Genomic DNA, 115343 nt, shown 5'->3' with positions numbered 1-115343 from the left:
AATGTGTTGTGTACTAAGGAAACATATTGCCAAATATTGGCAAGTACTGAAAGAACAACATACCGATTATTACAAGTACGATCGTTTTAAGTACTGCAGTTACAAGGAAACTCTTGATTTTTAGACTGCGTTCAATTAATCGTTCTACCGCGAGATAACAAATAACTGCAATAAGTAGTAATATTGCAAATCCTATGATTGGACCCATTCCAAGAATCACCTCTAATTGATTAGAGTTGACCGCAAGTAGTTAAAATTTGCAGCCTATAGATCATGATATCAAAAAATGGGTTAAATTGGGAAATTATGCATTTAACACAGTACTTATGTTGTTAAGCGCCTACAGTAGGTAACCGATAGCAACGTGCCTGCTACCCTCATATAAATTGAATTTGCTTCCTGGGGCTAATAATTCAAAAGGTGCTTCCTCAGAAAAGAATGAGAAATCTGCAATGGTAGTTAGATCAGTACCAATCTCGGAATGCCAGATGATATCAGCGCTCCAAGTATCACCAGTTTTATCTTTAGTTTCAAACTCGACAATTGGACAGTAACGAAAACCGAAGCCCAGAGGAGTAGTACGTCCACCTTGTTCAGCAGTTAGCCATTTAATTTTTGCTTTAACAACCTTCTTCATATGGATCACCCCAAGCTCAAAGTATTTCCAGATAGAGGAAGGCTAACTTAACAAAACGGTAATTCTGGTAAGTTACCCAGTAATGTGTTCATCTTCAACATCGACAATTGGGTTGCCTGAAACTTCGTAAACCGCCAAAAAATCTATCAGTAGGAGCTTGATCTCGTCAAGGTTTCGGTTTTTACGAACAATCTCATACTCTACATATACTGTCTGTAACCCTAAATCACATTTTAAGAGTTTAAATGGTTTAATAAACCGATTCTCGCCATATGTCCAGTTGGACAGAAAAGAAGGCAAGACCAACTCGTCTTCTTTCTTAAGTGGGTTTTGGAAAGTCAGTAGTAGTGAATATCTAGTTCCCTTTTTAAGCTCAAATAGGGTAGCAGGATAGTACTGTTCAACACCTATCCAATTCGTATCTTGATTTTGGCCAGACATTCGGATCAACTCCAGTAAAGGTATATATTTTGGCCTAAGGTGGCAATTACGTAAAGGCAATATGAAGTGGCAGAATGGAACGAAATTACCATGTTCCAAACTGCCATTTGATTTGTCTTCCAATATGATTTGTTATCACACGATAAATCAAGGAGAAGCCTACAAAAAACAGCTTGTCGACCGATCAAAAGTGGTAGAGGAAAAAGGAGAAAAAAGCGAAGGCATTTGGGATCTCAACCAAGCCGGGAACGGAAAAGGCGGAACACGTATTTAGCGGACAACCCTGATTTTTCATCCCCGAGACGGCTGCTTTTGGCCGCGGTTCCGCCTTTGGAGTGGGAGGCGGCCAGGGATGGCCCCCAGCAAAGATCCCAACCCGCCTGAGCGTTTTCTCCTTTTTCCTCATCTCCACTACAGATCGATGACAGCAAAATGAAAAGGCACCTTACGGCATCTTTTTAAGCTCATACCAAGCAATACCGGGCCTAGAAGCAGGATACCCGTGCTCAGCCCGATACCGCTTGCGCTCCGCAGTAAAGTCAAACCAATTCTTCTCAGATTCCGGATGATTGGCGTGATGAACGATACAGCGAAAGCAGTCCTCCAGACAAGGGTCCTCCCAATAGCCCAGCATCAACTCATAGCGATTGATCAAATCGGCGCCATCCTCATTTTTAATTTCCTCCAGCGAATAGAAACCGAGGGAGACTACCCCTTCAGCCACTCTGGGACCAATCGAGGGGATGGTTTGAAATTCCGCCAGCGCCCGCAAGTATCTCGCTCTTTCTTGCGATACCTGCAGGGTTTTCGCAAGCTCCTCCGCTTCTAGTGCAGGAATCTGTCTCAAGGTAAGCTTGGCCGCCCGCAATTGCTTTCTTTCTTCGGGAGTCAATGGGAGTTTGGGTGAAGTCGTTGCCATGAAGGAATTCCCCTTTGCATTTAGTACAAGTCAAACATATTGATCTCATATCCAAGCGTTTTCAGATAGGTAAAAAGCTGTCCGCGATGATGCTGGGCATGGGTGGTGATCTCGATCAGCCACTTCGCCTGGGCAACGCCGTGGTCAGGAAGGTAAAAGGGAGTGGTTTTCTTGTGCAAAAAATCTTCCTCGCTCAAGTTTTCCATATACGCCCTCAAAGCCAGCAATCCCTGCTGCATGCGATCGAGCAAAACTTCCGGATCATGTTCCTGGTCAAAAGTCGCTTCAAGAGCCCGAACGTCGTCCTGATTTGTCTCTTGAAGGATCAGCAGATCTACAGCCGGAATGGCGACGAGGTGGGAAACGAGCTCGCGTATCGTGCGCATGTTTTCACGCGGCTTGAATTCCCAATCCTGCGGAGAAATCTTCCGGACCAAACCTGCGGTAGTACGAACGATCAGCTCCAATTCCTCAAACAGCAAATCTTTCAGTTCCTTCGTTGCTTCCATGAACAATCACTCCATTTCGTTTGATTAGGGGCTTTGCCTGTCTTAACTCTAGCGTATAATAGTGACAGCTATTGTCATAATCACGATGAAAAAGGTGCGGATGCTTGCCATGTCCAAGTCCAAACGACTGATGGAGCTGATGATGACCGTCAATCGGATGCGCAAATTTACGGTCAAAGAGCTTGCCAATCAATTCGATGTCTCGCCCCGGACGATCCTGCGGGATTTGCAGGAGCTAAGCGAACTGGGGGTCCCCTTGTATTCGGAGGTAGGGCCTCACGGGGGCTATCAGGTGTTGAAGGAAAGAATTCTTCCCCCCATCGCGTTCACGGAGGAAGAGGCAGTCGCCATGTTTTTTGCCAGCCATTCCTTGCGCCACTACCCATCGCTTCCATTTGAGACAGAATCCAGCTCTGCGCTGAATAAATTTTACTACTACATGCCGGGCGACGTCAGAGACCGCATCGATCAGATGAAGAACCGCGTGGACTTTTTCGCCCCGACCCGACAGAAGGAATCACAGCACCTGTCCCTGCTTCTCGAAGCGGCTATTTTCCAGCAAGTAATCCGTATGCAGTACCCCGCGATGGGGAGTCCTGCCGCCTGATCCAGCCGGTCGGCATCTACGCCAGCAACGGGTTTTGGTACTGTCCCGCCTATTGCTTTTTGCGCGAGGACTTTCGATTGTTTCGCTGTGATCGCATGGATGCGGTCGAGATCGCAGAAGACGCGAGTCCATTGGACCATCGGCATATTCATTTGGGGAACTGGGAATCGTTTAGCAAACGGCAGCGAAAGGATGTCCTCTTTTACGTGGAGCTGACCAAAATCGGCGTCCAGCGCTGCGAAGCCGAACTATGGCCCGCCCACGCCCCCCGTGTTCATCTTCATCCTGATGGCAGCGGCTGGATGGAGCAGGAAGTTCCGGAAAGTGAGATCTCGTATTTTGCCCACTTTTTTCTCAGCTTGGGAAAAGAAGCGACTGTAATAAAGCCGCAGGCGCTGATAGACGAGATGAAGCAGATCCTCCGGGAGGTCTTGGCTAAATACGAATAATCGAATCCCGTAGCGCAGAATTGGGTGGACAGCGGGAAAACCAAACAGCCCCTTCCGACATAGAGTAGAGGGAAGCCAATGAAGAGGAGGGGCCCAATGAGCGGGGATATTATTGGTGATCTGCTGGGCAAGCTAAGCCAGCGGACCGGGCGGGAATGGACGCTTTCCGACATCATGAAGCTTGCCGAAAAGATGCCGAAGGACGGAAAAAATATCGATTCGGTTCTCAGCGAATTGTCAAATATGGGGCTGGATGTACCGGAGGAAACCAAGGAAAGAGTAAAGAACCAAATGCAAAGCGGCAAGAAACTCTCACTGGATGAACTGGGCAAAATGCTTCCAAGAGACGTAAAAGGAAAGAGCGGCAAAAAAAGCAGTGTATCGCGAGCGAACGGGAAAAGCAGCCATTTGTCGCTGGCCCAGAGGGTGAAAAAGCTCTCGAGTGGAAGAAAGAAAAAACGGTAAAACCTGATTTCGATAGGCATGGATTCAGTCGCGATTTGCTGCCAGGCAATCGCGGCTTTGTCTGTTTTTGCCTCCTTGACGTTTCTGAGGAGATTCTTGATAAAAGCGTACAATTATGATTTAATAATAGAGGAATGTTCGTGTTTTATTCGGTTCACCATTTCTTTTTATAAATGTCAGGAGGTCCTAACTGTGAGTGTCAAAAAAGCGTTAATCAGCGTATCGGACAAAACTGGATTGATTCCATTCGCCCGTCGTCTGGCTGCTGCCGGAGTGGAAATCATCTCCACGGGAGGTACGGCTGCACTCCTGAAAGAAGCGGGTGTGCCCGTAATCGGAATATCCGAAGTGACCGGCTTTCCGGAAATCCTGGACGGACGCGTCAAAACGCTTCATCCCAACATCCACAGCGGTCTTCTGGCCGTGCGCGACAACGAAGCTCATCAAAAGCAACTGGAAGAGCTGAACATCGAAACCATCGATCTGGTCGTCGTCAATCTCTATCCATTCAAACAGACAATTGCCAAGCCGGACGTAACCTTCGCTGAAGCAATCGAAAATATCGATATCGGCGGACCGACGATGCTGCGCTCTGCGGCGAAAAATCATGCCTTCGTGACCGTTGTTGTCGATACCGATGATTACGAACAGGTTATGGCAGAGATTGAGGCAGGGCAGGATACTACGCTGGAGACGCGCCGTCGTTTGGCAGCCAAGGTATTCCGTCATACCGCAGCTTATGACGCCCTAATCTCCCGCTATCTGAGCGAGCAGGTGGGAGAACTGCTTCCCGAAAGCTATACCGTCACCTATGAAAAAGCACAAGATTTGCGTTACGGGGAGAATCCGCATCAGCGCGCAGCTTTTTACCGCACTCCGCTGGCTGCAGGGGCAAGCATCGCCTATGCCGAGCAATTGCACGGAAAAGAGCTCTCCTACAACAATATCAATGACGCTGACGCTGCCTTGGCCATCGTGCGTGAATTCGATCAGCCAGCTGTCGTCGCCATCAAACACTCCAATCCATGCGGTGTCGGGATTGGCGCGGATATTCGGGAAGCCTATCAAAAGGCATACGAAGCAGATCCAGTCTCTATTTTCGGAGGCATCGTCGCGGCGAATCGCAGCATTGACCGCGATACAGCCCTGATGTTGAAAGAGACCTTCCTCGAAATTATTCTCGCTCCTGATTTTACCGAAGAGGCTTTGGCGGTGCTGATGGAGAAGAAGAACTTACGTCTGTTGCGCATTCCGACTCTGAACCAGCCGGAACCAAATACAGACAACCTGTTCCGCATCGCTCCAGTGGCAGGAGGTGCCCTGGTGCAGGATTACGATTTGAAGCAATTGCAGGATGAGGAAATTCGCGTAGTCACGGAGCGTCAACCGACTGCGGAGGAATTGGCGCAGTTGAAATTTGCCTGGAAGGTCGTCAAGCATGTGAAGTCCAATGCGATCGTGCTGGCAAAAGGAAACATGACCATCGGCGTAGGTGCGGGTCAAATGAACCGCGTCGGGGCCGCCAAAATCGCCATTGAGCAGGCAGGAGCGAACGCTCAGGGATCTGTTCTCGCATCGGATGCGTTCTTCCCAATGCCTGATACAGTAGAGGCAGCCGCACAGGCAGGAGTAAAAGCCATCATTCAGCCGGGCGGATCGGTTCGTGACCAGGAATCCATCGATGCCTGCAATCGTTTCGGCATTACCATGATTTTTACCGGCACACGCCATTTCAAACACTAGAAGAGAGCGCGGAACCTCTAACACAGGAGGAAAGAACATGAATGTTTTGATCGTCGGCAGTGGAGGACGCGAGCACACCATTGCCTGGAAGCTGCTGCAAAGCCCTCGGGTGGAAAAGGTGTACTGCGCACCGGGGAATGGAGGAACGGCCCAGATCGCAACCAATGCGCCCATCGACGTCCATGACTTTGCCGCTCTGGCCCAGTTTGTCAAAGACGAAGGCATCGATCTGACTGTTGTCGGCCCGGAGGATCCTCTGCTCGGCGGCATCGTCGATTTTTTCCAGGAGCGCAATCTGCCCATCTTCGGACCAAGCTCCCATGCGGCCAAGATTGAAGGCAGCAAATCCTTTGCCAAAAGCCTGATGAAACGCTACAACATCCCGACAGCTGCTTATGAATCCTTCCTGGACTACGAATCGGCCATTGCCTACGTTCGCGAGCAAGGCGCTCCGATTGTCGTCAAGGCAGATGGCTTGGCGGCGGGAAAAGGCGTCGTTGTAGCCGAGACGTTGGAAGAAGCGGAAGAGGCTCTGCACCAGATCATGCAGGAGAACATCTTCGGCCACGCCGGAGCCCGCGTAGTCATCGAGGAATGCATGCGCGGAGAGGAATTGTCTCTGCTGTCTTTCGTAGATGGGGAGACTGTCAAGCCAATGATCACCTCCCAGGATCACAAGCGTGTCTTCAATGATGATCAGGGGCCCAATACGGGCGGCATGGGGACGTATGCACCGGTCCCGCAGATGTCTGCCGAGCTCGTGAACGAGATCGTGGAGACGGTTGTGAAGCCGATGGCAAAAGGAATGGCGGCAGACGGCATTCCGTTCAAGGGAGTTCTGTATACCGGCCTGATGATTACTTCCGAGGGACCGAAAGTCGTCGAGTTCAACGCCCGTTTTGGCGACCCGGAAACACAGGTCATCCTGCCCTTGCTGGAGACCGACCTGCTGGAGATTTTCCTCGCGACGGTCAGCGGAGAGCTGGCTTCGCTCGATGTCACCTGGAAAAAGGAAAGCGCAGTCTGCGTCGTCATGGCTGCTCCCGGCTATCCTGGCGAATATCCGAAGGGTGCGCCGATCCATGGCCTGGAGCAGGTCGAGGAGCCTGTCACGGTGTTCCACGCAGGCACCAAGGCTGTGCCTGAGGGCATCGTCACCAGCGGCGGCCGCGTACTTGGCGTCACCAGCACCGGAGAGAATTTGGAAAAGGCACGTGAAGCAGCATACGCAGTTGCCCGCAAGATTTCATTCGAGGGAGCCCACTATCGTACGGACATCGCAGCCCGTGCCATACGCAACGGGGAATAATCCGCATAATAGCCCTGACAGCCAGTCGTCGGTTGTCAGGGTTTTTGCATTCCTTTTTCCCTTGCAAACAGCGTGTGGATGGAGTATATTCAAAATAAATTGGTCAACCAACCAAAAAAGAAGGGATCAACTGTGAAGCAGGATAAAAAGCAAAAAATCGTCGAAGCGGCCTCCAAATTGTTTGCCGAGAAGGGATATGAAAAAGCCTCTATCAAGGAGATCGCCAAAGAAGCTGGCATTACGTCCGGACTGGTCCATTATTACTTCCAAAACAAGGAGGAGGTTTTGTCCGATGTGGTGCTGGAAGCCTCTCATCAATACACCCGCGATATGCAAGCCTTGAAGCAAGCCGTTCCCGAGGGACAGCTCGCCGAGTCAGCCATGCAAGCAACGAAAGAACGGGTACAGAAGCATCCAGACTGGTATCGGCTTCGCTATGAGCTATTTGCCATCGGCCTGCGCAACCCTCATTTTGCTGAGAAAGTAAATCAGATTATCGACAACGGACAAAGCGGCATTTCCCACTTATTGACACCGATGATGCCGAATGCCGAGGAGGAGGATGTCGCTGCCGTCGCTGCCATTCTGCTCGCTTGCTTTGACGGGTTGGCCTTGCAGAAGATGTTGAATCCAGACTTTGATATCGATCGGGCCTACCTCGTTTTGGAAAAGATGGCCAGCTCCCTTCAAGAATCAGAGTGACACGAAAAAATGGTCCTTCCAGAGAAGAAAAGGGAGGCTATTTTTTCAATAGAAATTGGTTGGTTGACCAACTTAGGAAATTAAGGAGGAAGATGGATGCTTTCGATCATCGGACTTGCGCTTGATAGCTTATGTCTGGCACTCATTTTAGGGGGAGGAATCATCTTGGCGGCGTGTGTTCGCCCAGTCTTGCTGCGGATCTCGACGGCAAGCGGCAATCCGGAACTGATCACCACCGTGGAACATCTGTCGATCCAGTCCTGGAATCGCTACAATCTGTATGCTATGGGAGGAAGCGTCGGTCTCTTTCTGCTGGATATGGTTCGCCTCTTGGCAGGCTTGCCCCTCTCCTACTGGCATTTTGCCGCGAGCCTTCTCATGATTCTGGCCTTCACGAGGAAATTGGTTATGGACAGGCAATTGAGCAAGCGTCTGCAAAGCGGCGCAGAAGCGGCAGTCAAGAGTGCACAGCAGCGGGCCGGTCATCGGGAGGTTGAATGGCTCACCAAAATCATTCTGCTGCTCGCTCTCTTGGCTCTGTTCGTCTCTCATATGCCTGAAAACAAAGAAGCCTTGCACCTGACTGAGTTTCAGGTGACAAGGCTTCTGTTCATCAAGCTGCCACTTGCTGTTCTTTGGCGGCTTTTTTTCCTTTTACATAAGAAATGAAGTAAATGACTAAAAATAACAGCATGAACACGGCTGACCAACGATACATGGCGCTGTAACTGGAGTAGGTTACGATAGCGCCCAGCAGCAGGGAACCGATCCCGATCCCAAGGTCGATCGTGCTCAAAAAGACTGCATTGGCCATTCCGCGTTGTTCGGGCTCCACGACCTTCACCATCCAGGCCTGGATCGCGGGTTGGAGAAATCCGTATCCCATCCCATAAAAAGCGGCTGAGGTGAAGAGAAGAAAGTTATTATTCGTGAAGGAGAGAATCATCAGGCCGATGAACACAAACAAGGCTCCCAGCGGCAGGACGGCCATATGCCCCTTCCGGTCGAACAGCTTGCCAGACAGCGGCCGAACCAGAACGATGGCGATTGCGTTGCAGAAAAAGTACCAGCTGACGTTGGCGAGATTTGCCTCTCTTCCATACAAAACCAAAAAGCTCATCAATCCGCCGTAAGTGATGGCTACGATGGTGTTCAAAATCGTTGGAAGCAAAATCTTGCGGTCAAAATAGCGTCTCATCCCACGTATCTGCTGATCCGGACTGGCGGGAGCAGGTTTCGGCTGTGTTTTGGTGCCAAACAGCAGCGGGAGGGAGATGACAACCATCCCGATCGCAGCAAATACCATGGTGGAAAAACCGAATTCGCCGAGCAGGGTAATTCCCGCGATGGGCCCAAGGGCCAAAGCAAGACTGACAGACAACCCGAAATACCCCATTCCTTCGCCGATTCGTTTGGGGGGAACCGCATTGGATACCAAGGTGGCAAAAGTCGTGCTGCCCAATCCAAACCCGATTCCGAACAGGGCCCGCAGGAAGATCAACAGGGCGATGGTGGCGCTGAAATAGTAGCCGAGCATCGCGAGGCTGGCGATGAGAAGCCCTATTGCGGCGAGCAGCTTGCTGCTTTTGGTTTTGATCGCTTCCCCGGTGTACATGCGGGACAGAATCGCACAAATATTAAACAGGGTAATCACGAGAGAAGCTACGAAATCATTGGCATGATAGGCCTCCTTGACGTAAGCAGGCAAGGTGGTCGCCTGCATTTGCACTGTCGAGAACAGGAGCAAATTGCTTATCGTGATCAGGATAAAATCCTTCGTCCACAGCTGTTCTTGTTTTTCTTCATTCAAAATGGTCACTCCTATTCGATTGTATGTCTATCGATGTTGGCGATACAGTGCATCGCTATTTGCTTCAGCCATTCCAGCTGCTCGGGCTCGATTCCCTCAAATACCTGCTCAAGGGCTTTATTTTCTACGGGGATGGCCTGCTCCATCAACTCGCGTCCTTTGGCTGTAACGCTGATCAAAAAGGCCCGGCGGTCATTTTGACACATCTTTTTTTCGACCAACCCCTTGCGGCCGAGGACGTCCAGAATGCGGGTAATGGTAGGCTGGTCCTTGGAGGTGCGCAGGGCGAGCTCCTTTTGGTTGATGCCGTCGCTTTTGCACAATTGAAACAGAATGGCATATTGCTCGATCGTGATGTCAAAAGGACGAAGCTGGACAGAGGTGTGCTGCACCATTCTGCGGTACATGTTGCCAATGTAAAAGCCCATGGACTCGTCACGGGTTTTATCCGTCAATTCAAGTTCTCCTTTGCCTGTATATTTACTTGCTATGACAATTATATGTGGAGCAATTAAATTTGAAAAGAAAAAAACCACCAGCTTCTACTGGCGGTATCTGCCTTTTTTGCGGCTGATGGTAAAACCAGCGTAGATCAAGGCAATAATGACGGCTGCGATCATCGCGATATCAAAAAGATTGTGTGACAACCATTCATACAGAGCTGGTCCAACTAACAAAGGTATCGCCCCCTAAGAGTAGGTAGGGTATCGATGTTCATCATGGCTGTAATGGTCAGAGCGATTTTTTCGATCAGTCCCGGCTACGGCCGACTTCGCATCCGACGATTCATTGACGAAGTCACGAACCGCTTCTTCTATTTTTCGGTCTTCAGCAGTGAGTTCCGGTTCACGATGCGTCATTTGGGCAGCCGTCGTTTCATTTACATTGCTCTCTGTGCGGTTCGAGCCGCCTGTCACCTGATTCATGACAGCCTGAATACTTGATTTCTTAATTCTGTCCATCAAATTGCCGCTTTCGCCTTTTTCTCCAGTGGAGTTCATCCCTATCGCTGCGTACATAGGGCAAAAGCGGGTTACACCCTCTGCCACCTTCATCGCGGACAAGGACATCAAGAGCCAGGGAGTACGGTGAGGTCGTTTGCTCATTCTGCCCACACCATAGGCAAGCCCCAGTAATCCAGCCGTTATACGAATCATCGCGTCTGTAGTACCCACGTTTCTGCGCATGTTTGGTCTGCCTCCTGTAATATGCCTGTTATATAGCCTAGTCTTTGTTGGGACCAAGGGATGCAGACATGGTAATTGTTTCAAGGGAAGGAAGTTGTGGAAAGGGATTGTCCTATTTGTGGCGAAAGCAATAGGAGATGAACGACTATTCAGAACATACAGATGACAGCGGAGGAGTGATCGGGCATGCGTGTAAGAAAGATTACAGATGAGGCGCATCTTCAATTGATACGAGTCTCGCGAAGGAAAGTGCCCGCCACCATGTGGATCAGGGGAGCGCAAGTCCTGAACGTATATACAAAAGAATGGCTGGCTCTGCATGTCTGTCTCGCGGGGGAGCGGATCGCTTACGTCGGGGAGCAGGAGCCACTTGCAGATGAACATACGGAGATAATCGAGGCGCAAGGGAAATTCCTGGTTCCAGGCTATATCGAACCGCATGCACATCCTTTTCAGTGGTACAATCCGTACACCTTGGCTGATTTTGCCTTGCAGCGCGGAACGACGATGCTGGTCTCAGACACGATGATGCTGATGAATTTGCCGATGGAGCAGGTGGATCACATGCTGTCCTCCCTCTCCGCGCACCCGGTGAAATCGTTTTTCTGGGCGCGACTGGACCCGCAGACGGGAAAACCTCACCCGCATTATACAAAGCAAGGCTTGGCGCGCATGCTGGAGCATCCTCTGGTGATCCAGGGAGGAGAACTGACGGACTGGCATGGCGTGCTGGCCGAATCGGAAGAGATCCTGTTTGGCTTGAAGCATGCGGGTGATCTGGGAAAACGAATGGAAGGCCACCATCCCGGGGCGTCGGTCGAGACGTTGAACACGGCTGCCGCCGCGGGAGTTACCGCATGCCATGAAGGGATTCGTGCTCAAGACCTGTTGCATCGCTTGCGCTTGGGCATGTATGCGACGCTCCGTCATTCCTCCATTCGCCCTGATTTGCCGGATTTGGTCCGCGGGTGGAAGGAACTGGGGCTGCCGTGGTCGCCGCGAATGATGCTGACCTCGGACGGAAGCACACCGCCGCTGTATCGTCACGGGTTGATGGATTATACCATTCGTCTTGCCATCGAAGCGGGGATGCCGCCAATCGAAGCCTATGTAATGGCGACGCTGAATCCTGCTGTTTACTACGGTATCGATGGGGAAGTAGGAGGGATTGCTCCAGGCAGGATCGCCGATCTGCTGCTGCTCTCTGCAGAGGATGAGCCGACACCAGAGCTGGTGATCGCGAATGGCCGACGCGCAGCGGAGAACGGCACTTTGTTGATCCCGACTGTAACGCCTGACTGGGAAATGTATACCTTTCCGCCAGTGGACATTCTTGATCAGCAAACAAAGGCAGAGTGGTTTTCGATCCGGCAGGAAGCGAAAGAGACACCTGTCATCGAGATGCCAAGCGCGGTGATTACCCGATTGCGGATGCAGTCATTTCCGACCGATGAAAAGGGCATGATCTCGCTTGGGCATGATCCGAGTCTCGCTATGATCGTGGCGATCGATCCTGTCGGGAAACGGAAGACACAGGCGGTTCTGTCGGGCTTCGGTCATCATCTGGAGGGCTTGGCCAGCACGTACACGGCTTCCGGAGAGTGGCTCGTGATCGGGCGGGACCAGCAGGCAATGGTCAAAGCGTTGGACAGGGTTCGGGAGATGGGCGGGGGCGTTGTGCTCATCGATAAGGGAAAAATCGTCTGGGAATGCCCCTTGCCGCTTGCAGGCAAATTCTCACCTGCTCCGATGGAAGAAATCATCTGTCGGGCGGAGGAGCTGATCGATCTGCTGCGCGAGAAAGGGCATGAGCATCTCGATCCGATCTATTCGATGCTGTTCTTCTCCTCTACGCATCTTCCCTACGCCAGATTGACAGCAGAGGGGATCGTAGACGTAAAGACAGGCAGAATCGTACATTCCTCTCTTCCTCTTGAATAGGGATTGTGACGCTTTAGTATTGCAAAGCATTGATATATTCATTTGAGTTCAATTGATCATTTTAGGAGAGTTGATGTATCGAACGAATATGTGATTGGAAAATATATTTTTTCTCTTGTAAATTTTCTAATTTATTTTACAATAAAGAATAACCAAGCTATATCTACCTTAAGTCCTATTAAAGAAGATAGAAAAAAACCCGCAACTTGATTTGCAGAGGAGATCGTTGAGAGTTTTTAGGTGAACAAAAGGGGGATTCAATTTCACAAGAAAACACTCACAGCTCAGACGTTTATCTGCGGCTAGGCAGCGAATCTTGCCTATTCAGGTTACGCCGGGAAAAAGCCGAATCATTCACATGATGGACCCATTCACCCCAGAATTCACGTAGCGACAGGCCTCATCCAGCTAGGGGCGGCACGAGAGTGTTCGCCCCTCCTTCATGGAGCTTCAGAGTCTGGGCCGGGAATTGTCGGGCAGTTCTGAAATGTGGCCATCGGAGCAGCAGAATCGAACGACAAGTTTACAAAGGAATGAGGGATGGGAAAGCATGCTGCTTAGCATTTTGCCTCAAGTGTTGGTAGACGGTTTGACACTCGGTTTTATGTACGCTGTCGTTGCGCTAGGCTATACGATGGTGTACGGGATTTTGGAATTTATCAACTTTGCTCATGGAGAAATTTTCATGGTTGGTGCCTTTGTGGGGACAGAGGTGCTGTTGATTACAGACGCGATCGGTGCGTTGGAGGGCATGAATCCATACGTTGCCCTATTCATGACGCTCATCATCACGATGATATTGACCGGAGCGTTGGGTGTGGGGATAGAACGGCTTGCCTATCGGCCGCTTCGAGGGGCTCCGCGACTGGTCCCTTTGATTTCAGCCATTGGGGTCTCCTTTTTGCTGCAGGACGTTGTGCGTTTTACCGAAGCGATTGCACGTAATGAATTTTACCTGAATACGCCCGTATTGTTTTCGGGAACCGTTTCTGTTTTTGGCATCGCGACCATTCCGATTAAAGGCTTGGTAGTCATCATTCTGGCCATTGTTTTGATGATTGCATTGACGCTGTTTATTGGCAAGACAAAATGGGGAATCGCCATGCGTGCTGTAGCCCTGGATCCAAGTACGGCCTCGCTGATGACCATAAACGTTGACAAGGTAATTATGCTTACATTTTTGATCGGCTCCAGCCTTGGTGGGGCTACCGGGGTATTGTTTGCCCAGAATTACGGAACCATTGATCCGTACATCGGTTTTATTCTCGGCATGAAGGCATTTACTGCTGCAGTATTGGGCGGAATCGGCAACCTGCGCGGCGCGATGGTAGGCGGCGTCTTGCTCGGGATGCTGGAGTCCCTCGCAGGAGCGTATATGGGACCTTTGACCAACCAGGCGTTTGGCGCCGAGTACAAAGACGTGTTTGCGTTCAGTATTCTAATCCTCGTGCTTCTCTTCAAGCCGGAAGGGCTGTTTGGCGAAGCTGTGAAAGAGAAAGTGTAGGTGAATCTCATGGCAAACCTGGTCTGGAAATCATTCAAAGGAATTCCGCTCTATGTAACGTTGATCTGGATCGCGGTATTTTCCCTATTATTGCACTTTTTGGATAAATCAGTTCTCTCGTTTCTCGGTATTCTTTCATCGATTGTCCTGCTGTATTTTACGAATACGAGCAACAAGATCAAACTTGCCATCGGGGCCTTGGTGCTGATCGTGATCATCCCGCTGGTGGCTGGAGAAAACCGCTATTATATGGAAGTGGCATCACAGGTTGGGATTTACGTAGCGATGGCGCTGGGACTGAACATCGTCGTCGGATTCGCGGGATTGCTGGACCTGGGCTACGTAGCCTTCTTTGCGGCAGGGGCGTATGCGTACGCAATTTTCTCGACATCGCAGGCGAACGAATTTATCGCCGGCAATCTGTTTCCCTTGTCCGGGGACTGGTTCTGGCCTTTCCTCATCGTGGGACTGATCGTCGCCGCCATATTCGGCATCTTATTGGGGCTTCCGGTCTTGCGGGTAAAGGGAGACTACCTGGCAATCGTAACACTTGGGTTTGGCGAAATCATCCGCATTGTCTTCAACAACCTGGATAAGCCGATCAACATTACCAACGGGCCGCAGGGCATCACGCCGATCCCGGCACCGGAGCTGTTTGGCATCAAGATGGGGACGCCGTTTTACTTTTATTTTATAGTGCTGTTTATCATCGCCTTCATCGTCCTGGCGAACATCCGCTTTGAACATTCCCGGCTGGGCAGAGCTTGGATCGCGATCCGCGAAGACGAGTTGGCAGCGCAGTCGATGGGAATCTCGCTTTTGAATACCAAGCTGGCTGCTTTCGCGACCGGAGCATCCTTCGCAGGGGTAGTCGGAGTCATTTTTGCAGCCAAGCAAACCTTTATTGACCCTACTTCGTTTACGCTGATGGAGTCGATCGGGATTCTCGTCATGGTCATTCTCGGTGGAAGCGGTAGCATACCTGGAGTAATCCTCGGCGCTGCTTTTGTCACACTCTTGCAGGTACAGCTTTTGAAGGAATTCTCCAACTTCCTGCATTCCTTGCAGCAATCCGGCATCATCAACCTGCCCAACCAGTTGGACCCTTCCAAATTCCAGCGTCTGGTGTTCGGGATCATGCTGATCTTCGTGGCCTTGTATCGTCCCAACGGCTTGATTCCGGCAAAAAGGAAAACCAACGATCTCGGTGCGATCAAATCAAGTCCGTTTAGCAGTGGCAAATTGGGAATTTTGAGCAAGCTTTCTCAATCGTCATCTACTAAACAATCGTAGCGAAGAGGGAGGGAGCCAACATGGCAATATTGGAAGCAGTGGGATTGACCAAGCGTTTTGGCGGTCTCGTCGCCAATCAGGACGTGACGATCAAGATTGAAAAAGGAAGCATCACAGCCGTGATCGGTCCAAATGGGGCGGGCAAGACTACCTTTTTTAATATGATTACGGGTTTTTACGAGCCGGACGAAGGGGAAATTTTGCTGGCAGGCAAGAGCATCAAGGGACTTCGCCCTGATCAGATCGCGACGAGGGGAATTACCCGGACCTTTCAAAATATTCGTCTGTTCAAACAGATGACTGCTTTGGAAAATGTCATGGTCGGGACGCATAGCCGTTTGTCGGCAGGGCTTCTCGGGATTCTGTTCAACACCAAGCGCATTCGCGAAGAAGAAGAGAAGGCACGTGTCGAGGCCTATCAGCTGCTGGAATATGTAGGAATTGAGCATATCGCCAACGAAGCGGCGGGCAGCCTGCCGTACGGATTGCAGCGCAGGCTGGAAATCGCTCGTGCGCTGGCAACCAATCCGCAGATTATCCTGCTCGATGAGCCCGCAGCGGGAATGAACCCGCGGGAAACGGTAGAGATGACCGAGTTTATCCGCCTCCTGAAAAAAGAATTGGATCTGACCATCATCCTGATCGAGCATGACATGAAGCTGGTCATGGGCTTGAGTGAATACATTCACGTGCTGGACTACGGACGCAAGATCGCCGAGGGGACACCAGAGCAAATCCGCAACAACCCCAGCGTCATCGAGGCGTACCTTGGAAAAAGCGCTACGGAAGTGTCCTAGGAGGAGGCAAGGATATGGCATTGTTGGAACTGCAAAACGTTCATACCTTTTACGGCGGTATCCACGCGCTCAAAGGCCTGTCGATCAGCGTCAATCCAGGCGAGGTCGTCACCCTGATCGGTTCGAATGGGGCGGGCAAGTCTACCACGCTGAAGACGATTTGCGGACAGACGCGGGCGCGTGAAGGAAAGATCATTTTTGACGGAAAAGACATCACCCAGATGAAAACGCATGACATTGCTATGTTGGGGATCGCTCACGTTCCAGAAGGACGACGCATTTTTCCCAAGCTGACGGTGCAGGAAAATCTCGAAATGGGCGCTTTCTTTACGAAGGATAAACATTTGATTCAGGAAGGGATCGAACGCGCCTTCCAATACTTCCCGCGGCTCAAAGAGCGGATCAGCCAAAAAGGCGGAACGATGTCCGGCGGGGAGCAGCAGATGCTGGCGATCGCCCGCGGTCTGATGATGAAGCCCAAAATCCTCATGCTGGATGAACCGTCGATGGGGCTGGCGCCGATTCTGGTAGAACAGATTTTTGAAATCGTCACGGAGCTGAATCGTGAAGGAACGACTATTCTCCTGGTGGAGCAAAACGCCAACCAGGCCCTGTCCGTAGCCCATCGCGGCTACGTCATCCAGACGGGGGAGATCATTCTCAAGGACGATGCGAAGACCTTGCTCGCCAACCCGCAGGTGCGGGAAGCGTATCTGGCGTAACGCCAAACCCAGTGCCCTTAGGTACTGGGTTTTGTCGTGTCGGAATGTAACTGTAGTGGGGAGAAGCATGTTTCCGATCTACGCTCAATCCGGACTAAAACACGGATTCAAGGTAATTTTCAATGATTCAGGAAACGGGGCAGATTTGCGCAACTTTCCATTACATGGTGGTGTATAAGAAGTAAAGGACGGTTAGAGTGAAGAGTGAGAAACTTTTAAGGAGTGCACAATTGTGAGGTTGTATTCTAAAGGGATTAAAATGATGATTGGTGTGATTTTTATCGTTTGTGTAGTGGGAGGTACACTGGCATTCCAAAGCACATTTGCTAAAAGCTCGAATAATCAAAGCCCCAAGAATCCTCCTCATTATCCAGAAAATGAAATTGGACAGACTTACGGTTCTGCTGAAGAAACAACTTCTGTTGAAATGCTACCTGACTTAATCCATGTAGGAAGTGTGAATGGCATTGCAGGATATTTGCTGAAAAAAGATTATCTTAGTGAACTTGTACATGACGCACCACTGTATGATGTTAATGGGAAAACCATAATTGGTTCTTTTCATATTGGCGCTAAGAATATGAGCTATCCTAAAAATAAAAACGGACAGACATACGGTTCTGCCACAGATGCTCCTTCTCCGGATACGGAACCTGAATTAATCCGTGCAATAGGTGTGGATGGTACTACAGGATACGTGCTGAAAAAAGACTTAGACGGTGAGCGTCCAAAATCACCCGAGGAAGCCATTGCGATACAGAACAGTAGATCACCAGGAGGTCGTGATATTCCGCTATATGACGTTGATGGTGAAACCGTAATTGGTGTGTTTCATGTTGGAGAAGGAAAATAATATAAAATGTGATTGAGTGTTATGCTCCCTAAACGCGAAACGAGCCTTAAAAGCGATGCTAGAGGCTCGTTTTTCTTTTACAGGGCTCTCCACTTTCTGGAGGGCATATACTAATTAGTATCAATGTGGTATCCAATGTTTGTTACCAACTCGAATTCACCGAGAACAGTTTCTAGCCGAGGAAAAGGGGAAAAAAGCGAAAGGTATTTGGGATCTTGACCCAGTCGCAATGGAAAAGGCGGAACCCGCATTTAGCGGACAACCCTGAATCACTTCTTGAAGACGGCTGCTTTTGGCCGCGGTTCCGCCTTTGGAATGGAGACGGCCAGCGCCAGCCCCCAGCGAAGATTCCAACCCACCTGTAGCGTTTTCCTCTTTTCCTCTCCTCCACTGCAGCTGGTGGACTACCGTAAAAAAGGACGGGGGTTCCCGCATTTTCTAATTGCAGTCGTGCAAGCCTTCTTCTGCTATCATAGGAATCATAAAAAGACGAGTCGGAGGGGAGGAGAGAGGATGCCGGACATTAGCCCCTATCTGGTGGACGGGAGTGAGCCGCTTTATTTGCAATTGTATCGTTATTTTTGCCTGGAGATCCGGGAACAGCGATTGCCTTCGGGGACGCGGCTTCCGTCTGTACGTACGTTGAGCGGCTTTTTGCAGGTAAGCAAAACGACAGTGGAGAGCGCCTATCATCAATTGCTTGCGGAAGGATACATCGAGAGCAGGGAGCGAAGCGGCTTTTATGTCGTAGATGCCGCCTGGGACGGGCCAATGCTTCAGAAAAGAAGAAGTGAGCCGGATCATCCCCTTCCTGCAGTTGTCCCGGTCCAGTACAATTTTCACCAGGCAAGCATTGATCCTGACCATTTTCCGTTTGCTTTGTGGAAAAAGTATAGCAACCAGTGCATGCGGGAGCAGAACAAGGAGCTTCTGCGATACGGGGACAGGCAAGGCGAGCCTGAATTGCGCCTGGAGCTGGCCCGGTACTTGCGTCAGGCGCGGGGAGTGCAGGCCTCCCCGGAGCAAATCGTCATCGGTGCGGGTACGCAGGTGATGATCACCTTGCTGGGGTGTCTGTTTGGTCTGAGCGGACAGGCTGTCGCGATGGAGGAGCCTGGCTATCAGGGGGTGCGAAAGGTATTTCTCAACCTGGGGTTTGACGTGAAGCCGATCCCATTGGAAGCAGAGGGCATCCACATAGAAAAGCTGCGGGAAAGCGGAGCGGGACTGGTCTACATCACGCCATCCCATCAGGACCCGACCGGCATCGTGATGCCTTACGCCAAGCGGCTCAGGCTGCTGCAATGGGCGGCACAGACAGAGGGCTACATCATCGAGGACGATTATGACGGGGAGTTTCGCTATCACGGCAGACCCATCCCATCTCTTAAAGGGCTGGATGCTGCCGGGCGGGTGATTTATATGGGGACATTCTCCAAGTCACTCCTTCCGGCGATACGGATCAGCTACATGGTGCTGCCTCCCAGCCTGTTGGCTCTCTACCACGAGCATTTGGCGGAATACGACCAGACTGCATCGCGTATTCATCAGCAGACGCTGGCCTTATTTATGAAAACGGGGGATTGGGAGCGGCATATTCGCAAAATGAGGACATTGTACAAGAAAAAGCACGATGCTCTTCTTCGCTTGCTGCAGGAGGAGATGGGAGAGGCGATCCGCATCACGGGACAGGATGCAGGCATCTCTGTCATGGTAGAGGTGCGCAGCCGTTGTGATGCGCAAACCTTGACGGAACTGGCTGCCGCGGCGGGGATCCGCGTCTATCCTACCGATCACAAGTGGATGAGGCCAAAAGATGATTACTTTCCCAGCTTTCAGTTCGGCTTCGGCGGGCAGACGATCGAAGAGATGGAGGCGGGAATTCGATTGCTGGGTGAGGTGTGGCGTCCAACTTTGTTATCAGCGGATAAGGGGAAAGGAAGACAGAGATGAGCAACATGAGTGGGTCTTTTGCATTGTTTGTTTCAGGCATGCGTCAGATTATTCCGGTAGCTGCGGCCGGCATCATTGATGGGATTGTATTCGGATTATTGGCGAGGCAGGCGGGACTGGGGGTGACGGAAGCGGTCCTCTTTTCCTTGCTGGTCAATGCGGGCTCCTCCCAGTTCGCAGCGGTCGGTTTGATCTCGCAGGGGATCGTTGGCTGGCCGATCCTGCTTTCGACCGCTTTGTTAAACGCGCGCCAGCTATTATACGGACTGTCGCTCGGACCGCGTTTTCAGGGAACACCTGCCTGGAAGCTGTCGCTTATGGCAGGAACGCTCAATGATGAGACATTTGCCTTGAAGGCCACGTATTTGGATGCGGGGGGAAAGCCCAGCTTGTCGTTTTTCGCAGGGGCAAGCGTCGTGGACTATGTCATCTGGAACGCAAGCACATTCGCAGGCGCGTGGTTCGGTGCGGCGTTTACCCAGACGGAGGCTTACGGGCTTGATTTTGCTTTTATCGCGACGTTTTTGGGCTTTCTCGCCGTCAATCTGCTCACCTCCTTCCATGTGAAGGTAGCTGCGTGCACGGCTGCCGCGGCGTGCATTGGGTATGCGCTGGGCGGGGGTACCGCAGCTGTGATTGTCGGGACCTTGACGGCGATTGTGATGGGAGCGGTGAGCGATGAACGATAACATCATTTGGATTATTTTGCTAATGGCGCTGATCACGTACCTGACGCGGTTCCCGATGCTCTTGATCAGCTCGCGCTGGGAGATTCCGGACTGGTTGCGGAGGGGCTTGGCGATGGTGCCGGTAGGTGTCTTCAGCTCCATGACAATTCCGCCGATTCTCTTTCACATGCGCGAGGGAGCATGGAGCCCGGAATACATCGTCGCAGGTACGGTGTCGCTTGCGGTCGGTCTGTGGAGAAAGCAGATCGTATGGGCATTGGTGGCCGGGGTTGTCGTCATTGCCTTGTATCGGCATGCCGTCGGAATGATATGATGGATGTGGATAAATTTTCCGTTTGAGAGGAGACATGGGGATGATGTCGAGCATTTTTCTCATCACGGGCATTATGGCTTCAGGAAAGTCAACGATTGCCCAGCTGCTTGCTGAACGCATGGAGAAGAGCGTCCATGTTCGCGGTGATGTTTTCCGCAAGATGATTGTCCATGGCGAGGAAGCCATGTCAGCCAACCCTACCGAAGAAGCTATCCAACAACTTCGGCTGCGATACAAACTGGCTGCCCAAGCGTCAGATGCGTACGCAAAACAGGGCTTTCAGGTAGTGCTGCAGGATGTCATCATCGGCCCGATGCTGCAGGATGTAATAGAGATGATTGAACATCGCCCGCTTTACGTCATTGTTCTTTCTCCTCGGGCCGACGTAGTGGCCAAAAGGGAGGCTGCCCGACAGAAAAAAGGGTACGGCGCGATTGATATTGCGATGCTCGAAGCGGTTTTGCATAATGAGACGCCACGAATCGGCATGTGGCTGGATACATCGGAGCTTACTCCAGAGGAGACGGTGGATGAAATCTTGCGAAGAGCGAGTGACGAAGCACGCATATGGTGATGAGCCAGCGGGAAAAGGAGGGGTGTTTTCGCAGATGCGAGCAACCCCTCCTTCTGTTTTGGCGTCCAATCAAGCCCGATGTCCCAACTCCATAGACATCTCCCGCACTGTTTCCAGCACCTCTTGCAGGATGTTATCGAGCTGGGGCTCGACGCGGTCAGACGGTCCGACGACACTGATCGAGGCGGCGACCTGATCAGACGAGTCGAAGATCGGTGCTGCCACGCCGGTTACCCCGACATTGCGGCGATTGGAACTGATTTCGTAGCCGCGCTCCCGGATCATCTGCAGATTTTGCTTGATCTCTTCTGCGGATTGATAGGAATGCGGCGTATATGTTTTCAACCTCTCAGACAAAATCTCATCCTGAAACGGCTCTGGTTGATAAGCTAGCAAGACACGTGCTGCCGAAGTGGAGTAGAGGGGAAAACGACGGAATGACTCGACGGTAAAACGGATGGGATGGGGCGAATCTACTTTTGCTACATAGATCGCATCCCTGCCGTCCCGCACACAGAGCACCACCAACTCGCTGGTCCGCGATAAAAGCCGATTGATATACGGCATGGAAAAATCCACAATATCATGGTTTTTCAGCACTTTTGTGCCAAGTTCCAGGAGGGTGTAGCCAAGCGTGTACTGCTTGGTTTTTTCATTTTTCCGGATAAAACCTTCTGATTCCAGGGTGGTGAGCAGCTTGTGCACCGCTCCCTTGGACAGTTCAAGCTTTTTGCTTAACTCGGTCACGCCCAGCTCCTTGGGAGAATCCAGAAAGATTTTCAATAGTTTGCATCCATTTCGGACAGAGGAGAGAACTTCCATGCACACGTCTCCTTCTTAAGTACATTGACCTCATCGTATCACATTCAGGGAAGTCGTACTTTACGTTTTTTTCTAAACAATCTTGAATTGTCAGTCTACTTATGGTAGTGTAACACTATCGTTCTCGAATAGCAAACATCGTTCTCTATTCGTGAACAAATAAAGAATATCGGGGGTTGAACTCAGATGAAGAAGAAGGCTTTAACCGTACTATCAATTTTTGCTTTGACAGGTTCCTTATTGGCGGGATGTGGATCGTCCACGACACAGCCGCAAACTTCCGAGCCTGCTCCGACACCAGCGCCGGCCGAGACGCCTGCTGCCGAAAAACAGGTGGAATTGGAAGACAGCCTGATTGTGTCCGGGAATGGCGCAACGGTAGAAAAGCTGATGAAAGACGAGATCTTCAAGAAGTTTAACGAGAAGTACCCGAATGTAAAATTGACTTATGTATCCGGTGTTTCTACTGAAATCGTAGCAAAAGTGAAAGCGCAACAAAACGCACCACAAATTGATATCGCTATCATTGAGGGCGGAGAGCAAGAAAAAGGACGCCTCGAAGGACTGTGGGAGCCGCTCAAAGAAGAAGAGATCCCGAACATGAAAAACATTTCCCAGGACCTAGCAGTGAAAGACAACAGCGGTGCGACCGTCAACTTCACTCCGATGGGAATCTCCTATAATACCGAAATCGTGAAAGAGAAAAATCTGCCGGTGCCAACTTCCTGGAATGACCTGGCGAAACCAGAGATGAAAGGCAACATCACCATGACAGACGTAGCGAGCAATTTCGGCCGCTCTGCGATGATCATGATGGCGTATGCCAACGGCGGTTCCGAGAAGGATATCGAAGCAGGATTTGAAAAAATGGGCACCATCGCGGGCTACATGCCGACATTTGCCAAGAGTGCGGCACAGCTGCAGCAAAACCTGCAAAATAAAACAGCTGCATACACCACATGGACCATGGCGCGCAGCTTGACGCAAAAAGACGCAGGTCTGCCGATCGAATTCGTATTCCCGCAAGAAGGCGGAAACCTGGTACCGACCATCGCTTCCCTGGTGAAAAACGCGAAGCATCCAGAAGCAGCAAAAGCTTTCATCGACTTCTTGCTGACAGACGAAGTGCAAACCATGTATGCGACCAAGCTCTACTACAATCCGTCCACAAACGTAGCGCTGCCTGAAGAAGTAGCGAAATCCCTGGAATTTGACCGCTCCAAAGTCGTTGCCTTTGACTATCAAGTGATCAGCGACCAAATGGCAGCATGGCTGGATCGCTTTAACCGGGAAATCGCACCAAAAACAGGAAAGTAGGTGTCCTTTTTGGCAAAGGTATATGACGTCGAACTACGCAACATCATGAAAAAATTCCAAAACAATGTCGTGGTTCAGGACTTCAACCTGCAGGTAGAGCAAGGTGAGTTCGTCTCTTTTCTCGGCCCGTCTGGCTGTGGAAAAACAACGACGCTAAACATGATCGCTGGTTTTCTGGAACCGGACGGCGGTGATTTGTTGATCAAGGGACAGCGGATGAACGGTGTCCCCCCTTACAAACGGGAGTTGGGGATGGTTTTCCAGACCTACTCCCTGTTCCCCCACATGACTGTCGCGGAAAACATCGCGTACGGCTTGAAGCTGAGAAAAGTAAACAAAGCGGAGATGAAGGAGCGGGTCGACCGCGTCCTTTCTCTCGTCAAGCTGCCGAATGTAGCCGACCGCTATCCGAAGCAGCTCTCCGGCGGACAACGCCAGCGGATTGCGATCGCCCGCGCTCTGGTGATCGAGCCTTCCCTCCTGCTTTTGGATGAGCCGCTGAGCAACCTGGATGCCAAATTGCGCGAAGAGCTGCGTGATGAGCTGAAGCGTCTCCACCATGAGATCGGGGTCACGACCATCTTCGTCACGCATGACCAGGAAGAAGCGTTGTCTTTGTCTGATCGCATCGTCGTGCTGAACCACGGTTTTGTCGAGCAGATCGGGACACCGCTGGAAATCTACAATGAACCTGCATCTGAATTCGTGCATACCTTCATCGGCAAAACGAACCGTCTGGAAGGGGAGGTCGTCGAGGTGAACGGCGATCGCCTGACTGTACGGACAAATGAAGGGCTGCTGATTCACGCAGCGAAGCAAACTCGCAAATTTGCACCGAATCAAAAAGTCATCGCATTCGTGCGGCCGGAGAAAATCCAATTGTCCGCGACGGAGTCCAACGAAGCAGAAAACAATGTGAAGGGCGAGCTGCAAATCGCGTCCTTCCTGGGCTCTTATACCGAATGCGAGGTAAAAGTGGGCGGAAACACCTTGTCCGTGAAAGTGCAAAAGCTGATCGACAAAGCTACAGAGCAAGAAGCAGCAAAAGGCATTGTCTGCTATTGGAAAGCAGAAGATGTGCTGATCATGCCGACGGAGAGGGGATGACGTATGAGCAGACGTCTTTCCGTTACGCTGTTGACGGCACCTGCTTTGATCGTACTTCTGGGAGTGTTTGTGATTCCCATGCTGTTGATGCTGCTGCTTAGCTTTCAGGATGCGCAGCAAGCCTTTTCGCTGGAGAATTACGCGCTCTTTTTCCAGGATACCTTCTATCTGGAAATTCTCTGGCGGACGATTCGCGTGAGTCTGTGGACTGTACTCGCCACCTTGCTGCTGGGATATCCGGTAGCGATGTTCATGGCGCAGGCGACTGGCAAAATGCGCGGGATTGTCACGATGTGCATCCTGGCACCGCACCTGATCAGTGTAGTCATCCGCAACTTCGGCTGGGTGGTCGTTCTCGGGGAGAAGGGCTGGATCAACGAAACGCTGATCGCGCTGGGAATGATCGAGACGCCTTTGCGCCTGTTGTACAACGAATTGGGAGTAGTCATCGGTCTTACAGACTCTTTTATCGCCTATATGGTACTGGCTTTGGCTACCAGCCTGTACTCGATCGATCCTTCTTTGAACAAAGCAGCATCGATTCTGGGTGCCTCGCGTGCCCGCACCTTCTTTTCGGTGACGCTGCCGCTTAGTCTTCCTGGCATCGTGGCTGGGACGACCTTGGTGTTCAGCTTGTCGATGAGTGCGTTTGTGACGCCTGCCCTGATGGGGGGAACCTCTGTCAAAGTGATTCCGGTTCTGGCGTATGAGCAAATCATGTCGACCCTGAACTGGCCGCTGGGTGCAGCCTTGGCCTTCCTGCTTTTGGGAAGCACCATTGTCTTGGTGAGCCTGTATACGAAGCTGATCGAAAACAAGAGGTACAAAGAGGTGTTTGCGTCATGAAAAAGATCAATGTGCTCGGGCTCATCACCTTCATTATCATCATTTTGGTCAACCTGCCGTTTTTGGTCATTATTCCAAGCTCGTTTACAGCCGCCGGGTATCTGGCTTTTCCTCCGGAAGGATTTTCCTGGAAATGGTATTCGATGATTCTGGACAGACCGGAATTTATTGATTCCTTCTGGACGAGCATCAAGCTGGCGACCTTGTCTGCCATATTGGCGACCGTATTGGGTACCTTGGCAGCGTTCGCCTTGTCCAAATACAAGTTTCGCGGGAGCGGGTTTATCAACGCGCTGATGCTGTCGCCGTTGACCGTCCCCTCGCTGATTATCGGGATTTCCGCATTGCTGTTCTTTACGCGCATCGGGATAGCCGGGACGTTCACGGGTCTTTTGCTCGCACATATCCTGATTTCGATTCCGTACGTGGTTCGTCTGGTCTTGACCGGGCTGAGCTCGTTTGACTACACGCTGGAGAAGGCCGGGTATATGCTCGGTGCCCATCCGTTCCGCGTGTTCTGGGACATTACGCTGCCGCTCGTGCGTCCGGCGATTGCCTCGGGGATGATCTTCTCCTTCCTGACTTCGTTTGACAATGTGACCGTTTCGTTGTTCCTGGTGGCACCGGATACGACGACATTGCCATTGGCGATCTTTAGTTACATGCAGGAGACACTTGACCCGCTGGTTGCATCGATCTCATCGGTCGTTATTCTGCTAAGTCTCGTGTTCATCATCTTGTTGGAAAAAGTGTACGGACTGGAGCGCCTGTTCGGACTTAATTCTCAATCACATTAAGGAAGAGGCAATATGTCAATGCACACGTATATGGAAACAAACATGCAACACTTTCTCCAACTACTGGAAACCTCGGTGAACATGGATTCCCCGTCCAAGAACAAGCGACTGGGAGATGTGATGGCGCAGTGGTTTGCACAGCAGTTCGAAGCACTGACCGGGGGCAAGGCAGAATTGGTGGCCAATCCCACCTATGGCGATCAGGTTCGCTGCACCGTGGGAGACGGCGACAAGCAGATTCTCATCATCGGTCATTACGATACGGTGTGGCCGGAAGGAGAAGCTGCTCGCCGCCCATTCAGCGTGCAAGATGGCAAGGCGTACGGTCCTGGTGTGTACGATATGAAGGCGGGTGTCTTGCAGGCGATGTTTGCGCTGCGGGGATTGGTGCAGCTCAACCGCTTGCCTGCAGACAAGAAAATCGTCTTGATCCTCAGCAGTGATGAGGAGATCGGCAGCCCGACATCACGCGAACTGGTGGAGCAGGAAGCGAGGCGTTCGATGGCGAGCTTCGTATTGGAGCCGCCGAGTGAACCGCTTGGCGCCCTGAAGACCTGGCGCAAGGGGAGCGGACATTTTACCCTGCGCGCACATGGGGTCTCCTCCCATGCCGGTGTAGATCATCAGAATGGCGTCTCAGCTATTGAAGAGCTGTCGCGGCAGATCCAATTCGTGCATTCCTTGACGGACTACGAAAAAGGAACGACGCTCAACGTGGGTCTGGTCAAAGGCGGGATCGGCTCCAATGTGGTGGCGGATTATGCGGAGGCTGAGGTGGACGTGCGCTTCATGACCATCGCAGAGGCCAACCGCATCGAGCAAGTTGTCCGCGCGCTACAACCGCAGCTCGCCGGAGCGAACATCCAGGTATCGGGCGGCATTCGCCGTCCGCCGATGGAGCGGACAGAGGAGACCGACCGACTGTTTTCACTCGCACAGGCCATCAGCCGCGACGAACTGGGCTTTCCCCTGAAAGAGTCGGGAACCGGCGGTGTAAGCGACGGGAATTTTGCCGCTGCATGCGGCAGCCCGACTTTGGATGGCTTGGGAGCGAGAGGCGGCTTCGCCCACTCCCCGGACGAGTTCGTGGAGTTGTCGGAAGTGCCGATCCGCACAGCACTGCTGGCGCGATTGATCGAGGAAGTATAGGAGTTAGCAGTACATCGAAATACGAGAACCGCGCCTGTCTGATGATGAGCAGTCACATCGGGCGGGTGCTTTTTTTATGGGGCATGGCCAAGGCGACTTGCGAAATGAGCAAGAGTTATACCTTGCATTGCAAGACTAATGGCGTTATACTGGATGAAGTATCATGTAATGCAAGGGAATGCTTGTCATCGTTACCCTTGTAATGCAAGGTATTGGGGAGGTGAAAGAGAATTTGTCGACAACACAGATGCTGAAAGGAATTCTCGATGGTTGTTTACTGGCGATTATCAAGGATAAAGAAGTATACGGTTACGAGTTGGCAGAAAAACTGGAAAGCTACGGATTTCATTCTTTCAGCGAGGGGACGATTTATCCATTGCTGATGCGAATGCAAAAAGAAGAATTGGTTACGACAACTCTGAAAAAATCAACGGCGGGGCCAAGAAGGAAGTACTATTCCCTTACACCGAAGGGCGAGGCAGAGTTAGAAATGTTTATCGAGAGATGGAATTATTTGCAGACCAATGTAAACAGGGTGTTGCGCCATGAATCGGATTCAGAACACCTAAAAGGAGATGAGACGGATGAATAGTGAGTTGAAGCTGTCGGATAAAAGCAGGGAATTCCTGGACCATTTGCGCGTATACTTATTCTCCAGCGGAAAACATTCGGATGAAATCGAAGAAATCGTGGAGGAATTGGAAGTTCATTTATTCGAAGCAGAAAAAAACGGCAAGCCGATTGAAAAAATCATTGGAAAATCACCGAAGGAATATATGGAGATGGTCTCCAATGAAATGGCCACCGACTATCGATCATGGATCAAAACAATTAGCCTCATCGTTTTCGGGTCATTTTCATTTACGATTTTCTCGGACTTAATGAAGGGAAATCTCTCCTATTCTGTCCTGGAAATCGTCGGACATCTTGTTATCGGCGCTGTATTTATTGCTGCTATTGCAACGGGGTTCAAATATATATCTGCAACGAATCTATCGATCAAAAAACAAGGATTGCTCGTAACAGCGATCATGATCCTGCCCATCGCTTTGTTTGTAGGGCTGATCTACGCTAATCGAGCCATCGATACTCCCGTGATTCATTTTGGCACTACGGCAAGTATGATCATCGGAGGAATTACGGCACTCTTTATCATCGGCGCGTCCTTTTGGGCAAAAACATGGATTCTGCTCATCGTCGTAGCATTGTTGACACTGCCCGATTTTCTTCTGGGTCTGACTCCATTGACACACGAAGCTCAGCTGATGATAAGTCCGTGGATTACCTTCGGGGGAATTGGCCTTTACCTCTGGTTATCGCTAAGCTGGTCGAGGAAAAACGGGAAATAAGCAAATAGATTGGAAACGGGGGACTACCGTATTGAGAAGTGAACAAGAAATGATGAATATCCTGCTTGATGTTGCGAGGAATGACGATAGAATCCGATTGGTAACGTTGGAAGGGTCGCGTACAAACAAACATATTCCCCCAGATACCTTCCAGGACTATGACATTTCATACTTTGTAACAGATATGGATTCTTTCAAGGAGAATGATCAATGGCTTGACATCTTTGGGAATCGTGTGATGATGCAAAAACCCGAGGATATGGAGCTTTTTCCGTCCGAGCTAGGGAATTGGTTTTCCTATTTAATGCTATTTGAGGATGGAAGTAAAGTAGATCTAACCCTGATTCCAATTCGTGAAGTAGAGGATTACTTTACCAAGAGCGACGGCTTAGTTAAGGTCTTGCTCGATAAGGATGCTCTCATGAAAGAGGAAGTGATAGCGGATGATCGTCAATATTGGATCAAAAAGCCAACTGCAAGAGAATTCGATGATTGTTGCAATGAATTCTGGATGGTTTCCACGTACGTAGTAAAAGGGCTAGCCAGAAAAGAAATCCTTTTTGCGATTGATCATTTACACGAGATTGCGAGACCGAATGTATTGAGAATGATGACTTGGCAAATTGGATCCGAGCAAGGCTTCACTTTTAGTGTGGGGAAAAACTATAAATTTATCGATCGGTACCTACCAAAGGAAGATTGGGAGAAACTCCTCTCAACGTATTCTTAGAGTGGGTATGAGGAAATGTGGCAGTCTTTATTCACCTGTTATGAGTTATTTAGAAAATACTCTAAAGCTGTGTCAACAAGTCTCGGATTTAAGTACCCGGATTACGATGAAGCCATTACGAAGTATACAGAAAATATTTACAGCTCATTGTGAAACGACCAGAGCTGGTCGAGGAAAAAGGAGAAAAAAGCGAGGGCATTTGGGATCTTCACCAAGCCGGGAACGGAAAAGGCGGAACACTCTCTTAGCGGCCAACCTTGAATAACTTCTTCGAAGCGGCTGCTTTTGGCCGCGGTTCCGCCTTTGAAGTGGGAGGCGGCCAGTGAAGGCCCCCCTGCAAAGATCCCAACCCGCCTGAGCGTTTTCTCCTTTTTCCTCCCCACCACTGCAGCCTGAACCACACCCATCCAAAAAGCAGACAGTTTCACAATCGGAAACTCCGATGGAAAATGCTACAATTCCTATGTGGACAAAACCAAGAAACAGGAAAGGACGGAGACGACATGAAATATCATCGTTTGGGAAACAGCGGCCTGCATGTGTCCGCTTTGGGAATCGGGACCAACTCATTCGGAGGACGTGCGGATGAGGCCACCTCGACGGCAATCATTGACGCAGCATTGGACGGCGGCATCAACTTTATCGACACCGCCAATATTTATACAGGCACAGAATCCGAGCGCATCATCGGAAAAGCGCTGGAAGGACGCAGACATGACGTCGTGCTGGCTACCAAAGCTGGCCTGGTAAAGGGAGAGGGAGTCAATGAGCGCGGCTCCTCCCGCTATCATCTGCAAAAGGAACTGGAAGGAAGCCTGAAACGTCTGCGGACCGACTATGTCGACCTCTACCAGATCCATACCTTTGATCCAAACACCCCGCTGGAAGAGACATTGCGAGCATTGGATGACATGGTACGCTCGGGGAAGGTACGTTATATCGGAGCCTCCAACTACTTCGCCTGGGAAGTGATGAAGGCGCTCGGAATCAGCGAACTGAAAGGCCTGAACCGCTTCGTCTCCCTGCAGGTCAGCTACTCTTTGGCCGACCGTACGCCGGAGCGTGAGATGATTCCGCTCTGCCTCGATCAAGGACTGGGTATTATCCCTTACTATCCATTGGCAGGAGGTATTTTGACAGGCAAGTACACCTCAGCGGATCAAGGCCCGGCAGGCTCCAGGCTGGAGAAAGAGCCGCGCTTTGCGAGATTCCTGGGCCAAGACAAGATTCAGCTGGGTCAACAGGTTGCCGAGCTGGCAAAAGAGCTGGGGATGGCGCCGAGCGTGCTCTCCATCGCCTGGCTGATGAACAAGCCTGCCGTCTCCACTGTCATCGTCGGGGCTTCACGCGTTGAGCAGCTTGCTGCCAACCTGGAGAGTGCATCTGTGGAGCTGGACAGCGCTACCATGAATCGCTTGGACGAGTGGGGGGAGCCGTATCGCCTGGGTGAACCGTTCGGGTTTTTCCGCCTGAGCTGATTCTTGCCACGAAAAAGACCCTCACCAGCACGGAAACGATGACTCACTTGCCGGTCACTGTTCCGTGGGGAGGGTCCTTTTTTTTCAGGCTTTACTCAGCAGCCATGCTGCTTTCCTTGAGGATGACGTCATGCGCGCCGCCTTCGACCAGGCTGGTCGCGGAGATGACCGTAATTCTCGCTTTTTGCTGCAATTCCGGAATGGAGAGCGAGCCGCAGTTGCACATGGTCGATTTCACTTTGTTCAGCGTACGATCCAGGTTTTCGCGCAGAGAACCTGCGTAAGGCACGTAGGAGTCGACCCCTTCTTCAAAGACAAGGCTTTGCTTGCCGCCGGTGTCATAACGCTGCCAGTTGCGCGCGCGGTTGGAGCCTTCACCCCAGTATTCTTTCACGAAGTTGTTTCCGATCTTCACTTTTTTAGTCGGGCTCTCATCGAAGCGGGCGAAGTAACGGCCCAGCATGACGAAATCCGCGCCCATCGCCAGAGCGAGCGTCACGTGATAATCATGCACGATTCCGCCGTCGGAGCAGATCGGGATGTAGATGCCAGTCTCTTTGAAATACTCGTCGCGAGCCTGCGCCACTTCGATGACAGCAGAGGCTTGTCCGCGTCCGATTCCTTTTTGCTCGCGCGTGATGCAGATCGAACCGCCGCCGATCCCTACTTTGATGAAATCTGCGCCAGCATCTACGAGGTAGCGGAAGCCTTCCTTGTCTACTACGTTTCCTGCACCGATCGGCACATTGAAATTGGCTTTTACGTATTCAACCGTTTCTTTTTGCCACTCGCTGAAGCCGTCTGAAGAGTCGATGACGAGGATGTCGACACCTGCTTCGACCAGCGCGGGAACGCGTTCCTTGTAGTCCTTGGTGTTGATCCCTGCTCCGACGATGTAGCTCTTGTTGGCGTCCAAAAGAGAGAGCGGATTGTTTTTGCGAGAGTCATAGTCTTTGCGGAAGACCAGGAACTCGAGATTTTGATTTTCGTCAACGATCGGCAGACAATTCAATTTGTGCTCCCAGATGAGGTCGTTGGCTTCCGACAGAGTCGTGCCGGACTTGGCATAGATCAGGGAGGAGAATGGTGTCATGATGTCGCTCACTTTTTTATCCAGCGAGTCGCGGCTGATGCGGTAGTCGCGACCTGTCACGATGCCGAGAAGCTTGCCCTTGGCGGTGCCGTCTTCGGTGACTGCACAGGTGGAGTGGCCGGTCTGTTCTTTCAATGCCAGAATATCTTTGAGAGTTTGGTCCGGGGTCAGATTGGATTTGCTGACGACGAAGCCTGCTTTGTACGCTTTGACCTTGCGCACCATGGTTGCCTGGCTCTCTACGGATTGGGAACCAAAAATAAAGGAAATACCGCCACATCGAGCCAGAGCTACCGCCATATGATGGTCGGATACTGCTTGCATGACTGCTGATGAGAACGGTATGTTGAGGGAGATCGCCGGTTTTTCCCCTTTTTTAAACTTAGTAATCGGGGTGGACAAATCTACATTTGCCGGATTGCATTCCTTGGTTGTCAGATTGGGCAGCAGCAAATACTCATTAAAGGTGCGGGATGGTTCAGTGTAAAAAGTAGCCAAAATTCTCTCCTCCTGATAAGTGTAAGTTACCATTTTCTCTACGAATCGGGTTGTCCAAGCTGCGCCAAAAAGCATGGCCCAGCCAAGTGTTCTCATCATGGTAACGTTGATGGGGAGAGACGTCAATAGGGAAATACAGAATGGAGTGATTTTCATGATGGTTTGGGAAAAAGGGGGCGGACTGGATGGATGGCTTGGCAAAATTTCACGGGAAGAGGCTTACATTTTGCATGGGAATCTATGTGTTCGACCTGACCGTTCGTTGACACTTGTAGATCGCGCTGAAGGTGAAAGCGGTTTGGTGATCGGTTCCTATCTAAAGGGAATGCCGTTTCACGCGTTTACCATTCATGTAGACGAGGAGATAGAATGCTATGAAGTTCGGGAGATGCTGGAGCGTGTGCGTGTCGAAGTAGGCATCTCTTCGCCTCCGCACTCAACGAAAGCGGTCTTTACTGTAGCCGAGCGCCATCTGCCAAAGCTGCTCATCCCGCATGTCCAGTCGAAGCGGACAATGCTTTTGAAAAAATGGACGCAGAAGGACCAACTTCTCCCACAAGGAAACTCTCGTCCGGTCACGAGAGACGACATAGAAGCGATGAGAGGCCTGGCGAGGCAAATCGGGATGGTCAGTTTTCGCGCCGATGAGCTGCTCGGCATGCCGCATCTCGGGATCTTTGACGGCGCGGAGCCGATTGCACTGGCGGGATTCCATATCTATTCAGAAGATTACGTGGAGATTGGAAACATCGGCGTAGCTCCAGCCTGTCAAGGAAGGGGCCTGGGGGCGCAGATTACCTCTGATATTTGCCGGATCGCAGCCGCGAAATCTGCCAATGTCTACTTATGTGTGTTTGCCGACAATCTGCCAGCGAGACGAATCTATGAAAAGCTCGGCTTTCAGACGGTCGAGCGGTATACGTTTGTCGATTTTCTCTTTTAAGAGAAGGGCTTGCGCCTAGCCAGAAGAAAGAACGAAATTCGCAATTCCGATACATACAAGAAGTCCGAGAAAAAAGATAAATCCATATCCGATCAGCAACAGCAATTTTTCAAAATCTTGATTCATGCCTGTTCCTCCCTGACCTTTTGGATCGATAAGGCTTGGGAATAGAATACCAAAAAATGGATGCTGCAACAATAGGAGCAAAGTCATGCTGGCTGCCCGGTAACGCTAGACGCGAACGCCGTTTTCTGCTGCTCGTTGAACCAAAACGTGCGCAGGTTGTCGTGTCTTGACCGTGATCTGGAGGTGAAGATCAGCCCGGTGTCCGTTGATCTCTACTCTGTTGCCGAAGGTGTTGTTTAATAGGGAGAGGATGTGCTGATGCTTTTTACGGTATGTGTTGCGCAAACTCCGGATATGGCGATACCAATGTCCCTGTTCGATAAAGTGCTGCATCGCCCACTGTTCAATGCGGGATGGAGCGTGAAGGAAATGCGGCATGGATCTCTCTGGTCGTGACGCTTGGGCTGTATCCTTTCTAAACAAAGAAGCCCTTTTTCCTGCTATGGAAAAGAGGCTTCTTTCGTGAATCAAAATATATCCGCTATTCACTTGGCTTGACCGGAATCGTCATCGTAAAGCAAGGCCCCTCCGCCGCATTTGCGGCAACAATCGTGCCGTCATGCGCCTCGAAGACCGCTCTGGCAATGGCAAGACCCAGGCCGTGCTTGCCCGATTTGCCTTTGCGGAACCGCTGGAACAACTGCGGCAGAAGCGCTTCTTCGATCGGCGGCCCGTCATTGCAGATGGAGATGATCACCTGCTGGCCTTCTTGCTTGCCAGTGATGACCAATCGGCTCTTGGCGTAGCGAAGCTGATTTTCCAGAAGGTTGACGAAAGCGGTGCTCAACTGCTCGCCGTCCCCCTCGATGACCAGGGAGGCGGGGAGGTCCAGCTTCCATTCGATCTGCGGGTTCAGGACGGACAAGCGCAGCTTCAAGAGCTGGAACATCTCGCTCAGATCAACCCGTCCCAGCTGCATCATCTGAGCGACGGACTCGATCTTGGTCAGGTAGAGAAGCTGTCCGACGACTTTTTCCAGCCGTTTGCTCTCCTCCATGATGATCGTCAGCCCTTTTTCCGCCTGCGGTCCCTGGAAGACGCCTTCGATCAGTCCCTGCGTGTAGCCCTGGATCGCCATGATCGGCGTCTTTAGCTCATGAGAGATGTTCTGGATAAAGTGGCGCTGCGATTCATCGTACTCTTTCAACTGGTTTTTCATCGAGTCAAAGGAACGGGCCAATTGTCCGATCTCGTCGCCGCGGTCCATCGTCAGCGGAATATCAAACTGGCGGCGGGCGATCTTTTTGCACAGCTCTTCCAGACTACGCAGCGGCTTGCTCAAATACCCGCTGAACCAGATGGCCAAGACCCAGCTAAACACCAGCAGCAGGCTGAATACCAGCAGGAACTGGCGGGTCAGGATGGCGTTGATCTGGTTGAGCTCCTGCTCTTTGGAGAAAAGCACTATATAATAAGGAAAACCGTGGTAGTCCATTTTTTTGCTGACGAAAAGGTAGCTTTCGTCCCGGCGCTCCAACGACCCGTGCCGTATCTTGCCGGATGGGTGCGATGCGGCCTCGCGAAACAGATCCATGCTGTCCTCATAGGAGATGCGGCCGCTAGTCCGACTGCCGAGGTGACGGCCGTCCGTAGAATAGACGATCATGTCGAACGAATACTCATAGCGCGAAAGCAGAAGCTGCAAAAAGTAGGGAGCCGTCGCGGGCACGGTGAGCAGTTCGTTCTTTTCATTGAACGTAATATGCTCGGACAAAGTGTACAGTTCATCCTCCAGGAGCGCGTAGGTGTTGTTCACCAGGTATTGCTTCACAGCCAAGGGATAGCCAAAACCAAGCCCCAGCCCCAAAATCGAGGTCAGCGCCATAAACAGGATCAGGATTTGCCGGGAGATCGGCAGGTTTTTTAGACGAAATCTACTCATGCGCGCGTCAGGCGATAGCCGAAGCCATAGACGGTCTCCAGCGGGAACTTGCTCATTTTCTTGCGGATTCGTTTGACCAGATCATCGACCGCCCGATCCGAACCGATATAGTCATCTCCCCAGATGGAGGTGAGAATCTGCTCGCGATTTAGGGCCAAGCCCAGATTGTGCAAAAAGTAGATGATCAGCTCAAATTCCTTCGTAGTCAAGTCGATCAGTTCCTCGCCTTCCTTCACCTGCCGTCCTTTTTCGGAAATCAGATAAGGACCGATCTGCACCCAATCCTGAAACGTCTGCGACGGAGCGGGGACATGAACGGCCTTTTCATAGGTGCGCTGCAGCAGCTTTTTCGCCCGGATCACCAGCTCCCGTGGGAGAAAAGGCTTCGCCAGGTAGTCATCGCTGCCCAGCTCCAAACCAATGATTTTATCTACATCTTGATCGCGTGCCGAAATAAAAATGATCGGGACGTCTGATTTTTGACGGATCAACCGCAGCAGCTCGTAGCCGTCGATGTCCGGCATCATGATGTCCAGAATCCAGAGATGCGGCTGCTGTTCGCCTTCCAATACAGAGACGACTTCAGTCCCGTTCGAAAAAGCCCTCACCTGCAACCCCGCGCTCTCCAGGTAGGATTGCAAGAGCTCCAGGAGGTTGGTCTCATCGTCCACGAGATAGACGAGGTAGGGAGTTTCCATGATGTATCCCTCGCTTTGCATCACTCTTTTCTTCCATTGTAGCATAGCAAAAAATGCGATGTGTGAAAGAGCCGTATGAGAATCGTGGAAAACATGTGGAAGGCAGGATTCGCTTTTGCAAAAAGCGAAAAGAAAAGAGAACTCAGGAAGGAGCGATTCCATGCAACGAAACATCAAAACCTCTCTCGTACTACTTTCGCTGCTGCTGCTCTCAGCTTGCAACTCACAGCCGGTGGTAGAACCAAAGCCGGCACCCGAGCAGCCGCCCGCTCCGATCGTAGAAGCACCTGCCAAGCAAGAACCGACCTATCCCTATACGTCTCCATTGACCGGACTCGGCACCAATCAGCCGCCAGAACAGCGCCCGATCATGGTGATGATCAACAATGCGCCCCCGGCCCGGCCCCAAACGGGCTTGAACCAGGCGGACATCATTTACGAGGTATTGGCAGAGGGAGAGATGACCCGTTTCCTAAGCATTTTCCAAAGCCAAAAACCGGATGTCATCGGTCCTGTACGCAGCATCCGCCCGTATTTTATCCAATTGGGTGTCGGCTACGATGCCATGCTGGTCCATGCGGGAGGCAGTCCAGATGCCTTGAAAACCTTGACCAGATCGGATTACAGCCACCTCGACGAAATTCCCAACGGCAGGTATTTCTGGCGGGAGCAATTCCGCAAAGCGCCGCATAATCTGTACACCAACACGGAATTGCTCGAGCAAGCGATGATCGACAAGGGGATGCGGACGACGGCAGAACCGATCCATTTCTCCTTCCTGCCCGAGGATGCCGTCATAGCAGACGGAGAGCCTGCTTCGACGATCGAGATCGAGTTTCACTCGCTGAACAAGGCAAGCTTTCAATACGATGCAGATCAGAAGAAGTACCTGCGCTTCACGGACGGCAAGGAGCATATCGACCTTAGCGACAACAAGCAGCTGACGGCGACCAATGTGCTGGTCATCTCTACCCGCCATAGGGTCTTGGATAATGAGGGCAGACGGGATGTGGACGTGGTAGGTCCGGGAGACGGCTACCTGTTCCAGCAAGGCAAGGCCAAGAAGGTGAAATGGAAGCGCAGCAACGGGGTAATCAAGGCGTATGCAGATGACGCGATGACACAGGAAATGCCGTTGTTGCCTGGCCAGACCTGGGTCGAAATCGTACCGAATGCACCAGGGCTTGCCCAGCACCTCAAATTTCAGTAAGTGCTTGCAGCCTACCCCCGTTTCTTTTATGATATGTATGGGACTTTAGCGCTTAAAAATTTCACAGTGGGAAATCAGAAGCGTAACCATAAACGGGGTGAATGGCATGCAATTGGAGAAATTGAAGGGAAAAGGCATCGAGCAGCTTTTTGAAGCTGTCCTGTCATTGGAAACCATCGAGGAATGCTATCAATTTTTTGATGATCTGTGCACAGTAAACGAAATGCAGTCCCTGGCACAGCGTCTGGAAGTAGCGCGCATGCTGCGCAAAGGGTTTACGTACAATCAGATCGAAGCAGAGACCGGTGCGAGCACCGCGACCATATCGCGTGTCAAACGCTGCCTGAACTACGGCAATGACGGCTATCAGATGGCGCTGGAGCGGATCGGCAAATAGGGAGGCAACAACGGGTGATTGATTATCGTGGCTGGCGCCATACGTTTAAGCTGGACCCGGACAAGACAATCGGGGACGCGGAGCTGGAAGCCATTTGCGAATCAGGGACTGACGCAATCATCGTTGGCGGCACGTACGGCGTGACGTATGACAACACGCTCGAGCTGATGTCGCGAATTCGCCGCTACGCCGTGCCGACCATCCTGGAGATTTCCTCGCTGGAGGCGGTCGTGCCTGGCTTTGATTCGTATTTTGTTCCCCTTGTCATAAACGCAGGGGACCCGGACATGATCTTTGCGCCGCATGTATCGGGTCTGCTGGCATACGGGTCCTATATACACTGGGATGAAATTATTGCCGAGGGCTATCTGATCGCCAACCCGGAAGCGGGAGCGGCGAAGCGGACCCAGGCTCGTCCGATCGCCGACGGTGCGACGGCCAAAGCGTACGCGCAGGTAGCGACGCAGATATGCCGTTTGCCCATTGTCTATCTAGAATACAGCGGACAGTACGGCGACCCTGAGGTGGTTAGTGGCTGCAAGGCAGGCGTACATGAGGCCCACTTCTTTTACGGCGGGGGCATCCGTACGCCGCAGCAGGCTGCCGAGATGGCGGCGATTGCCGACACCATCGTCGTCGGCAATCTGGTCTATGAGGATCTGGAAGCGGCATTGGCTACGGTCGCTGCTGTGAAGGGCTCGTAGCAATCAGGCCACCTTTGAAGAAGTAAGGCCAAATTTGAAAAAAATCGGTAAAAAGTCGAGTTCCCTAAGGGATTTTTCCTGTGGGGGACTCGACTTTTTCTATTCGGAGCAATATCGAGCCCCCGGCGTATATCCAATTCAAGAAGTGGATATAGACTTAACTTTTTATTATGACTATTCTTTCAATTATAAATGGGAATAGCGCTTACAAGGCGCGAGGGGGGACTTATGAAGAAACTTTTCGGCATAGGCTTGTCCATTTTTTTGACAATTGCACTGGCAGCATGTGGATCGCAAAATGCGGCAGCACCGCAAGAGTCTGGATCGTCAAGCACAACCGCCCCGGCCAAGGAATTGAATTTAAAGATAAGCGTCACCGTTTCAGAAAAAGACTCCTGGGCCATCGCTACGAAACAGTGGATCGAGGAAGTGGAAAAAAGGACAAATGGCAAAATCAAAATGAAAATGTACGCGAACGAGTCTCTTTCGAATGGAAACCAGCCAAAAGGGATCGAAGCGGTGCAGAACGGCTCTACAGACATCTCCCTCCACTCTACGATTATTTACAGCGTACTGGATCCCAAATTCTCAGCTCCTTCACTCCCCTGGCTCATCCCCAGCTATGAACAAGCAGATAAAGCCATGAACGGAAAGGCAGGCGAAATGCTGAAGGAAGTGATTCGCAGCAAGGGAATTGAACCGCTGGCTTACGGTGAGAGCGGGTACCGCCAGATTACCAACAGCAAGAGGCCGATTGAGAAGCCGGAAGATCTGAAAGGACTAAAAATCAGAACCCCATCCATGGAAATGATGGTCAGTACCTATAAAGAGTTCGGCGGAGACCCGACCGTCATGAACTTTGCCGAGGTGTTTACTTCCCTCCAGCAGGGCGTGATCGACGGACAGGAAAATCCGCTCCCGATTATTTTGAATTCCAAGCTGTACGAGGTGCAGGATCATCTCACCGTTTGGAACTACATGTACGATCCGATTGTGTTCGGCATGAACAAAAAGCTATTCGACAGTCTCGATCCGCAAACACAGGAGATGTTCAGGGAGACGGCACAAGCTGCCGCCAAGCATCAAATCCAATTGAACCGCGAGGCGGATGCCAAGGTGTTGGCGGAATTGAAAGAAAAAGGCATGCAGGTAGTAGAACTGACACCTGAGCAGACCAAGGCATTCCAGGAACAGGTCGCTCCTGTCATCGACAAGTACGAGGAGATTATTGGCAAGGAAATGCTGGATGCATTCCGCAATTAGTCGTTTCAATCCGAGGCTCCGCCAAAAACGTTTGGCGGAGCGATGTTTTCTTCACGACTCCTTTTCGCTTGGAGGAATCTCACATGAAAAAATGGGTTCGGCTGGAAGAGTGGATTCTTGTCATTTTCATGATTGTCATTTGTGTCATCACCATGGCAAATGTGCTTTCACGCTATTTGCTAAGCAGCTCGTTTTCCATGACCGAAGAGCTGACGACCAATCTGTTTGCGTTCATTATCTTTATCGGGGCGGCCTTGCTTGCCAGGGAAAACGGTCATTTGGGCTTTGCCCTGCTCACAGACCTTTGTCCGCCCAGTGTCCGTAAGATATTGGTGCTGCTCGTGAGCTGTCTGATAAGTGTCTTTTTTTTGATCCTGCTTTGGTATGGAGTGGAAATGGTCATCCAGCAGTACACCTACCAGCAAAAGACACCTGCTATGGGATTGCCGGAATGGATCATGGGCCTGTCTGTGCCGCTTGGTGCGTTATTGTGCATCATCCGGTTCTGGGAAGGGGCTCTGCTGGAATGGAAAAAAATCAGTCAGGAGGGGGTGGAGAAATGAGTGACGTGGCGCTATTTTTGTTTGGTTCGTTTTTCCTTTTGCTGTTTTTGAATATGCCGATTGCGATAGCGCTAGGCCTGTCTACTGCCGCCACATTGCTGGTTTTTGATTTGCCGCTCCAAGCTCTTCCTTCAACGCTTTACTCTGCGATGGCCAAATTTACACTGCTTGCCATTCCTTTCTTTTTCCTTGCTGGACTGATTTTGGAGCGGGCAGGCATCTCCAGAAGGTTGATCCATTTGGCGCAGACCTTAACAGGCCACTATACCGGCGGGATGGCGATCGTTGCCGTCGTCGCAGCGTGTTTTTTTGCCGCCATCTCCGGTTCAGGGCCTGCGACGATGGCTGCAGTGGGAGCGATCATCATCCCAGCCATGGTCAAGCAGGGATACCGCAAGGACATGTCGGCAGGGTTATTGGCTACGGCAGGAGGCATCGGGATCATCATCCCGCCCAGCATTGCCTACATCGTGTACGGTGTCATCTCCGAGGTATCGATCGGGAAGATCTTCGTGGCCGGAATCATTCCCGGCTTGGTCATGGGATTGATTCTTGCTTTGACCAGTTACTTTATCGCAAAAAGAGAGCGAATTCCGACTCTTCCAAAGGCAAGCAAAAAGGAGATCTTTCTGGCCTTGAAGGATGCAATCTGGGGATTGATGGCTCCAGTCATCATATTAGGGGGGATCTATTCCGGGATCTTTACCACGACGGAATCGGCAGTAGTCGCTGTTTTCTATGGACTGATCGTTGGTGTGTTTGTTTATAAAGAAATCAGTTTCAAGCAAATTCCGGCGATTCTGCTGGATTCGGCAAAAACAACTGCGATGGTGATGCTGATCGTGGCTGCGGCTTCTTCATTTGCCTGGTTGATTACCGTGGAGGGGATTGCGGAAGATCTGGCTCATTCGCTCATGAGTATCGCGCCGGGGCCGATTCTCATGCTGCTTATGATTAACGTGATTCTACTGATCGCGGGAATGTTCGTCGATGCCATCTCAGCCTATTACATCTTTCTGCCCATCTTCCTCCCCATTATCGCCGCTATGAACATCGATCCGATTCATTTTGGGGTGATGATGACGATGAATCTGGCGATTGGTCTGGTGACTCCACCCGTCGGATTGGATCTGTACGTGGCTTGTGGACTGGCTAAGATATCGTTGAAGGAAATTTCCATTGGTGTGATTCCCTTTATCGTCGCCTCTCTGATCGCGCTTATGCTCATTACGTATATTCCGTCTATCACGCTATGGTTGCCGCAGCTCTTACAGATGAAATAAGGAGGGAGCCATGTGTCATTGGCCCAATGGGACCAACTTGTACTGGATGGAACAGAGAAAACACCTCTTTACAAGCAAATATCTGAAAGAATTGAACAATGGGTACAAGAAGGAAGGTTGAAGCCGGGAACGCGCCTGCCCTCAGAAAGACGTTTGGCTGAAATCCTCAAGGTCAGCCGAATGACGATCACACTTGCCAATGAGGACATGAAGGCAAAAGGAATTGTTCGCTCTCAGCAGGGGAGCGGGACCTACATCATGCGCAGTGCAAGGAGCGAAAGGGTCGAGGGGTCAACGGTTTGGCAGCATCATTTTACGTATCAATTGGGGTCCATGAGCGATGAGATGGAGGAAATCATGCGATACGGGCTGGATCCTCATCTGATCCATTTGGCTGGAGTCGGTACCGCGCCCGAAGTGCACCCCGGTATCGAGCTCAGCCAATGCTTCTCGGAGCATCTGCGGAAAAACCCCATTCTTTTACAACTGCCGGCACCGACACAAGGATATGAGCCGTTGATTATGGATGTGCGAAAATGGCTTTATGATAGGGAGATTGAGGCCAACCCGCGGGAGATCATGATTGTTTCAGGAGCCATGCAAGGGCTGGATCTGATTAGCCGCTTGTTCCTGGGACCGGGAGATTACGTGATCATGGAGGATCCCGGCTTCCTCGCCGCATCAGATGCATTCACGGCGACAGGAGCCAAAATCTTGCGTATCACACTGGATCAAGAAGGGATTCGCATCGACAGCCTGGAGAATCTGCTCATGCAATTTCCGGTCAAGTTTATTTATCTCAATCCCACTTTTCACAATCCTACGGGCATCACCATGTCATTAAAAAGGAGAAAGAGGCTCCTGGAGCTGGCAAAGAAATACAAGGTTTTGATCGTGGAGGACGACCCGTCCAGCTTGCTGTATTACGGAAAAAAGCCGGTTCCCTCTTTGAAATCGTTGGACGAAGACAATAATGTCATCTACCTTCAATCCTTTTCCAAATATCTTTTTCCCAGTCTGCGCGTGGCAGTGCTGGTAGCCCCTGAGGGTATCGTATCCCATCTGGTTAAAATCAAGCAGCGAATCGATTTGCACAGTCATAACCTGACACAGATTGCTGTCCATGCTTATTTGTCAGAAGGGAGGCTGGAGGACCACATAGAAAAGTTGCGTCAAGCGTACCGGGGCAGGCTGGATCTGGTTCACGATGTCATAAGCAGGAACGCGAATCTTCGATGCCATATTCCCGAGGGCGGTGTTTTTCTGTGGTGCAAGCTTCCATGCTCCCTGTCAGCCGAACGACTGCTCGACCTGGCGATTCAAAAAGGGGTATCCTTTGTTCCGGGAAATTGGCTAAGCGGAGTTGGTCTCTATGAGAATCGCATGCGGCTGGCTTTTACCCATCCCTCTGTCGATTTGCTGAAAAGAGGGTTGGAAGTCATGAATGAGATCATTGCCGAGCACCATGCAGGCCAATCATGCTAATGGATATATGAAAACGCTTTACCGCCCTTTATGCTGAGGATGGAAGCAAGACCATCTGAACGTAAGGGGTGTTTTTTCGTGGTGAATACAAATCTTCCAGCAGACCTCTTGAAAGAATGGTATTATCGCATGCTGATGATTCGACGTTTTGAAGAGAAGATTAACGAGAAGTTTCTCGCGGGCGAGATCCCGGGCTTTGTTCATTTGTACATCGGGGAAGAAGCGACCGGTGTCGGGGTCTGCTCCGCTTTGCGAAAAACGGATTACATCACAAGTACACACCGCGGGCATGGACATACGCTGGCCAAAGGGGCGGATGTAAAACGCTGCATGGCTGAGCTGTATGGCCGAAAAACAGGCTACTGCAAAGGGAAGGGCGGCTCCATGCACATCGCAGACTTCAGCATCGGGATGCTGGGAGCAAATGGCGTCGTCGGGGGAGGATTCAATCTGGCGGTGGGAGCAGCCTTGGCTGTCCAGCTGCGAAAAGGAGATCAGGTTGCCGTCTGTTTTTTTGGAGACGGGGCCAGCAATCGCGGCACTTTTCATGAAGCTCTCAACATGGCGGCGGTATGGAAGCTTCCCGCGGTTTTTGTCTGCGAAAACAATCAATGGGCCTCTACTACTCCTTTGCATGAAGCTACAGCGGTGACAGATATTGCTGTGCGTGCGTCTTCTTATGCCATGCCAAGTACAATCGTAGACGGCAACGATGTATTCGCGGTATACGAGGCGGCTGTTGAGGCTATCGAACGGGCGCGGCAAGGCGGAGGTCCCACACTCGTGGAATGCAAGACCTATCGGATCAAAGGGCATTTTGTCGGTGATCCGGAGCAGTACCGGACGCGCGAGGAAGTAATCAGTCAGCTTGAGGAGAATGACCCGCTCAAGAACTTTTTCCTCAGGGTGCAAAACGAGCAATTGCTAGGTGAGCAAGAGCTTGTTGCAATCGAGGAGCAGGTGGCTGCTGAGATCGAGGAAGCTGTCCGGTTTGCGGAGACGAGCCCGTATCCCGATCCAGAGGAAGCTTTCGATGATGTGTACGTAGAGGAGGTATCGTAAGAATGCGCAACCTGAGCTTTTCACAAGCCACATTGGAAGCCATGCTGGAGGAGATGCGCAGGGATGAACGCGTCTTCATCATGGGGGAAGACATCGCAAAACAAGGCGGAATATTCGGTCAGTTCCAAGGACTTCCCAAGGAATTCGGCTATGAGAGGGTGCGCGATACCCCGATTTCGGAAACGGCGCTTGTCGGCGCAGGGATCGGAGCGGCATTGGCAGGGGCAGTGCCTGTCATAGATATGCATTTTGCAGATTTTATCGGAGTGACAATGGATGAGGTTCTGAATCAAATGGCCAAGATGCGCTATATGTTTGGCGGACAAGCGACACTCCCCCTGGTCTTGCGAGCGCCCGACGGTGTCACCCAGTCAGCCGCTGCCCAACACTCTCAATCGCTCGAAGCCTGGTTTTTGCATATCCCGGGGATCAAGGTGGTCATCCCCTCCAATCCCGCAGATGCCAAGGGATTGTTGAAAGCAGCGATTCGAGACCCCAATCCGGTCATCTATTTTGAACATAAAAACCTGTTTCGAAAATCAGGTCCGGTGCCTGACGGAGACTATCTCACCCCAATCGGCAAGGCCGCGGTCGTAAGGGAGGGACAAGATGTCACGATTGTGTCGTATTCGTCGATGCTCGGGACTTGTCTGGAGGCTGCTGATCAGTTGAGTCAGCACCATGGCATTGAGGCAGAGGTCATCGATTTGCGGACCATCGTACCCATGGACATGGAGACGATCTATACATCCGTGAAGAAAACACACAGGCTCGTCATCGCACATGAAGCGGTGAAAACAGGCGGCGTCGGCGGCGAGATCGCGGCGTCTGTGAGCGAAAACATCATCGAATACCTGGATGCCCCCATCATTCGCGTCGGTGCGGCCTTTACACCGGTTCCTTTTAGTCCGCCACTAGAAAAACGGGTGATTCCGCAGGTGGAGCAGGTTGTGGAAGCGGTCAGGAAAGCTCGATGGTAAGAACGTGGATAGACGAGGGGAGGGATTGAGATGGCGCACGTCATTACCATGCCAAAGTTCGGCCTGACGATGACGGAGGGAACTGTCACGAACTGGTTCAAGTCTGTCGGGGATTGGGTGGAGCAAGGCGAGGTGCTTTTTGAGGTACAGACAGACAAGATCACCAATGAAGTGCAAGCGGCTCAGTCAGGAGTGCTGCGGCATATCTTCGTAGCGGCAGACGAGACGGCACAGGTGGGAGGCAGCCTGGCGATACTGGCGGATTTGCAGGAGGATATCTCCTCTTTTCTGGAGGGCGAGGAAGCAAGTCCGCAGGATGTACAGCCCCCCTCTGGTTTCATCCGGGCGACACCTTTGGCCCGCAAGCTAGCCCGCGAGCAGGGTCTGGATTTGGCAGATCTGACACCATCGGAAGAACATGGGATTCTGCTGGCTCGCGATCTGTCCAGCGCTGCGATCCAAAAGCCGAAGATTTCTCCGCTTGCGAAAAAATACGCTGAAGAGAATGGGATCGGGTGGGAGACGATTGAGACACAGGAGCGGATCCTGCTCCCTGATGTTATCGCCGAGCAATTAAGGGCTTCTGGCGACAGAGGATCGAGTGGGCAAGACAACGGTGGAGTCGACGAAAGGGTGACGAAACCGCTGACTGCTACCCGCAAAGTGATCGCTGAGCGAATGACGCAGAGCTGGCGGGACATCCCACAGGTTACCTTGACTCGCGAAGTGGATGTGACGCAGTTGCGCAAGGCATTCGAGGTGCTGGCGGCAGATGCGGCCGAGCAAGGCATCCGGGTGAGCATGACCCATTTTCTGATCTTGCTCGTCGCCCAGGCTTTGAAGCGGCATCCGGTCGTGAATGCTTGGTACCAAAACCAGGAGCTGACGTATCATTCCCACGTCCATATGGGGGTAGCAGCGGCAGTTCCGCATGGCTTGCTCGTGCCGGTCATCCGTCAAGCATGCCGGCTTTCTCTAGTGGAAATCGCTTCGGCTCTGCAGGAGTTGACTGCGAAGGCCAAGGAACAGCGATTGGACGCGACAGAGATGCAAGGTGGTACGTTTACGATCAGCAATCTGGGCATGATGCAGGTGGATGGGTTTACGCCGATTCTCAATTCGCCGCAAACAGGTATTCTAGGCATCGGCAGAGTCACGGATAAACCTGTATTCATAGGGGATGATCTGGTCAATCGCTCGATGATCACCTTCTCCCTCACCTTTGATCATCGGGCTATGGATGGGGCGGACGCAGCGCAATTTTTGCAGACGCTTGCTTCCTTCTGTGAGGAGCCGCTCCGCTTGCTGGCGGGAGGGAGAGCAAGATGAAAAAGCGTGTACTGGTCATCGGCGGAGGACCTGGCGGATATACGGCAGCGATACGAGCAAGCCAGTTAGGCGGCAAGGTAACTTTGATCGAGAAGGATTTTTTAGGCGGTACTTGCCTGAACGCGGGTTGCATCCCGACCAAAAGCTTGCTCGATTCATCGGGTACTTGGGCGAAAAGCAGAACGCTCTTTCCCCAGCATCTGCAGGGTGAAGTGCCCTGGAAGGAAATCATGGCCCGCAAGAACCAGGCCGTGCAGCATTTGCGAATGGGTGTTGAAGGGTTATTGCGGGAAGGGCAAATCGACGTCATTTCCGGGACGGCTTCGTTTACATCCGAGAGAAAAGTCATCGTCGACGGGGACAAGAGTAAGATGTTTGACGCAGATGCAATCATCATAGCTGCCGGTAGTCGTCCCGTACGTCCGGCGGCTCCCTGGTCTCATATTCCCGGAGTCATTACGAGCGACGAATTATTGACGATCGACCGCTTGCCCGGGAGTCTAGCGATCATAGGAGGCGGTGTGATCGGGATTGAATTTGCCACGATCTTTGCCGAGCTCGGTGTGCAGGTGCATGTGGTCGAGGCAGCCCAAAGAATTGTGCCGACGATTGATGTAAGCATATCTTCGGGGATACAGGCGAATCTAAAAAGCCTTGGGGTGCAGTTCACGATTGGAAGCACAGTGGAAACGATTGCGAAGGAGGGTGATGGCACCTTTACTGTCTCCTTATCTCAAGGAGAAACGTTTGCTGCTGAACTGGTGCTTCTTGCGATGGGACGGAAAGCCAATCTGCAGCCGTTGCGGCTAGATGATGCAGATATTCAGGTGGAGGGCGGAAAAATCAAGGTAAACGCCTGGCAGCAGACGAATCATCGGGACATCTATGCGGTCGGTGATTGCGCAAGTCCTGTGATGCTGGCACATGTCGCGATGATGGAAGGAAAGCTAGCGGCGGAGCGCGCCATGGGAAATCCTGTCAAGCCTATTGCGTACGATCTGGTGCCGCATTGCCTCTATTCACACCCGGAAGCCGCGATCGTCGGATTGACGTTCGAAGAGGCGACAAAAAGGGGCTTTGAGGCAGAAGAGGCCATATTTCCTCTATCCGCCAGTGGGCGAGCTCTGGTCGAAGGAGAAAGCCAGGGCATGATCAAAGTAGTGGCGAATAAAAAATACGGCCAGATTCTGGGCCTTCACCTGCTCGCTCCACACGCGACGGAATTCATCTCGCAGGCGGCTCTTGCCTTGTCTCTGGAAGCTACGGCAGATGAGGTGCTAGCGATGATCTTTCCACATCCGACGATCTCCGAAGGGATACAGGAAGCGGTGGCGGCTATCGGCGGCACGGCGATTCATCTTCCAGGCAAGCTCGGCCGGGGAACGTAAAATATGCAAGGCCCTGTCTGTGAAAGACAGGGCTTCTCATTTATCATCATGATTTGGTTGAGTAGGTGCTGCCCTCCCTTGACGTCAACAGCCGCTTGCGAAGCGGTTCCCAGGATACAGCGATCAATGCTCCCACGGAGATATTCGTGATCATGTTCGCTACAGCAGGGACAGCAGCAATCGGACTGATATGATCCATCGCCAGCAGGGCGGCCAGAGCGGTATTGCAGATGCCGAATTCATAGACGACAGCGCGCCTGTCCGGCTCCGGCATACCGAGTCTGGCGGCATAGCCGTATCCGACAGCCATCGGAATGGTAATCTGCAAAAATAGACAAAGGAACAGCAGCGGGAGGATGTCCAGATTCTCTTGCAGGGATTTTTGTGCAGAAGAAACCACGGCAAGGTCGACGATAATCAGTGCGACGGAAGAAAGGATGGGAATAACCCGGCGAATGTTCCCGAGTTTTTGCTCCCATTTCCATTGCACCCACAGTCCGAGCGCGATCGGAAGCAGGACGACGTAAACCATCTGTAAGAAGACAGGAAGGAATGCGACGGGAACGACGCTGCCAACCGAAAACTTCATGATGAGCGGAGTCAGAAACGGGCCTATCAGGGTGTCTACAGCAGACATCATGACGCTGAGCGCGAGTGTGCCTCCTGCCATGAAGGTGTACAGATTGGCAGAGGTGCCGCTTGGTACAGAACTGGCGAGAATGATGCCAGCCTGTATGTCCGCGTGACCATCAAAAAAGAGAAAAGCCAGCACAAGCGCAATTCCCAATGTGATGGTCCATTTGCCCAAAACACCGAGCAAGGCGTTGCGGGGGCGGGAAATCACCTGTTTGAGACTCTCTCTGGAAAGGGTAATCCCCATGCAAAAAAGAATAAAAGCAAGCGATGGAGAGGTCCAGTTTTTCAAAAAAAGAAGCTGCTCTGGAAAGAGATACGCCAGGTACGCAGCAATCAGAATCCAGAGGGCCAGAAATCTGGTCAGGATGACCTGCAAGATCGACAGCATATGGCTTTGTCCCTCCCTGTTTGCACTACTGGACTGTCACGCCCCCGCAGACATTCAGGGATTGACCGGTCACGTAAGATGCGGCATCGGAGGCGAGAAAGCTGACTGCTTTCGCGACGTCGGTGGGTTCGCTGATTCTCCCCAGCGGAATTGGGCCCAGGTAGTTTTGCAGCGATTGTTCGGGGGTGGAATGGGAAAGCGAGCTCATTTCCTCTGCCATTTTGGATAACAGCTCTGTATCCATCGCTCCGGGGCAGATCGCGTTGACTCGGATACGACGGGGAGCGAGAACGATGGAAATGGTTTTCGTCAGGCTGAGGACTCCTGCCTTGGAGGCGGCATAGGCTACTGACAAAGGGCGTGGACTATTTGCGGCTATGGAAGCGATGTTGATAATGGAGCCACCCTCTCGCATCTGGGGTGCTGCTGCCTGAATCATGAAGAAGACAGCCTTTAGATTAATATCCAGCACGAAGTCCCAATCGGTGCTTGTCACTTGATCGATTGGTTTGACAAAATTAACCCCCGCATTATTGACGAGGACATCGATGTTACCGGTCATTTCGACGATGTTCATGATGACTTCCGGAATCAGGTCAGGGTCGGCGAGGTCGATGGACCATCCGTATGCCTCATATCCACTTGCCCGAAGCTTGTCTACGGATGCTTGAAGCTGCTCCTGGTCTCGATCCAGCAAATGGACGATATGACCACTCGACGCCAGCTCTTCGGCGATGCTATAGCCCAGCCCCCGAGCAGCTCCTGTAATCACGCCAACCTTCTTCTCTAGACTCATCGGATCTCCCCCTCTCAGTTACCCAAAAGTATGGCTGGATCCACTTGTACCGTCTAGAGCCATTCAAGAAAGTGGACTTATTGCAAATCCGCCTCTTTTCGTTGTGTCAGCTTCTCTTTCGGCTCTAGCGAAAGAATGAAAATCGCACCGAAGACAAACCCCATGCCGAGCAAATGATACAGCGTGATCGTCTCCTGCAGGATCACAGCAGACAAGATCAGGGAGCTGACGGGAAGCACGCTGGTCAGTACCCCGGCGGAGCTGGCTGAGACCTTGGACAGACCTTGGTACATGAGCAAAAAGGCGATTACGGTCACAACGACTCCGAAATAAAGGATATTGAGCCAATCCAGGACCCCGACGCTGTGGAAATCAAAATATAGGGCTTCATAGATGGCAAACGGCAAAAAGAGCAGGACGCCAAAGAGGCTCATCAACGTGGAGATCATCAACGGACTCACAACTGTAGAAATTTTTTTGCCCAGCGTGATGAAGAGGGCTTCTCCCACCACGGCAGCAAAAATCAATAGATTACCAATGATAGATGATGGGCTCCCGGCACCTTCTCCTACAAAATTGATCAATAGCACACCGCAGACAGCCAAAAGAATCCCCAGCCCTTTTTTTGCCGTGAGGTGTTCCTTGAGAAAAAGAAACGCAATGATGCCGACGACGGCAGGCAGGGTACTGGTGATGATCCCGGCTTCGATAGCGGTGGTGTAGCGCAGGCCATACAACATGCAGATATTGAACAGAAATACTCCCGTCAGAGCCTGTAGAAAGAGTGAAAGCATGTGACGGGGAGCCGGGGCAGGGAGAGTTTTCTCCCGACGATAAAAGAGTGCCAGCAAAATAGCTGAGGCGATGATGAATCGCAGCTCTGATGCCAAAAAGACGGGAAAGCGCGAGGCGATGATTTTTCCAAAAACAACAGAGCTTCCTACAATGGCCATAGCCATCATGATTTTTACATGGGCAAATTGCATGGCAACCTCTCCTTTTTTCCATTCTTTTACTATAGCACATGCGCGGTGCAACAATCACCGCCTTTATTCGTTTTATATAGATAGAGGAAAGTACGACTAAAGAACGGAGTGCCACGGAATGAAACCGATCCAACGAAGCAGATGGCGCCTGGCAGCAGGAATCTGCTACTACCGTCTCAAGCGTTATGGGGACTGGCTGTTTGACCAAAAACAGTACGCCCGGAAAAGGGAAAAGGAGCTTTTTGAGCATGTCCATTTTCGCCATCAGACACCGCTCTTGCGAAGGTTGAAAAACGTAGAGATGTGGATGCAGCACAACAAGGTGACCAATCTGCGGCTCGCTGTGCAAAGACTGGACGGAATCGTGATCCAGCCGAAAGAGACCTTCTCCTACTGGAAGCTGATCGGAAAACCGACAAAGAGCAAGGGCTATCTCCCCGGCATGCTCTTGTCGCACGGGCGTGTGACGGCTGGCATCGGCGGGGGGCTTTGCCAGCTTTCCAATCTGCTGTTCTGGATGACAATCCATACGCCGCTGACGATCACTGAGCGGCACCGACACAGCTACGACGTTTTTCCCGATGCCAATCGCACCCAGCCCTTTGGCAGCGGCGCGACTTGCTTTTACAATTACATGGACCTGCAGATCACAAATGAGACCAAGCAAACCTACCAGCTCCATCTTTACGTGACGCAGACGCATTTGGTCGGGGAGTGGCGCTCGTCGATGCCTGCTACACGCCGCTATGAAATTGTGGAAAAGGATCACGCCATCCAACCGTCACTGTGGGGTGGATACGAACGCAAGAACCGTCTGTACCGGAACGTGTACAGCATAGACGGGGAATGGCAACAGGAGGAATGGGTGACGGACAACCACGCGCTGCTGATGTATGAGCCCTTGTTGCCGGATGGCAAAGAGGGGTAAGGTGGATTTTTCCATTTCCCACATCCCAGCTGGAACTGAACCTCGATCTGTGCGAAAATAGGAACATATGCTTTCGTTGATGGACGGGAAAGGTGGATTCATACATATGTCATACGTGGAACGAATCACAGCAGGGTTAAATCCGGAGCAAAAGGAGGCAGTTCTTACCACGGATGGGCCAGTTCTGATCCTGGCCGGAGCGGGCAGTGGCAAGACCAAAGTCCTTACGCAGCGGATTGCTTACCTCATCAGTGCCAAACAGGTAGCGCCGTGGAGCATTCTGGCGATTACCTTTACCAATAAAGCGGCCCGGGAGATGCAAAACCGTGTCGCGGCGATCATTGGAGGCGTGGCAGCACAAGAAACGTGGATTTCTACGTTCCACTCCTTGTGCGTGCGGATCTTGCGCCGGGATATCGACCGATTGGGCATCAACCGCAATTTTTCGATTCTGGATGCCGGGGATCAGTTGTCCGTCGTCAAACAGTGCTTGAAGGAGCTGAACATCGATCCGAAGCAGTACGAACCACGCGGGATCTTGTCCGCAATCAGCACGGCGAAGAATGAGCTGACGGATGTGGCGACTTTTGCGCGCTTGGCCGGGGACCCTTTTTCACAGGTGGCCGCCAAGGTGTACGAACTGTATCAAAAGAAGCTGAAAAACAACCAGTCGCTTGATTTCGACGATCTGATCATGACGACGGTGCGTCTGTTTAAAGAAGTGCCGGAAGTGCTGGAATTTTATCAGAAAAAATTCCGCTATATCCACGTGGACGAGTACCAGGATACGAACCGCGCGCAGTACCTCCTGATCTCCATGCTGGCTGATAAATACCGCAATCTCTGCTGCGTGGGGGATGCCGACCAGAGCATATACAAGTGGCGCGGTGCGGATATTTCCATCATCCTGAACTTTGAAAAAGACTATCCGGAAGCAAAAATGATCAAACTGGAGCAAAATTACCGCTCTACGAAAACGATCCTGCAGGCGGCCAACCAGGTCATCGCCAACAACAAGCTGCGCAAGGAGAAAAAACTCTGGACACAGAAGCAGGAAGGGAATAAAATCACCTGCTATCAGGGCGATTCTGAGCATGAGGAAGCCTATTTCATCGTCGATACGATCCGCAAGCTGATGGCGGATTACAAGCGCTATGACAAGTTTGCGGTCCTGTACCGGACGAACGCGCAGTCCCGTGTGGTGGAGGATGTGTTCATGAAGTCGAACATTCCGTACACCATCGTCGGCGGCACGAAGTTCTATGATCGCAAAGAGATCAAGGACATCCTCGCTTACCTGCGCCTGATCTCCAATCCGGATGACGATATCAGCCTGACGCGGATCATCAATGTGCCGAAGCGCAACATCGGCGATACGACGGTAGAGAAGCTGCAGGCGTATGCCAACGCGCACGGACAGTCGCTCTACCAGGCGATTCAGGAGGCTGGCTTCATGGGGCTGCCTGCGCGCACGACCAATGCGATTCTCGCCTTTAACGACCTGATCACGAATCTGATGCAGATGACGGACTATTTGAGCGTGACAGAGCTGGTGGAGGAAGTGTTGAAGCGTACCGGCTACCGCGAATCCCTACAGGTGGAAAAGACGCTGGAAGCGCAGGCCCGCCTGGAGAACATCGACGAGTTTCTCTCCGTCACCCAGGAGTTTGAGCGCAAAAACGAAGACAAGAGCCTCTTGGCTTTCCTGACGGATCTGGCTCTGGTGGCGGATATCGATTCCCTCGGCGAAGAGGATGCTCCAGAAGAAGTCTCTACTGAGGGACAGGTGGTGCTGATGACCTTGCACAGCGCCAAAGGGCTGGAGTTTCCGGTCGTCTTTCTCATCGGAATGGAGGAGGGAGTCTTCCCGCACAGCCGTTCCCTGTTCGACGAGACAGAGATGGAGGAAGAGCGGCGTCTGGCCTACGTAGGGATTACCCGGGCGGAGGAGCAATTGTATCTGAGCTGTGCCCGCATGCGGACACTGTTCGGGCGCACGAACGCGAGCGCTCCGTCCCGATTCCTCCAGGAGATCCCGTCTGAGCTGATGGAAAGCAATCTGGTGTCAGAACGCGGATACGGGCAAGGCGGTTTTTCCAGCCAGCGCGAGTCTGCCTTCCGCTCATCCAGCTTTGCCACACCGGCAGGCGGATTTTCGAGGAGCGCTGCCCCATCAAGACCTGCGGGAACAGCACAATCGCCCTTTTCACGGCCGCAAGCCTTCCAGGCGGGAGATAAATTGCCTGGACATGGCGGTGGAGCAGGGATAAATTGGAAGGTCGGCGAAAAGGTGAAGCATGGCAAGTGGGGTGTTGGAACCGTGGTGAAGGTAAAGGGAGAAGGCGACAATATGGAGTTGGACATCGCCTTTGCCAGCCCGGTCGGGATTAAAAAACTGTTGGCCAAATTTGCTCCGATTGAACGCGGATAAGCAGGATACTGTCGAGTAAAGGATGAACGGATGATATGGATCGATTGACAGCGGAAAAGCGTATGGAAGAATTAACGAAACTAATCGAGCGGCATAACCGTCTGTATCATGAAGAGGATCGACCGGAAATTAGCGATCAGGAGTACGACCAATTGGTACGGGAGCTGATTGCGCTCGAAGAGAATTTCCCGGAGCTTGCCCAACCGGATTCTCCGACGAAACGGGTAGGAGGGGCGCCGCTGCCTTTCTTTGAAAAGGTGGTACACAAGACCCCGATGCTCAGCCTGGGCAACGCGTTTAGCGAGGAAGATCTGCGAGATTTTGACAGACGTGTTCGCCAGGCGGTGGGCAATCAGGCGGTGCGCTATGTATGCGAGCTGAAAATTGACGGACTTGCTGTATCGCTGCTATACGAGAACGGTCTGTTCGTCAAGGGAGCGACGCGTGGAGACGGGACTACAGGGGAGGACATCACCCAAAACCTGAGGACCATTCGTTCGATCCCGCTGCGTCTTCGCCGGCCGTTGTCGCTGGAGGCTCGTGGGGAAGCCTACATGCCCAAGCCAGCATTTGAAAAGCTGAATAAAGAAAGGGAAGAGCGCGGCGAGCCGTTGTTTGCCAATCCTCGGAATTCGGCTGCAGGTTCACTGCGCCAGCTTGACCCCAAAATTGCCGCGTCCAGGCAGCTGGATACGTTCATCTACTCGATCGGCGATTTGCAGGGGGAGAGTGTCGAGTCTCACAGCGAAGGGCTTGATTTGCTGGAATCGCTGGGCTTCAAAGTCAATCCGGAGCGGCGCACGTATTCGGACATCGAAGAAGTGATTGCGTTCATTAACAGCTGGACGCAAAAACGTCCTTCCCTCCCGTATGAAATCGACGGCATGGTGATCAAGGTAGACAGTTATGCGCAGCAAGAGGAGCTGGGCTTCACGGCCAAGAGCCCGCGCTGGGCCATAGCATACAAATTCCCCGCGGAGGAAGCCGTGACGATTCTGGAGGGAATCGAGGTGTCTGTCGGGCGCACCGGAACGGTAACCCCGACCGCACTGCTCAAGCCGGTCAGTCTCGCAGGAACGACGGTAAAGCGCGCCTCCCTGCATAATGAAGACATCATCCGCGAAAAAGGCCTGTTGATCGGCGACCATGTCGTGGTCAAAAAGGCGGGCGACATCATCCCGGAGATCGTCGCGGTTCTACCAGAGCGGCGGACGGGAGACGAGACCCCCTTTTCCATGCCGACGCACTGCCCGGAATGCGGCAGCGAGCTGGTTCGCTTGGAGGATGAGGTGGCTCTGCGCTGCATCAACCCGATGTGTCCGGCATTGATTCGCGAAGGCATCATCCACTTCGTCTCACGCACGGCGATGAATATCGACGGCCTAGGGGAAAAGGTAGTGGCGCAACTGTACAACGACGGGATCATTCACAGTGTCGCTGACCTCTACTACCTGCATCAGCAGCGCGATGTTCTGCTCGGGATGGAACGGATGGGCGAAAAATCGGTAGACAATCTGCTGGCCGCGATCGAGGCGAGCAAGGAAAACTCCCTGGAGCGCCTCCTGTTTGGGCTCGGAATTCGCCTGGTGGGAGCCAAGGCAGCCAAGGTGCTGGCCGAGCATTTTGGGCATATGGATGGCATTGCACAAGCGCAGGAAGAGGAATTCACCCTTATCGATGAAATCGGTCCAAAAATGGCTGCCAGCCTGTATCAGTACTTCCGCCAGCCACAGGCTGAGGCTGTAATCGAGCGGCTGAAGGCTGCAGGAGTGAACATGGCCTACAAGGGTGTGCGCGTTGAAGGCGGAGAAAACCTCCCGTTCAGCGGCAAAACGATCGTGGTCACGGGAACCTTGTCAGCGATGTCACGTCAGGAAGCAGAGGAAACGATTGCCCGCCTGGGAGGCAAGGTGACCGGCAGCGTGAGCAAAAAGACGGATCTGGTGATCGTAGGGGAGAAAGCGGGTTCCAAGCTGGAAAAGGCGGAAAAGTTGGGTGTAGCAGTCATGGACGAGGCAGGATTTTTACAGATATTAGAAAACAACGGGTAATCCTCGCAGACAGCTGCGCTACAGCAAAGGGAAGGAATGGTGATGGAGCTTGAGAAGATTCTGGCGATGGGGAGTAGTCTTGATCGTGCTGGCAAGCATGACGGGCTGCAGCGATAGCGGACAGAAAAAGCCACCTTCTTCACCCGTAACAGCAGCAGCACTGCCAGGAGAGCTGACCTATCAGGAAGTGTTGGAAAAAGGGGGAACGGTCCACAATCTGTCGATGCGAGACGACAATCAGGTGTGGGTCGGCACGAACGCCGGCCTCTACCATTCGGTTGATCGAGGCAACTGGGGACTGCTTTCCTCTCAATTGGAGTATAAAGACATCGTTGGCTGGTATGTGTATCCGGGTGATCCCAATCACATCCTGATCGCAGGGGATGCGGGCGTCATGCATTCGTGGGATGGAGGAGAGAACTGGAGCACAATCGGTGCGGGATTGCCGACGCCAGCCAACATTCGCAGCTTCGTCGGGATTGAGGAAGACGATCAAATCCGGCTGTGCGCTTTCGTCTCCGGCGAGGGGATCTACCAATCGCTGGACGGAGGAGAGACATGGCAAATGTGGCTGCCGATGGATCAGGAGGTCTACGCGATGGACTTCAATCCCGTAGAAAACCGTCTGTATGTGGCAGCGCAGTTCAGCTTGTTTTACCATGAAGACGGTCAATGGAAGTCTGAGCTGTTGCCGCAGGCGGAGCAGACGTATTCGCTAGCTGTTGATCGGCGCACAGGCGTGTTGGCCGTTGCGACGGAGCAAGGCGTTTTTGAAAAAGAAAATGGCGAGTGGCGCATGCTGAATGCCAAGGCGCCAGAAAAACTGATCGTGGTCGCCCCTGGAGAAGGGAAGACGAAGTGGGTCGGCATCGGTGAATCCGCCTTGATCTACTCGCTTACCAATGACAGGTGGATAAAATGGAATTGACATGCTCATTTCGGATAAGGAGTAACGTATGAAAGCGAAGTTTTGGGCACGATGCAAGCTAGTGGCTGCCGGCCTATTCACGGTAGCGGCGACGGGATGTTCATTCCTTCCTTCAGGCCAGGAACGGGTCGTCGAGCCAAGCACCCCCTCCCTGTCTCCGGTCATTGAAGTATCGGAGGATTACTACGGCAGTATCATGCCTTATAAGCCCAACCAGACACGGGGCATGCTCTTGGAAAACAAGTTCCGCATCGATTTTAGCCATCTGGAGCTGGGAATGATGGAATTTGCCAGGGACACGTTTCCGACGTCTTCCTTTTTCTTTCAGGAAGGGCAGTACATCAAGAAGGAACAGGTGCGGGCATGGATCGCGGAGGAAAAGGCCGGAGAGCAGACTGGACAGCGAAAAAGCGGGCTCCTCGTCCATGTCCTGGAGCATGATTATCTCAACAAGGATACGCAGCAGCTGGCCGGGATGGCTCTGGGTCTCTCGCTTTCGCCTGTGTACAAGGATGCTACAGGGCAGGATAAACGCTATACCGTTGAAGAGCTTCAGGAGCGCGGCAAACAATTGGCCGCCAAAATGGTCCAGTCCGTGCGGTCCAACGAACTGCAGGTACCCATCCTGATCATGCTCTATCAGGTTCCGGAAATGAATTCTTCTCTGGTGCCAGGGAATTTTATCATGTCGGGGACGGTCAATGCCAATGAGTCGGCGATCTCCAAATGGCAGCCGATCGACGAGGAGTTCTTCCTCTTCCCCAGTCCCGAGGTAGGGAAAAAATACCCCCAGCAGTCTCTGCAGTATGACAAATTCATGCGCGAATCGCAGACGTTCTTCCGCGACTTTATCGGCATGACGGGCGTCGGCCGCTTCATGGGCGGCAATCTAACCGAGCTGACCATCACGGCGACAGCGGAGTATGACTCCCGGACTGAGGTATTGCAGTTCACGCAGTTTGCTGCGAATAACATCAATCAGCTGTTTGATAAAAACGTGCACGTAAACCTGTATGTCCAAGCCATGAACAAGCCGCTTGCGATCTACATCCGCCCCGTAAAAGGCGAGCCGTACATGCATATTTACCGTTGATGGTATAAAACAATCCGTTCCTTTTGTCCAAATAATGGCGATGGGAACGGATTTTTTGTCATTCTGTACTAACGATCCCCGTTAGCGTAATAATGTTTTATTCAAAATTCTCATCCACTTATACCTGAACGCCACCATTCCTTTACATTAGTTGAATGGTTCTTTCCATTTAAATCAACAATCTCAATAAGGCAAGCATATCTTTCTAATTCATGATCTGTAACTCCAATCTTTGGGTTTAATAGATCAAAATTAATTTCTGCTTTGACTGATTTTATATAATCAATTGTTAGCTTATCTGACTGAAGCAAACGATGGAAATCGCTTTCTAATACTATTAGTGATTGTTTAATGACATCAACACAAAAGAAGGTTGGTTCAATCCTTTTATTAAGTACATCAATTATGATTGTTGGATGGTTATTTTTCTTAGCAATTTGATATAAATGACTAACTATATAGGCACCATCATATGAATTCATCAAACTCAAATAGCTGTGCATTAGATTATGACCAATACTTTTTAGCACCTTTAATTTTGCCATTATAACATCCTTATCTTTAGATAAATTCATGCTTTGCTAGTCACACCTAAATTATTTCAGCAAACAATAGTCAAAAACCCTTTTATTAAAAGACTACTGCCCGTTGAATAATGATTCGCATTCAGTCTTAAACATTTTGCATCGAACATCAAGTGAAGCTGTCCGAGGAAAAAGGGGAAGAAAGCGCAAGGTATTTGGGATCTCAACCCAGGCGCAACGGAAAAGGCGGAACACGCTTTTAGCAGTCAACCCTGAACCGCTTCTTCGAAGCGGCTGCTTTTGACTGCGGTTCCGCCTTTGGAGTGGAGCCGACCAGGAATGACCCCATGGAAAGATCCCAACCGACCTCAAGCGTCTTCCCCTTTTTCGTATTATGAGGTCAGCCAGAAAAAACTGGCTGGCCATTTTTCATGGAAATGGCTTTACTCTATTGGTAGCCGGGTAGAACGATCCCCTTTTTGGGAAAAACCCGTGGAGGAAACTGTTCACCCCCTACTTGTACAACTATGTTTGGGCTGGTTGGGACAAGATCCCGTATCACATGCGAAGCTATGGCATACAAGTGCTAAAGGGGCTGCCGGTAAAAGAAGTGAGGGGAAGGAAGAACGTGAATCCAGTTGTAGGAATCGATGTGGCAAAAGGAGAAAGCCAAGCACAGATCTTTCTGGATCGGAACAAATTATACGGAAAAGGATTTCGTTTTTCGCATACCATAACAGATTTGGAATGGCTTCATGGAAGGCTAAAGGAAGTAGAAAAGGACAGCGGTTGTCGTCCAGCAATTATTCTTGAGGCTACAGGTCACTACCACCTTCCCATTGTAGAGTGGGCAGAGGAGAAAAATTATGACCTGTATATCCTTAATCCCTTATTAGCCCAGCGGGCTAAGAAAACGCACCTAAGAAAAGTGAAGACCGATAAATTGGACGCGGTTCATTTAGGAGAACTTTATTACAAAGAGGAGTTTGAACCGTACCAAAAGCAGGAAACGCACTGGCTTCATTTACGTCATCTCACGAGACAACATGAGGCAATGACGGATATGTATGTTCAGACAAAATTGCAATTTCGGGCTGTCCTAGACCAGGTCTTTCCCACGTATGAAGGTGTGTTTGGGGATTTGTATTCAACGGTATCATTGGGAGTGTTGGAAATGTATTCAACACCAGGGGCGGTAAAAACGGCAGGAGTGGACAAGCTAGCGGAGTGTATGAACACAAAGCTTGTTCGTGGACGGTCACCGAAGTGGGCAAAGGAAAAGGCAATAGATATGATGGCAGCGGCAGAAAAAAGCCCCTTTCAAGAAGGGGTCCATGAGAGTTATGTGCTTAGTTTACGTATGTTCATCACGTTGCTACTTCAATACCAGGAGCATCTATCCAAGCTTGAAAAACAAATAGATGCCCTGGCTGAAGAAAAAAAAGAATATGATCTACTCCGTTCGATTCCCGGCGTGGGAAACAAGATTGCTGCCACAATCCTGGCCGAAATTGGGGAAATCGAACGGTTTGACCACGCAAAGAAATTGGTCGCATTCGCTGGGGTTGACCCAAGTGTCACATCCTCCGGAAAGTTCACAGCAAGCACAAACCGAATTACCAAACGGGGTTCCAAACGCTTGCGAAGAGCGCTGTACCAAGCTGTACAATGCGGAGTAAGAAGACGAAAGGGGTGTCTCTTACAAAGCTCAGTAAATCAGCGATTACGTGAGTATTATGACGTGAAAAAGGGGGAAGGAAAGCCCCACAAACAGGTTGTGATTGCTTGTGTGAATAAGCTAATTCGCTGGATATACTGCATTTTAACGAGAAGCGAACCTTATAAGGCTGACTTTCAGTCAGCGTAATGGAATGAATTTCCATAACCTCTCCCTTTAGAGAGGTTATTTTGCATGCTTTTCAACAATATAGCACAACTTCAAAGAAAATAATAAGGATACTCTTGACAAAATATTAGCTGGTTTCCTCCCTGCCACTACAGCCTGACCAAAACATATCACCACTTCCTGAATTAACTTACACACGTGTAAACAAAAGTGTATATAATACTGAACAAAAGTGTTAACAAGAAAGTACCCCTCGAATTGTTGTTTTTACGCAAAAAGGCAAACACTAGCGTGGTAGACGACAATTGTGCTGATTGGTATGAACTTTGCATAAGTAAGTACAGGAATGGTTTGCAAGAATGGAAATGGAAAAGGAGGCGTCACATATGCAAGTAGAATTCAAAAACGAGGCGTTTACCAATTTTGGATTACCGGAAAATAAACAGGCATTCGAGAAGGCACTGGCCAAAGTGGAAAGTGAGCTCGGACGCGAATACGACCTGATTATTGGCGGAGAGCGTATTTCTACCGAACGGAAAGTCCCCTCCATCAACCCTTCTGATACAAAGCAAGTCGTAGGGATCGTCTCGCAAGCGAACCAGGAGCTCGCAGAAAAAGCGATGCAGGCAGCCGTAAGCACTTTTGAAACCTGGAAAAAGGTTCCTGGCACCGAGCGTTCCCGCTATCTCTATAAAGCAGCCGCGATCCTGCGTCGGCGCAAGCATGAATTCTCTGCATGGCTGGTAAAAGAAGCAGGGAAAAGCTGGGCAGAAGCAGATGCGGATACCGCAGAAGCGATTGACTTCATGGAGTACTACGGCCGCCAGATGGATAAGCTGTCCCAACGTCACGACTTGACCCGCATCGCGGATGAGGACAACGAATTGTACTACGTGCCATTGGGCGTAGGTGTCGTAATTCCGCCGTGGAACTTCCCGTTGGCGATTATGGTGGGAATGACCACAGCTGCTTTGGTGGCAGGAAATACTGTCGTGCTGAAGCCTGCTTCTACTACACCAGTGATCGCTGCCAAATTCATGGAGATTCTCGAAGACGCTGGCGTACCAGCAGGGGTTGTCAACTTCGTACCAGGCTCTGGTAGCGAGATTGGCGATTATCTCGTCGAGCATACGTCGACGCGCTTTATCAGCTTTACAGGTTCGCGTGATGTCGGCCTCCGCATCAACGAACTGGCTGCCAAGCATCGCCCAGGCCAAAAATGGATGAAGCGCCTGATCGCCGAGATGGGTGGCAAGGACTCCATCGTGGTCGATAGCGATTGCGACATCGAATTGGCTGCGCAGTCCATCGTGGCATCTGCTTTCGGATTCTCCGGACAAAAATGCTCTGCATGCTCGCGTGCAATCGTGCATCAGGATGTGTACGACCAGGTGCTGGGACGCGTCGTCGAGCTGACCAAGCAACTGACAGTAGGCGACGTGGCTTCCAACGACTACTACACAGGTCCAGTCGTAGATGACAAAGCCTATCAAAAAATCCTGGAGTACATCGAGATCGGCAAGAAGGAAGGCAAATTGATGGCAGGCGGCGAGAAGGGACCAGAAGGCGGTTACTTCATCATGCCGACCGTATTCGCGGATGTAGACCCGCAAGCACGGATCATGCAGGAGGAAATTTTCGGACCGGTAGTTGCTTTCACCAAAGCGAAAGACTTCGATCACGCGATGGAAATTGCGAACAATACCGAGTACGGACTGACTGGCTCTATCATCAGCCGCAATCGTGCCCATCTGGAGCGCGCCCGCGAAGAATTCCATGTCGGCAATCTGTACTTCAATCGCAAGTGCACAGGGGCATTGGTTGGCGTCCATCCATTCGGCGGATTCAACATGTCGGGTACCGATTCAAAAGCAGGTGGACCAGACTATCTGCTGCTCTTTACACAAGCGAAGCTGGTTTCGGAAAAATTGTAATGGCAAGGAGCTGTCCCAAATGGGATGGCTCTTTTTTTAGCGAGAATCCGTTTCGGACTCCCGTGAGTAGATGACGTACTGATTGCGTCCCTTTGCCTTCGCGCGATAAAGCGCTTCGTCTGCACAGTTGAGCAATTCGTCGGCATGCAGGGAATGGAGCGGATAGAGGGAGATCCCGATGCTGGTGGTCACGGTGAAAGTGGCATCGTGTACCTGCCACGGCTGCTGGATGGAGTGCAAAATGCGTGCGGCCACCTCTGCTGCCTGGTCTGGACGACTCACCCGGCGAAGTACGATGACAAACTCATCCCCGCCCAGACGCGACAAAGTATCCTCTTCTCGCACACAAGACTTGAGGCGCTCCGCCAGCAGTTGGAGAAACACATCTCCAGCCTGATGGCCCCAGGTGTCGTTGATCTGCTTGAAATAATCACAGTCCAAGAACAGGATGGCGACCATCTCCTGGGTGCTATTGGCATCTTCCAAAGCCCGCTGCAAGTCCAGCTCCAGCAGACGGCGATTCGGAAGACCTGTCAGCATATCGTGGTAGGCCATGAATTCCAGCGTTAACTCCCGCTTCTTGTGTTGGGTAATATCTCGTGTGACGGCGAATACATGCGTGCAGATCCCTTCTTTGTTGATCACGGGAGTCAGGATGGTTTCGCCAATGATTTCGTCCTCAGACGTAAAGCGTGTGGCTTTCCGGCAGGTGACGGCTTCGGTGTACATGCGGTTTAACTGGTCTGCTTTCTCCGCTGGAAATACATCCTCGAAACGCTTTCCGTACGCGCTCTCATCCAATTCGGATATGCGCATGGCCGAGGGATTCATCAGTTCATAACGGAACTGGTATTCACCGTTTGACAGCTCTTCAACGGACATCATAAAGAGCATGTCGGAAATATGTTCAAATAAGTCAGATAAAACATCCCCATACTGATGGAGAAGGGTTGCAATGTCATGCTTGGCACTGTCTTGTTGTTTTTCTCTCCAAGTGTGGTCTTCGCTGCTCTGGTTGCGCATATCTGCTTATCTCCTGTGTAGGCTTATTCTATATATTATAGTACAGGCTGGAATCGAATGAAAATGATCTCAAAGGCGGAGGTGCAGGGGTTTACTGGAAGGAAGCGGAAGTGGTAAAGTAGGGTTATCCATTTTTCCAACCTGTAAAACGCGGATGAACCTTGTCCAAGTGGCCGCGATAGAGGTTTTCTTACCGGATCAAATGAGGAGTTGTACTATGCGAAATAAGTTGTTACCAGGCTTGATTCATCGTCTGCCGCAAAATGCGATGTCACGGACGATGGGAAAAATTACCGCATCGAAATTTAGCCGTTTGGCGATCCAACGATACATCCGGCACTACAAGATCGATACCTCAATCGTCGAAAAGCCTGTAAAAGAATACCATACACTGAAAGAGTTTTTTACGCGCCGTCTGAAACCGGGCACACGTCCCATCGCGCAGGGGGCCGATGTAGTGGCAAGTCCAGTGGACGGGACCATTTCCCATCTGGGGGACATCTGCGAAGGAACGCTGATCCAGGCAAAAGGCAAGAGCTACAGCGTCGCTGAATTGCTGGGAGGATGCGCGCATGAGGCGGAGCGGTATTACGGAGGCAAGTTTATCACCATCTATTTGAGTCCGCGGGATTACCACCGGATTCACATGCCAGTCACCGGAGATCTGATGGGCTACAGCTATCTGCCCGGCAGACTCTATCCCGTGAATCAATTGGGCGTCGAACATGTGGATCGGCTCTTTGCCCGCAACGAACGTCTTGTGACCTACATCCGCACCGATCATCAGGGGGCTGTGGCAGTGGTCAAGGTAGGGGCGCTGTTTGTCGGCAGCGTCAAGGTCGTCTACAATACAGCCACGACCAACATCAAGCATGCGCAGCAGATGGAAGGGCCGATCAAAGGTACGCCGCGCTATGAAAAAGGAGCGGAGCTGGGCTGGTTTGAGTTTGGCTCTACGGTAATCCTTTTGTTTGAATCCGGTCAGGTGGAATGGGCACCGGGAGTCGAGGCAGGAGCCAGCCTGCTGATGGGTCAAAAACTAGCCACCATTCCGGCAACATCCTAATAAGCACAAAACGGTCATGACCGTTTTGTTTGACCGCAAGCGGTCACATCCACTTTGATGAAAAACGTCGAGACGTTTTTCACAGAAAAAGATGCCCAGACTCATTTGGTCTTGGGCTTTTTTCGCTTTCTTTGGAGTGGGAAAATTGACTCAACGGGCATCTTTCAAGTAAGATCAAAGTTATGTGATATGATTCGGAGGTGGAGAACATGAGTGCCATTACCCGCAAAGAAGTGGAGCACGTAGCCAACCTGGCCCGCTTGCAGTTGACAGAAGAAGAGGCAGAGCGATACACCAAGGATCTGAACGCGATTCTTGATTTTGCCGCCAAATTGAACGAGCTGGATACGTCCCAGGTACAGCCGACCAGCCATGCGACGGATGTGAAGAACGTCATGAGAGAAGACGTGAACAGACCGTCCCTGCCGATCGCGGAAGTGCTGAAAAACGCTCCTGATCACGAAGACGATCAGTTTAAAGTACCTGCTGTATTTGAATAACGATCCAGGAGAAAGAGAAGGGAGGAACTTGCTGTGTCGCTGTTTGACAAGCGATTGTCGGAGATACATAGCGCCTTGCGCGCGAAGGAATTGTCTGTGACTGATTTGGTACAAGCTTCCGTAGCGAGTATCAAGGAGCATGATGATCAGATCAAATCCGTTCTGGAAGTGGATGAGGAGGGTGCCCTTGCTCATGCCCGCAAGCTGGATGAACAGCTCGTCAAAGGGGAAGAGCTTGGGCTTTTGTACGGTCTGCCTGCCGGATTGAAGGACAATATGGTAACAAAAGGCATCCGCACCACGTGTGCCAGCAAATTTTTGTCCAACTACGACCCCGTCTACGATGGAACGGTATCGCAGAAGGTGAAGGAAGCCGGCTCGGTTATCGTCGCCAAGCTGAACATGGACGAGTTCGCCATGGGCGGCTCCAATGAAAATTCCGGCTTTTTCCCGACGAAAAATCCGTGGAATACCGACTACGTGCCAGGCGGTTCCAGCGGCGGTTCTGCTGCAGCGATGGCAGCGCGCCACTTTTACTACACACTCGGCTCTGACACGGGCGGATCGATTCGCCAGCCAGCCGCTTTTTGCGGTGTCGTCGGCTTGAAGCCTACCTATGGACGCGTCTCCCGCTTTGGACTGGTAGCCTTCGCCTCGTCATTGGATCAGATCGGACCGATTACGAAAAACGTGGAGGACGCAGCTTATGTCCTGCAGGCAATCGCCGGACATGACGCGTATGACTCCACCTCTGCCAATGTAGAGGTGCCTGACTTCCTGTCTTCTTTGACAGGTGACGTCAAAGGTCTGCGCATCGGCGTGCCGAAAGAGCTGATCGGAGAAGGCATCGATTCTGAGGTGCGGGATGCTGTTCTGGCAGCCCTGAAGCAGTTGGAGAGCCTGGGCGCGACGTGGAGCGAGGTGTCCATGCCGCATACCGAATACGCTGTGCCTGCTTATTATCTCTTGGCTTCCTCGGAGGCATCGTCCAACCTGGCCCGTTTTGACGGCGTGCGCTACGGCGTGCGTGCCGACAATGCGGACAACCTGATCGAGCTGTACAAGGAATCCCGCAGCCAAGGCTTCGGACCAGAGGTAAAACGCCGGATCATGCTTGGCACCTACGCCTTGTCTTCCGGTTATTATGATGCGTATTACAAAAAAGCGCAGCAAGTCCGTACCCTGATCATTCAGGATTTCAACAACATCTTTGCTGACTTTGACGTCATTTTGCACCCGACGACGCCGACTACCGCATTCAAGATCGGCGAGAAGGTGGATGATCCGGTCAAGATGTACCTGGAGGACATCTGTACCGTTCCGGTCAACCTGGCGGGTCTGCCAGCGATCAGCGTGCCGTGCGGCTTTGCGAAAAGCGGTCTGCCGATCGGTCTGCAAATCGTCGGCAAGGCGTTTGACGAATCCACCGTGCTGCGTGTGGCGCATGCCTATGAGCAATCTGTCGGCCATCACCTGCGCAAGCCGGAATGGGTGAGGGGGTAAGAGACATGAGCAAGTACGAAACCGTCATCGGCCTGGAGGTCCATGCCGAGCTTTCTACGAACAGTAAAATCTTCTGCGGCTGCCCGACCGAATTCGGAGCGCCGCCGAATACCCATACTTGCCCGATCTGTCTGGGGCATCCTGGCGTATTGCCAGTAACGAACAAGCAAGCGGTCGAGTTTGCGATGAAAGCGGCGCTCGCCCTCAACTGCGAGATTTCCCGCGAGACCAAATTTGATCGTAAAAACTACTTTTATCCGGATTCGCCGAAAGCGTATCAAATCTCCCAATTCGATCAGCCAATCGGCTACAACGGCTGGATTGACATCGAGGTAAACGGCGAGACCAAACGCATCGGGATCACCCGCCTGCACCTGGAAGAGGATGCCGGAAAGCTGACGCACAGCGACTTCGGCGGCGAGTCTTTGGTAGACTTCAACCGTGTCGGTGTTCCGCTGGTAGAAATCGTCTCCGAGCCTGACCTCCGCTCTCCCGAAGAAGCACGTGCGTACCTGGAAAAGCTCAAGGCGATCATCCAGTACACCGAGGTTTCCGACGTTCGCATGGAGCAGGGCTCGCTGCGCTGCGACGCGAACGTTTCGATCCGCCCGTATGGTCAGGAAGAATTCGGCACCAAGGCTGAGCTGAAAAACATGAACTCGTTCCGCAACGTCCAGATGGGTCTGGAATACGAGGTGGAACGTCAAGCAGAGGTGCTCGATTCGGGCGGCAAGGTTGTACAGGAGACCCGCCGTTGGGATGAAGCCAACCGCAAGACCGTTTCCATGCGCTCCAAGGAAGAGGCGCATGACTACCGTTACTTCCCGGACCCTGACCTGGTGCGCATGCAGATCTCCGAAGAGTGGATCGAGGCTGTGCGTGCTTCCATTCCGGAGCTGCCGGATGCCCGCAAAGCACGCTACGTGAACGAGTTCGGCCTGTCGCAAGCCGATGCCGAGGTGCTCACGATTTCCAAGGAGACGGCTGATTTCTTCGACGAGACCGTGAAGACCGGAGCGGAGCCGAAAGCGGTCGCCAACTGGCTGATGGTAGATCTGCTGGCCCATCTGAATGCCAATGACATGGAATTCGCTGACGTGAAAATGACGCCGCATGGCTTGGGCGAGATGATCAAGCTGATCGCAGACGGCACGATTTCCTCGAAAATCGCCAAGACCGTCTTCAAAGAGATGATCGAGACAGGCAAGGAGCCGAAGCAGATCGTCGAGGAAAAAGGTCTCGTGCAGATCAGCGATGAGGGCGCTCTGCGTCAAATCGTCATCGATGCGGTCAATTCCAATCCGCAGGCTGTCGCTGACTACAAGGCGGGGAACCAAAAGGCTGCTGCCTTCTTCGTCGGACAAGTCATGAAGCAGACCAAAGGCAAAGCCAACCCGCCGATGGTCAACAAGCTGATTGCGGAAGTTTTGAAAGAGATGTAGAGATGTTTCAAAAACAAAACCTGCCAACATCCCTTTATTAGGGGCATGCTGGCAGGTTTCTTTTTGCTGTATCCATTACTCCGATAATGCGTTACGCATCTGCTCAAGCAAAACAACAGCTTCCTGTTCCCGCTGTTCGATCGTTTGTAGGATAGCAATCGCTTGCTGGCTGTTTTCGGGATTGTTGGGTTCTCCACCGGCTGGAAAGGGGAAGAGACGGCATAGCTGGGCGAATTGTTCCGCTATTTTTGCGTATAGCTCTGAAGCCTCGCGCATGGTTGGACGAATCGCATCGAAGGCCGGGTCTGTCCAGGTATCGGCAAGCTCTGTCCAGAACAAGGCAGCATTCTTCCGCGCATCATGGGCAATTGCTGTCGTGTAGGCATTCCCGTTGGGCTCGATGCTTCCTTGCTGATAGGCCTCCTGCCAGGTCGCATACGCCGCGAGTCCATTGACGGCATTGCCGTGACTGTGCTTCTGCACGCGGTAATGGTTCAGGACAGATTCGAGGGCTTGCGTGAGCATCGCGCGCTGGTCGATGTGGCTGGCTTCTCCCACAGACAATACGAACAGCTCTTCTACGATGCCGCGTCCCAAATCCTCGTAGGATACGGTCGCATCATGGCCGCAGTTGTCGGCGGCATAAAGCGTCCTTTGCTCATCGTCATAGCCGTAAATCAGCCCAAACTCGGGGATGAAGAGATCCCATGCCAGGACGGGATGACCGCGATCGATGGAGCGGTGGATGAGTTCGAGTGCTTCCGGGAGTGTTTGAGCGAGCTCCCGTTTTTTCCGGGCATTCGGGCTGATGAGTGCAGGATCGGCGAGATTGGTGTTGGGAGCGGGATACTCGGTTCCTTTGCTCTCGTTGATCACATGGGACGCAAACCCCATATTGCGCAGCCCCTGCTGCAGCACCTCTGTAAAATCAAACATGGTCGGTCCCGCGATGTGAAGGTTGCCAGGGACGACTGTAAGACGAAACGCGTGTCCGCTCAAGCCCATTACCATCGGGAAGGACATTTTCTTGCCCGTATTTTCAATGACTCCGGACAAAGCCATCGCGCCAGTAATCCATGTATGCAATTGTGTAGCCTGCGGTTTTTCCAACACTGCTTTTTTCATCGTACCCGCTTCCTTTCGAGAGTTCACGTATTGGTCAACCACGATGCGAGTTTTTTCCTGGATCAGTTTTTTGCGTGAGCGGGACAGGATCTGGTAGACATTCGCTTGGGACATCTGAAAAAGCCCGGCAATCTCCTGCGGCGAAAGATGGTCGAAGAAGTGGGATTCGACGATGCGTCGCTCGCGCTGGCTGAGGCATCCCAAGAGACCGACAATCGTCTGCAGCAGTTCCCGGCGCATCAGGACTTCTTCGGGATTGGAGTCCGTATCGCTTCCTTGAAGCTTGCTTCTGCCCAGTCGGCGTAAAATGCTGTCCAAATCTCCCCAATCCGTCTCATCCATCTCCATAGTCTGGTGCTGCAGACCGGAAAAGACCTGCTCTCTTTTCTGTGGGCCCTTGGACAAACGGGTATACGCCTGATTGCGAACGATTCGGTGCAGCCAAGGCAGAAAGCGGCGGCTGTCTGTCAGCGTCCCCAGATGCAGGAAAGCGCGAATCAGGGCGTCCTGGACAATATCCTCCGCGAGAAAGGACTCCTGCGTATAGCTGCGCGCATACCCGTACATCTTCGCCCGATGCCGTCGCACCAGCTCGCCAAATGCCTCACGGTCCCCGCCTTTGGCCTGTTCTACCAACTCTTCGTCCGGCTGAACTTCCTGATTTTCCTGCCACATATCTCTGTCGATTGTTTTATCCATCATGAAAACTCCTCGTGGTTAGTTGACCTGTACCATAGACTCTCGTTGGGCTGCTTTTCTGACAAAATTGTAAAAGAAATGATCCTCACCTATAATAAAATGAGTTGAACCTAAGGAGGAAGGTAGTATGAAACTCATTTCGGTGACCGGTGAAGCCGTTCCTGCAAGCAAGGGAGGTTCGCCAGCAGATACATTCGACCGTTCCATTGCTACTTGGGAAGCAGACGGCAAGCAACAGACCTTCACCGTTACATATGTCCGCTATTTTTCCAAGTTTTTGGCTGAGCAGGGTGTCTACGATCAAGAGGCGGAAGGCGTTCCGGTCAGTCATTTGGTCGCAGTCCTGTATAAAGAAAAGCATCCACAGGCAAAAGAAAGCCGCCATTACATCAATAACACGGATGACTTCATGGCTTTGTTCGCCGATTTTTCGCTGGCAGCATTCAAGGAGCGGTACCCAGGTGTAGTCGGATTGACTCACGCGTGAAGGGCGGATTGCTGTCTTTAGGGACCCTCGCGCTTTGATGTCCAAACATTCTGACAGGATAGGCGGATGATGTCTTTCTGATGGGATGATGCTGACGAAGGAAGAGGGGAAACAGCTTGATCGAGGTACAGCAGGTAACGAAACAGTTTGGCGCATTTACGGCATTAGAGGATGTCTCCTTTCGCGTGGAAGCGGGGGAGGTATATGGACTTCTCGGTGAGAATGGCGCTGGCAAGACCACGATGATGCGGATGATGGCGACGATCTTGCGTCCGACGGCGGGGAACATCGAGGTCGCAGGCTTTTCCGTGATCAAAGAGCCGAATGAGGTGCGCCGCCGGATTGGCATTCTCTTCGGCGGGGATGTCGGGTTGTACAGCCGTTTGACTGCAAGGGAAAATATCGCGTATTTCGGCAGCATGTACGGCATGGACCGGACCGCTATCGAGCACAGAATCAAGCGTTTGAGCCAGATGCTGGAGATGGATTCCTTTCTTGATCGGCGGGTCGGTCCTTTTTCCCGAGGAATGAAGCAAAAGGTGGCCATCGCCAGAACCTTGGTTCATGATCCTCAGGTGATTCTGCTGGATGAACCAACGACAGGCCTGGATGTGACGGCAGCCAATATGTTTCGCCAGATGATCGGCACCTTGCAGGCGGAGGGAAAGACGATTCTATTTTCCAGCCATAACATGGGCGAGATCGACAAGCTGTGCAAGCGAATCGCCTTGATCCACCAAGGACGACTGCAGTATGCCGGGACGTTGCAAAAGCTGCGTGAGCAATACGGCATGCAGGACCTGGATGACCTGTTCATGACGGTCGTGGAAGGGAGCGGTAGGTGATGCGCGGCACGATCATTTGGACGGTTTTTCAAAAAGAGATGCGGGATTTGTTCCGAGACACCAAGACATGGGTAGGGACGTTTGTCATTCCGCTGGTAATTGTTCCTTTCGTGTTTTTTCTCATGGGTTCCTCGTACAGCAGTCTGGAAGAGGAAGCGCGAGCGCATGTCCCGCTTTACGTCACGGGGACATCCGGCTTGGTGGCGCAGCTTGAAGCCATTCCCGGGGTGAAATTTGAACAGCCTGCCGATCCCGAGCAGGCGCTAATAGGGGGGAAGCTGCGGGCGATTGTCACGATTCCGGACGGTTTTGACGAACGGCTGAAGGCGGGAGGAACAGCCAATCTGCGGGTCGAGTACGACAGCAGCAATCAAAAGTCGGTCTATGCCCGCGATGTGATCGAAGAAAAGGTGGCAGCTTACAGCAAAGAGATTGTCGCCAAGCGTCTGCGGGCTGCAGGGCTGTCCGAGAAGGCGACACAGCCGATCCATGCTGTGTACGAGCAAGTCGCGTCAGAGGAAAAATCCTCAGGCGGGATGCTGGCGGGAGTGATTCCGCTTATGCTGGTGGTCTCGCTTGCTTCCGGGGGCATCGCTGTAGCCAATGACCTGATCTCCGGGGAGCGGGAGCGGGGGACGCTGGAGTCGCTGATGAGCGCGCCGATCGCGGCCAATCAGTTGCTGACAGCCAAGCTGATGACGGTGATGGTGATGAGCTGCATGAGTGCGGCGGCGTCACTGGTCTCCCTGACTTTGATTCTTCGGTTTGGACCGTTCGGTGGGGAAGAGCTGGGGCTGAGTTCGTTGAGTCCCGCTACTGTACTGGTCTTGTTGTTGACTATCCTGCTGCAGGCTGCCTTTTTTGCTGGGCTGGAATTGATGCTCAGCACCATCGCCAAGTCGATAAAGGAAGGGCAGACCTATATGAGCGGTGTCATGTTTTTGGCGATGGTTCCTTCGTACATGCTGATGCCGCTTCATCCTGTGGACATCCCCGAGCATTACTATCTGCTGCCGGTCTTCAGCGGTGTCTCCCTGATCAAGGAGGTCTTTTACGGGATGGTGGATCCGATGCATGCCTTGGTCGGGTTGGGCACGTCGCTGCTTTATGTAGCTCTGGTGGTTGCCTTGTCAGCGCGCTTTTTCCGGCGGGAAGGAGCCGTCGTCAAGCATTGATGTACCGTTGTGTATGATGAGGAAAGCTGGTGAGTGGTCGTGAATCCGCTCTATGTGGGTGTTCTGTATATCATCGTCTCTGCTGTTGGCTTCGGAGTCATGTCAATTTTCGCGGTCTACGCATATGGAGCGGGAGCGTCTGTCTCTACTTTGGTCTTCCTGCGCTTTTTATTCGCAGCCATGCTCTTTTTCGCCTTGATCCGCATTCGCAGGGAGTCCTTTCGCATCGATAAAAAGCAAGTGATGTACTTGATTTTGCTGGGTGGAGTCCTGTATACCCTGCAATCGCTCAGCTTCTTTTCCTCCGTCCAGTACATTCCCACATCACTGGCGGCCCTGATCCTGTATACCTTTCCCGTCTTCGTTGCGATATTGAGCTACTTTGTCGACAAGGAAGTGCTGCGGTTGAAGACCGTGGCGGCGATGCTGCTCTCCTTATTGGGGCTGGGGCTGGTATTGGGGTTGAGCTTTGGAGGGATTCAACCGCTCGGTGTTATGCTGGCGTTCGCGGCTGCCTTGTTCTATTCCGTCTACATCGTAGTGGGCAACCGCGTAGGCAAAGGGCTCTCGTCGTCGTATGTCACCTCCGGGTATATCACGTTGTTCGCTTCCGGTTCTATGTTCGTCGTAGTGCAGCTGGATGGCGGCTTTTCCTTTGCCTTTGACACGGCGGGTTGGTGGGCTTTAGCAGGAATCGTCGTATTTTCTACTGTACTTGCGATCAGTTGTTTTTTCAGTGGATTGAAATTAATCGGCTCGACCAAAGCATCGGTCATCAGCATGGTGGAGCCAGTGGTTACGATCCTGTTTTCTGCGATGCTGTTCGGGGAGAGGCTGAGCGGGATTCAGTGGATTGGCGCTTGTGCCGTAATAGCGGGCGCAGTCCTGATCGTCATGGGCAAGCAGGAAGTGGCGCAGGGCAAAGCGCAAGATCAGCCGCCTGTTTCGCATACGCCCTCTTCGTAATCGTTGTTGCTGAAAAAAAGCGCTTCTGCCACGCACGGGTTGCCTGGCAAAAGCGCTTTGTCTTTTATTCGTTCATTCGGGAGCGGATCAGCCAGCCTGCGCCGTATACGCCAGCGTCATTTCCCAGATTGGCAGGCAGGATCTCGGTGGATTCGATCACGTAGGAAAAGGGGATGAAGCGGTTGTAGGCTTCCCGAATCCGGGAGAACAGGAAGTCGCCAGCGTACGAGACACCTCCGCCGATGACGAAGCGAGCCGGATTGAGCACCATGCCGAGGTGGGAGAGTGCCAACCCGAGGTACATCGCAGCCTGGTCGATGATGGCGAGCGCGGCGGTATCTCCTGATTTGGCTGCGTCGAGGACGTCTTTTGCTTGCAGTTCGCCTTGCTTTTCAAGAATCTGGGCCAACAGGGGACTCGTGCCGTTCGAGGCAGCAAGCCGCCCTTCGCGAGCCAGAGCAGTAGCCGAGGCGTACGATTCCAAACAGCCCTTTTTTCCGCAATTGCACAACGGACCGCTGTCTGGCGTCAGCGTGATATGCCCGATCTCACCGCCTACGCCATTGATGCCATGCACCACCTGCCCATGCAGGATGACTCCCCCGCCGATCCCCGTCCCCAAGGTGATGAAGATCAGGTCCTTGGCGCCTTGGCCGGAACCGCGCCACATTTCGCCCAGCGCAGCCGTGTTGGCGTCGTTGTCTACCTCGACAGGCAGTGCGCTGATCGCTTGCAGCTTGGATTTCAGCGGAACGGGCTTGTGCCAATGCAGATTGACGGCTTGCTGCACGATACCTTCCTGGGGATCGACGGGTCCCGGTACACCCACCCCGATGCCTCCCACCTGATCCAGCGTGTATCCTTGCTGCTGCAAAAGTCTGCGGGTCATCTCGAAGGTGTGCTGCAAAATACCGTCTTCACCAGACGCGAGCGGTGTCGGCTCCTGTGTCTTGGCGACCAACTCCCCGTCACGGGTAATCAAGGCCATCTTGATAGCAGTTCCCCCTATGTCTACACCGACGATGATTGGCTTCATGGCTTCCCCTCCCAGCTTTTGGAATCCTCTTTTCATCTTAACACGCCCGATTCAGCATAGCGATTCCCAAAAATGGCTATACAGGATATGATGAGTAGAGAGAATACCCGTAAGCGTCGGGGAAAGGGAAGAAGGGATCTGCCTTGAAAAAAGCCAGATTAATCTATAATCCAAGCTCCGGCCGGGAGATCGTACGTCGGCGATTGCCAGATATCCTCGATTTGATGGAATCTGCCGGATACGAGACGTCTTGCCACGCGACCAAAGGTCCAGAGGATGCGACGAAGGAAGCGGCCCGTGCCGTATCTCGCGGCTATGACCTGATCGTCGCTGCAGGGGGAGACGGCACCATCTATGAAGTCGTCAATGGAATGGCAGGGCAAAAGGCACGTCCGGCACTGGGGATTATCCCGTGCGGCACGACGAATGATCTGGCGCGAGCGATTGGAATTCCCAAGTCGATCAGCCGCTCCTGCGATGTAATCAAGAGAGGCAAGAAAAAGCGCATCGATCTGGGAAAGATCAACAACCGCTATTTTATTAATATCGCTGGGGGAGGCTACCTCACCAATCTGACGTATGAGGTTCCAAGCAAGCTCAAAACCATGATGGGACAGCTCGCCTATTACATGAAAGGGCTGGAAAAGCTGCCTTCCCTGCATCCGATCCGGGTCAAGATGGAGAATCGCAAGGAAGTGCTGCTCGACGAGGAGATCATGATCTTCCTCATCGCCAACAGCCGCTCGGTAGGCGGTTTTGAAAAGCTGGCGCCACAGGCCGATTTGTCAGACGGCAAGCTGGATGTTATCGTGGTAAAAAAGGCGAATATCGCAGAAATCATTCGCCTCGCTACACTGGCCATGCGCGGAGACCACATCAAGGACCCGCTCATCGCCTATTTCCAGACCGACTATCTGAAGGCAACGACGTCCAGCGGAGAGCAGGTCCAGTTGAACCTGGACGGTGAATTGGGTGGCCAGCTTCCTTGCGTCGTGGAAGCACTGCCCGGGCATATTGAGCTGTTCGTGCCGTAATGAGCGAAGAGGATGCGACTTGGAGCATCCTCTTGTACATAGGAAACAAAACGGTAATGACCGTTTTGTTTTGACCGCAAGCGGTCACATTCACTTTTATGAAAAACGGCAAGTCGTTTTTCACTCAAAAAGGAGAAAAGAACGTGGGAAAGACAACAAAGAAGAGGCGCGGTCCACACCCGTCAGCAAAAGCAGAGCTGGATGTGCCTGTACGGGTCGGACAAACCGTGGAAGTGGAGATCACCGGACTCAATCACGAGGGAGCTGGCGTGGGCCGCATCGAAGGCTACACGCTCTTCGTGACGGGAGCCTTGGCACAAGAGCGCGTGCGGGCACGCGTGGAGCATGTGAAAAAGAATTTTGGCTTTGCCAAGATGGTGGAGGTCGTGGAGGCAAGCACCTATCGTGCGCTGCCGCCCTGCCCGCTGTACGATCGCTGCGGGGGCTGCTCGCTGCAGCATCTGGATTACGCGGAGCAATTGCGCCACAAGCAGCAGATCGTGCGGGACAACCTCCGGCGTATTGGCGGCTTTCAGGTGGAGGGAGAAGGGGCCATCACGGTTCACCCGACGCTTGGGATGAGCGACCCTTGGCGCTACCGCAACAAGGCACAGGTACCGATCGGGGAGGAGAACGGGGCATTGGTCGGCGGCTTTTATGCGGAGAAATCCCACTCTATCATCGACATGGAAGCCTGTATGATCCAGCACCAGGCCAACGACGATGCGGTGGCCGTCGTGAAGAAGCTCGCGGCGCAGCTGCAGATCCGCGCCTATGACGAGCAGCGCCACACCGGGCTTTTGCGGCATGTGGTCGTCAAGGTGGGCGTGAAAACAGGTGAGGTCATGGTCGTGCTGGTGACTACCGAGGAGGAGATTCCGCAGCGGGAGCGTCTTGTGGAAGCCATTCGCGAGCAGGTCGCGGGTGTGACCAGTATCGTGCAGAACGTCAATGCGGAGCGGACCAATGTCATTTTCGGTAAAAAGACGGTGACGCTCTGGGGCAGTGATGTGATCTATGACTACATCGGGCCGATCAAGTTTGCGATCTCGGCGCGTTCGTTTTATCAGGTGAATCCGGCGCAGACGGAGGTTTTGTACAACAAGACGCTGGAGTATGCGGGTGCGACCGGGACGGAGACGGTCATCGATGCGTACTGCGGCATCGGGACGATTTCGCTCTTTTTGGCGCAGAAATCTCGTCATGTGTATGGGGTGGAGATCGTGCCGGAAGCGATTGCGGATGCGAATCGCAATGCAGAGCTGAATGGCGTGGAGAATGTTACGTTTGAGGCTGGGCCTGCTGAGGTCGTGATTCCCGCGTGGAAGGAGAAAGGGATTCGTGCGGATGTGATTGTGGTCGATCCGCCGCGCAAGGGCTGTGATGAGGCGTTGCTCGCGACGATATTGGAGATGCAGCCGGAGCGTGTGGTGTATGTGTCGTGCAATCCATCCACGCTGGCGCGGGATTTGAAGGTTTTGGCGGAGCGGTATGAGGTCAGGGAAGTGCAGCCGGTGGATATGTTTCCGCATACGGGGCATGTTGAGAGTGTGGCGTTGTTGGTGAAGGACGATATAAAGAATTAAAACCCTTATGTTTACTGACTTTTCCAATGTGGTTGGTACGGTTTGAAATCAGATAGGATCTTACTGCGTAAAACCAGGAGTGATAGGCAGAGGTGGTTAATAAAATTGCTGAATCACTAGGGAACGATAATGTCTGAGAGAATGAAATGAGGAATGCGTACTAATTTGGCGGTATGTAAAGAGCCAGGTTAATACGCGTTTTTCATTTTAGAACATACGTTCGGTGACAAGCTAGCGTCAAAAAGTAAGGTTACAATTATTATTAAGTACTATAGAGGAGTGTGCCATATTGAATAAAATTCAAAACATGCTCTATTACATTATCGTCGGGTTACAAAAATGGCCAAATAACTATGCGCAAATCCCGGATGAGCTTCACAAGGGAATGCTAATGTTTATACAAGAAGCTGCAAGATCAGGAGGTGAGGTTCCTGCTGATTTACATAGGCTACTTCAAATTTTACATAAGCCATCAAAGGAATGGGGGATTCAGGGGTTAATAGAGTATTACCCAAGTGAAGCACCATTGATTGAGGAATTCATCGGGATCACTCCTGATGCAGATGATTTTATAAATACATATATATCTCCTGAAGAAGCACAACAGAAGAATATGTTTGCAATCCTACAATTCTGTAGAGATAAAAATCGGAAACTGCAGACAGAGTATACACAAATCCGAACTTTTTTGTCGATGCCTCAAAATGCTGTACTATCCTCATTCCAACTTGCTCAATTCGCTGAATCCTTTCGTGACCGTGAATTGAGTACGCTTGTTCGACAATGTTATGAAGAGGTAACTACACTCTTGGCTAATTATCGTAAATGCCCGTATTGTGGATGGACACTTGAATATAAGCATGATCGCTGGCGCTGCAATAAAGAAAATATTTGTAAATCATTGGCTGAGTGGAAAATTGTAGACCAATTCGACTTCAAAAATGAACGTGTCTATCGATTGCTTCCTGGCATACAGAGATACGTCTTGTTACCTGGGATTTCTGAAATCAAGCTTGCTGATTTCTTAAAAAGGAAGGGATTTGTAGTAGAATTGTTCCCCAATGTGGATGAATATGACATTGCAGTCTCACTAAACAACAACAAGATATTTCTTGATGTAAAAGATTTCAAAAATCCGAGAACACTAGCAAATTTCTTCAACCAAAAACCACTAGAATATTTAGAGAAATATGGTCACCAAGTATTCGTTGTCATCCCTAAATATCGAAATGATTTATTCCCCTTCTATGGCAAGAGGGCGTCGGTACTTCTAAAAGAAGACACGAAAAAATTCATAAAGATAATTATGGAAAACGAAGTGGAAAAAATGTTAAAGGAGCCATTCCTGTAATGAATGAATTTGGGGTTTGAATAAAAAAAGCACCTTCTGTAAACTGGGAAACGTTCCGTCCAAAGAACAATTACCCGTACAGGAGGTACTCCACAATGAAGTATAAGCAATCGAAAAAGCAGAATCAACGTATTCAACAAATTACCGAATTAACCCTTGTTGTCGGTGCAGATATTGCCAAGAAAACGCATGTTGCCAGAGCTGTCGATTTCCGCGGAATCGAGATTGGTAAGGACTGTGTGTTCGGCAATGACCATTCTGGCCTGACGAAACTCGTTTCGTGGATGAAGGAGCTTCAGCGGCAATACGCCAAGACGGATATCATCTTGGGCATTGAGCCAACCGGACACTACTGGTTTCCACTGGCCGAATTTCTGCATCGAGAAAACATCAAAGTCGTTATCGTGAATCCTCATCACGTCAATAAAAGCAAAGAACTTGAAGACAATTCACCGACGAAGAATGATTACAAGGATGCTAGGTTAATCGCTGATTTAGTTCGCAATGGCAAGTACAGCGAGCCCAAATTGCCTACGAGCGTTTATGCCGATCTTCGTATTCTCATGAACCTTCGAGAGAAGGTGATGGTGAACTTCGGTCAAGTCCAACGGCGTATCCAGAACTGGCTTGATCGCTTCTTTCCGGAGTACAGCCTTGTGTTTAAAGATTGGGAAGGAAAGGCCTCGCTCATCACGCTTCGTGAATTTCCGACGCCACAGGAGATTGTATCGCTTGGCGCGAGTACAATCGTGAACCGATGGAAGGAAGACGTGAAGCGAGCGGTTGGCTCCAAACGTGCAGCGCAACTCCTACAAGCTGCCACAAACTCAATTGGACTTACCGAAGGGCTGACGGCGGCGAAAATCGAGCTCAAGGCCTTACTGGAACAATATGAACTATTCTCAAGGCAACTTGAAGAAATCATGGCGCAAGTGGAAGCATTGCTTGCACAAATTCCAGGTACAAATGAAATGCTGACAGTACCAGGAATCGGCGTTGTTACGCTGGCGGGCTTCTTGGCTGAAGTTGGTGATCTTAGCGGTTATGACCATGGGCAGCAGATCATCCGTCTTGCTGGATTTAACCTCAAAGAGAACAGTTCCGGCAAGAAGAAGGGCAAGTCCACGATTACCAAGCGTGGACGATCCCGACTAAGAGCCTTGCTATTTCGGGCGATGATGCCGATGGTCGCCAAAAACGCCGAATTCAAGGCGTTGCACCATTACTTTACGAAGCGAAGTCATAATCCGCTCAAGAAGAAGCAGTCTATAGTGGCACTCTGCGGGAAGCTCATTCGCGTACTGTACACACTAGGCACGAAGTGCATTCCGTACAATGCGTCCGACGTATTAGGACCTGTACGCCAGTCCCAAATACAGATGGTAGCTTAAATTCAAACGATATTCTCGTTTCTCACAAGAGCTTGGAAGTAAACCAATGACAACAGAAGCACGGAGCAGCCGCAGGATCTATTCCGTAAGGGCAACGACCCAGTAAAGGAGCAAGAAGCGGCGTCCACACCTTGAGAGGCAGAACGAAGGAATGTAAGGGCGAAGACCCAGCGTGACATGGGAGGGTAAGCCGTCAGGGGAATGGAGTGGATATCCAAATGTGCGGTCATACGATTTACCAATAGATTGGAAAAAAGATTCGAATCTTTATTCCCGCCACCGGCTCATCCAGAAAAATATTCCATAATTACATGCTTCGCCCACTTCTCTGGAATGTTGATGGTTGAAAATCTAAGAATGAGTGAGCAAACGCGAGAAAACATTAATTTATAGTGGGAGGTGCTCCTATGAGAAAAACGTTTTGGGAATTATCTGAAGAAATAAGCGAAGAGTTTTTCTCACTAGAGCTTCCAAAAGCCGATATATCAACAATAATAAGCATGGAAATATTCATTACGGGCTGCAATTTGATTGACCCGCTACTTGATATTGATCGGGCCTGGTCTGTTTTAGTTGGTTATGATGAACCGATCTTAAAGAACATCGAGCGTAAGGACATCGTAGCTCGTCTTAGAATATTATTTCCTGAGTTAAGAAGTAAGAAGATACTAGCTCGTCGGACTGAAGCTTATCGAGTTATTGATAAGAAATATCGTATGTTTGATTTCAATGAAGACGGAAAGATAAACAACCAGGTTCCGCGATTTTTGATTAATAGGGATAACATTTACAAACAAATACTAAATAACCCAATTCCAAGACAAAACAATGACGTGCCTTTTGCAAAGCAAGGGAAATACGAATATGTAAGAATTGTAAGAGGTGGGATCACTCAAAACTTCCATGGAAGTATTCCGGAAGCTTTAATTAATAGCGATAAGCGTTTATTGCCTTCCTATCGTGAAAAAAAGAAACTTAAGCTAGAGTTACCTTTTAACGGACTTTCATTAGCCAAGGAAATGGATGAAATAGTGGGTGAATCGTCAGCTTGGGAGAAAAGAGCAAGTTCAGTTTTTCTGGAGCCTATAGATTGGGCTAATGAATTTGTATACAAAGGAAACCAGCATATTGGTGGTGCATTAGGAGCAGGAAAGTCAACATTTATGCTCATGGAGACGTACCGCCTAGTAAAGCGAGAAGGCGCCCGAATAGGATTTATAGAAGGCAGCGTTTCCCAAGTGATTGAGCGTGTTAAAATTCTCAGTGAGTTAGGTATCAATGCCGTACCGATCATTGGCAAATCATTAAGGAAGTTGCATCAAGAAAACTTTTTATTTGCGAATTCTAACGAGATTTTTGAAATTAGTGACTGGTCTAAGAACCCATTTCAGGCTTTAAAACATCTATCAGACACTTGTGTAATTAAGGCACTCTCTGAAGATTACGAGCGAAACAATAATTATCCCTGCACTCAGCTTAAACAAGACAATAAATCAGTGAAGTGCCCATTGGCTAATCATTGCGGAGTTTATAACGATCTCTCTCTACTTGCTGAGGCCGATGTATGGGTGGCTACGTCTGCAAGTGTTCTCAAAACAAGAATACCGGCCATGATAGATCCGTTCGAACGAACTATTTATGAAGCCATGTACGACTTGATGGATATCGTATTTGTAGATGAAGCGGATGAAGTTCAAAAGCAATTCGATGAAACGTTTTTATCGGAATATAATGTTTTTGGAAATATAGAGGATATCTTCGAACGGTTGTTGAACGAGTCCAATCAGTTGACTAGTGGACGGTATGGTCAATTTGCCGGTGATCCAGTAGTTAATGAGTGGAAGGATAAACTTCGTCAATTGGATCAAATGATTTGGAGAATCTATAACAAACTTGATCACTCTCAGATGCTTCGCAAAAATATAAGCCGTAATCTTATTAGGGTAGCTGCTCTTGCAGATTCATTAAGCGAGAAGATCTCTGATAATGCGGATGCGCAAAAGAAAATACGCAAATCTCTAATGAATTATGCAAATGAACCGTATCAAGATCCTACCCTAGCCAGCATTGTTGACAAGTTAATTGAAACGGAAAATATCGAAGCTAAACAAAAGCTACTTACTAAAATTACATCGAAGCTGCTAAAAGGAACAATTCAGCCGCGGGTAAACCGGGATTTATTTTATGCCCAGTTGGAGTTCTTTATCTATTTAAGTAGGGCGGAAGAATGTATTAAATTCATTCTGACTTCATTTGCTATGATTCAAGCAAAGCTTGGGATGTCTGCAGATTTTTCACCGTTGTTTACTATGCAAAAAGATTACCAACCATTCATGAAAGAAGCCATGACAGGCACAATGATAGGATATAAATATGACATGAAAGACGGGGATGTAACAGGATCATTTAAATTAGTTGAATATGCGGGAGTAGGCAGATTGTTGTTGCATGATTGGCACCGAGTTTATGAAGACTCTGATCAAAAACGAGGGCCAGCGCTTATCTTTTTATCCGGTACTAGTTATGCTCCTGACTCTGCACATTATCACTTAAACACTGGTTCAAAATGGATACTCAAAGCAGATAGAATACCCCCCGAAATTAAAATGACTTTCAAGCCGACACTTAATGCTCGTCATGACGGATTCTTGGAAATCTCAGGTGTTCGAAATGAAGAGACTAGAAGCGAAAATCTTTTTGAAATGGTCCAGCAACTTAAAACTGATATTCAATACGAAATAAATCATTGGAAAAGCATGGGGGCTGCAAGAAGAGTCCTCTTAGTAACAAACTCTTACGACGATGTTGCAACTGTCGGGAGGGCATTTCGTGGTGATCATAATTGGGAAGGTAGGTATAAAATTCTATCCAGGGAAAGAAACCGTGATAGTGATGATTTCCCAAGATCAATGATTGAATCATTTCGTAAAGAAAAGGCAGAAGTTTTGGTAGTTCCACTTTTGTCAGTAGGTAGAGGTTATAACATATTGGATCAAAATGGGGACGCGCTATTCGGGTCTGTCTTTTTTCTGGTGCGCCCATATCCTATTCCTAACGACATGAATTACATGGTTCAAACTCTACACGCTTATTTACCAAACTATTTGAAACGTCTAACGGGACAAAGCATCCACTACGATAAGGCCATGTCGAAATTACGTCAAATTAGTAGTGCCAAGTTCGAAACGATGTATAAAAAACCTGATTTTTGGTCGATCTTGAGTGATTCTGAAAGACAAATAATGGCATGGTTTACTTTTGTACCGATATGGCAAATGATCGGACGGTTATTGCGCGGCGGCAGGGATGCCAGAGTATTCTTTTGCGATTCGAAATTTAATGCCAAACCTGAAGGAAAACCAGAAGGAATGTCCATGTTGGATAGCTGGGCTGCGATTATGAAGAAGTATAAAAAAGATCCTTTGTTTGAGAGCTTGTATGGTCCCTTTATTCAGGGAATAAATAGTTTGAATCGGGAGGTACATGGTGATGAAGAAGATGGAGCTGTTTGCGCTGGAAATTGATGAATCATTGTTTTATAACGAAACCATTTATTATATGAAAATGCCGGAAAGCTGGCGTAACTTTTTTAATAGAGAAAGAACAGATCGATTTAAGCTTGCCTATAAAGTAGAGCCTTTAGGAAAAAAGCTTAGAAGCATGTTTCCTGAAATAATCAGCGTTCATTCTGATAATAAAGTGCTGCTTCATGATTGTCCGTGGCTGATATCAACAAAACCTATTCCTGAGTTGCATATTAGACAACTGACTCTTGGATGGTTGGCTCATTTAAAGGGATATTCGATTCCTGAATTACCGCAAGATATAATAGATTCGGATCCTGCTTGGGTATCATGCACTTTCGGTGATATCCATGAAATTGTTGATAGCTATCAATGGGTTCCCGGTATGGCTGCAATAAAGTTTTGCCAAGATCCAAAGTTCCTTGATCTAGGGAAGGATCTGCGTGAAGAGCTGAAATTCTATCATGTTATTTTTAATGGTAAGCATGAGTGCATTTCCAATCCGCTTCAAAAGTCCAATCGTCATGATCCTTTTTCTTATGTGATTCGGCTTGAATTAAAGACCCGTGGAGGAGATACTGGTCGAACTATATTAACCGTGTCTATGGGGACAAGAAGGTATTTGAGCAAAGAACAAATTAAAGATGGAATATGTTTCATGAGATTCGGCCATTCTTGTTCGGTTCTTGTAGCCGTTAAAAATCCGTATGTAACGGATATGGACAAATCTTTTTCCCAATTGAAATTCGAGAGGTGCACTAGAAGTAAATCTTCGTTTACGGCCTGGGAAAGTGCTTTAGACGGATTGTATTGGGACGTATTAAATGGAGAGTCATTTGAGTCGGATTCGTTGCTAGTAAATCCAAGTGTCTATTCTGATGAGAATGGAGAAGTTACTGCTTACGTCGTAAATAACAATCTTTTTAACGGAAACAGTGTAAAGGCTGGAATTGGCCTTTCTGAAAAAAGTGGCCTGTTTCATTTGTTCAAGAACTTTTTAGTAGACTTTGGTGCAAAAGAACTCCAGCTTATCCCTGATATTACTCGTCGGGAGATGAATGACAGTCGCTTTCCAATGGTTGCTTCTAATGTAGAAAGACTAACCATCGAAATCTATAGTTCGGTACAGATGTTTGAAAAGGTCACAGAAGTATTAACTACAGCGCAAAAATCAATTGATATTGATCCGGTTGTTATCCTTGATAAACGTTCAGATTTCCTCTTTAGGCTCAATTGTGATAAAGAGGTTATTGTTGAACTTGTTCATTGTAATCCTGAAGGCATTGTTGCCGAACTAGAGATAGATAATTACAAGGATAAATCACTTGCACAGAGCAAACGTATCAATCAGATTTCCAAGCAGTTATCCAATGCCGAACGACGTGACAATCCGGTCGTAGCACTCGTAGAAATCGATGAAAAGGTTAAATGGAGAGAGGGCACCGATCCAAAGAAGGCCATCAGGGAAGGAATGAAAAAAACGGGACGTCTCACTCAATTCATCTATCCATTAACAGATGATGAGACTGGGGATGTTTCCCGAATTATTAATGCTACATTGGACCTCTTCAATGACTACGGTCTGCTCAGTGATAATGTCAATAAAATCAATATTCCTGGAACATTGTTATCTATCACTGTCTTGAAAGCAGACAATAAATATTTACCTGTAATGTCAAGATTAATCGGTACTAATCTAAGTATAAAGATGTTAGGCCTCGATTCATGGATGTCCTTACAGGATGCAGCACTGAAAATGGATGAAGCCAAATTCCTCGATAATCCACGTAAAGAAAATCGAAGCAGTGAAGTATTTGATGCATTTATCACAAAAGTGATCGAAAATGAATTAGATCAGTGTGAGGGACAACTTATTGTATTGGTGAATGCTACCTTAAGGAACAATTGGATGCGGTCTATCGGTAATACCAAAATACAATGGGATCGAACTCCTGTTATCAATGAACGCCTGACTAATGAATCTCGTTTAAAGTTTATTCGCATCAATGCAACAGACGATGTCCCCCAATATCGGATCATTATTAATGATGCATGGAATAAATTTAATAAGGCATCAGGAATTTTTAAAGATGCTATCGGTGCTTACTATGGTGTAGGTGGAAGGCCAAGTGCATGGAAAGGGATCATTATTGATACAACTAAGTTTTCATCGCCGTCGAAGCTATTGCTTCAGCAAAGGGCTGTTGAATACATTCCCTTAGGAGCAAAGGACAAAAACGAAATGGATGACCTAGCAATTCTAGCGGATCATTTAAGACGATTAGGATTGACTTATGATAAGCACACTATTCTTCCGTATACGATGCGTGTCCTGAACTCATTAACAAAATACATAACTGGTAATGAAGACGATTATGATTACGATGCAGAGTTTGACGAAGAAGTGGAAGTGGAGTCAGGGGAAGGCATGGTAGAGGCAAAATAGAAATTGTGACCGCATCAAAAGTGAACTAGAGACATGGTTAGCGAGCAGAGAGGAAAAGACTGGATATTGTCGAAATATAAACTTTATTGAATTGGCTATTAATAATGAGGGGAATTACCATGATCGATAAAGTTATCCGTATCTTTAACATAATAAACGCTATTCAAGCGAATCCCGGAATTTCCGCAACTGACCTAGCTCAGAAATGCGACGTGAATATCCGAACCATTTACAGGGATCTGGATATTCTCAGCCTTATTGCACCTGTCACCAACGAAGGTAGAGGCACCGGTTATCGTTTCTTAGGAAAATTTTTCCTGTACCCTCTTAACTTCACTGAACAGGAAGCTCTAGCATTTTCATTGTTACCTTCCGTATTAGATATCGATAATTTACCGCCTGGCTTTGAAACTGCGTATGATAAAGTGATGGGAACGCATCGTAAGGAAAAATCACAGCAAAACAGAATTATTGAGGATATAGCCGGCATTATTCAGATGGGGACACCCGCTTATCGCCAAGAAAGCCCAAATTTCCTGCAGCCAATCATACAAGCGATCTTGGAAGAAAGAACAATCGACACTGTTTATCATACTCAATACCGTAATAAAACCACTGAGCGTAAAATTGATCCCTATTACCTCGTGCCACGTGATCAACGGTTCTACTTGATTGGTTATTGCCATTTGAAAAAGGAAATTCGTACGTTTCGAATCAGCCGCTTTCAGAAGATTGATCTTACAACCCAGTCATTTGACAAGGGAGACTTCAACATAAAGAAGCATCTGAAAAACACATGGTCGATCGAACAGGGAGATAAGAATATTACTTTCAAAGTGCGTTTTAATGCCGAAGTTGCTCGCTATATTAAAGAAGAGGAACTGTTTGTCCATCCACGTATGAAAGATCAGAAAGACGGTAGTATGATTTTCGAAGTCACGGTAAATAACGAAAAAGAGTTCATCAGATGGATTTTGCAATATGGACCTGCAGCAGAAATCCTAGAACCTCAGTCCGTGCGCTCTTCATTGAAAGAACAATTAAATGAGTGGAAACAAATGTATCAATAAATATCGTGCGAAGGCTCTTTGAAAAGGGTCTTCTTTTTTTATTTTTTGAAACGAACAAACATTCGCTGACAGGCTCATGTCATGGTCACAGATGCATGATGTAGTTAGATGAATTGGACGATCAAGTGAGAATGCTACACATGAATCAAGTCATATCTAAACGAGGTGAATGATGAATCTGACTCTGATTCTAACGAAACATGCCTACGAACGTTATTACGAAAGAGGAAGTAACGACCACATGGCTTATTACGATTTCCAACAACTTTTACGCAGAGAAGCTAGTATAGAGATGAGCTTTTTGGAGTGGAATGGCGGCCCAGCAGTTTATTTGTACCAAGCCTATTGGCGATACGAACTCGATAACGTAAGAGGGCAGATGATATTAATCACATGCTTAGGAATTCTGGAGTTCATAAGCTTGAGTAAATGGGTGACGTACGAAAAAAGGAAAACCAATCGAATGAAAAGTAGGTCTCTCAAATACAAGAAAAAAGTTATCAGTAAATAAAATGTCAATTAGGGAGGATATGGATAGACTTCCTCGAAATACAGAGAGAGTCGGAAGGAGTGGGTCCAATGAACCATAGATGGCTGGTAGATCTGTATGAAATTTGTCAAAGAGATCCTTTTCAAAGAAAGATTCTTCTCGCAGATAGTCACAATCAGGCAGAACAATGGTTAGCTCGAGTAACAAGAGAATGCGGCCCACTGCTAGGAGCAGAAACGGAGACATTACAGTCACTTGTTGTAAAACGCACCAAGTTGGAGCTAATAAATCGAGGATTTCAACTGTTGAATAGCGAGCAAACGTTTTGGATCGTGCAAAACTTGATGCTCAGTCTATCTAATCGAATGGAGGACTATATTCCTTGTGAAATGGTGACTCCGGGTATCGTAAAAAGCTTTCATCAGGCAATAGGGGATCTTCGATTAGCGGGTATTCACTCATACGATCTTTCCCATAATCATTTTGATACCGTCAAAAAAGGAATCTATATCATTGAACTGCTTAAAATGTATGAAGAATGGCTGGAGCAAAATCGTTGCACAGATTTTGCGGGATTGCTGAACTATCTGCCGGAATCAAAGGATGCTGTCCACCATGATCTCTTCATCTTGCGGGATGTTGATGGGCTACCTCCAGTAAAGTTGGAAATGGTAAAGCGTATTGCAGGAAGCGAGTTAGTTGTGCTGAGACCGGCACCTCCTTTCCCAAGCTCTTTGGAAGACATGGACAGTCATCATATCCATTTATTTCGAGCTGCAGGTAACCTTGCCGAAGTTCGTGAAGTATTCCGACGTATCTGTCATCAGCAAATTCCCTTTGACCAGACGGAGATCATTGTTTCCGATTATGCAGCTTATAATACAGCGATTTATACGTTAAGCCAGGTACTTGATATTCCCTGTACATTTTCCAAAGGGCTGCCTGTCTCTAGTACGAAGGCCGGGAAAGCGGCACTCGTGTATCTCGAATGGCTGGAATCCAACTATGACGTGGATTTTCTTCTCAAGGGACTGCGACATGGTTATCTGTCCTTCCGTCATTTCGGTGAATCAATTACAACGTCTGATCTCATTCGTGCATTGGAGAAAAGCGGAATCGGTTGGGGAAGAGAGCGGTATTCCGTACTGAAAAACTCAACAGCACACACAGACGACGAGTTAACCGATGAAATGGATGAGTTATTGGGAAAAATATTTACGGCTCTCTTTGAAAAACTTCCAGATTCACAGGATGAATCGTGGACTCCATTGACGATTCTTCATGCTTTGATTGATTTTCTCAAAAGGTGTAGCAATCTATTCAGTGAGATAGACAATAAAGTTCTTCATGCACTCCATGATCACGCACAACAACTAGAAATCGTATCTCCTCATTCTCTTTCAAATGAAAGTTCGCTGCGGTATGTGAAAGAAATGGTGGAGAACATCCGTATCAATCATGAAGGACCTAGCTCCGGAAAGCTACATATTTCTTCTCTTGAGGATGGTGGCCAATCGGGCAGGACTCACACTTTCATAATGGGCATGAGTAATAATGCATGTTCCACACAGTCTCGACAAGACCCTGTGCTATTAGATGAGGAACGCCGCCGTATTGGTGGCCTGTCGCTTTCTACTGAGCAAGCGGAGCATATCTATCGTGAACGTGCCGCGCGCCTTGGTATGCTCTCGGGAACAGTGACAATTAGCTATACCAGCTATGATCCAACAGACCAAAAGGAAATGAGTCCAGCTTACGAACTCCTACAGGTCGCCAGGATTGTATCGGGCGATTCGCATATGGATATGACAGGACTCGAGAACGTCCTAGGAAAAACGATAGGCTACCTCTCGAGTTGCAAACAAGGGGAATATCTTTTGGATGGGACGGACCGTTGGCTGGATCGATTGACAGATAACGGGATTGTACAAAATGGTTATCCTTCTCTGCAACAGGCTTTTCGCTCTGTAGTTCGTTTAGAACGATCTAAATCACTGGTAGACAACAATGTATTATCTGAATACGAGGGAATAATTCAAACAGATGTCTTCTCTGTCTGTTATCGCAATAATCCGGAGGTGCATCTCAGTGTCACACAGTTAGAGAGATACGCCGAATGTCCCAAGAAGTTTTTCTTCTCTACCGTATTGAATGTCCGAATGAAAGATACTACGAGTTTCGACCGTACCCGTTGGTTGGATGCTGCTAGCAGGGGGGGCTTGCTTCATCGCATCTTTTATCTCTATTTGAATGAGATGTCCCAGTCTATTCCTAGTGGCGTTTCACTTATCCATCATGAACACAGACTCCAGGAAATCACCGAGCAGACAATTAGTGAATACCAAGCTCTCGTGCCGCCACCTAGCCCCCATATTTTTCAGAAGGAATGTGAATCAATCCGCAGAGATGTAGCGATATTCTACCAGATGGAACAACAGCGCAATGGACGGCCACGTTATTTTGAGCTGGAGCTAGCAAGAGAGGGCGAACCGATGGAGGTCAACTTAGGTAACGATCTTGTGATCAGGATGAAGGGATTCGTTGATAGGGTGGATGAGCTCGGTCCACACACATACAAAATATACGATTACAAGACTGGAAGTCCTTCCAAGTTTGACGTGAATGAGTACTTCTCGCAGGGTACGCAGCTCCAGCATGCGATCTATGCAGTAGCGGTTGAGCAGTGGCTTCGAGAAACGGGAATCGACACAGAGGCAAATGTGGTAGAGGCAGCGTATTACTTTCCAACTGAGCGAGGGAAGGCAGAAGAAGTCTCTCGCATTCAAAACCGGAGAACAGAGCTATCTGAGTTGGTCAAGCATCTGTTGACTTCCATAGAAACAGGATCGTATGTAGCAACAAAAGAGACAAAAAGGTGCACCTACTGTGATTACCGAAGCGTTTGTGGCAATGAATCGGAGCGAGCTAAGGAAAAATGGGATTTAGCAGAGAATGCCCCGCGACTTCAAAGTTTGAAGGAGGTTGAGCGTTTTGCATGACGATCAGATAGCAAGAGAACGTATAGCAAATGCCCTAGACCAGACGTTTTTAGTAGAAGCGGGAGCGGGCTCCGGAAAGACGACATCACTGGTCGGAAGAATGATCGCTTTGATTGAGACTGGAAGTGCAGTGGCTGAGCAAATCGCAGCTATTACTTTTACAAGAAAAGCAGCAGACGAACTGAAGAGTAGATTTAGATTAGAGCTGGAGCGAAAGATTCGTACTGCGCAAGAATCGCAACGCCAATTGCTGCAACAAGCGTTACAGGATATAGACCGTTGTTACATCGGAACGATTCATTCCTTTTGTGGCAGATTGTTGAGAGAAAGACCGATTGAAGCCAGACTCGATCCCATGTTCCGCGAGCTAGAAGAAGAGGAAGTCACAACGTTGCGTGATCAGTGTTGGGATGAATACTTGATGGGATTGATCGAAAGTGGTCAGGAGGCAGGAATGGCGGAGCTGTTGTCCTTTCAGGTAAACGTGGAAGATTTGCGCCAGGTTTACAAACGGATGTGTGAGTACACGGATGTAAAGATTGAGACGACCCCTGCTCCTAGACCAGATTTTGACCTGATCCGTCTATCGCTACCACCAATGATGGAAAAAGCAAGTCGTTACATTCCAACAACGAAGCCGGCTCAGGGATGGGATGCCTTGCAATCGCTGGTACGAGACGGGGCTAGGATGGTTGCTTTACACGGACTTCAAGACGATATGCGGGTTTTGCAGCTGGCTCTGTTATATGATCGGAAAATCGATGCAACCTTAAACAGGTGGACAGACAAGGATATGGCTAAAGCGTTTAAAGTACAGTTTCAAGAGTGGCAAAGCCGCGTTCTGTACCCGTTTCTACGCGCGTGGCGAGAATATTTGTATCCACAGTTAATCGATTTCGTACGACCAGCAGTTGAGTACGGTGCACGCAGGCGCAGAGAAATGGGTTTGCTTGATTTCCAGGATTTATTGATGCGAGCAACAGCTTTACTACGCGAACATACAGACGTGAGGCGATACTTCGCTGAAAGATATACGCGCTTGTTTGTCGATGAGTTCCAGGATACCGATCCGATACAGGCTGAGCTTATGTTTCTGCTGACAGGTGAGGATCCGAATGAATCAGACTGGCGACGTACCACGCCGAAACCAGGCTCTCTTTTTGTCGTAGGCGATCCCAAGCAGTCTATTTACCGGTTCCGCCGTGCAGATATTTCCACCTACAATTGGGTAAAAAACAAGATCAGGTCATGCGGTGAAGTTCTTCAGCTTACGACAAACTTCCGCTCCGTTCATGCAATCGGTCAATTTGTGAACGATGAATTTGCCATTCGTTTTCCCGAAAGTGAGACGGAGCATCAAGCAGGATTTGTAAGAATGGAGACGAAAATCGATAACCCGAAGAGCGAGGTCTTACATGGGGTTTACACGATCACTCATGAGAAGATGTCTGGGGGTAAGGCGGTAATTGCAGAGACAGATGCGGACCGAATAGCGCGATATATTGCTTGGGCATGTAAGGGTCAACTCAAAATCCAGGAAAAGCAACCTGGAGATGCCGGAAACTATGTCCTGCGAGACGCATCTCCAGGTGATTTTCTGGTTCTTTTGAAACGTAGAGAGTTTCTCCACCTTTATGCGGAAAAATTGGAGGAGTATGGTATCCCCTCTATTGCTACGGGGAGCACCACGATGTATGAGGAAATAGGTGCTCTTTCTTTACTAGCATGTAGTTTGAACGACTCAGGAGATCGAATAGCCCTGCTTGCTGTACTGAAGGGAATGTTTATTTCCGTCAGCGATAATGCGCTATTCCACTACAAGATGGAGGGGTTTCCGATATCTTATACCTATCTGCCGGATCCGGACGAGGTATCAGAGGTGGCATCGCCAGTATACGAGGCACTGGAAAAAATCCGGGAATATGCGCGTATTATCCGGGAGCTACCAGCGATCTCTGCTTTGATTCACATCATGGAAGATCTGGGAATGATTCCACTAGCTGCCGTTCGACCGACCGGTAGGGCACGTGCAGGAACGCTAATCAAGCTCTTGCATGTGTTGCAAAAAGACAACCGAATCGTGACAAGTTGGCCAGAACTTTGTTCACGTTTGCTGCAGATGGCGGAGGAAGCGAAGATCGAAGGCGGGGATTTGTTTGCTGGTCAACAGGACGCTGTCCGTATTATGAACCTGCATAAAGCCAAAGGGCTTGAAGCACCTGTGGTCCTTTTGGCTTGTCCTTGTGGGGAATCCGACCATGATGCTACGGAGCACGTAGATCGATCAGTTGATCCTGCTCGAGGCTATTTTAGTATTACGCGAAGAAAGCTATTTCAGGAAGAAATGATTGCTCATCCGCCCGGCTGGATAGAGCTCACAGAAAGAGAGCGGCAGTACTTGAATGCGGAGAAGGAACGGTTGCTGTACGTTGCGGCTACCCGTGCGAAGCAACTTATGATTATCAGTAGATACCCAGATCGACCAGCGATTGATTCCTGGAGTAGTTTTGAGATCGGTATCCGGGAAGGGATTGAGTTAGAGGTTCCCGAGATGTCTCCAGTGCTGCGTTCTGATTACGATGTGGTTCATGACGAGGCAGCAGATGAAGCGGTGAGCCGTGAATGGAGAAACCGACTAGCACAGCCGACGTACAAGACGTCTTCCGTGACAGAGCTAGCAAAAACCGGAGCGCAACAACCACCTAGACCAGTTAAAGGTAGGGGAATGGCGTTCGGAAGCACTGTGCATCGTTGTGTTGAATTGCTTGGTTCGGGTAAAAAGCTAGATGAGCTAGAGTCGCAAATTCGGATGATTGGTGAAGAAGAGGGCATGGATGCCGATTTGATTCCAGATGTTCGGGAAATGCTGCAAGCGGTAGTGGAGCATCCTCTATGGAAACGTTCACTAATGGCAAAACGTAGAATTCATGAGTTACCCTTGAGGACGGTTCGTACGGATGTAGGCGTAGAAGGTACGACAGAGAAAATAGTATTGCTAAAGGGTGTTATCGACTTCTTGTTTGAGGAAGAGGACGGATGGGTGATTGTCGATTTTAAGACGGATGTGTACGAGGATGGTCAACAGCAGGCATTTGTTGATTTCTATCGGCCACAGGTTGCGATGTATGCGGAAGAGCTAGAGCGGGCATTTGGTTTACGGGTGAAGGAGATGGGACTGTATTTTTTAGATGGGAATGAGTATGTAGTATTGTAATGACAAGGAGGTTCTGTTAAGGATTTCTCTTGTAAAGAGAGCTCATTTTTGCTCTGCAGAAGTTGAACTAATATATAATGGACTTGGGAGATTTTATGGGAAAGGATAGGAGAGAAACGATCCTATGGAAATAATAAACAACATCGATAAACTTCTAGGTGATGACCTGAAACTCACAATCCACAAAGGAACGAAGTTATCGATCGCAGCATCATGTTTCTCTATATACGCATTTGAAGCCTTAATGAAGGAATTAAACCAGGTGGAAGAAGTCCAATTCATTTTCACTTCTCCTACCTTCGTTGCCGACAGTTTCACGAAAGAAAAACGAGAGTTCTACATCCCTAAACTGAATCGTGAAAAAAGCTTATACGGTACAGAGTTTGAAATACGCCTAAAGAACGAGATGACACTAAAAGCAATTGCCAAAGAATGCAGTGAATGGATTCGAAAAAAAGTCACCTTCAAAACGAACCTTACTTCTGGAAAAATGCAAGGAATGGTGAATTTGCAATCTACAGATGAATCGGTTACCTATATGCCTATTGATGGATTTACGACCGTTGATCTAGGCTATGAGAAGGGCAATGCACTTTCCAAATTAGTGAACAAGTTTAATGAAGCTCCAATTACAAAAACGTATTTTGATCTGTTTAATGAACTATGGAACGACAAAAGCAAGCTGGAGGATGTGACAAATCAAGTTGAAGAACACATCACATCAGTTTATAAAGAGAACTCACCGGAATTTATTTATTATGTCATTTTGTATAACATTTTTAACGAGTTCCTCTCAGATATTACCGAGGATATTTTACCCAATGAAGCAACGGGATTTAAGGAAACGGAAATCTGGAAGCGGCTGTATCACTTTCAGAAAGATGCGGTGCTTGGTGCCATTAACAAGCTAGAAAAATTTAATGGCTGTATTCTTGCAGACAGCGTCGGCCTCGGGAAAACATTCACCGCTCTTGGTATTATCAAGTATTACGAGCTTCGCAACAAGTCGGTCTTGTTGCTATGTCCAAAGAAGCTTGGTGATAACTGGCTCACATACAAACAAAACGTGACCAACAACATCTTATACGCCGACCGTCTGCGATACGATGTACTCTACCATACGGACATTTCTCGTGAGAGAGGCAAGTCCAATGACATTCCGCTTGACAGATTGAACTGGGGCAACTACGATCTTCTCGTCATCGACGAATCGCACAACTTCCGCAATAACGAAGCGAAGAAAGATAAAGAGACCAGGTATCAGAAGTTGATGCGGAAAGTGTTGAAGAGCGGTGTTAAAACGAAAGTGCTGATGCTGTCGGCAACTCCGGTGAACAACAGGTTCATGGATCTTCGCAATCAGCTTGCTTTAGCTTACGAAGGAAATCCTGAAGAGATCAACAACAAGCTGGGCACGGAGCGGGGCATCAATGATATCTTCAAACGGGCCCAGTCTGCCTTCAATCAGTGGTCTAAGCTGGATGCCGCTGAACGGACGACGGAGACGCTGCTGGGTATGCTTGACTTTGATTTCTTCGAGCTGCTGGATAGTCTGACCATCGCTCGCTCCCGCAAGCATATTCAGAAGTATTACAAAGCAGAGGAGATCGGCGAATTCCCTAAACGATTGCCGCCTTTATCCAAGTTCTGCAATCTGACAGACAGAACGGATGTCATCGGCTATAATGATATCTTTATGGAGTTGTCCAGAATCAACCTTGGTATTTATGCTCCGTTCAAGTACATTCAACCGAGTCGCTTGCGATTATATGAAGAGATGTACGATACGAGTGTAAAGGGCGGAAGCGGGAGCTTCAAACAATTGGACCGGGAAGGCAGCTTGCAGCTCCTGATGCGGATCAACTTGCTCAAACGGTTGGAGAGTTCCGTGGAATCTTTCCGGTTGACGCTGTCTAAGATTATATCCAAGCTTGGTCAGACAATGGAGAGAATAGAGGCTTATCAGCGAAGCGGAAAGTCAGACGCGGTTGGATACACCGAATTTGAAGATGCCAGTCTCGATGATGACGATTGGTTAGATGATGACTTTACCATCGGGGATACCATAAAGATCAACCTATCCGATATGGACGTGCTTCGATGGAAAGAAGATTTGAAGAGCGATTACCAAATTCTATCTGCACTTCACGAAGAGATGCAGAAAGTAACGCCCGAGTATGACGAAAAGCTGAATGCCTTGAAACAGGTCATCGATGATAAAATCAGACAGCCAATCAATCCGGGCAATCGTAAAGTGATCATCTTTAGTGCATTTACGGATACCGCGGCGTATTTGTACAACCATCTATCTGCATACATGAAGTCGAAATATAACATCGATACCGCCAAAATTGTCGGCAGCGATGAGAACAAGAATACCGCCGGACTTCGGAATGACATCAGTACATTGCTCACCTGCTTCTCGCCTCGTTCCAAGGAGAAGAAATTGACTATGCCGGATGTGGATGGCGAAATCGATTTGCTCATAGCGTCCGATTGCATCTCCGAGGGGCAAAACTTGCAGGATTGCGATTTTCTCATCAATTATGATATTCACTGGAATCCGGTACGAATCATCCAGCGGTTTGGACGAGTTGATCGAATCGGCTCCCAAAACAAATCCATTCAGCTCGTGAACTTCTGGCCCAACATGACGCTGGACGAGTACATTCAATTGAAAGAACGGGTCGAGAATCGCATGGTCATCATGGATATGACAGCAACTGGCGACGACAATGTTCTGTTTAATCAGTCCAGCGATCTGGAATACCGGAAACAGCAGCTTAATCGCTTGCAGAAAGAAGTCGTCGATCTGGATGACATGAATACCGGAGTATCTATAACGGATTTAGGTCTTAATGATTTCCGAATGGATTTGGTGAATTACGTCAAAGAGAATGGCGAACTGGATACCGTTCCAAGCGGACTGCATGCAGTTGTTTCTGCTGATGAAGAGGAGGGAGTGCAGCCAGGCGTCATATTCGTTCTTCGCAATGTGAATGAAGAACTGAACCCGGACAAGCAGAATCGCTTGCATCCTTTCTACCTGGTCTACCTGAGTGAAGATGGTGAAGTCATAACCAATCATATGGATGTCAAGAAGACACTCGATGTTCTGCGTGCCCTGTGCAGAGGACAATCTGAACCTGTCTTGGAGGCCTGTCGCAGCTTCAATCAAGCGACGAAAGACGGTAGGAGGATGGATGCCTATTCCATGCTACTTGAGGAAGCGATCCGCTCCATTGTTCAGGTGAAGGAAGAAGGCGATCTGGATAGCTTGTTCAGTTCGGGAGGCACAACGGCTTTAATCGATTCCGTCAAAGGTCTTGAAGATTTTGAACTCATTACCTTTGTTGTCATCAGGCAGGTGAGTGCATGATGTTCCAGCTACCATCAAGCACACTTGTGAATCGCAAAATACCGAAAAATAAGTTCTATGAGAAGCTTCACGCCAATCAACATCTAAAGGAACTGTTTACCGAGCAAGTCGAATCGATCATCTGGAAGCACAAATTATCCAAAGAGACGATTCGCCTTGAACCGAAAGATGACATTGAGGAAGTTCAGGTGTTTGAGGTTCACTTGAAAGAGCAAACCTACTCACTTGATTTGTTGCGGAGCATCGACAAGGCGATTCCTTACCCCATATTGCACGTCATTATATACGAAGATCAGGCAAAACACGCAATCGCCTACAAGGAGCGAAATCAGACCGATGATAACCGCTCCGTTGTACGTTCCTATCACGAATCGGAATGGCAGCCTGTAGAAGAATTGAAGCTGGACATCATTCAAGGGCTTGATTTAAAGGCCGTATACGAGAACATCATCCGTCAACTGCTACCGATTAGCTCGAAGCCGGAAATGGAACTTACAGCCGTTCTGGAGCGGCAAGCAAGTATAGATAAGCTGACGCAGGAATGCCAGCGACTAGAGTCCAGGATTCGCGGTGAAAAGCAGTTCAATCGTAAGGTCGAATTGAACATGGAACTGCAACGTAAACGTATAGAACTGAATCAACTTCTCAACTAAGTAACTGGAGGTCTAGCCAAAATATGAACCATCTGACAATGAAATCCACCGATCTGACTCAGCTCAATATCGACAAGATCGCGGAACTGTTTCCTAACGTAATTACGGAAGCACGGGATGAACAAGGAAAGATCAAACGTGCTGTTGATTTTGATTTGTTTAAGCAAGAGCTATCCGACTACCTTGTTGAAGGGGAAAAAGAACGCTATCAATTGACTTGGCCAGGTAAAAAAGAGGCCATCCTAAATGCTAATACTCCTATAGATAAAACGTTAAGACCAATCAAAGAAGACAGCATTGATTGGGATGGTACACAGAACATGTACATTGAGGGAGACAACCTTGAAGTCCTAAAGCTTTTACAAGAGTCATATCTAAATAAGGTTAAGTTGATATATATTGACCCACCTTATAACACGGGGAAAGATTTCATTTATAAGGATGATTTCAAAGAACCTGTAGATGAGTATCTTGAGGAGTCTGGTCAAGTCGATGAGGGAGGGAATCGTCTCTTCCAAAATACAGAATCTAATGGTAGGTTTCATAGTGATTGGTTGACAATGACGTATTCGAGGTTGAAAGTAGCAAGAAATTTATTAAGAGATGACGGTGTCATATTCATAAGTATTGATGATAAAGAATTGGATAATATGAAGAAGATTTGCGACGAATTATTTGGCGTGGACAACTTTATTGCTAATGTAATTTGGCAACACAGTATTCAACCTAAGGGGTATTTGGGGAAATTTTCAGTTCATCATAATTTTATTTTAATATATGCTAAATCGATGGATTATTCCTTGGAGTCGTTAGAAAGAACGGAAGAACATAATAAAGCTTATTCCAACCCTGATAATGATCCAAAGGGATCATGGAGATCTGGAGATGTTAGAAACGCATTGTACAGACCGAATTTAATCTATGATATTATCACGCCGTCTGGAAAAGTTATTAGTCCTCCGTCTAATGGGTGGAGATGGAGTAAGGAAACCGTGCAGAAAAAAATTAGTACAGGTGAAATTATCTTCAATCAAGATGAAACGAGAATAATTCGCAAAATTTACTTAAATGATTTGGAAGGTAGGGCACCCGAAACTATCTGGTTCGGTAAAGAGGTTGGAACAACTAGGGATGGGAACAAAACCCTCAAAGAATTATTTGGAAACACCGTTCCCTTTGATACTCCAAAACCTGTAGGTGTTATTCAGAGAATACTGGAATTGTCGACCAATGGGAAAAGCAATGAAATCGTTCTTGATTTTTTCTCGGGCTCAGCAACAACCGCTCATGCTGTTTTGCAAGCCAATGCAGAAGACGGTGGAAACAGAAGATTTATCATGGTCCAATTGCCAGAAAAGACGGATGAAAAGACAGATGCTTTTAGAGAAGGTTATCATAATATCTGCGAAATCGGCAAAGAACGCATCCGCCGTGCTGCCAAAAAGATCAAAGAAGAAACAGGAGCAGACATTGACTACGGCTTCCGTGTATACCGAGTAGATTCCAGCAACATGAAAGACGTCTATTACACGCCGGACAAGCTAGGCCAGATGAATCTGGACGATATGGCGTCGAACATCAAGGAAGATCGCACTGGCGAGGACTTGCTAATTCAAGTGATGCTGGAGTGTGGACTAGAGCTTTCATTGCCTATGGAGTCTAGAGAAATTGAAGGAAAAACCGTCCACTACGTTGCAGGCAACTCCTTAATCGCTTGCTTTGATGACGAGGTGTCCGAGTCGGTTATCAAGAAGATCGCAGAGGATCAACCTCTTCGCGTTGTATTCCGTGACAGCTCCTTCCGGGATGATTCTGCTCGCATCAATGTTGAAGAGCTGTTCAAGCTACTCTCCCCAAGCACTGAAATTCAAGTGCTGTAAGGAAGGTGAGCAGCGATGAAGATTAAATTCAAACACCAGCAGTTCCAACTGGATGCAGTAAAGAGCATTGTTGACGTATTTCAAGGACAGCCCAACGAATCCTCTCGCTTCACGCTTGATAAAGGTCGGCGACAAAAGAGTGTGGAAATCGGTGATCTCTTTCAGCAAACAAGCGGCAATGATTCGGAATATGGGTTCAAGAACAATCCTATCAAGCTAGTCGATCAGGAAGTTCTGAGCAATATTCAAGCGGTGCAACGCCAGAATGGATTGAAACTATCGGAACGGCTTGAGGGCAAGTACAACCTCACGGTTGAAATGGAAACCGGTACGGGTAAAACCTACACGTACATTCGGACGATGTTCGAATTGTACAAAAAGTACGGCTGGGGCAAATTCATTATCGTTGTTCCGTCGATTGCGATTCGGGAAGGTGTGCTGAAGACATTTCAGATTACCGAAGACCACTTCATGGCGGAGTATGGATCAAAGGCACGTTACTTCGTTTATAATTCCAAGCAACTGCATCATATCGAGAAGTTCGCAAGTGACGCTGGTATTAACGTGATGATTATTAACGCTCAAGCGTTTAATGCGAGAGGTAAGGATGCAAGAAGAATTACGATGGAGCTGGATGATTTTGCATCTCGTAAGCCAATCGATGTAATCGCAAGCACCAATCCCATACTCATCATCGATGAGCCACAATCCGTTGAGGGGAAGAAGACGAAAGAGGCATTAAAGGATTTTAAAGCGTTGTTTACGCTGCGATATTCGGCGACTCACCGGGAAGACTACAACAAAGTCTATCGCCTCGATGCTCTGGATGCCTACAACATGAAACTGGTCAAGAAGATTAGTGTGAAAGGTATCTCGGTCAAAGGATCAAGTGGAACGAACAGCTACGTGTACCTCGAAGGCATTGATGTCAGCGACAAGCATGCTCCCGTTGCTAGACTTGAGTATGAAAAACGAACCAAAACCGGATTAACCAAAGTATCCAAGAAGATCGTCACAGGCGATGACCTCTATCAATTGTCCGAGAATTTGGAGCAGTATAAAGGTTACAAGGTATCCGAGATCAACGGTCAGAATAACAGCATCAGCTTTATTAATGGAGTCACGCTGTTCGCCGGAGACGTGCAAGGTGATGTCAGCGAGCTTCATTTCCGGCGAATCCAGATTCGGGAGACGCTGAAATCACACTTCGAGAAGGAGCGGGTGCTGTTTCATAAAGGAATTAAAGTGCTCTCACTCTTCTTCATCGACGAAGTTGCTAAGTATCGACAATACGATAAAGACGGCAACGAACGGAACGGCGATTATGCTGATATCTTTGTAGAAGAATACATGGCACTCCTAAACGAACAACTGTCCTTGTTCGCAGATGACCCATATGTTCAATATTTGAATACTATTCGCGTAAAGGATACGCATAAAGGGTATTTCTCCATCGATAAAAAGAGCAATCGGTTTGTTGATTCCAAAGTGTCTGCCAGAGAAACCGACTCCGATGACGCGGATGCATATGACCTGATTATGCGACAGAAGGAACAACTTCTCAGCTTTGAGGAACCAACGCGGTTCATTTTCTCCCACTCGGCGTTGAAGGAAGGCTGGGATAACCCGAACGTATTCCAGATTTGCACGCTCAAGCACAGTGATTCTACGATCAAGAAGCGGCAGGAAGTTGGGCGTGGATTGCGTCTCTGCGTGAACAAGTATGGCGAACGGATCGACTCCAGTATTCCTGGTATTGACGTTCACGAGATTAATGCACTGACCGTTGTTGCAAGTGAATCCTATGAGCAATTTGCCAAGCAGCTCCAGAGCGAGATTGCAGCGACATTGTCGGATCGCCCACGCAAGGCAGACAATAGCTTCTTCTTGCAAAAAGTACTTGTAAATGCCCGCGGCGAACAATTAAAGATCGATGAGAGACTCGCAAACAAGCTGCAAAATGCGTTCATTCGTAATGGCTATACCGACGATGACTACAATCTAACGGATGCATACTTTGCTGCCGTAGAAGAACAAACCATTAAACTACCAGATGAGCTGCACGCACATCAAGAGCAACTTATTGAATTGGTTAAAACGATCTACGTTGAAGGCAGGTCGGATATGGCGAACGATGATCGGAAGAATACAGTTCCGAATATCACGGTGAACAGCAACTTCCATAAGAAAGAATTCAAGGAATTGTGGAGCCGGATCAATAAGAGATCGGTTTACACGGTTCAGTTCGACTCGGAAGAATTGGTGCGGAAGAGCATCATGGCGATTAATATGAGCTTGGACGTGCCTTCAATTCGTTATTCCATCAAGCATGGGGAAATGAATGAGATCGAATCCCGTGAACAATTGAAGCAGGGAGAAGCGTTCAAAATTCGAGAGACGGACGCGGATTATGTTCATCAAGCTGCGGCATCGAAGATCAAATACGACTTGATCGGCAAACTGATGGATGAAACAAAGCTCACCAGAAAAACGATTGTGGCCATTATGAAAGGTATCAAACAAGCGAAGTTTATGCTATTCCAGAAGAATCCCGAGGAGTTTATTATCCGGGCATCTAGACTGATTAATGAGCAGAAGGCGACGACGATTATTGAATCCATTACGTATGATGTGATCAATGATACGTTCGATACCGATGTGTTCACGAAGAACACGCTGAAGGGACAGCTTGGACAAAATGCGATAGCGGTTGAGAAGCACATATACGACTATGTGGTGACGGATTCCAAGATCGAGCAGACTTTCGCGAAAGAGCTAGACACGAGCAAGGAAGTAAACATTTATGCCAAGCTGCCGCGAGGCTTTTATATCCCAACCCCAGTTGGCGACTACAATCCGGACTGGGCGATTGTATTCAAAGAAGGTGACATCAAGCACATTTATTTTATTGCCGAGACGAAAGGCTCTTTGAATTCGATGGAGCTGCGTGAAGTCGAGAAGGCAAAGATTGAATGTGCACGGCGACACTTTGCTAAATTGAACTCTGATCAACTGAAGTACGATGTGGTTAACGATTATGAGAAGTTAATGGAGATCGTGAAGGGATGAAATTAGGAAGATGGGTACTCTCCCCATCTTCTTTTTTTATATCCAATTGTTGCATCGTCCACCCTGTTTGAGTATTTTCAGTGACTTCTAGGTATTGATACGCACAATTGACACTCTAAGTAACAAGGAGCCGAGCAAGCATCAAAAGACATTCCGGAATCTTGGATAGACTTGATATCTTGTAAGTGTCAGGTTTCAATTCTATTTTAAACAAAAAATGCGAACAAAAGTTCTCTGGCAACCTGTTGTCAGAGAACTTTTGTCATAATAGGACTAACAAAACAGAAGACACTGGTGACAGGGGTAAATACGGTAAAAAACGAACAGAAAGGAAAGAGTGATGCAATGAAAATATTCCACACAGCCGACTGGCATCTAGGCAAATTAGTTCAAGGTGTTTACATGACGGAGGATCAGCAATATATCCTTGATCAATTTATCAAGGACGTAGAAGCTAAAAGACCAGATGTCATCGTTATTGCGGGTGATTTGTACGATCGTGCCGTTCCTCCAACTGAAGCTGTGCAATTGCTAGATCGTGTGCTGGAGACGCTTGTTCTTCATTTGGAAATTCCTGTTCTAGCAGTCGCAGGTAATCACGATAGTCCGAGCCGTCTGGATTTTGGCAGTAGCATGTTGAAAGCTTCGGGGTTGCATATCGCTGGTGAACTGATTTATCCATTTGAACCTGTCGTATTGCACGACGAGCATGGAGAAGTTCATTTTCATCTCATCCCTTATGCAGAGCCCGGAAAAGTACGCTATTTGCTCCGCGATGACACGATCAAAACACATAATGACGCGATGTGCAAAATCACCGAAACGATCAAAGCATCCATGAACCCAAATGCCCGGCATGTGTTCGTAGGCCACGCTTTCGTTACGCCTGGTGGTGAAGCTCAGAATAATACCAGCGATTCGGAACGACCACTATCCATCGGTGGGGCTGAGCATGTGAGTGCCAAGCATTTTAATGGATTCCATTACACGGCTCTTGGACATTTGCATCAGGCACACCATGTTGGAAACGAAACGATCCGCTATGCCGGCTCGCCTCTCAAGTATTCCATTTCGGAAGAACATCACAACAAAGGTTATCTTGTCGTTGAACTGAATGGGGACGGTAATGTAACGATTGAGAAAAGAGACCTTACGCCGAGACGTGACATGCGGACGGTAGAAGGCCTGATTGCAGATATTGAGAAGCATCCAATCAATGAGGACTATGTGTTTGTTCGCTTGCTGGACGAGGTGTTAGTATTGTCTGCGATGGAACGGGTTCGCTCCGTTTATCCAAATGCAATGCACGTAGAACGAAAAATGGCTGTTGCAGGACTACTCGGAGAAACGCTGGCAGTAGACGGACGAGCCCAGATGGACGAGCTGTCGTTGTTCAAAGCGTTTTATAAAGAAGTGAAAGGTACGGAGCTATCACCAGAGACAGAGAAGCTATTTATTGAAACGATAGAAGAAATCTTCAAGAAAGCGGGTGAGCGCGATGAGACCGTTGAAGCTTACGATGACTGCGTTCGGGCCGTATAAGAATGAAGAAGTGATCGATTTCTCTGAACTGAAAGACAATCGCTTGTTTGTCGTATCGGGGAATACGGGAGCTGGAAAAACATCTATCTTTGACGCGATCTGCTTTGCCTTATATGGAGATGCAAGCGGGGAAGACAGGAACGACAGTAAAATGCTTCGCAGTCATTTTGCTGATGATCAGGTGCATACTTCCGTGGATTTTGTATTTGAACTGAAAGGTCGCGCGTACCGTGTGTTCCGGCAGTTGGCTCATGTGAAATCAGGCAATAAAGGAGCGACGGGTGACAGATATGAATTGTATGAAATCATAGGTGGGGAAGAGATACCCATAACGGATCGCTTTATCGTGTCTCAAGTGGACGAAAAGATTCGTGAAATCATTGGTCTCACGAAGGATCAGTTCAGTCAAATCGTCATGCTACCGCAGGGGGAGTTCCGCAAACTGCTTACATCCGAAACGGAAAACAAGGAGGAGATACTGCGCCGTATATTCAAGACCAATTTGTATAAGGTTGTCGCAGACCAATTGAATGAGAAGCGTAAGGAAATGCAGCAAATTTGCGCGGAGTTGGCCAAAATACGGGAGTATCACATTAACAATGTGAAGGGCTCTCTGGCAGGACGAGAAGGTTCTGATCTGTATAAAGTCTTTCAACAACAGCATTACAATACGCATCAAGTAGTGGAAGCGTTAGATAAAGAGATCGATTACTATGTTGGACAAATGGAAGAAAAGAAGTTGTTGTTGCAGGTTGAGACAGCAAAACACCAAGAAAAAACCGCGGCATATCATCAAGCTCAAAGTGTGAATGAGCAATTTAACCTTTTGGATCAGAAGATTGCTACAAGACAAGAACTTGCCTCGCAAGCGCTGGATATTCAACAAAAAGCGATGGAGCTTTCGCTTGCAGAGCAGGCCGTTCACCTGCACGTATACGAGCGGCATTACGTGGAGATGACGGAAGAACTCACCCGCAAAAACAAACTTCTAGAAGATGCACTGATCGAATGCGAACAAGCGGAGTCAAGCTTCCGATCGGCCGAAGCAAATTATAAGCAGGAAGAGGGCAAAGAAAAGTTAAGAGAACAAGCTTTGCGTGAGTTGGAACGCCTTCAGGGATATTTGCCAACAGTAAAGGATATTGATGAAAAACAGCAGAAGGTACTGCAGCTTGAAATAGAGGTAGAATCCTTAACAAAGCAAGTAGCTAATGCACAGAGTGAACTGGAAGCCTTACAGTCCAAGCGATCTGAAAAATTAGTTCAGGTAAAGGAATTGGAGGATAAAGTTGCCTATCTGCCGGAAATGACTGAGCGGCTAAATCTTCTGAGACAACATGCAACAATGATTCAAGAATACCTTAACCTCGTACAAAGATCTTCAGAAGAACATGAAGAAGAAAGAGAATTATCGGATACATTCGAGCAAGCGAATCAAGCCTATTCTGTAGTAGAGGATCTCTGGATCGAAGGTCAAGCTGGTTTATTAGCGAGCCATCTTCATGATGGTGATACTTGTCCGGTTTGTGGCAGTATAGAGCACCCGAAAAAGGCTGCTATGATCGGTGAAATCCCTACGAAAGAAGAACTAGAACAGTTGCGTAAAGATAAATCTGTGGCAGAGAAAAAACATCTTGAAGCGAAAGCGAAGTACAATGCCACTATACGCCAGATCCAGGAGAAACAGCAGCAAGTGCTTGAACAGGGTTTCAATATAGAAGGAATTCAAGAGTCCATTGCAGAGTTGGTGAAAGAAGGAAAAGCTCTGGCGAATGAGGAGAAGGAGTTAAAGGAGAATCATGCCAAGCACACTCCACTCAAGCAAGCACTTGAAACGTTGGATCAAACTTTAGAAGAGAAAAGCAAACAGAAAGAACATACTTCCACCTTATTCAATGATAAGAAGACTGCGTTTGTAACGGAGCAGGCAGTTTATGAACAATTGCTAGCAGCGTTGCCTGAAGAGGTGCGAAGTCTTGAGAAGCTTGAACAACAAATCCGAGATACAGAAGAGAACAAGAAGAATATGGATGACGCCTGGAAGCAGGCACAAATGAAATTCCAGGAAGCGAGTAAACGAAACATTGAGGTGGTCGCGAGCCGTACAAATGCAGATAACTTAAAGAACGAAGCAGTAGCAAAAAAAGAAAAAGCGCACCGAAGTTACTTCGAAGCGCTGAAACAGGCAGGGTTTGAGACCGAAGAAGCCTACAAATCAGCAAAGATGAAAGATGATGCCCGATCTGCATTGAAACAACAAATTGAAGCGTATCATACAGCTACAAAAACTATAGAGCAACAAATTGAGGAATTATCAGAAGCAACAGCTGGCAAAGAACGTCAAGATGTTGTGATGCTGCAGCAACATCTGCAGGAACTGGAACAACGTCTGGAAATCATCCGCAATGAAAATATTCAAGCGGAACTTAACTATGGGAAAGGAACCGAAGGCAGGGTCAATATTCTCGAAGCTGAGAAGGCTTGGCAGGACGCAGAACGTGAGTACCAACTCGTGAAAGATTTGTATGATGTCGTTCGAGGAGAAAATACGAAAAAGATCTCGTTTGAATCAATTTCATAATTGCTCATCTTAAAAATATACAGACTGCCCCAATCTCTTCTTTATCCTTTTTTAAAAACTAAGCCGCGACTGGCTTCTTGTTTTCCAGTGCGTTACGAATCCGATCAGTGGCTAATTTAGCGGCATTATAAACAAGAGTTACCAAATCAAAATGAACTTTGGCCCTCTTCCCTGTGCGATAGCGTACGTTGTTCAGTTGGAAAAATTCTTTCAAATAGGCATTCACCCGCTCGACAGCTGTTCTTTGGTCATAGAGTTCTTCCCACGTTTTTGTTCCTCTGGCCGGAGCCGTATACTTCCGAAGATCCGTTTCGACCTTAATTTTATACACCTTCTGACAGAGGGAATCTTGAGCCAGTGGACAGTCTTTGCACTCCTTGGGACGTACAAATTTCAGTGTTTTGTACTTTTTATCATAACTGTCGTAACGATAGGAGTGCTCTCGGACACATGTGGGAGCAAAGTGCTGGTCGAACCCAACCATTTCTCCTTCATTCCGCTTGTTGTAAGCAATAATAGCGTGAGCATCCATTCGACTGATTTGCTGATAAATGGGTTTGTAGTCATACCCTGCATCCATGATTCCATAATGTATACGATCCGGCAGGATCGTCTGAACTCCTTTGAGCAAAGGAATCGCCGCTTTCCCATCATTCATACTTCCAGAGGACATAAGGGAACGAAGAATGTATTGACTTTTCGTGCCGACAGCAAGATGTGCTTTGTATCCGTACCAAAACACGTTTTTCCCTTCACTATTTTTCTTGATTCCCCAGTCAGGCTGTAAAGGGACATGGGTTAAGAGCTCTTCCAATGGGGCATCCAGTTGGGCTGCAATAGATTTCTCGTATAAGGACTTTTGGGCTTCTTCTTCTTGCTTTTTCTTGTCGTATATTTCTTTTTCTGCTTTCGTTTTACGTCCGCGTTTCTTCGGTTCCGGCTTTGGCTTTTTTTCCTTTGCTACTCCACGGTCACGAGATTCAAAATGGGTCGCATCGAAAGCAACCGCTTCATCATTCACGAACCCTTCTTGAATCGCTTGGAGCAATAACGTATCTTGAACCTTCTCGAGAAGTGTTGTTTCAGATAGCTTCTGAACCAGACGTGAGTACGATGCCTCAGAAGGAAGGCTGTCTGAAACCAAAAAACCGCATTCCAACCGAAAGATAAAGTCATGTTTAAGCCGTTTCCGTAAATCTTTCACGGTTGGAATCCGTTCTACGATTCGAGCGACCAAAGAATACAGCATAGCAGCATAATTCAACTCAGTAGGAGCTCCATAGATCGACTTTTTGGAGATAACACAAAGAATCGGATCGATGTCAAGGGTGGAAAAAATCGCTTCAAATCGTTGGGGAGGTTCTAAGTCGAATAATTCTTGTATATCAAACAGGCTTCCTTGTCTTATAATGGACATTGGGAGTCATCCTCCATTCTCTTAAGTTTGGGTCGCACTTAACTTATTAGAGATTTGGGGAGGTACTCCTTTTTCTATGCTCAAAAACCCTTGAGCCCGTAGGGCTTAGATTTATGAAATTGATTCGTTTGAGAGATATTTACAAATTGAATTTCTGGAAAAGATTATTTTCAACGCGAACCAACGCTTACAGAAGATTTCGGGTGGGCAATTTTATCTGGTTCGTAGTGACAGAATGGAAAAACGCGGTAGACAAAGCGGACTCGGTTTTGATGTCTATGATCATTACACGGGTCAGCTGCGGGACGTGAAAACATTGTCTGGTGGAGAAAAGTTCAATGCTTCACTATGTTTAGCACTTGGAATGGCTGATGTTATTCAATCCTATGAAGGTGGCATTTCGTTGGAAACCATGTTTATAGACGAGGGTTTCGGCTCTCTCGATGAAGAGTCTTTGCACAAGGCCATTGATACCTTGATCGATTTGCAGCAATCCGGGCGAATGATAGGTGTCATCTCACATGTTCAGGAGCTGAAACAAGCCATACCTGCTATCTTGGAAGTGAAGAAAACAAGAGAAGGATACAGTTACACTAACTTTTGCGTTAGTTAAGTTCGATATCCTTATTGTCGTGAATTTGCTCCTGTAGCATAAACTTGCTCATGTTACCGTTTAATCTGATTGTTAATTTCAATGAGCAGAAGACGACGTTCAATAGGTAGTCGTCTTCTGTTGGCACTTAATACTTGCATGCATTCGTGAGGAGTATGAGATGTCATGTAGGCTGCAGGAGATAGAGTGAAAAATTAGTTTTATACTATTGTGATTGGGGTAAATCTATTAAGAATTAATGTAGGTATATAGTGTAACTGCTAAACTAAATTCAACAGTATCCGCCAAATAGAAATGAACACTTTTTTCTTTCACTTGGTAACCCAGTTAAGCTATGATTACTTGTTCAACATAGCTTGGCTGGGGGATGGGAAAGGTGGAAAAATTACTGTTGTATCTTCAGGTTCATCAATTAAAAGAGCAAGGATTTAAGGTGGCAGCCATCGCAAGGAAATTGGATCTGTCGAGGAACACGGTCTATAAATATCTAGATATGACTTTTGAGGAGGCATCAGATTGGGTCAATTCCCTTGGTAACAGAAGCAAAAAGTTGAATCCCTACCGGGATAGGATTCTCAGTTGGTTACATGAACATCCAGATCTGTCTTCTTCTCAGGTCGAGGACTGGTTAAAGGAGAAATATCCTTCCATTAAGATTGGAGGAAGCACAGTTCGATCCTATGTTAGTGAGCTAAGGGAAATATACCATATTCCGAAAATTGTACATATTCGTGATCACGAAGCAGTGGACGAGTTGCCAATGGGCCAACAGGCTCAAGTGGATTGGGGAGAAGTCACGGTTAAAAATATGGAAAAAAAGGACGTGAGATTATACTTCATCACTTTTGTTCTCTCCCACTCCCGTTTCAAGTATGTAGAGTGGCAAAGCAGACCCTTTACCACAAGGGATGCAATCAGATGCCATGAAAACGCATTCGTATTTTTCGGAGGAATGCCAGAGGAATTGGTTTATGACCAAGATCACCTGATCACCGTAAGTGAAAATGCAGGAGACATTATCCTGACGAGTGAATTTCAGTCTTATAAGCAAGAACGTGGATTTCGCCTTTATTTATGCCGCAAGGCAGATCCGCAAAGTAAGGGCAAGATAGAAAACGTAGTGAAATTCGTGAAAAGAAACTTTGCCAAACACAGGGTTTTCTCCAATATCGATGCATGGAACGAACGGTCTCTGGCCTGGCTATCACGGACAGGCAATTACAATGTGCACCATACAACAAAAAAGAGACCGGTTGAAGTGCACGCCCTCGAAAAGCAACACTTGAAGCCAGTCTCTCCCCTGCTCTCTTTCGAGAGCAACCGTGGATCCAGTATAACAAGAACTGTCCATAAGGACAATGTGATTAAATATAAATCCAATCGGTACTCCCTTCCTTTAGGGACATACCGTCCAAGGGGAGAGAATCAAGTATTTATCGAGATTCATGAAGAGGAACTGATTGTCAGAGCAACTCCGCAAGGAGAAGTTCTTGCACGACATCGGCTTTGCCACGGAAAAGGAGAGCTTATAAAAAGTAGACAGCACTCACGTGATCGATCTAAAGGGATTCATGCTTATAAGGAGACCATTATCCGCCAATTTCACGATCAAGAAAAAGCAATGCTGTTTATTCATGAGATAAGCGTTCGGTATCCGAGGTATGTACGTGATCATTTGCAAATCGTTCAATATGCCATCACCCATTTCCAACCTGATATTGAGGAAGCCTTGGATGTATGTGTAAAAGACCATTTATGGAGTGCAAATGACCTCCGGGATGTTGCACAGCACCTTTCCCGACTAAAAGATACCAAGCCCTCCTCAGAACCTCGTTTCGATCAAGCAATACCAAGCAACTTCCGCAACCTCTCCGCATTACAAGCCACTTCACCAACGAGGGAAATGGATAAATATTTAAAAATACTAGGGGGCATTTGACGTTGAACAGCACCGTACAGACCATGCAAAATTACTTCCGCCATCTTCGGATGGCGGAGACAGCCAATGAACTGCCTGAATTCCTTCGTAAAGCTGAAAAATTCTCTTGGACCTATCAGGAATTTCTAGAAGAACTCTTAACCTATGAATTGAAACGGAGAGAAGCAAAAAATGCGGAGAGGAGATTGAAATGGGCCAAGTTTCCCTATCAAAAGACCTTGGATGAATTTCAGATCGATGAGCAAAAGTCAATCAGTTCCCGCCAAATCAAACAGTTGAAGGAACTGAATTGGCTAGAACAACAGTACAATCTGATCCTTCTTGGTCCTCCAGGAGTGGGCAAAACCCACATTGCAATTGGACTTGGGTTAGAAGCGATACAAAAGGGTTTTCAAGTTACCTTTTCAACCATGGGAGAGTTGATCCATCTATTGAAAACCCAAGAGTACCTCACAAAATCACAAACGCAGCTTAAAAGAATAAACGAATCCGATTTGGTCATTATTGATGATCTCATGTATATGGCAATGGATCAAAGGGAGGCAAACCTATTTTTCCACCTCATAAACAACCTGTATGAACGAAGTTCAATCATATTAACATCCAACAAAGGACCCGAACAGTGGGGAGAATTAATAGGTGATCAAGGAATTACGACGGCTATATTAGATCGATTGCTTCACAGAGTGGAAGTGATCCAACTAAACGAAGACAGCTACAGAATCAAATACAGGAGCTCTATTTTCGGAGAAAAAAGTGTTCAATCTTAATGAGCAAAAAGTGTTCAAAACTACTTGACGGTTACATATAGACCCTCGTAATCTTACGTTAAATCGATTCGATGTTATATTCTCATGTCTTTATGGAAGAAAAACAGTAAATATGGTAGGGTGTGATTAGGTAAATTTTACTATAAATATTTACGTGAGAATATTAACCTATTTCGTTTGTTGAAAGGAGGGTGAAACATGACAATACTTTCAGAAGTTGTTGAAAAAGCAATTTATCTTGAAAATCGCGGGTATTTTGATCAAGCAGGAGATTGTTTCAACTATTTGCAACAGTTTGCAGACGAATTGGATGCCACGGTTCTTACCCGAATCGCTCAGTTTTATTTAAATTGTGATCGGAATATCGATTCTCTCCAAATGGCCAAAAAAGCCATAGAAAAAGGGGCAAGCCTCGCTATTACTGGGAAAGCCTATCTTAAAGCATGGGAAAAGGGTAACTTATCCATCGAATGGCTCGAGTGGTTACAAAATCAGCCTGGTATGGAAAACTTCCCAGAACATCAGCTGTACATAGCGGAAAAATTATTTCATGGTGGCAGGCATGATTTGGGTTACCGCCTGGCAATTCAAACAGGAGAACAGATTGAAAAACGGGTCAGGGAGCATCTGGGTGATTTCGATCTTTTTATCGATTCCAATCTGTTGTTGACAGAGTTGGAATTTTTGTTGGGTAATCCTATTCAGGCACGATTCCACCTCCGCAAGACCTTGTATTTGGAGCGAGAGCGGCTTTGTCGCCATCAGGAAATCTCTTATTGGAGCATTGTCCTCGATGAAATTACTAGCTGGGTAAGCCGGGAAGATTGGCACGAACTGGAGGAACGGATTAACGGGGAGGTTCTGATGGTATGCCAGATGTATCGGCACCTATTGTCTGGTAAAAGAAGCAAGCGAATGATGGAGACTTTGCATTCCACTCCTTTTATAGATGAATATCTGGAAAAAAAACGCTTGACGTACTTGGCACTAGTGGACAGAGATTGGACCGGGCAACTTTCATTGACAGCGCTGGAAGAACAGCATGCCAGACTTCCTGACGATCTCTTGACTACCCTGCTCTACACACAAAGGCTGGAATCAGTGGATAGGGAAGCGGCAAAAAGTGTATGGAAGCGGGAGTTTGTCAAACATGCTGACCACCCCCTAGCCATCAGAGCCTACCACGCCCTGCTTCGATCCGAAGAGGGCAAGAGTAGAGACCCAATTTTAGACGGTTGTCGCGTGACTTTTTTGGGAGGCGGGGAAAAGATCGGTGGAACTTCCATTTTGATCAGTATCCATGATCGCCATATCCTGCTGGATGCTGGCATGCATTTGCATGAGGAATCATATCACCCTGACTACCAACCCATGTTTGATCTGGGTGTTCAATATGAGGATCTGGACGCTCTACTCATCACCCATGCCCACCTCGATCATGTGGGAGCTGTTCCTTACCTTCTTGCTCAACGCCCTGATCTGCCAGTGTATGCCACAGAAGCTACAAAGTCACTGATGAAAGTGTTACTTACAGACACTGTTAAATCGAGTCGTCAACAAGAACTTGTAAATGATATGTATGATGAAGAGCAGGTGAAAAAAACACTTCTTAGTGTACAAGCAGTCGACTTTGCCAAGACATTCATCATTCCTTCAAGTGGTAAAGAGTGGAGGATCACGTATTATCCCGCCGGACATATTTTAGGGGCTGCTTCCATTTATATGGAATTGGAAGGAATATCAGTTTTGTTCACCGGGGACTATTCGATCGAAGACCAGCGAACCGTAAAAGGTATGGAACTACCGGATAATCTAAAGGTGGATATTCTCATTACGGAGAGCACATACGGCTATCTCCCTACGAACGCCAGCATGAAGCGCTCCGTCCAAGAAAACATGTTCGTAGCAACTGTAGATGAGATGATTCAGTCGAATGGCTCAGTGCTGATCCCTGCATTCGCACTAGGTAGAGCCCAGGAGATCGTACTGATCCTAAAAGAAGCGTATAAAAATGAGGACTTTCTTCCATTCTCGTTGTTTCTCGATGGACGGGTAACAGAGGTATGCCGCATTTACCAGGACTATGCGGAGCTAGGGAAGTTTGTAAATCCTGCTGTCATTCCCGAAACCTTTGAAAAGCCATTGATATTTGGCGATGGTGTCCAGGCTGCACAGGATCTGTATTCAAACCGCAAAGGAAGCTCCTACATCTTTGACAGCTTTTTTGAGGACTTCATTGCTCCTGGAAAAACCTGCGTGGTAGCCAGTTCCGGCATGTTGATTCCGCAAAGTGCTTCCTCCCGTTACGCGGAAAAAATGATTGACAGTAAGAACTGCCTGATTGCTTTTTCCGGCTATCTGGATGAGGAAAGTGCAGGCTCACACATTCTGAAAAAGAGTCAATCGCAATCGCTGTCAGGTGGCAAATTGCAAGTAAATGGAGTAGAAAAAGAGATTCGAGCCCGAATTGAAGCGTTCCGCCTGTCTGCTCACGTCAGCAGAGAGGAAATCGTCCAATTGGTAATGGAATTGCGCCCTTCCTTTGTTTTTTTAATGCATGGGGAGCATCAGAAGCGTTATAAACCGGTGGGAACAAAAGCGAGGGGGGAAGTTATTTACCCTTCTTTGGTCGAATTGCTCAGACAAATCGAGGGCCTTGAGGTAATTCCAGCCTGGAATGGAACCAGCTACGAGGTACAAAGTCAAGGAGGAGAACATGCTAACACACAGCAGTACGCTTGAATTGATCATGGAACATGCGGGAAAGACGAATGGTGAACTGAAACAGATTGCACAAAACAAGGGGATGAATCCCGCAAGCTTTATCAACGTGGTAAAGGAACTAAGGTTGCATGAAATGAGTGAACGAAACCTCATTTTTTGGGGGATGCAGGCTCTGGCGGAACGAGAGTTGTACGAGAACCCAGGGAAAAGTATTCGCGAGATCGCTGAAATCGTATGCGAGAAATGGAATGAAGAGCATGAGCTGCAGCTCACCAGTAATCACGTCTCCGCTTATTTACTGACGCTTCCTTACAAATACCCCAACTGTCAAAAAGCGTTTGTGGCGATCTGTGAAGGAGATCTCGATTCATTTTATGCTTATCAAAAGGATACCAGACAGCTGATTGAGCTGATCCTGCGTTTTTTGATGTTCTGTTATGGCAAAAAATTCGACCTGAAACTTGCTAATAAATTGATCAATCTGGTGATTGGCCAAGATGCGGACATGGAAATCATGGACGCGATCAAGCGGATGGATTTCTTTCATCGGAAAGACAACAAAGTATTTGTATCAAAAATGGGTGCGTATCGAAGAGTGATGGGAGGATATCCGGTCATTTTTGCGGAGGGATTAAAAACCATTCTCGCGAGTTATTTAGAAGGACAAACGGATCAACAGTTGGTCAACTTCTGGGAACAGCTGGAAGGAAACTCGACGGATGATTTTGGGGAAAGTGCTGAGGATGACTTTTGGGATATGGATACGCTGTTCACGGACAAGGTACTTACAGCACCGACGCCCATCGCTGTGGAAAACCTGCAAGCTGATTTGTCCGCGCCCAAGCATCTACAGGATTTCCCGACCGCTCACGATGTCTTGGGTGAGCATACTGAACCAGTTGATCAGCCGACCTCTTCACAATTGATTGACACGATATTGGATAGCGCTGAACGGCTGAAGCAGATGTTGATCCATCAAGCATCGCCCGATTCGGGCAACCAGTCATATATCAAGACGCTGGAAGAAGAGAATGAGAGATTGAAAGCGGCGTTGTCCCAGGAAATGGAGAAGGCCGCAGAAGCAGAGAAAAAGGCGGTTACAGAAATTTTACAAACGATTGCCGGCGAAAACAGTCATTACTTGCTTTCAGATCTATATGAAGAATCCCAGGGAAAACAGCCCGAAAATCGTGTGATCAGCCAAGGCAGACTCGTCAACCTGTTTTCTGCATTATCACGTCTTGGAGTGGAGAAAGAATCCGGCTTGCATGAAAACGGGGACACATTCCTGATCAACAAAGATGAGTTGATCCGCAAATACATGACGGATGGGCCAATTGTTCATGA

Annotated in this window: 91 protein-coding genes and 3 pseudogenes (1 of these 94 cut by a window edge); 72 read left to right on the top strand and 22 right to left on the bottom strand. The window is 49.1% G+C overall.

Features of this window, described 5'->3' with window-relative positions; genetic code table 11:
• Positions 1-340: 340 nt before the first annotated feature.
• From T458_RS39500 to T458_RS39480, 4 genes are all read right to left on the bottom strand, one after another.
• Positions 341-637 (bottom strand): hypothetical protein, encoded by a 297-nt coding sequence (locus T458_RS39500; protein ID WP_023556580.1) that lies wholly within the window; start codon positions 635-637, stop codon positions 341-343.
• A 72-nt stretch (positions 638-709) separates the two neighbouring features.
• Positions 710-1078, bottom strand: coding sequence for a hypothetical protein (locus T458_RS39495; protein ID WP_023556579.1), 369 nt, complete (start codon positions 1076-1078; stop codon positions 710-712).
• A gap of 445 nt (positions 1079-1523) precedes the next feature.
• Positions 1524-1997 carry a helix-hairpin-helix domain-containing protein gene (locus T458_RS39485; protein WP_023556577.1) on the bottom strand — a complete coding sequence of 158 codons (474 nt, stop codon included), beginning with the start codon at positions 1995-1997 and terminating at the stop codon, positions 1524-1526.
• Positions 1998-2017: 20 nt separating this feature from the next.
• On the bottom strand, positions 2018-2506 hold the full coding sequence (locus tag T458_RS39480; protein WP_023556576.1) for a DinB family protein: 489 nt from the start codon (positions 2504-2506) through the stop codon (positions 2018-2020).
• Positions 2507-2615: 109 nt separating this feature from the next.
• Between T458_RS39480 and T458_RS39475 the strand changes: the two are divergent.
• The 6 genes and pseudogenes from T458_RS39475 (at position 2616) to T458_RS0128750 (ending at position 8450) form a co-directional block, all read left to right on the top strand.
• Positions 2616-3562, top strand: a pseudogene (locus T458_RS39475) (helix-turn-helix transcriptional regulator).
• Between the two features lie 96 nt (positions 3563-3658).
• Positions 3659-4027: a hypothetical protein gene (locus tag T458_RS39470; RefSeq protein WP_023556575.1), complete on the top strand. Its 369-nt coding sequence runs from the start codon at positions 3659-3661 to the stop codon at positions 4025-4027.
• A gap of 192 nt (positions 4028-4219) precedes the next feature.
• Positions 4220-5770 (top strand): bifunctional phosphoribosylaminoimidazolecarboxamide formyltransferase/IMP cyclohydrolase, encoded by a 1551-nt coding sequence (gene purH / locus T458_RS39465; protein WP_023556574.1) that lies wholly within the window; start codon positions 4220-4222, stop codon positions 5768-5770.
• Positions 5771-5807: 37 nt separating this feature from the next.
• Positions 5808-7079, top strand: coding sequence for a phosphoribosylamine--glycine ligase (purD, locus tag T458_RS39460; protein WP_023556573.1), 1272 nt, complete (start codon positions 5808-5810; stop codon positions 7077-7079).
• Positions 7080-7211: 132 nt separating this feature from the next.
• The gene (locus tag T458_RS39455; protein ID WP_023556572.1) at positions 7212-7781 is read left to right on the top strand and encodes a TetR/AcrR family transcriptional regulator; all 570 of its coding nucleotides are present in this window, start codon (positions 7212-7214) and stop codon (positions 7779-7781) included.
• Between the two features lie 96 nt (positions 7782-7877).
• On the top strand, positions 7878-8450 hold the full coding sequence (locus tag T458_RS0128750) for a hypothetical protein (protein WP_023556571.1): 573 nt from the start codon (positions 7878-7880) through the stop codon (positions 8448-8450).
• On the opposite strand, the gene T458_RS39450 is transcribed toward T458_RS0128750, so the two are convergent.
• From T458_RS39450 to T458_RS56455, 4 genes are all read right to left on the bottom strand, one after another.
• A complete protein-coding gene (locus T458_RS39450; RefSeq protein WP_023556570.1) occupies positions 8395-9591 on the bottom strand; it encodes an MFS transporter in 1197 nt (398 codons plus the stop codon). The genes T458_RS0128750 and T458_RS39450 overlap by 56 nt on opposite strands.
• Positions 9592-9602: 11 nt before the next feature.
• Entirely contained in the window at positions 9603-10046 is a 444-nt protein-coding gene (locus T458_RS39445) for a MarR family winged helix-turn-helix transcriptional regulator (protein WP_023556569.1), read from the bottom strand.
• Between the two features lie 87 nt (positions 10047-10133).
• The gene (locus T458_RS57770) at positions 10134-10268 is read right to left on the bottom strand and encodes an EYxxD motif small membrane protein (protein ID WP_023556568.1); all 135 of its coding nucleotides are present in this window, start codon (positions 10266-10268) and stop codon (positions 10134-10136) included.
• A gap of 12 nt (positions 10269-10280) precedes the next feature.
• A complete protein-coding gene (locus tag T458_RS56455) occupies positions 10281-10778 on the bottom strand; it encodes a YgaP family membrane protein (RefSeq protein WP_023556567.1) in 498 nt (165 codons plus the stop codon).
• 186 nt (positions 10779-10964) lie between these two features.
• On the opposite strand from T458_RS56455, the gene T458_RS39440 reads away from it, so the two are divergent.
• The 10 genes from T458_RS39440 to T458_RS39410 all read left to right on the top strand — a co-directional run bounded on the left by T458_RS39440 (position 10965) and on the right by T458_RS39410 (position 21417).
• The gene (locus tag T458_RS39440) at positions 10965-12719 is read left to right on the top strand and encodes an adenine deaminase C-terminal domain-containing protein (RefSeq protein WP_023556566.1); all 1755 of its coding nucleotides are present in this window, start codon (positions 10965-10967) and stop codon (positions 12717-12719) included.
• A 550-nt stretch (positions 12720-13269) separates the two neighbouring features.
• Positions 13270-14223 carry a branched-chain amino acid ABC transporter permease gene (locus T458_RS39435; protein ID WP_023556565.1) on the top strand — a complete coding sequence of 318 codons (954 nt, stop codon included), beginning with the start codon at positions 13270-13272 and terminating at the stop codon, positions 14221-14223.
• Positions 14224-14232: 9 nt separating this feature from the next.
• On the top strand, positions 14233-15516 hold the full coding sequence (locus tag T458_RS39430) for a branched-chain amino acid ABC transporter permease (RefSeq protein WP_031305684.1): 1284 nt from the start codon (positions 14233-14235) through the stop codon (positions 15514-15516).
• 20 nt (positions 15517-15536) lie between these two features.
• Positions 15537-16313, top strand: a complete 777-nt coding sequence (locus T458_RS39425) for an ABC transporter ATP-binding protein (protein ID WP_023556563.1) — start codon at positions 15537-15539, stop codon at positions 16311-16313.
• Positions 16314-16327: 14 nt separating this feature from the next.
• Positions 16328-17035 carry an ABC transporter ATP-binding protein gene (locus tag T458_RS39420; RefSeq protein WP_023556562.1) on the top strand — a complete coding sequence of 236 codons (708 nt, stop codon included), beginning with the start codon at positions 16328-16330 and terminating at the stop codon, positions 17033-17035.
• A gap of 232 nt (positions 17036-17267) precedes the next feature.
• Positions 17268-17888, top strand: coding sequence for a hypothetical protein (locus T458_RS56045; RefSeq protein WP_023556561.1), 621 nt, complete (start codon positions 17268-17270; stop codon positions 17886-17888).
• Between the two features lie 513 nt (positions 17889-18401).
• Positions 18402-19841, top strand: a complete 1440-nt coding sequence (locus T458_RS39415) for a MocR-like pyridoxine biosynthesis transcription factor PdxR (RefSeq protein WP_023556559.1) — start codon at positions 18402-18404, stop codon at positions 19839-19841.
• Entirely contained in the window at positions 19838-20530 is a 693-nt protein-coding gene (locus T458_RS56905; RefSeq protein ID WP_023556558.1) for an AzlC family ABC transporter permease, read from the top strand. Before T458_RS39415 ends, T458_RS56905 begins: the two co-directional genes overlap by 4 nt.
• Positions 20520-20843: an AzlD domain-containing protein gene (locus T458_RS56450; protein ID WP_023556557.1), complete on the top strand. Its 324-nt coding sequence runs from the start codon at positions 20520-20522 to the stop codon at positions 20841-20843. The genes T458_RS56905 and T458_RS56450 overlap by 11 nt, the downstream gene beginning before the upstream one ends.
• A gap of 40 nt (positions 20844-20883) precedes the next feature.
• On the top strand, positions 20884-21417 hold the full coding sequence (locus T458_RS39410; RefSeq protein ID WP_023556556.1) for a phosphotransferase-like protein: 534 nt from the start codon (positions 20884-20886) through the stop codon (positions 21415-21417).
• A gap of 69 nt (positions 21418-21486) precedes the next feature.
• Here the strand turns inward: T458_RS39410 and T458_RS39405 are convergent, their stop codons facing one another.
• Positions 21487-22239 carry an IclR family transcriptional regulator gene (locus T458_RS39405; RefSeq protein ID WP_023556555.1) on the bottom strand — a complete coding sequence of 251 codons (753 nt, stop codon included), beginning with the start codon at positions 22237-22239 and terminating at the stop codon, positions 21487-21489.
• Positions 22240-22425: 186 nt separating this feature from the next.
• On the opposite strand from T458_RS39405, the gene T458_RS39400 reads away from it, so the two are divergent.
• The 8 genes and pseudogenes from T458_RS39400 to ant(6) all read left to right on the top strand — a co-directional run bounded on the left by T458_RS39400 (position 22426) and on the right by ant(6) (position 29687).
• Complete coding sequence (locus T458_RS39400; RefSeq protein WP_023556554.1) at positions 22426-23556, top strand: ABC transporter substrate-binding protein; 1131 nt, start codon at positions 22426-22428, stop codon at positions 23554-23556.
• 9 nt (positions 23557-23565) lie between these two features.
• Positions 23566-24663, top strand: a complete 1098-nt coding sequence (locus tag T458_RS39395) for an ABC transporter ATP-binding protein (protein ID WP_031305678.1) — start codon at positions 23566-23568, stop codon at positions 24661-24663.
• A gap of 3 nt (positions 24664-24666) precedes the next feature.
• Positions 24667-25509, top strand: a complete 843-nt coding sequence (locus T458_RS39390; RefSeq protein WP_023556552.1) for an ABC transporter permease — start codon at positions 24667-24669, stop codon at positions 25507-25509.
• A complete protein-coding gene (locus T458_RS39385; RefSeq protein WP_023556551.1) occupies positions 25506-26306 on the top strand; it encodes an ABC transporter permease in 801 nt (266 codons plus the stop codon). Before T458_RS39390 ends, T458_RS39385 begins: the two co-directional genes overlap by 4 nt.
• 12 nt (positions 26307-26318) lie before the next feature.
• Positions 26319-27455: a M20 family metallopeptidase gene (locus T458_RS39380; RefSeq protein ID WP_023556550.1), complete on the top strand. Its 1137-nt coding sequence runs from the start codon at positions 26319-26321 to the stop codon at positions 27453-27455.
• A gap of 202 nt (positions 27456-27657) precedes the next feature.
• Positions 27658-28047: a PadR family transcriptional regulator gene (locus tag T458_RS39375; protein WP_051410068.1), complete on the top strand. Its 390-nt coding sequence runs from the start codon at positions 27658-27660 to the stop codon at positions 28045-28047.
• Complete coding sequence (locus T458_RS56035) at positions 28040-28804, top strand: HAAS domain-containing protein (protein ID WP_023556548.1); 765 nt, start codon at positions 28040-28042, stop codon at positions 28802-28804. Before T458_RS39375 ends, T458_RS56035 begins: the two co-directional genes overlap by 8 nt.
• 31 nt (positions 28805-28835) lie before the next feature.
• Positions 28836-29687 (top strand): annotated as a pseudogene (ant(6), locus tag T458_RS39370) (aminoglycoside 6-adenylyltransferase).
• Here ant(6) and T458_RS39365 read toward each other — a convergent pair.
• On the bottom strand, positions 29672-29962 hold the full coding sequence (locus tag T458_RS39365; protein WP_023556547.1) for a hypothetical protein: 291 nt from the start codon (positions 29960-29962) through the stop codon (positions 29672-29674). The pseudogene ant(6) and the gene T458_RS39365 overlap by 16 nt on opposite strands.
• Positions 29963-30037: 75 nt before the next feature.
• Here T458_RS39365 and T458_RS39360 point away from each other — a divergent pair, with 75 nt between their 5' ends.
• A complete protein-coding gene (locus tag T458_RS39360; protein ID WP_023556546.1) occupies positions 30038-31012 on the top strand; it encodes an aldo/keto reductase in 975 nt (324 codons plus the stop codon).
• A gap of 91 nt (positions 31013-31103) precedes the next feature.
• Here the strand turns inward: T458_RS39360 and T458_RS39355 are convergent, their stop codons facing one another.
• Entirely contained in the window at positions 31104-32636 is a 1533-nt protein-coding gene (locus tag T458_RS39355; protein ID WP_429847947.1) for an IMP dehydrogenase, read from the bottom strand.
• A gap of 121 nt (positions 32637-32757) precedes the next feature.
• Here T458_RS39355 and T458_RS39350 point away from each other — a divergent pair, with 121 nt between their 5' ends.
• Positions 32758-33546, top strand: coding sequence for a GNAT family N-acetyltransferase (locus T458_RS39350; RefSeq protein ID WP_023556544.1), 789 nt, complete (start codon positions 32758-32760; stop codon positions 33544-33546).
• A 231-nt stretch (positions 33547-33777) separates the two neighbouring features.
• Here T458_RS39350 and T458_RS39345 read toward each other — a convergent pair whose 3' ends face one another.
• Genes T458_RS39345 through T458_RS0128715 form a run of 3 tightly spaced genes read right to left on the bottom strand, consistent with a single transcriptional unit; the run spans position 33778 to position 36252 of the window.
• The gene (locus T458_RS39345; RefSeq protein WP_144083830.1) at positions 33778-34095 is read right to left on the bottom strand and encodes a hypothetical protein; all 318 of its coding nucleotides are present in this window, start codon (positions 34093-34095) and stop codon (positions 33778-33780) included.
• Positions 34096-34153: 58 nt separating this feature from the next.
• A complete protein-coding gene (locus T458_RS39340) occupies positions 34154-35554 on the bottom strand; it encodes a HAMP domain-containing sensor histidine kinase (RefSeq protein ID WP_023556540.1) in 1401 nt (466 codons plus the stop codon).
• Entirely contained in the window at positions 35551-36252 is a 702-nt protein-coding gene (locus T458_RS0128715) for a response regulator transcription factor (RefSeq protein WP_031305671.1), read from the bottom strand. Before T458_RS0128715 ends, T458_RS39340 begins: the two co-directional genes overlap by 4 nt.
• Before the next feature lie 160 nt (positions 36253-36412).
• Here T458_RS0128715 and T458_RS39335 point away from each other — a divergent pair, with 160 nt between their 5' ends.
• The 11 genes from T458_RS39335 (at position 36413) to lpdA (ending at position 47916) form a co-directional block, all read left to right on the top strand.
• Positions 36413-37462 (top strand): DUF3048 domain-containing protein, encoded by a 1050-nt coding sequence (locus T458_RS39335; RefSeq protein WP_023556538.1) that lies wholly within the window; start codon positions 36413-36415, stop codon positions 37460-37462.
• A gap of 106 nt (positions 37463-37568) precedes the next feature.
• Positions 37569-37859 (top strand): YerC/YecD family TrpR-related protein, encoded by a 291-nt coding sequence (locus T458_RS39330; protein WP_023556537.1) that lies wholly within the window; start codon positions 37569-37571, stop codon positions 37857-37859.
• Between the two features lie 14 nt (positions 37860-37873).
• On the top strand, positions 37874-38563 hold the full coding sequence (locus T458_RS39325; RefSeq protein WP_023556536.1) for a heptaprenylglyceryl phosphate synthase: 690 nt from the start codon (positions 37874-37876) through the stop codon (positions 38561-38563).
• 228 nt (positions 38564-38791) lie between these two features.
• Entirely contained in the window at positions 38792-39826 is a 1035-nt protein-coding gene (locus tag T458_RS39320; protein WP_031305670.1) for a DctP family TRAP transporter solute-binding subunit, read from the top strand.
• A gap of 83 nt (positions 39827-39909) precedes the next feature.
• The gene (locus T458_RS39315; RefSeq protein ID WP_023556534.1) at positions 39910-40389 is read left to right on the top strand and encodes a TRAP transporter small permease; all 480 of its coding nucleotides are present in this window, start codon (positions 39910-39912) and stop codon (positions 40387-40389) included.
• The gene (locus T458_RS39310; RefSeq protein ID WP_023556533.1) at positions 40386-41672 is read left to right on the top strand and encodes a TRAP transporter large permease; all 1287 of its coding nucleotides are present in this window, start codon (positions 40386-40388) and stop codon (positions 41670-41672) included. The genes T458_RS39315 and T458_RS39310 overlap by 4 nt, the downstream gene beginning before the upstream one ends.
• 12 nt (positions 41673-41684) lie before the next feature.
• The gene (locus tag T458_RS39305) at positions 41685-43157 is read left to right on the top strand and encodes a MocR-like pyridoxine biosynthesis transcription factor PdxR (RefSeq protein ID WP_023556532.1); all 1473 of its coding nucleotides are present in this window, start codon (positions 41685-41687) and stop codon (positions 43155-43157) included.
• 129 nt (positions 43158-43286) lie between these two features.
• Entirely contained in the window at positions 43287-44219 is a 933-nt protein-coding gene (locus T458_RS39300) for a thiamine pyrophosphate-dependent dehydrogenase E1 component subunit alpha (protein ID WP_051410067.1), read from the top strand.
• A 2-nt stretch (positions 44220-44221) separates the two neighbouring features.
• Positions 44222-45199, top strand: coding sequence for an alpha-ketoacid dehydrogenase subunit beta (locus tag T458_RS39295; RefSeq protein ID WP_023556530.1), 978 nt, complete (start codon positions 44222-44224; stop codon positions 45197-45199).
• Positions 45200-45229: 30 nt separating this feature from the next.
• Positions 45230-46528: a dihydrolipoamide acetyltransferase family protein gene (locus tag T458_RS39290; RefSeq protein WP_023556529.1), complete on the top strand. Its 1299-nt coding sequence runs from the start codon at positions 45230-45232 to the stop codon at positions 46526-46528.
• Positions 46525-47916 (top strand): dihydrolipoyl dehydrogenase, encoded by a 1392-nt coding sequence (gene lpdA / locus T458_RS39285; protein WP_023556528.1) that lies wholly within the window; start codon positions 46525-46527, stop codon positions 47914-47916. Before T458_RS39290 ends, lpdA begins: the two co-directional genes overlap by 4 nt.
• A gap of 46 nt (positions 47917-47962) precedes the next feature.
• On the opposite strand, the gene T458_RS39280 is transcribed toward lpdA, so the two are convergent.
• The 3 genes from T458_RS39280 to T458_RS39270 form a co-directional block, all read right to left on the bottom strand.
• Positions 47963-48940: a bile acid:sodium symporter family protein gene (locus tag T458_RS39280; protein WP_023556527.1), complete on the bottom strand. Its 978-nt coding sequence runs from the start codon at positions 48938-48940 to the stop codon at positions 47963-47965.
• Positions 48941-48965: 25 nt separating this feature from the next.
• Positions 48966-49736: an SDR family NAD(P)-dependent oxidoreductase gene (locus tag T458_RS39275; protein ID WP_023556526.1), complete on the bottom strand. Its 771-nt coding sequence runs from the start codon at positions 49734-49736 to the stop codon at positions 48966-48968.
• Between the two features lie 77 nt (positions 49737-49813).
• Positions 49814-50722 (bottom strand): DMT family transporter, encoded by a 909-nt coding sequence (locus T458_RS39270; protein WP_023556525.1) that lies wholly within the window; start codon positions 50720-50722, stop codon positions 49814-49816.
• Between the two features lie 118 nt (positions 50723-50840).
• Between T458_RS39270 and T458_RS39265 the strand changes: the two genes are divergently transcribed.
• The 5 genes from T458_RS39265 (at position 50841) to T458_RS39245 (ending at position 58153) form a co-directional block, all read left to right on the top strand.
• Positions 50841-51650: a VanW family protein gene (locus T458_RS39265; protein ID WP_023556524.1), complete on the top strand. Its 810-nt coding sequence runs from the start codon at positions 50841-50843 to the stop codon at positions 51648-51650.
• Between the two features lie 106 nt (positions 51651-51756).
• Positions 51757-54081 carry a DNA helicase PcrA gene (gene pcrA, locus T458_RS39260; protein WP_023556523.1) on the top strand — a complete coding sequence of 775 codons (2325 nt, stop codon included), beginning with the start codon at positions 51757-51759 and terminating at the stop codon, positions 54079-54081.
• A 35-nt stretch (positions 54082-54116) separates the two neighbouring features.
• A complete protein-coding gene (ligA, locus tag T458_RS39255; RefSeq protein WP_023556522.1) occupies positions 54117-56132 on the top strand; it encodes an NAD-dependent DNA ligase LigA in 2016 nt (671 codons plus the stop codon).
• A gap of 49 nt (positions 56133-56181) precedes the next feature.
• Entirely contained in the window at positions 56182-57060 is an 879-nt protein-coding gene (locus T458_RS39250) for a WD40/YVTN/BNR-like repeat-containing protein (protein ID WP_031305666.1), read from the top strand.
• 28 nt (positions 57061-57088) lie between these two features.
• Entirely contained in the window at positions 57089-58153 is a 1065-nt protein-coding gene (locus T458_RS39245) for a CamS family sex pheromone protein (protein ID WP_023556520.1), read from the top strand.
• Between the two features lie 110 nt (positions 58154-58263).
• Here the strand turns inward: T458_RS39245 and T458_RS39240 are convergent, their stop codons facing one another.
• Positions 58264-58698 (bottom strand): hypothetical protein, encoded by a 435-nt coding sequence (locus T458_RS39240; protein ID WP_031305665.1) that lies wholly within the window; start codon positions 58696-58698, stop codon positions 58264-58266.
• 607 nt (positions 58699-59305) lie between these two features.
• On the opposite strand from T458_RS39240, the gene T458_RS39235 reads away from it, so the two are divergent.
• Both T458_RS39235 and pruA read left to right on the top strand, forming a co-directional pair.
• The gene (locus tag T458_RS39235; protein ID WP_031305278.1) at positions 59306-60544 is read left to right on the top strand and encodes an IS110 family RNA-guided transposase; all 1239 of its coding nucleotides are present in this window, start codon (positions 59306-59308) and stop codon (positions 60542-60544) included.
• Positions 60545-60909: 365 nt separating this feature from the next.
• Positions 60910-62457 carry an L-glutamate gamma-semialdehyde dehydrogenase gene (gene pruA, locus T458_RS39230; protein ID WP_023556518.1) on the top strand — a complete coding sequence of 516 codons (1548 nt, stop codon included), beginning with the start codon at positions 60910-60912 and terminating at the stop codon, positions 62455-62457.
• A 36-nt stretch (positions 62458-62493) separates the two neighbouring features.
• On the opposite strand, the gene T458_RS39225 is transcribed toward pruA, so the two are convergent.
• Positions 62494-63480, bottom strand: a complete 987-nt coding sequence (locus T458_RS39225) for a sensor domain-containing diguanylate cyclase (RefSeq protein WP_023556517.1) — start codon at positions 63478-63480, stop codon at positions 62494-62496.
• A 217-nt stretch (positions 63481-63697) separates the two neighbouring features.
• Between T458_RS39225 and asd the strand changes: the two genes are divergently transcribed.
• The 4 genes from asd (at position 63698) to gatB (ending at position 67991) form a co-directional block, all read left to right on the top strand.
• A complete protein-coding gene (gene asd / locus T458_RS39220; RefSeq protein ID WP_023556516.1) occupies positions 63698-64546 on the top strand; it encodes an archaetidylserine decarboxylase in 849 nt (282 codons plus the stop codon).
• Positions 64547-64755: 209 nt separating this feature from the next.
• Positions 64756-65046: an Asp-tRNA(Asn)/Glu-tRNA(Gln) amidotransferase subunit GatC gene (gene gatC, locus T458_RS39215; protein ID WP_023556515.1), complete on the top strand. Its 291-nt coding sequence runs from the start codon at positions 64756-64758 to the stop codon at positions 65044-65046.
• Positions 65047-65079: 33 nt separating this feature from the next.
• Complete coding sequence (gene gatA, locus T458_RS39210) at positions 65080-66549, top strand: Asp-tRNA(Asn)/Glu-tRNA(Gln) amidotransferase subunit GatA (RefSeq protein WP_023556514.1); 1470 nt, start codon at positions 65080-65082, stop codon at positions 66547-66549.
• A gap of 5 nt (positions 66550-66554) precedes the next feature.
• Positions 66555-67991: an Asp-tRNA(Asn)/Glu-tRNA(Gln) amidotransferase subunit GatB gene (gene gatB, locus T458_RS39205; RefSeq protein ID WP_023556513.1), complete on the top strand. Its 1437-nt coding sequence runs from the start codon at positions 66555-66557 to the stop codon at positions 67989-67991.
• A gap of 75 nt (positions 67992-68066) precedes the next feature.
• Here the strand turns inward: gatB and T458_RS39200 are convergent, their stop codons facing one another.
• Complete coding sequence (locus T458_RS39200) at positions 68067-69815, bottom strand: RNA polymerase sigma factor (protein WP_023556512.1); 1749 nt, start codon at positions 69813-69815, stop codon at positions 68067-68069.
• A 127-nt stretch (positions 69816-69942) separates the two neighbouring features.
• On the opposite strand from T458_RS39200, the gene T458_RS39195 reads away from it, so the two are divergent.
• The 4 genes from T458_RS39195 (at position 69943) to T458_RS39180 (ending at position 73288) form a co-directional block, all read left to right on the top strand.
• Positions 69943-70302 carry a hypothetical protein gene (locus T458_RS39195; RefSeq protein WP_023556511.1) on the top strand — a complete coding sequence of 120 codons (360 nt, stop codon included), beginning with the start codon at positions 69943-69945 and terminating at the stop codon, positions 70300-70302.
• A 116-nt stretch (positions 70303-70418) separates the two neighbouring features.
• On the top strand, positions 70419-71147 hold the full coding sequence (locus T458_RS39190) for an ABC transporter ATP-binding protein (protein WP_023556510.1): 729 nt from the start codon (positions 70419-70421) through the stop codon (positions 71145-71147).
• Complete coding sequence (locus tag T458_RS39185; protein ID WP_023556509.1) at positions 71147-72322, top strand: ABC transporter permease; 1176 nt, start codon at positions 71147-71149, stop codon at positions 72320-72322. The genes T458_RS39190 and T458_RS39185 overlap by 1 nt, the downstream gene beginning before the upstream one ends.
• Before the next feature lie 39 nt (positions 72323-72361).
• Positions 72362-73288 (top strand): DMT family transporter, encoded by a 927-nt coding sequence (locus tag T458_RS39180; protein ID WP_031305661.1) that lies wholly within the window; start codon positions 72362-72364, stop codon positions 73286-73288.
• A 64-nt stretch (positions 73289-73352) separates the two neighbouring features.
• On the opposite strand, the gene T458_RS39175 is transcribed toward T458_RS39180, so the two are convergent.
• A complete protein-coding gene (locus T458_RS39175; protein ID WP_023556507.1) occupies positions 73353-74324 on the bottom strand; it encodes an ROK family glucokinase in 972 nt (323 codons plus the stop codon).
• Between the two features lie 143 nt (positions 74325-74467).
• On the opposite strand from T458_RS39175, the gene T458_RS39170 reads away from it, so the two are divergent.
• The 15 genes from T458_RS39170 to T458_RS39095 all read left to right on the top strand — a co-directional run bounded on the left by T458_RS39170 (position 74468) and on the right by T458_RS39095 (position 106533).
• Complete coding sequence (locus T458_RS39170; protein WP_023556506.1) at positions 74468-75358, top strand: diacylglycerol kinase; 891 nt, start codon at positions 74468-74470, stop codon at positions 75356-75358.
• 143 nt (positions 75359-75501) lie between these two features.
• Positions 75502-76944, top strand: a complete 1443-nt coding sequence (gene rlmD, locus T458_RS39165) for a 23S rRNA (uracil(1939)-C(5))-methyltransferase RlmD (RefSeq protein WP_023556505.1) — start codon at positions 75502-75504, stop codon at positions 76942-76944.
• Positions 76945-77233: 289 nt separating this feature from the next.
• A complete protein-coding gene (locus tag T458_RS39160; RefSeq protein WP_023556504.1) occupies positions 77234-78295 on the top strand; it encodes a restriction endonuclease-related protein in 1062 nt (353 codons plus the stop codon).
• Positions 78296-78390: 95 nt separating this feature from the next.
• Entirely contained in the window at positions 78391-79686 is a 1296-nt protein-coding gene (locus T458_RS39155; RefSeq protein WP_023555147.1) for an IS110 family RNA-guided transposase, read from the top strand.
• A gap of 407 nt (positions 79687-80093) precedes the next feature.
• Positions 80094-83210, top strand: a complete 3117-nt coding sequence (locus T458_RS39150; protein WP_023556503.1) for a pPIWI_RE_Z domain-containing protein — start codon at positions 80094-80096, stop codon at positions 83208-83210.
• Complete coding sequence (locus tag T458_RS39145; RefSeq protein ID WP_023556502.1) at positions 83176-85656, top strand: pPIWI_RE module domain-containing protein; 2481 nt, start codon at positions 83176-83178, stop codon at positions 85654-85656. Before T458_RS39150 ends, T458_RS39145 begins: the two co-directional genes overlap by 35 nt.
• Positions 85657-85775: 119 nt before the next feature.
• Positions 85776-86726: a helix-turn-helix transcriptional regulator gene (locus T458_RS39140; RefSeq protein ID WP_023556501.1), complete on the top strand. Its 951-nt coding sequence runs from the start codon at positions 85776-85778 to the stop codon at positions 86724-86726.
• A gap of 579 nt (positions 86727-87305) precedes the next feature.
• A complete protein-coding gene (locus T458_RS39130; RefSeq protein ID WP_023556499.1) occupies positions 87306-90215 on the top strand; it encodes a PD-(D/E)XK nuclease family protein in 2910 nt (969 codons plus the stop codon).
• The gene (locus T458_RS39125) at positions 90208-93429 is read left to right on the top strand and encodes a UvrD-helicase domain-containing protein (protein ID WP_023556498.1); all 3222 of its coding nucleotides are present in this window, start codon (positions 90208-90210) and stop codon (positions 93427-93429) included. Before T458_RS39130 ends, T458_RS39125 begins: the two co-directional genes overlap by 8 nt.
• A 262-nt stretch (positions 93430-93691) precedes the next feature.
• The gene (locus tag T458_RS39120) at positions 93692-96808 is read left to right on the top strand and encodes a helicase-related protein (RefSeq protein ID WP_252989803.1); all 3117 of its coding nucleotides are present in this window, start codon (positions 93692-93694) and stop codon (positions 96806-96808) included.
• The gene (locus T458_RS39115; protein WP_252989802.1) at positions 96805-97461 is read left to right on the top strand and encodes a DUF4391 domain-containing protein; all 657 of its coding nucleotides are present in this window, start codon (positions 96805-96807) and stop codon (positions 97459-97461) included. The genes T458_RS39120 and T458_RS39115 overlap by 4 nt, the downstream gene beginning before the upstream one ends.
• Positions 97462-97484: 23 nt before the next feature.
• Positions 97485-99341 carry a site-specific DNA-methyltransferase gene (locus T458_RS39110; RefSeq protein ID WP_023556495.1) on the top strand — a complete coding sequence of 619 codons (1857 nt, stop codon included), beginning with the start codon at positions 97485-97487 and terminating at the stop codon, positions 99339-99341.
• A gap of 15 nt (positions 99342-99356) precedes the next feature.
• Positions 99357-102410, top strand: coding sequence for a type III restriction-modification system endonuclease (locus T458_RS39105; RefSeq protein ID WP_023556494.1), 3054 nt, complete (start codon positions 99357-99359; stop codon positions 102408-102410).
• A 345-nt stretch (positions 102411-102755) separates the two neighbouring features.
• Positions 102756-103952 (top strand): exonuclease SbcCD subunit D, encoded by a 1197-nt coding sequence (locus T458_RS39100; protein ID WP_031305657.1) that lies wholly within the window; start codon positions 102756-102758, stop codon positions 103950-103952.
• Positions 103909-106533: an AAA family ATPase gene (locus T458_RS39095; RefSeq protein ID WP_023556492.1), complete on the top strand. Its 2625-nt coding sequence runs from the start codon at positions 103909-103911 to the stop codon at positions 106531-106533. Before T458_RS39100 ends, T458_RS39095 begins: the two co-directional genes overlap by 44 nt.
• Before the next feature lie 58 nt (positions 106534-106591).
• Here the strand turns inward: T458_RS39095 and T458_RS39090 are convergent, their stop codons facing one another.
• Positions 106592-107950, bottom strand: a complete 1359-nt coding sequence (locus T458_RS39090) for a transposase (RefSeq protein WP_023555811.1) — start codon at positions 107948-107950, stop codon at positions 106592-106594.
• A 124-nt stretch (positions 107951-108074) separates the two neighbouring features.
• Between T458_RS39090 and T458_RS39085 the strand changes: the two are divergent.
• The 5 genes and pseudogenes from T458_RS39085 to T458_RS39065 all read left to right on the top strand — a co-directional run.
• Positions 108075-108563 (top strand): annotated as a pseudogene (locus tag T458_RS39085) (SbcC/MukB-like Walker B domain-containing protein); the annotation flags it as partial.
• Positions 108564-108951: 388 nt separating this feature from the next.
• Positions 108952-110502 (top strand): IS21 family transposase, encoded by a 1551-nt coding sequence (gene istA / locus T458_RS39080; protein ID WP_144083832.1) that lies wholly within the window; start codon positions 108952-108954, stop codon positions 110500-110502.
• 2 nt (positions 110503-110504) lie between these two features.
• The gene (istB, locus tag T458_RS39075) at positions 110505-111272 is read left to right on the top strand and encodes an IS21-like element helper ATPase IstB (RefSeq protein WP_023554153.1); all 768 of its coding nucleotides are present in this window, start codon (positions 110505-110507) and stop codon (positions 111270-111272) included.
• Positions 111273-111470: 198 nt separating this feature from the next.
• Positions 111471-114014 carry an MBL fold metallo-hydrolase gene (locus T458_RS39070; RefSeq protein WP_023556490.1) on the top strand — a complete coding sequence of 848 codons (2544 nt, stop codon included), beginning with the start codon at positions 111471-111473 and terminating at the stop codon, positions 114012-114014.
• Positions 113989-115343, top strand: partial view of a hypothetical protein gene (locus T458_RS39065; RefSeq protein WP_023556489.1) — the 5' portion only. Its footprint extends 103 nt past the window's final position; the window shows 1355 of its 1458 coding nt (coding positions 1-1355); it begins with the start codon at positions 113989-113991; the stop codon falls past the right edge of the window. The genes T458_RS39070 and T458_RS39065 overlap by 26 nt, the downstream gene beginning before the upstream one ends.

Source organism: Brevibacillus panacihumi W25, assembly GCF_000503775.1.
Classification (GTDB): Bacteria; Bacillota; Bacilli; order Brevibacillales; family Brevibacillaceae; genus Brevibacillus; species Brevibacillus panacihumi_A.
This window is presented reverse-complemented; position numbering and strand designations above follow the sequence as displayed.

Coding starts and splice junctions, on each gene's coding strand:
- T458_RS39495 (WP_023556579.1), bottom strand. CDS start 1,078: ATGTCTGGCCAAAATCAAGATACGAATTGGATAGGTGTTGAACAGTAC.
- T458_RS39400 (WP_023556554.1), top strand. CDS start 22,426: ATGAAGAAGAAGGCTTTAACCGTACTATCAATTTTTGCTTTGACAGGT.
- T458_RS39480 (WP_023556576.1), bottom strand. CDS start 2,506: ATGGAAGCAACGAAGGAACTGAAAGATTTGCTGTTTGAGGAATTGGAG.
- T458_RS39100 (WP_031305657.1), top strand. CDS start 102,756: ATGAAAATATTCCACACAGCCGACTGGCATCTAGGCAAATTAGTTCAA.
- T458_RS39280 (WP_023556527.1), bottom strand. CDS start 48,940: ATGCTGTCGATCTTGCAGGTCATCCTGACCAGATTTCTGGCCCTCTGG.
- purD (WP_023556573.1), top strand. CDS start 5,808: ATGAATGTTTTGATCGTCGGCAGTGGAGGACGCGAGCACACCATTGCC.
- T458_RS39350 (WP_023556544.1), top strand. CDS start 32,758: ATGATGGTTTGGGAAAAAGGGGGCGGACTGGATGGATGGCTTGGCAAA.
- T458_RS39355 (WP_429847947.1), bottom strand. CDS start 32,636: ATGGTAACTTACACTTATCAGGAGGAGAGAATTTTGGCTACTTTTTAC.
- T458_RS39415 (WP_023556559.1), top strand. CDS start 18,402: ATGCCGGACATTAGCCCCTATCTGGTGGACGGGAGTGAGCCGCTTTAT.
- T458_RS39130 (WP_023556499.1), top strand. CDS start 87,306: ATGAACCATAGATGGCTGGTAGATCTGTATGAAATTTGTCAAAGAGAT.
- T458_RS39295 (WP_023556530.1), top strand. CDS start 44,222: ATGCGCAACCTGAGCTTTTCACAAGCCACATTGGAAGCCATGCTGGAG.
- T458_RS39150 (WP_023556503.1), top strand. CDS start 80,094: ATGAGAAAAACGTTTTGGGAATTATCTGAAGAAATAAGCGAAGAGTTT.
- T458_RS39385 (WP_023556551.1), top strand. CDS start 25,506: ATGAAAAAGATCAATGTGCTCGGGCTCATCACCTTCATTATCATCATT.
- T458_RS39435 (WP_023556565.1), top strand. CDS start 13,270: ATGCTGCTTAGCATTTTGCCTCAAGTGTTGGTAGACGGTTTGACACTC.
- T458_RS39430 (WP_031305684.1), top strand. CDS start 14,233: ATGGCAAACCTGGTCTGGAAATCATTCAAAGGAATTCCGCTCTATGTA.
- gatB (WP_023556513.1), top strand. CDS start 66,555: ATGAGCAAGTACGAAACCGTCATCGGCCTGGAGGTCCATGCCGAGCTT.
- T458_RS39315 (WP_023556534.1), top strand. CDS start 39,910: ATGAAAAAATGGGTTCGGCTGGAAGAGTGGATTCTTGTCATTTTCATG.
- T458_RS39095 (WP_023556492.1), top strand. CDS start 103,909: ATGAGACCGTTGAAGCTTACGATGACTGCGTTCGGGCCGTATAAGAAT.
- T458_RS39485 (WP_023556577.1), bottom strand. CDS start 1,997: ATGGCAACGACTTCACCCAAACTCCCATTGACTCCCGAAGAAAGAAAG.
- ligA (WP_023556522.1), top strand. CDS start 54,117: ATGGATCGATTGACAGCGGAAAAGCGTATGGAAGAATTAACGAAACTA.
- T458_RS39470 (WP_023556575.1), top strand. CDS start 3,659: ATGAGCGGGGATATTATTGGTGATCTGCTGGGCAAGCTAAGCCAGCGG.
- T458_RS39070 (WP_023556490.1), top strand. CDS start 111,471: ATGACAATACTTTCAGAAGTTGTTGAAAAAGCAATTTATCTTGAAAAT.
- T458_RS39410 (WP_023556556.1), top strand. CDS start 20,884: ATGATGTCGAGCATTTTTCTCATCACGGGCATTATGGCTTCAGGAAAG.
- T458_RS39330 (WP_023556537.1), top strand. CDS start 37,569: ATGCAATTGGAGAAATTGAAGGGAAAAGGCATCGAGCAGCTTTTTGAA.
- T458_RS39200 (WP_023556512.1), bottom strand. CDS start 69,815: ATGGATAAAACAATCGACAGAGATATGTGGCAGGAAAATCAGGAAGTT.
- T458_RS39405 (WP_023556555.1), bottom strand. CDS start 22,239: ATGGAAGTTCTCTCCTCTGTCCGAAATGGATGCAAACTATTGAAAATC.
- T458_RS0128715 (WP_031305671.1), bottom strand. CDS start 36,252: ATGGAAACTCCCTACCTCGTCTATCTCGTGGACGATGAGACCAACCTC.
- T458_RS39335 (WP_023556538.1), top strand. CDS start 36,413: ATGCAACGAAACATCAAAACCTCTCTCGTACTACTTTCGCTGCTGCTG.
- T458_RS39500 (WP_023556580.1), bottom strand. CDS start 637: ATGAAGAAGGTTGTTAAAGCAAAAATTAAATGGCTAACTGCTGAACAA.
- T458_RS39140 (WP_023556501.1), top strand. CDS start 85,776: ATGATCGATAAAGTTATCCGTATCTTTAACATAATAAACGCTATTCAA.
- T458_RS39225 (WP_023556517.1), bottom strand. CDS start 63,480: ATGCGCAACCAGAGCAGCGAAGACCACACTTGGAGAGAAAAACAACAA.
- T458_RS39320 (WP_031305670.1), top strand. CDS start 38,792: ATGAAGAAACTTTTCGGCATAGGCTTGTCCATTTTTTTGACAATTGCA.
- gatC (WP_023556515.1), top strand. CDS start 64,756: ATGAGTGCCATTACCCGCAAAGAAGTGGAGCACGTAGCCAACCTGGCC.
- T458_RS39300 (WP_051410067.1), top strand. CDS start 43,287: ATGCTGATGATTCGACGTTTTGAAGAGAAGATTAACGAGAAGTTTCTC.
- pruA (WP_023556518.1), top strand. CDS start 60,910: ATGCAAGTAGAATTCAAAAACGAGGCGTTTACCAATTTTGGATTACCG.
- T458_RS39090 (WP_023555811.1), bottom strand. CDS start 107,950: ATGTCCATTATAAGACAAGGAAGCCTGTTTGATATACAAGAATTATTC.
- T458_RS56455 (WP_023556567.1), bottom strand. CDS start 10,778: ATGCGCAGAAACGTGGGTACTACAGACGCGATGATTCGTATAACGGCT.
- T458_RS39360 (WP_023556546.1), top strand. CDS start 30,038: ATGAAATATCATCGTTTGGGAAACAGCGGCCTGCATGTGTCCGCTTTG.
- pcrA (WP_023556523.1), top strand. CDS start 51,757: ATGTCATACGTGGAACGAATCACAGCAGGGTTAAATCCGGAGCAAAAG.
- T458_RS39420 (WP_023556562.1), top strand. CDS start 16,328: ATGGCATTGTTGGAACTGCAAAACGTTCATACCTTTTACGGCGGTATC.
- T458_RS39155 (WP_023555147.1), top strand. CDS start 78,391: ATGAAGTATAAGCAATCGAAAAAGCAGAATCAACGTATTCAACAAATT.
- T458_RS39390 (WP_023556552.1), top strand. CDS start 24,667: ATGAGCAGACGTCTTTCCGTTACGCTGTTGACGGCACCTGCTTTGATC.
- T458_RS39265 (WP_023556524.1), top strand. CDS start 50,841: ATGAAACCGATCCAACGAAGCAGATGGCGCCTGGCAGCAGGAATCTGC.
- T458_RS0128750 (WP_023556571.1), top strand. CDS start 7,878: ATGCTTTCGATCATCGGACTTGCGCTTGATAGCTTATGTCTGGCACTC.
- T458_RS39105 (WP_023556494.1), top strand. CDS start 99,357: ATGAAGATTAAATTCAAACACCAGCAGTTCCAACTGGATGCAGTAAAG.
- T458_RS39240 (WP_031305665.1), bottom strand. CDS start 58,698: ATGGCAAAATTAAAGGTGCTAAAAAGTATTGGTCATAATCTAATGCAC.
- T458_RS39115 (WP_252989802.1), top strand. CDS start 96,805: ATGATGTTCCAGCTACCATCAAGCACACTTGTGAATCGCAAAATACCG.
- T458_RS39110 (WP_023556495.1), top strand. CDS start 97,485: ATGAACCATCTGACAATGAAATCCACCGATCTGACTCAGCTCAATATC.
- T458_RS39375 (WP_051410068.1), top strand. CDS start 27,658: ATGCAAGGTATTGGGGAGGTGAAAGAGAATTTGTCGACAACACAGATG.
- T458_RS39310 (WP_023556533.1), top strand. CDS start 40,386: ATGAGTGACGTGGCGCTATTTTTGTTTGGTTCGTTTTTCCTTTTGCTG.
- T458_RS39275 (WP_023556526.1), bottom strand. CDS start 49,736: ATGAGTCTAGAGAAGAAGGTTGGCGTGATTACAGGAGCTGCTCGGGGG.
- T458_RS39270 (WP_023556525.1), bottom strand. CDS start 50,722: ATGCAATTTGCCCATGTAAAAATCATGATGGCTATGGCCATTGTAGGA.
- T458_RS56450 (WP_023556557.1), top strand. CDS start 20,520: ATGAACGATAACATCATTTGGATTATTTTGCTAATGGCGCTGATCACG.
- T458_RS39185 (WP_023556509.1), top strand. CDS start 71,147: ATGCGCGGCACGATCATTTGGACGGTTTTTCAAAAAGAGATGCGGGAT.
- T458_RS39380 (WP_023556550.1), top strand. CDS start 26,319: ATGTCAATGCACACGTATATGGAAACAAACATGCAACACTTTCTCCAA.
- T458_RS39290 (WP_023556529.1), top strand. CDS start 45,230: ATGGCGCACGTCATTACCATGCCAAAGTTCGGCCTGACGATGACGGAG.
- T458_RS39425 (WP_023556563.1), top strand. CDS start 15,537: ATGGCAATATTGGAAGCAGTGGGATTGACCAAGCGTTTTGGCGGTCTC.
- T458_RS39195 (WP_023556511.1), top strand. CDS start 69,943: ATGAAACTCATTTCGGTGACCGGTGAAGCCGTTCCTGCAAGCAAGGGA.
- T458_RS39440 (WP_023556566.1), top strand. CDS start 10,965: ATGCGTGTAAGAAAGATTACAGATGAGGCGCATCTTCAATTGATACGA.
- asd (WP_023556516.1), top strand. CDS start 63,698: ATGCGAAATAAGTTGTTACCAGGCTTGATTCATCGTCTGCCGCAAAAT.
- T458_RS39340 (WP_023556540.1), bottom strand. CDS start 35,554: ATGAGTAGATTTCGTCTAAAAAACCTGCCGATCTCCCGGCAAATCCTG.
- T458_RS56035 (WP_023556548.1), top strand. CDS start 28,040: ATGAATAGTGAGTTGAAGCTGTCGGATAAAAGCAGGGAATTCCTGGAC.
- T458_RS39175 (WP_023556507.1), bottom strand. CDS start 74,324: ATGAAGCCAATCATCGTCGGTGTAGACATAGGGGGAACTGCTATCAAG.
- T458_RS39145 (WP_023556502.1), top strand. CDS start 83,176: ATGAAGAAGATGGAGCTGTTTGCGCTGGAAATTGATGAATCATTGTTT.
- lpdA (WP_023556528.1), top strand. CDS start 46,525: ATGAAAAAGCGTGTACTGGTCATCGGCGGAGGACCTGGCGGATATACG.
- T458_RS39245 (WP_023556520.1), top strand. CDS start 57,089: ATGAAAGCGAAGTTTTGGGCACGATGCAAGCTAGTGGCTGCCGGCCTA.
- T458_RS56905 (WP_023556558.1), top strand. CDS start 19,838: ATGAGCAACATGAGTGGGTCTTTTGCATTGTTTGTTTCAGGCATGCGT.